Source organism: Nocardia arthritidis (assembly GCF_011801145.1).
In the GTDB taxonomy this organism is placed as follows: Bacteria; Actinomycetota; Actinomycetes; order Mycobacteriales; family Mycobacteriaceae; genus Nocardia; species Nocardia arthritidis_A.
On record NZ_CP046172.1, the window covers coordinates 1,952,029 to 2,067,371 of the forward strand.

Annotated in this window: 82 protein-coding genes and 2 pseudogenes (1 of these 84 running past the window's edge); 41 read left to right on the forward strand and 43 right to left on the reverse strand. The window is 66.0% G+C overall.

Annotated features, from left to right (window positions below; all coding sequences use genetic code 11):
• Both F5544_RS08770 and F5544_RS08775 read left to right on the forward strand, forming a co-directional pair.
• On the forward strand, positions 1 to 280 hold the 3' portion of the coding sequence (locus F5544_RS08770) for a hypothetical protein (protein WP_238847159.1). Its footprint begins 1,025 nt before the window's first position; 280 of the gene's 1,305 nt are visible here — the last part of the coding sequence; its start codon lies beyond the left edge, outside the window; its stop codon occupies positions 278 to 280.
• A gap of 2 nt (positions 281 to 282) precedes the next feature.
• The gene (locus F5544_RS08775) at positions 283 to 726 is read left to right on the forward strand and encodes a hypothetical protein (protein WP_167472725.1); all 444 of its coding nucleotides are present in this window, start codon (positions 283 to 285) and stop codon (positions 724 to 726) included.
• Between the two features lie 27 nt (positions 727 to 753).
• On the opposite strand, the gene F5544_RS08780 is transcribed toward F5544_RS08775, so the two are convergent.
• Both F5544_RS08780 and F5544_RS08785 read right to left on the reverse strand, forming a co-directional pair.
• Positions 754 to 2,004 carry a YhgE/Pip domain-containing protein gene (locus F5544_RS08780; RefSeq protein ID WP_167472726.1) on the reverse strand — a complete coding sequence of 417 codons (1,251 nt, stop codon included), beginning with the start codon at positions 2,002 to 2,004 and terminating at the stop codon, positions 754 to 756.
• Positions 2,005 to 2,551: 547 nt separating this feature from the next.
• Complete coding sequence (locus tag F5544_RS08785; protein WP_167472727.1) at positions 2,552 to 8,959, reverse strand: non-ribosomal peptide synthetase; 6,408 nt, start codon at positions 8,957 to 8,959, stop codon at positions 2,552 to 2,554.
• Positions 8,960 to 9,128: 169 nt separating this feature from the next.
• Here F5544_RS08785 and F5544_RS08790 point away from each other — a divergent pair, with 169 nt between their 5' ends.
• Positions 9,129 to 9,539 (forward strand): MerR family transcriptional regulator, encoded by a 411-nt coding sequence (locus tag F5544_RS08790; RefSeq protein ID WP_167472728.1) that lies wholly within the window; start codon positions 9,129 to 9,131, stop codon positions 9,537 to 9,539.
• On the opposite strand, the gene asnB is transcribed toward F5544_RS08790, so the two are convergent.
• From asnB to F5544_RS08810, 4 genes and pseudogenes are all read right to left on the reverse strand, one after another.
• Positions 9,518 to 11,341, reverse strand: a complete 1,824-nt coding sequence (asnB, locus tag F5544_RS08795; protein WP_167472729.1) for an asparagine synthase (glutamine-hydrolyzing) — start codon at positions 11,339 to 11,341, stop codon at positions 9,518 to 9,520. The genes F5544_RS08790 and asnB overlap by 22 nt on opposite strands.
• Before the next feature lie 82 nt (positions 11,342 to 11,423).
• Entirely contained in the window at positions 11,424 to 13,433 is a 2,010-nt protein-coding gene (locus F5544_RS08800) for a hypothetical protein (RefSeq protein ID WP_238847160.1), read from the reverse strand.
• A 34-nt stretch (positions 13,434 to 13,467) separates the two neighbouring features.
• A complete protein-coding gene (locus F5544_RS08805) occupies positions 13,468 to 13,941 on the reverse strand; it encodes a Dps family protein (RefSeq protein WP_167472730.1) in 474 nt (157 codons plus the stop codon).
• A gap of 68 nt (positions 13,942 to 14,009) precedes the next feature.
• Positions 14,010 to 14,528, reverse strand: a pseudogene (locus tag F5544_RS08810) (LLM class flavin-dependent oxidoreductase); the annotation flags it as partial.
• A gap of 71 nt (positions 14,529 to 14,599) precedes the next feature.
• Between F5544_RS08810 and F5544_RS08815 the strand changes: the two are divergent.
• The 3 genes from F5544_RS08815 to F5544_RS08825 all read left to right on the forward strand — a co-directional run bounded on the left by F5544_RS08815 (position 14,600) and on the right by F5544_RS08825 (position 16,689).
• Complete coding sequence (locus F5544_RS08815) at positions 14,600 to 14,956, forward strand: MarR family winged helix-turn-helix transcriptional regulator (RefSeq protein ID WP_167472731.1); 357 nt, start codon at positions 14,600 to 14,602, stop codon at positions 14,954 to 14,956.
• 76 nt (positions 14,957 to 15,032) lie between these two features.
• Positions 15,033 to 15,917 carry an esterase/lipase family protein gene (locus tag F5544_RS08820; RefSeq protein WP_167472732.1) on the forward strand — a complete coding sequence of 295 codons (885 nt, stop codon included), beginning with the start codon at positions 15,033 to 15,035 and terminating at the stop codon, positions 15,915 to 15,917.
• Between the two features lie 115 nt (positions 15,918 to 16,032).
• A complete protein-coding gene (locus tag F5544_RS08825; RefSeq protein ID WP_167472733.1) occupies positions 16,033 to 16,689 on the forward strand; it encodes a DUF4189 domain-containing protein in 657 nt (218 codons plus the stop codon).
• A gap of 1 nt (position 16,690) precedes the next feature.
• On the opposite strand, the gene F5544_RS08830 is transcribed toward F5544_RS08825, so the two are convergent.
• Positions 16,691 to 18,145, reverse strand: coding sequence for an MFS transporter (locus tag F5544_RS08830; RefSeq protein WP_238847161.1), 1,455 nt, complete (start codon positions 18,143 to 18,145; stop codon positions 16,691 to 16,693).
• 148 nt (positions 18,146 to 18,293) lie between these two features.
• Between F5544_RS08830 and F5544_RS08835 the strand changes: the two genes are divergently transcribed.
• From F5544_RS08835 to F5544_RS08870, 8 genes are all read left to right on the forward strand, one after another.
• Positions 18,294 to 18,800 (forward strand): Rv3235 family protein, encoded by a 507-nt coding sequence (locus F5544_RS08835; RefSeq protein WP_167472735.1) that lies wholly within the window; start codon positions 18,294 to 18,296, stop codon positions 18,798 to 18,800.
• Between the two features lie 27 nt (positions 18,801 to 18,827).
• A complete protein-coding gene (locus tag F5544_RS08840; protein ID WP_167472736.1) occupies positions 18,828 to 19,655 on the forward strand; it encodes an SDR family oxidoreductase in 828 nt (275 codons plus the stop codon).
• Between the two features lie 135 nt (positions 19,656 to 19,790).
• A complete protein-coding gene (locus F5544_RS08845) occupies positions 19,791 to 20,858 on the forward strand; it encodes a hypothetical protein (protein ID WP_167472737.1) in 1,068 nt (355 codons plus the stop codon).
• A 332-nt stretch (positions 20,859 to 21,190) separates the two neighbouring features.
• A complete protein-coding gene (locus F5544_RS08850; RefSeq protein WP_238847162.1) occupies positions 21,191 to 21,979 on the forward strand; it encodes an SAM-dependent methyltransferase in 789 nt (262 codons plus the stop codon).
• Positions 21,980 to 22,118: 139 nt separating this feature from the next.
• The gene (locus F5544_RS08855) at positions 22,119 to 22,601 is read left to right on the forward strand and encodes a hypothetical protein (protein ID WP_238847163.1); all 483 of its coding nucleotides are present in this window, start codon (positions 22,119 to 22,121) and stop codon (positions 22,599 to 22,601) included.
• 15 nt (positions 22,602 to 22,616) lie between these two features.
• On the forward strand, positions 22,617 to 23,354 hold the full coding sequence (locus tag F5544_RS08860) for an ABC transporter ATP-binding protein (RefSeq protein WP_167472738.1): 738 nt from the start codon (positions 22,617 to 22,619) through the stop codon (positions 23,352 to 23,354).
• On the forward strand, positions 23,351 to 23,893 hold the full coding sequence (locus F5544_RS08865; protein WP_167472739.1) for a hypothetical protein: 543 nt from the start codon (positions 23,351 to 23,353) through the stop codon (positions 23,891 to 23,893). The genes F5544_RS08860 and F5544_RS08865 overlap by 4 nt, the downstream gene beginning before the upstream one ends.
• Positions 23,869 to 24,189: a hypothetical protein gene (locus F5544_RS08870; RefSeq protein ID WP_167472740.1), complete on the forward strand. Its 321-nt coding sequence runs from the start codon at positions 23,869 to 23,871 to the stop codon at positions 24,187 to 24,189. Before F5544_RS08865 ends, F5544_RS08870 begins: the two co-directional genes overlap by 25 nt.
• Before the next feature lie 42 nt (positions 24,190 to 24,231).
• On the opposite strand, the gene F5544_RS08875 is transcribed toward F5544_RS08870, so the two are convergent.
• From F5544_RS08875 to F5544_RS08910, 8 genes are all read right to left on the reverse strand, one after another.
• Positions 24,232 to 25,626, reverse strand: coding sequence for a cytochrome P450 (locus F5544_RS08875; RefSeq protein WP_167472741.1), 1,395 nt, complete (start codon positions 25,624 to 25,626; stop codon positions 24,232 to 24,234).
• A gap of 604 nt (positions 25,627 to 26,230) precedes the next feature.
• On the reverse strand, positions 26,231 to 26,683 hold the full coding sequence (locus F5544_RS08880; protein ID WP_167472742.1) for a hypothetical protein: 453 nt from the start codon (positions 26,681 to 26,683) through the stop codon (positions 26,231 to 26,233).
• A 178-nt stretch (positions 26,684 to 26,861) separates the two neighbouring features.
• Positions 26,862 to 27,317, reverse strand: a complete 456-nt coding sequence (locus F5544_RS08885; protein ID WP_167472743.1) for a hypothetical protein — start codon at positions 27,315 to 27,317, stop codon at positions 26,862 to 26,864.
• Positions 27,318 to 27,330: 13 nt separating this feature from the next.
• Complete coding sequence (locus F5544_RS08890) at positions 27,331 to 27,681, reverse strand: hypothetical protein (protein WP_167472744.1); 351 nt, start codon at positions 27,679 to 27,681, stop codon at positions 27,331 to 27,333.
• A gap of 165 nt (positions 27,682 to 27,846) precedes the next feature.
• Positions 27,847 to 28,305 carry a hypothetical protein gene (locus F5544_RS08895; protein ID WP_167472745.1) on the reverse strand — a complete coding sequence of 153 codons (459 nt, stop codon included), beginning with the start codon at positions 28,303 to 28,305 and terminating at the stop codon, positions 27,847 to 27,849.
• Between the two features lie 91 nt (positions 28,306 to 28,396).
• Positions 28,397 to 29,218: an alpha/beta fold hydrolase gene (locus F5544_RS08900; protein WP_167472746.1), complete on the reverse strand. Its 822-nt coding sequence runs from the start codon at positions 29,216 to 29,218 to the stop codon at positions 28,397 to 28,399.
• Positions 29,219 to 29,444: 226 nt separating this feature from the next.
• Positions 29,445 to 30,707: a kynureninase gene (kynU, locus tag F5544_RS08905; protein WP_203217505.1), complete on the reverse strand. Its 1,263-nt coding sequence runs from the start codon at positions 30,705 to 30,707 to the stop codon at positions 29,445 to 29,447.
• 88 nt (positions 30,708 to 30,795) lie between these two features.
• Positions 30,796 to 31,350 (reverse strand): helix-turn-helix domain-containing protein, encoded by a 555-nt coding sequence (locus tag F5544_RS08910; protein ID WP_167472747.1) that lies wholly within the window; start codon positions 31,348 to 31,350, stop codon positions 30,796 to 30,798.
• 94 nt (positions 31,351 to 31,444) lie between these two features.
• Here F5544_RS08910 and F5544_RS08915 point away from each other — a divergent pair, with 94 nt between their 5' ends.
• Both F5544_RS08915 and F5544_RS08920 read left to right on the forward strand, forming a co-directional pair.
• The gene (locus tag F5544_RS08915; protein ID WP_167472748.1) at positions 31,445 to 32,425 is read left to right on the forward strand and encodes an NAD(P)/FAD-dependent oxidoreductase; all 981 of its coding nucleotides are present in this window, start codon (positions 31,445 to 31,447) and stop codon (positions 32,423 to 32,425) included.
• A gap of 140 nt (positions 32,426 to 32,565) precedes the next feature.
• On the forward strand, positions 32,566 to 33,366 hold the full coding sequence (locus tag F5544_RS08920) for a hypothetical protein (protein WP_167472749.1): 801 nt from the start codon (positions 32,566 to 32,568) through the stop codon (positions 33,364 to 33,366).
• A gap of 6 nt (positions 33,367 to 33,372) precedes the next feature.
• Here the strand turns inward: F5544_RS08920 and F5544_RS08925 are convergent, their stop codons facing one another.
• Entirely contained in the window at positions 33,373 to 35,268 is a 1,896-nt protein-coding gene (locus tag F5544_RS08925; RefSeq protein ID WP_167472750.1) for an AfsR/SARP family transcriptional regulator, read from the reverse strand.
• A gap of 501 nt (positions 35,269 to 35,769) precedes the next feature.
• Between F5544_RS08925 and F5544_RS47020 the strand changes: the two genes are divergently transcribed.
• Positions 35,770 to 50,814: a non-ribosomal peptide synthetase gene (locus F5544_RS47020; protein ID WP_167472751.1), complete on the forward strand. Its 15,045-nt coding sequence runs from the start codon at positions 35,770 to 35,772 to the stop codon at positions 50,812 to 50,814.
• Positions 50,814 to 71,294 carry a non-ribosomal peptide synthase/polyketide synthase gene (locus F5544_RS08935; RefSeq protein ID WP_167479077.1) on the forward strand — a complete coding sequence of 6,827 codons (20,481 nt, stop codon included), beginning with the start codon at positions 50,814 to 50,816 and terminating at the stop codon, positions 71,292 to 71,294. The genes F5544_RS47020 and F5544_RS08935 overlap by 1 nt, the downstream gene beginning before the upstream one ends.
• On the opposite strand, the gene F5544_RS08940 is transcribed toward F5544_RS08935, so the two are convergent.
• Positions 71,289 to 72,371 (reverse strand): Fic family protein, encoded by a 1,083-nt coding sequence (locus F5544_RS08940; RefSeq protein ID WP_203217506.1) that lies wholly within the window; start codon positions 72,369 to 72,371, stop codon positions 71,289 to 71,291. The genes F5544_RS08935 and F5544_RS08940 overlap by 6 nt on opposite strands.
• A gap of 283 nt (positions 72,372 to 72,654) precedes the next feature.
• On the opposite strand from F5544_RS08940, the gene F5544_RS08945 reads away from it, so the two are divergent.
• Both F5544_RS08945 and F5544_RS08950 read left to right on the forward strand, forming a co-directional pair.
• On the forward strand, positions 72,655 to 72,750 hold the full coding sequence (locus F5544_RS08945; protein ID WP_167472753.1) for a phosphatase PAP2 family protein: 96 nt from the start codon (positions 72,655 to 72,657) through the stop codon (positions 72,748 to 72,750).
• 77 nt (positions 72,751 to 72,827) lie between these two features.
• The gene (locus F5544_RS08950; RefSeq protein ID WP_167472754.1) at positions 72,828 to 73,523 is read left to right on the forward strand and encodes an LmeA family phospholipid-binding protein; all 696 of its coding nucleotides are present in this window, start codon (positions 72,828 to 72,830) and stop codon (positions 73,521 to 73,523) included.
• A 47-nt stretch (positions 73,524 to 73,570) separates the two neighbouring features.
• Here the strand turns inward: F5544_RS08950 and F5544_RS08955 are convergent, their stop codons facing one another.
• Complete coding sequence (locus F5544_RS08955) at positions 73,571 to 74,176, reverse strand: response regulator transcription factor (protein WP_167472755.1); 606 nt, start codon at positions 74,174 to 74,176, stop codon at positions 73,571 to 73,573.
• 74 nt (positions 74,177 to 74,250) lie between these two features.
• Between F5544_RS08955 and F5544_RS08960 the strand changes: the two genes are divergently transcribed.
• The 3 genes from F5544_RS08960 (at position 74,251) to F5544_RS08970 (ending at position 76,750) form a co-directional block, all read left to right on the forward strand.
• Positions 74,251 to 75,966, forward strand: a complete 1,716-nt coding sequence (locus F5544_RS08960; protein WP_167472756.1) for a sensor histidine kinase — start codon at positions 74,251 to 74,253, stop codon at positions 75,964 to 75,966.
• Positions 75,967 to 76,099: 133 nt separating this feature from the next.
• The gene (locus tag F5544_RS08965) at positions 76,100 to 76,390 is read left to right on the forward strand and encodes a hypothetical protein (RefSeq protein ID WP_167472757.1); all 291 of its coding nucleotides are present in this window, start codon (positions 76,100 to 76,102) and stop codon (positions 76,388 to 76,390) included.
• Positions 76,391 to 76,402: 12 nt separating this feature from the next.
• Entirely contained in the window at positions 76,403 to 76,750 is a 348-nt protein-coding gene (locus tag F5544_RS08970; protein WP_167472758.1) for a DoxX family protein, read from the forward strand.
• Between the two features lie 207 nt (positions 76,751 to 76,957).
• Here F5544_RS08970 and F5544_RS08980 read toward each other — a convergent pair whose 3' ends face one another.
• The 3 genes from F5544_RS08980 to F5544_RS08990 are packed head-to-tail and all read right to left on the reverse strand — an operon-like array spanning position 76,958 to position 78,523.
• Positions 76,958 to 77,191 carry a hypothetical protein gene (locus F5544_RS08980; protein WP_238847164.1) on the reverse strand — a complete coding sequence of 78 codons (234 nt, stop codon included), beginning with the start codon at positions 77,189 to 77,191 and terminating at the stop codon, positions 76,958 to 76,960.
• Positions 77,184 to 77,864: an SGNH/GDSL hydrolase family protein gene (locus tag F5544_RS08985; protein ID WP_238847165.1), complete on the reverse strand. Its 681-nt coding sequence runs from the start codon at positions 77,862 to 77,864 to the stop codon at positions 77,184 to 77,186. The genes F5544_RS08980 and F5544_RS08985 overlap by 8 nt, the downstream gene beginning before the upstream one ends.
• A gap of 41 nt (positions 77,865 to 77,905) precedes the next feature.
• The gene (locus tag F5544_RS08990) at positions 77,906 to 78,523 is read right to left on the reverse strand and encodes an HAD family hydrolase (RefSeq protein WP_167472759.1); all 618 of its coding nucleotides are present in this window, start codon (positions 78,521 to 78,523) and stop codon (positions 77,906 to 77,908) included.
• Between the two features lie 262 nt (positions 78,524 to 78,785).
• Between F5544_RS08990 and F5544_RS08995 the strand changes: the two genes are divergently transcribed.
• From F5544_RS08995 to F5544_RS09005, 3 genes are all read left to right on the forward strand, one after another.
• Positions 78,786 to 80,339, forward strand: a complete 1,554-nt coding sequence (locus F5544_RS08995) for a prenyltransferase/squalene oxidase repeat-containing protein (RefSeq protein WP_167472760.1) — start codon at positions 78,786 to 78,788, stop codon at positions 80,337 to 80,339.
• Positions 80,340 to 80,518: 179 nt separating this feature from the next.
• Positions 80,519 to 81,361 carry an SAM-dependent methyltransferase gene (locus F5544_RS09000; protein ID WP_167472761.1) on the forward strand — a complete coding sequence of 281 codons (843 nt, stop codon included), beginning with the start codon at positions 80,519 to 80,521 and terminating at the stop codon, positions 81,359 to 81,361.
• 35 nt (positions 81,362 to 81,396) lie between these two features.
• Positions 81,397 to 81,759: a hypothetical protein gene (locus F5544_RS09005; RefSeq protein ID WP_167472762.1), complete on the forward strand. Its 363-nt coding sequence runs from the start codon at positions 81,397 to 81,399 to the stop codon at positions 81,757 to 81,759.
• Here the strand turns inward: F5544_RS09005 and F5544_RS09010 are convergent, their stop codons facing one another.
• The 3 genes from F5544_RS09010 to F5544_RS09020 form a co-directional block, all read right to left on the reverse strand.
• Positions 81,760 to 82,095: a hypothetical protein gene (locus F5544_RS09010; protein ID WP_167472763.1), complete on the reverse strand. Its 336-nt coding sequence runs from the start codon at positions 82,093 to 82,095 to the stop codon at positions 81,760 to 81,762.
• Between the two features lie 290 nt (positions 82,096 to 82,385).
• Entirely contained in the window at positions 82,386 to 83,465 is a 1,080-nt protein-coding gene (locus tag F5544_RS09015) for an esterase/lipase family protein (protein WP_167472764.1), read from the reverse strand.
• Complete coding sequence (locus tag F5544_RS09020) at positions 83,462 to 83,980, reverse strand: nuclear transport factor 2 family protein (RefSeq protein WP_167472765.1); 519 nt, start codon at positions 83,978 to 83,980, stop codon at positions 83,462 to 83,464. Before F5544_RS09020 ends, F5544_RS09015 begins: the two co-directional genes overlap by 4 nt.
• Positions 83,981 to 84,090: 110 nt before the next feature.
• Here F5544_RS09020 and F5544_RS09025 point away from each other — a divergent pair, with 110 nt between their 5' ends.
• A complete protein-coding gene (locus tag F5544_RS09025) occupies positions 84,091 to 85,050 on the forward strand; it encodes a GlxA family transcriptional regulator (RefSeq protein WP_167472766.1) in 960 nt (319 codons plus the stop codon).
• A gap of 95 nt (positions 85,051 to 85,145) precedes the next feature.
• Here the strand turns inward: F5544_RS09025 and F5544_RS09030 are convergent, their stop codons facing one another.
• The 7 genes from F5544_RS09030 to F5544_RS09060 form a co-directional block, all read right to left on the reverse strand.
• The gene (locus F5544_RS09030) at positions 85,146 to 87,698 is read right to left on the reverse strand and encodes a lanthionine synthetase LanC family protein (protein WP_167472767.1); all 2,553 of its coding nucleotides are present in this window, start codon (positions 87,696 to 87,698) and stop codon (positions 85,146 to 85,148) included.
• Between the two features lie 64 nt (positions 87,699 to 87,762).
• Positions 87,763 to 87,933, reverse strand: coding sequence for a hypothetical protein (locus F5544_RS09035; RefSeq protein WP_167472768.1), 171 nt, complete (start codon positions 87,931 to 87,933; stop codon positions 87,763 to 87,765).
• A gap of 12 nt (positions 87,934 to 87,945) precedes the next feature.
• A complete protein-coding gene (locus F5544_RS09040) occupies positions 87,946 to 88,122 on the reverse strand; it encodes a hypothetical protein (protein WP_167472769.1) in 177 nt (58 codons plus the stop codon).
• Positions 88,123 to 88,150: 28 nt separating this feature from the next.
• Positions 88,151 to 88,309 carry a hypothetical protein gene (locus tag F5544_RS09045; protein WP_167472770.1) on the reverse strand — a complete coding sequence of 53 codons (159 nt, stop codon included), beginning with the start codon at positions 88,307 to 88,309 and terminating at the stop codon, positions 88,151 to 88,153.
• A gap of 262 nt (positions 88,310 to 88,571) precedes the next feature.
• Positions 88,572 to 89,978, reverse strand: coding sequence for a pyridoxal phosphate-dependent decarboxylase family protein (locus F5544_RS09050; RefSeq protein ID WP_167472771.1), 1,407 nt, complete (start codon positions 89,976 to 89,978; stop codon positions 88,572 to 88,574).
• A gap of 11 nt (positions 89,979 to 89,989) precedes the next feature.
• Positions 89,990 to 91,459, reverse strand: a complete 1,470-nt coding sequence (locus F5544_RS09055; protein ID WP_203217507.1) for a pyridoxal phosphate-dependent decarboxylase family protein — start codon at positions 91,457 to 91,459, stop codon at positions 89,990 to 89,992.
• Positions 91,459 to 92,796, reverse strand: coding sequence for an ATP-grasp domain-containing protein (locus F5544_RS09060; protein ID WP_167472772.1), 1,338 nt, complete (start codon positions 92,794 to 92,796; stop codon positions 91,459 to 91,461). The genes F5544_RS09055 and F5544_RS09060 overlap by 1 nt, the downstream gene beginning before the upstream one ends.
• A 197-nt stretch (positions 92,797 to 92,993) precedes the next feature.
• Here F5544_RS09060 and F5544_RS09065 point away from each other — a divergent pair, with 197 nt between their 5' ends.
• Positions 92,994 to 93,521, forward strand: coding sequence for a hypothetical protein (locus tag F5544_RS09065; protein ID WP_167472773.1), 528 nt, complete (start codon positions 92,994 to 92,996; stop codon positions 93,519 to 93,521).
• 92 nt (positions 93,522 to 93,613) lie between these two features.
• Entirely contained in the window at positions 93,614 to 94,747 is a 1,134-nt protein-coding gene (locus tag F5544_RS09070; RefSeq protein ID WP_167472774.1) for a glycoside hydrolase family 5 protein, read from the forward strand.
• A 6-nt stretch (positions 94,748 to 94,753) separates the two neighbouring features.
• Here F5544_RS09070 and F5544_RS09075 read toward each other — a convergent pair whose 3' ends face one another.
• The 5 genes from F5544_RS09075 to F5544_RS09095 form a co-directional block, all read right to left on the reverse strand.
• Complete coding sequence (locus F5544_RS09075; protein ID WP_167472775.1) at positions 94,754 to 96,049, reverse strand: cation:proton antiporter; 1,296 nt, start codon at positions 96,047 to 96,049, stop codon at positions 94,754 to 94,756.
• On the reverse strand, positions 96,046 to 97,401 hold the full coding sequence (locus F5544_RS09080) for a cytochrome P450 (RefSeq protein ID WP_167472776.1): 1,356 nt from the start codon (positions 97,399 to 97,401) through the stop codon (positions 96,046 to 96,048). Before F5544_RS09080 ends, F5544_RS09075 begins: the two co-directional genes overlap by 4 nt.
• Positions 97,398 to 98,486: an alpha-hydroxy acid oxidase gene (locus tag F5544_RS09085; protein WP_167472777.1), complete on the reverse strand. Its 1,089-nt coding sequence runs from the start codon at positions 98,484 to 98,486 to the stop codon at positions 97,398 to 97,400. Before F5544_RS09085 ends, F5544_RS09080 begins: the two co-directional genes overlap by 4 nt.
• Before the next feature lie 6 nt (positions 98,487 to 98,492).
• Entirely contained in the window at positions 98,493 to 100,061 is a 1,569-nt protein-coding gene (locus tag F5544_RS09090) for an NAD(P)-binding domain-containing protein (protein WP_167472778.1), read from the reverse strand.
• Positions 100,062 to 100,291: 230 nt separating this feature from the next.
• Positions 100,292 to 100,891 carry a TIGR03086 family metal-binding protein gene (locus F5544_RS09095; protein WP_167472779.1) on the reverse strand — a complete coding sequence of 200 codons (600 nt, stop codon included), beginning with the start codon at positions 100,889 to 100,891 and terminating at the stop codon, positions 100,292 to 100,294.
• A gap of 252 nt (positions 100,892 to 101,143) precedes the next feature.
• On the opposite strand from F5544_RS09095, the gene F5544_RS09100 reads away from it, so the two are divergent.
• Positions 101,144 to 101,812: a sensor domain-containing protein gene (locus tag F5544_RS09100; RefSeq protein ID WP_167472780.1), complete on the forward strand. Its 669-nt coding sequence runs from the start codon at positions 101,144 to 101,146 to the stop codon at positions 101,810 to 101,812.
• Between the two features lie 58 nt (positions 101,813 to 101,870).
• Here F5544_RS09100 and F5544_RS09105 read toward each other — a convergent pair.
• Positions 101,871 to 102,440, reverse strand: a pseudogene (locus F5544_RS09105) (zinc-binding dehydrogenase); the annotation flags it as partial.
• 164 nt (positions 102,441 to 102,604) lie between these two features.
• A complete protein-coding gene (locus F5544_RS09110; protein ID WP_167472782.1) occupies positions 102,605 to 103,618 on the reverse strand; it encodes a DUF6630 family protein in 1,014 nt (337 codons plus the stop codon).
• 337 nt (positions 103,619 to 103,955) lie between these two features.
• Here F5544_RS09110 and F5544_RS09115 point away from each other — a divergent pair, with 337 nt between their 5' ends.
• Positions 103,956 to 104,345: a hypothetical protein gene (locus F5544_RS09115; RefSeq protein ID WP_167472783.1), complete on the forward strand. Its 390-nt coding sequence runs from the start codon at positions 103,956 to 103,958 to the stop codon at positions 104,343 to 104,345.
• A 114-nt stretch (positions 104,346 to 104,459) separates the two neighbouring features.
• Here the strand turns inward: F5544_RS09115 and F5544_RS09120 are convergent, their stop codons facing one another.
• Entirely contained in the window at positions 104,460 to 105,185 is a 726-nt protein-coding gene (locus F5544_RS09120; RefSeq protein ID WP_167472784.1) for an SDR family oxidoreductase, read from the reverse strand.
• Between the two features lie 94 nt (positions 105,186 to 105,279).
• On the opposite strand from F5544_RS09120, the gene F5544_RS09125 reads away from it, so the two are divergent.
• Complete coding sequence (locus F5544_RS09125; protein ID WP_167472785.1) at positions 105,280 to 106,119, forward strand: LysR family transcriptional regulator; 840 nt, start codon at positions 105,280 to 105,282, stop codon at positions 106,117 to 106,119.
• Between the two features lie 135 nt (positions 106,120 to 106,254).
• Here the strand turns inward: F5544_RS09125 and F5544_RS09130 are convergent, their stop codons facing one another.
• Positions 106,255 to 106,602: a hypothetical protein gene (locus F5544_RS09130; protein WP_167472786.1), complete on the reverse strand. Its 348-nt coding sequence runs from the start codon at positions 106,600 to 106,602 to the stop codon at positions 106,255 to 106,257.
• Positions 106,603 to 106,850: 248 nt separating this feature from the next.
• Here F5544_RS09130 and F5544_RS09135 point away from each other — a divergent pair, with 248 nt between their 5' ends.
• Positions 106,851 to 107,417: a dihydrofolate reductase family protein gene (locus F5544_RS09135; RefSeq protein ID WP_167472787.1), complete on the forward strand. Its 567-nt coding sequence runs from the start codon at positions 106,851 to 106,853 to the stop codon at positions 107,415 to 107,417.
• 136 nt (positions 107,418 to 107,553) lie between these two features.
• On the opposite strand, the gene F5544_RS09140 is transcribed toward F5544_RS09135, so the two are convergent.
• Positions 107,554 to 108,807, reverse strand: a complete 1,254-nt coding sequence (locus tag F5544_RS09140; RefSeq protein ID WP_167472788.1) for an MFS transporter — start codon at positions 108,805 to 108,807, stop codon at positions 107,554 to 107,556.
• Positions 108,808 to 108,878: 71 nt separating this feature from the next.
• On the opposite strand from F5544_RS09140, the gene F5544_RS09145 reads away from it, so the two are divergent.
• Both F5544_RS09145 and F5544_RS09150 read left to right on the forward strand, forming a co-directional pair.
• A complete protein-coding gene (locus F5544_RS09145; protein WP_167472789.1) occupies positions 108,879 to 109,253 on the forward strand; it encodes a MerR family transcriptional regulator in 375 nt (124 codons plus the stop codon).
• Between the two features lie 294 nt (positions 109,254 to 109,547).
• On the forward strand, positions 109,548 to 109,922 hold the full coding sequence (locus F5544_RS09150; RefSeq protein ID WP_167472790.1) for a hypothetical protein: 375 nt from the start codon (positions 109,548 to 109,550) through the stop codon (positions 109,920 to 109,922).
• A 91-nt stretch (positions 109,923 to 110,013) separates the two neighbouring features.
• Here the strand turns inward: F5544_RS09150 and F5544_RS09155 are convergent, their stop codons facing one another.
• Positions 110,014 to 110,463, reverse strand: coding sequence for a hypothetical protein (locus tag F5544_RS09155; RefSeq protein WP_167472791.1), 450 nt, complete (start codon positions 110,461 to 110,463; stop codon positions 110,014 to 110,016).
• A gap of 43 nt (positions 110,464 to 110,506) precedes the next feature.
• Here F5544_RS09155 and F5544_RS09160 point away from each other — a divergent pair, with 43 nt between their 5' ends.
• Genes F5544_RS09160 through F5544_RS09185 form a run of 6 tightly spaced genes read left to right on the forward strand, consistent with a single transcriptional unit; the run spans position 110,507 to position 114,289 of the window.
• Positions 110,507 to 110,824: a WXG100 family type VII secretion target gene (locus tag F5544_RS09160; protein ID WP_167472792.1), complete on the forward strand. Its 318-nt coding sequence runs from the start codon at positions 110,507 to 110,509 to the stop codon at positions 110,822 to 110,824.
• Positions 110,825 to 110,829: 5 nt separating this feature from the next.
• Positions 110,830 to 111,123, forward strand: a complete 294-nt coding sequence (locus F5544_RS09165; RefSeq protein WP_167472793.1) for a WXG100 family type VII secretion target — start codon at positions 110,830 to 110,832, stop codon at positions 111,121 to 111,123.
• 3 nt (positions 111,124 to 111,126) lie between these two features.
• Positions 111,127 to 111,729, forward strand: coding sequence for a hypothetical protein (locus F5544_RS09170; protein ID WP_167472794.1), 603 nt, complete (start codon positions 111,127 to 111,129; stop codon positions 111,727 to 111,729).
• A 6-nt stretch (positions 111,730 to 111,735) separates the two neighbouring features.
• Positions 111,736 to 113,127, forward strand: coding sequence for a putative toxin (locus F5544_RS09175; RefSeq protein ID WP_167472795.1), 1,392 nt, complete (start codon positions 111,736 to 111,738; stop codon positions 113,125 to 113,127).
• Positions 113,124 to 113,816: a HEAT repeat domain-containing protein gene (locus F5544_RS09180; RefSeq protein ID WP_167472796.1), complete on the forward strand. Its 693-nt coding sequence runs from the start codon at positions 113,124 to 113,126 to the stop codon at positions 113,814 to 113,816. The genes F5544_RS09175 and F5544_RS09180 overlap by 4 nt, the downstream gene beginning before the upstream one ends.
• Complete coding sequence (locus F5544_RS09185; RefSeq protein WP_167472797.1) at positions 113,813 to 114,289, forward strand: YbaB/EbfC family nucleoid-associated protein; 477 nt, start codon at positions 113,813 to 113,815, stop codon at positions 114,287 to 114,289. Before F5544_RS09180 ends, F5544_RS09185 begins: the two co-directional genes overlap by 4 nt.
• Before the next feature lie 298 nt (positions 114,290 to 114,587).
• On the opposite strand, the gene F5544_RS09190 is transcribed toward F5544_RS09185, so the two are convergent.
• Positions 114,588 to 114,755 (reverse strand): hypothetical protein, encoded by a 168-nt coding sequence (locus tag F5544_RS09190; protein WP_167472798.1) that lies wholly within the window; start codon positions 114,753 to 114,755, stop codon positions 114,588 to 114,590.
• Positions 114,756 to 115,343: the final 588 nt, after the last annotated feature.

A 115,343-nucleotide genomic window follows, 5' to 3' on the forward strand; every position in this document is an offset into this window, starting at 1 on the left:
CGAGGCGGAAGACGGCGAAATCGATGAAAATGACCCCGCTTACAATTTCGAGGGCACCGGTTACTCGATGGAAGAGCTTGCGGAATTCGCTCGCGGTCACGCCGGCGACGATAATCCGGCAATGGGACGCCCATCGCTCCGTGAAATCGAAGATGCGTTGCAGAACGGGAAAAAATCGCCAGGTAGCGGGAATTCGGTCCGATACGACTACAACGGCGTCAGGGTAATCGTCAACCGTGATGTTCCCTGGAAATCGACAACCTACTACCCAAGCAGGTGATTATGGCAGACGAGCTCGAAGTATCGATACGGGCCGCATTTGCGGAGAACGAGCTCGACGAGCTGGCGTCTTGCCGTCATGAGGTGAACGAGTTCCGGTCCTTCGGTGCGCTCGATCTTCTTGTCAGTTGGGCGTTGCATGTCGACAAAATTGACACCGATCGGTTCAGGAGTGCGGACGATCGGCGCGTTTGGGGTGGTTACGATCTCGTGGCGGCCATGTCTATGCGCGACTTCTTGGCGGGGTGTATCGATCGTCTGCCGGAGCCGTTGCGTGCCAAGGTGATCGGGATCGCCGACAAGTATGATCAGCGATTTCTTTCGGTTACCGTCGCTGATGACGATGGTTTGATGAGGCGATTCACGGATGGTGAATTGTCCTCGGCTCCGTGGTGGTGGCATCGGATTCCGGACCGGGGGCCCACGTTCGAAGAGTTGGCGAAATAGGGCGGGGAGGCTTCGGTGTCGGGCGATTCAGGATTGATCGGGTGATGGTGCCTTGCGGAGGTGGTCGTAGCCGACGGTCGCTAGGAGGCCGATTGCGAGGGCGATGGCCAGGCCGATCGCGCACATGGTGAGGGCTCGGGTGAGGCCGGCGGTCATACGTGCGTCGAAGTAGAGGATTGCGCGGATGCCCAGGAAGACCTGGTGCATGGGTTCGAATTGGGCCAGGGCGCCGTAGAGGCGGGGGGTTGCTTGGATGGGCATGATGCCGCCGGAGGATGGCAGGCCTAGCGCTATGAACAGGATCATGTTGATCGGCATGCCGATGGTGTTCAGTACCGGGGCGCGCAGCATGGTCGCGATGGTGGACACCAGGGTCAGGTTCGCTATCGCGGTCATGCCGATGGCCAGTGAGGCGAGCGCGCTGTAGAGGTAGAGCGTCAGGCGGTGGTCGATCGGCATGCCGAGCGCGGTCGCTATCAGCTGGTACAGGCCCGCCATGGTCAGCGCCATGACTGCGGCGAGCGCCCATTTGTAGAGCAGCACTCGCCAGCGGGAGATGTCGGGGCGGTTGGCGACGGCGGCGTCGATGCCGAGGTTGATCATCATGCTGCCGGTGAATCCGGCGAACACCACCAGCAGGGTGTAGTAGAAGGCGGATATGCCGTTCGCCGTGCCTGCGGGCAGCGGGCGGTATTGGGTGGTCGCGACCTGAACCGGGTTGGTGAGGGCCGTCAGTGCCGCGTCGGACGGTTGGACCCCGTTCGCGATGGCGTTGGCGCGCACCCCGATGCCGAGCAGTCGGCTGGCATGGTCGAGCGCCGGGGTGACCAGCTGGGTCGCCAGGGTGACCGCCGTGGTGCCAGCGCGGGGGTTGGTGCGGAACTCGACGGTCGGGGGTGGGCCGCCATCGGATGCCGGATTCTCCAGTGCGGTCGCGCGGGCGGTGAAGTCGTCGGGGATGACGATCGCGGCATATACCTCGCCGCGCGACATCAGCGAATCCGCTTGCGCCGCATCGGTTCGCCGGAGCCACACCTGATCTTCGGGGAGTGCGGCGGCGACGGCTTCGGTGAACTGTTCACCGTATGCGCCGTGGTCGGTGCCGACCAGGACCAGCGGGAAGTCGTGCAGATTGCGCTGCGGGTCGAGGATGCTGGCGAGATAGGACAGGGCGAGCAGGCTCAGCAATCCCATGGCGACGACCAATGGGACGGCCCACAGCGTGTGTTGTCCGCCGTTTTTCCCGCTAGGGTTCGTATTGTCGGTCGTCGACGCCACGTCGAGAGGTTATCAGCACACTTGTCGCAATCATGAGTGTGCGCGAGTTGAGCCGATGTCCGGTGTGCGTCGAATCTGCGCGGTGGCCGGGTAGTCGCCGACTCGGGTTCGAGCGGGTGCGCCCGAGTCGTATTGCGGTTCGGCGGCTCGGCATCGAAACCGCCCAGCTCAATGGGCGTCGTCGTCCGCAGACCCGCGCATGGCCGGAGCGGGTGCGGGAGGTACGCCTGGTGGGCGAAGTCGTCGTCAGGCCGCGCATGGCCGGAGCCAATGCGGAGGTACGCCTGGTGGGGCGCTGTGGGCGAAGTCGTCCGCAGACTTCGCCCGGCCGGACCGGATGCGGAGGTACGCCTAGCGGGCGCTGTCGGCGACGCGTCGTCAGATTGCGCATGGCCGGCGCCAATGCGGAGGTACGCCTAGTGGGTGCTGTGGGCGAAGTCGTCCGCAGATTGCGCATGGCCGGCGCCAATGCGGAGGTACGCCTGGTGGGCACTGTCGGCGACGCGTCATCAGACCGCGCATGGCCGGAGTGGATGCGGAGGTACACCTAGTCCGGATGAGGTAAGAAACCGGTGTTCCTGAACACGGTGAGATAGGTGTCGAGCGTCGCGCGATCGATCGGTGGGCATTCGATACCGGTGTCCGCCAATGCGTTTCGGGTGTTGGTGTCGGCCCAGGCGCGATGTCCGGCGAGGATGGCTGTGTTCGGGCTGAGCAGTGCGGCGCGGATCAGCGAGTCGTCGCCGGTGGCACTGCGGTGCGCGGATTGGCGGTCGAGTTCGCTACGTACGGTGTCGAGATCGACGGTGGCGATGGGATATCCGTGTGCGGTGAGTGCGGTGAGCACGTCGCGGATCCGCGTCGGGGTGTGGGTTATCAAGTGGTACACAGTATTCCGGCAAGGATGGGTGGCGATTTCGGCGATCGCTCCGGCCGCGTAGCAGACGGGGACCAGTGCGACCGTCGCATCGCCGACCTCGGGCGCCATGCCGAGCACCGCGGCGGCCCGAATCATATTCCAGAACGAATCATCCGCGCTGTTGACGCCGGTCCTCGGGTCGCCGCAGAGGGTTCCGGGCCGGTAGACGGCGACCGGCAGCCCGCGGTCACCCGCCTGTCGGACGAGTTCCTCGGCGACCCACTTCGAGGTGAGATAACCATTGTCCTGCACCTGATCCGGGCGCATGCGAACATCCTCGGTGATGTCGCCGGTTACCGGTGTGGCCGGGACGCTCGTGCCGATGGTGGAGATATAGTGCACCCGTTTGACCCGGTTCGTCGTTGCCAGGCAAAGGATTTCGCGGGTGCCCAGCACGTTCACCGGGCGCAGGCGCGCGTACGGATCGATGTGGTTGACGTGCGCACCGTTGTGCACGATCGTGTCGACACGGTCGGCGAGCTCCGCGTAGACGTCGTCGGCGAGGCCCAAACGCGGTTGCCCGAGGTCGCCGTTGACGATCACGAGCCGTTCGCCCGGCAACTCCGGGAGACGGAAATGCCGCTGTGCCAATCGGATTCGAGCCAGTCCCGCCGCCGGGTCGGCGGCTCGGACCAGACACCAGACGCGGGCATCGGTCCGGGTCAGCAGCTCGTGCAGTAGGTGCACGCCCAGGAAGCCGGTCGCTCCGGTCAGGAGCACCTCACGCATCGAGCCATCAGGCAGCGGTCCCGCGACCGTGAAATCGGGGTCGAGAATCGCATCCGCAGCGTAGTCGACTGTATGGGTAGGTACCTCCGCACCGGTGAGATGGGCGGCCAGCGCGCCAACCGTCGGGGCGGCCAGCAGCGCCGCCATCGGCACCTTGCGGTTCAGTTCCGCCGAAAGGCGTTGGTGCAGTGTGAAAACCAGTAGCGACGAGCCGCCGAGCTCGAAGAAGTCGTCCACCACGCCGACCGATGTCAGCCCGAGCACTTCGGCGAAAACCGCTGCGATCGCCCGTTCGAGCGGAGTTTCCGGCGCGGCGGCGGCCCGCGCGGCGAAGACCGGTTGTGGCAGCGCGGGACGGTCCAGTTTGCCGCTGGTGTTAACCGGGAATTCGGTGAGCGGCACGATCGCGGCGGGCACCATATAACCCGGAATCGAGCGGGATACACTGCGCCGCAGCATATCCGGATCAACGGTCGCACCCGGCGCGGCGACCACATACGCGACCAGCCGGTCACCGGTAGCGGACGGTTTGACCGCGACCGCCGCCTGGCCGACACCGGGTTCGGCGAGCAGCGCCGTCTCGATCTCGCCGAGTTCGATCCGGTGGCCGCGCACCTTGACCTGGAAATCCGTGCGGCCCAGGTAATCCAGTGTGCCGCGCGAATTCCAGCGGACCAGATCACCGGTGCGGTACATGCGCGCACCCGGCTCGCCGAACGGATTCGCGACGAACCTGCCCGCGGTGATCGCGGGCGCACCGTGGTAGCCGCGAGCCAATTGCACACCGGCCAAATACAATTCGCCGACAGCGCCGATCGGCGCCTGCCGCAGCCGGTCGTCGAGGAGAAGGCAGCGCGAATTCCATTCCGGCACACCGATCGGTGCACAGGTGCCGCCGAGATCGTCGGCGGTCACCTGATGTTCGGTGATGCTTACTGCCGCCTCGGTGGGGCCGTAGAGGTTGTGCACCTGCGCGGCGCTGACGGCGGCGAAAGCGCGCGCGGTCTCCGGTGGCAGCGCCTCGCCGATCACGAAAACGGCACGCAGAGACGGCAGCTCGGCAGCAGAGCCACGCGTGGTCTCCGAACGAGAAGTCTCGTCGGCCCTGGCAGTTGTCCTTAGCGACGTCGGCCTGGGCGTGGAAGCAGCAGGCGGAAAAGGTAATTCAATCTCCGGTTGTGGCGTTTCGCCGATTGTGGTCGCGGTGTGCGGGATTTCCTGCGGCGACGTCCCGCCGGGCGCGGAAGCAGCCCGCAGCACGGCCAATTCGGCCGCGAATACCGCCAGCATGGACGGGACGAAATCGGTGAGCGTCACCCGGTGCTGGGAAATCAACCCGCACAGTGCGGCAGGATCGCGGTGGTCGTCCGGACCGGCGAGGATCAGCCGGGCGCCGGTGCGCAGCGGCAGGAAGTACCCCCACAGCGATACGTCGAAGGTCGCCGGGGTCTTCTGCAGATAGACGTCCTCGGCGGTGACCGCGTAGCGTTCGCGCATCCAGTCGAGCTGGTTGACGATCGAGATATGGCTCACTACAACGCCTTTCGGGCGTCCGGTGGAGCCGGAGGTGTAGATGAGATAGGCGGGATGCGCGCCACGCAGCGGCGCCGTGCGGTCGGCGTCGGTGATCGGCGCCGGGTCGAATGCCGAAAGATCGAGGGTGTCGATGGCATCGGCCTCGGACAGCACGCCATGGTCCCGCAGGGTGAGCGCGTCGGCGCGGGTGGTGAGCATCCGGCGGGGCCGGGCGGATTCCAGCACGTAGCCGATGCGGGTGGCCGGATGGGCCGGATCGATCGGCACCCACGCACCGCCCGCCTCCGCGATCGCGTACAGCGCGAGAACCTGGGCGATACCGCGCCGCATCGCGACGGCCACCGCCGTCTCCGGCCCGACGCCCTGCCGGATCAGCCAGCGCGCCAACCGGTTTCCGCGATCACACAGTTGTCGGTAGGTCAAAACAGCCGCACCGCAGCGGACCGCGACGGCATCCGGGGTGGTAACGGCCCACCTGCCGATGGCGGCCGTCAAGGACTCGGCAGCAACGGCATGTTCGGCGCCGCTGGACCAGGACCGCAGCAGTTCGCGCTGGGCCGGATCGATCAGCTCGAGATCGCCGACCGAACGCCGGGCATCGGCGGCCACCTGTTCGAGGACGCGCAAATAGCCGTCGAGGAACCGGTTCACCGTCGCCTCGTCGAAAAGGTCGGTGCTGTAACCGAATCGGATGACGATCTGGTCGGGCGAGCCGTCGGCGGCGCGGGTGTCGACGACGCCGATGTGCAGATCCGTCTTCACCGTGTCGGCGTCGACGTCCAGTACCGCGAAATCCGAACCGGCAAGTTCCAGTTGGGCTTTCGCGAAGTTCTGGAAGGCGAACCCGACCTGGTACAGCGGATGCCTGCCCGGTGAGCGCACCGGGTTCACCGCATCCACCACATGCTCGAACGGCACTTCGGCGTGCGCGAAATTCGCCAGATCGCGTTCCCTGGTCCGGTCCAGCAGGTCCGCGAAGCTCTCACCGGGGACGATGCCGGTGCGCGAGACGGTGGTGTTGACGAACATGCCGACCACCCCGTCGAGCGCGGGTTCGGCGCGGTTGGTCATCGGGACGCCGATGGCGATATCGGCGCCGCCCGCCAGCCGGGCCAGCAGCACCGCAAGCGCCGTGCGCATCACCATGAACAGGGTGGCCCGGTGCGCGCCGGCCAGCGTCAGCAGCGCGGCGTGCACGGCCGGGGCGACCGAGCGCTGGATGGCCGCGCCGCGCAGCGATGCGGTGGCGGGGCGCGGCCGGTCGGCGGGCAGGTCGAGTTGGTCGGGCAGGCCGGCGAGTTCCCGGGTCCAATAGGAGAGCTGCTGGGACAGCAGGGAATTCGGATCGTCGCGGGAGCCGAGCAGTTCCTGCTGCCAGAGCGCGTAATCGGCGTACTGCACCTGCGGCGGCTGCCAGGCGGGTGGGTGACCCGCGCAGCGCGCCGCGTATGCCACGGCCACATCCTTGGCCAGCGGCGCGAGCGAGGAGCCGTCGGCGCAGATGTGGTGCAGGGCGCAAACCAGTACATGGTCGGCGTTCGGGGATGAAAGGGAGTCCGGTGCGACGACCTTCAGTAGCCGAACCCGCAGCGGCACCTCGGCGGCGACGTCGAAGCCGCGCCGCAGAATGGCGTGCACCCGATCGGTGAGCGCATCGGCGGCCACCTCCTCGACCGCGAAATCTCCTGTTACGGTTTCGGGTTCGTGAATCAGCTGCCGCGGCCCCGACTCGTCGGCGGGGTAGCTGGTGCGCAGTGCCTCGTGGCGGGCGACGGTATCGCGATAGGCGGCACGCAGCGCCTCGACATTCAGGTCGGTCAGCCGCAGCGCGAATCCGATGTTGTCGACCGATGATTCGGTGTCGAACTGGTTGCGCAGCCAGAACCGCAGCTGGGCGGGGGAGAGCGGAATGCGGGCGGGGCGCTGCCGGGCGAGCAGCGGCGGGCGCGCGGCGTCGAACCGCTCGGACCGAATCGCCTTGGCCAGCATCGCGACCGTCGGATGGTCGAACAGCAGCCGGGTGGGGATCCGCGCGCCCCACGACTCGGCCAAGCGTGCGGCCGCCTGCGTGGCGAGCAGCGAATTACCGCCCGCCACAAAGAAATCGGTATCCGCCCCACACTGCTGAATGCCGAGTACCTTGGCGAAGACCTCGGCGACCAGTTCCTCGCCGATATCGGCGGGCGGCCGGTAGGAATTCTGGTCCTCCGGCCGTTCGCGCAGCGCTCGGCGATCGGCTTTGCCATTGTGCGTCATCGGGATTCGGTCGATGACGGTGATCGACGACGGCAGCATATATCTGGGTAACAGCCCGGCGAGCGCGTCGGCCAGATCGGCCGGGTCCGGTGCGAAGCCGGGTTCGGCTTGTACGAAGGAGGCGAGCGTCGTTGTGCCCGACGCGGTTCGCCGGTCGACGGTGACCGCGTACCGGACGCCGGGCAGCGTCGAGAGCAGGGTGTCGATCTCGCCGGGTTCGATGCGGAAGCCGCGGATCTTCACCTGATCGTCGGTGCGCCCGAGGTATTCGATGGCGCCGTCGCCGCCGGTGCGCACCAGGTCTCCGGTGCGGTACATCCTGCCGCCGGGAACGCCGTACGGGTCGGGCACGAAACGCTGTGCGGTGATACCGGATCGGCGGTGGTAGCCGCGCGCCAGCCCGGGACCGGACACATACAGTTCGCCGATCACCCCGGCGCCGACGGGACGCAGGGCGGCGTCGAGCACCCGGCAGCACATGCCGGGTATCGCGGTGCCGATGGTGACCGGCCGATCCGCCGTGAGCGGTCCGCTCAGGGTGACCGCGATGGTGGATTCGGTTGGACCATAAACATTTCCGAAATAACGTGCCGGATGTGCCCAGCGCCGCACCAGTCCGGGCGGGCAGGCCTCGCCGCCGACGAGCACCACCCGCAGCGCGTCGAGCCCGGTCGGCTCGATTGTCGCCAGCGCCGACGGCGTCAGGAATGCGTGTGTGATCGACTGTCCGCCAAGGAGTTCCGCCAGCGCGGTGCCGCCGTACACATCCGGCGGCGCGATCACCAGCGTTGCCGCCGCCCCGAGCGCGAGCAGCAGTTCCAGTACCGCGGCATCGAAACTCGTTGTGGCGAAGTGCAGGGTGCGCGCCTCGCGGGTGACCGCGTAGCGGGCGGTGAGCTCGGCGCACAGCGCGGCCAGCCCACTGTGGGTCACGGCGACGCCCTTCGGCCTGCCGGTGGAGCCGGAGGTGTAGATGAGATACGCGGTATCGGCGGCGCGCAGCAGCGCGGGGCGGTCGAGATAGGAGATCGGCGTCGCGGGCTCGGCCGCCGTTTCGGCGGCGATATCCGGGTCGTCGAGCGCGAGCCACTCCACCGTTCCCGGAAGTGCGTCGCGGTGGGCGCGGTCGGTGAGTCCTAACCGCACGCCCGCATCGGAGGTCTGAAAGACGATGCGGGACATGGGGAATGCGGGATCCACCGGGACGAACGCCGCGCCGGTCTTGGCGACGGCCCACACCGCGAGCACGGATTCGACGGATCGGGGCAGCGCGATGGCGACCATGGTCTCCGGCCCGGCGCCTCGGCGCAGCAATACCCGCGCCAGTCGCGCGGAGCGTGCGTCCAGCTCCCGGTAGGTGAGCGAGCGGTCGCCGTAGCGCAGCGCGATACCGTCGGGATTGCATTCGACCGCGGCCGTGAGCAGCCCGGCGAGCGTGCCGGTGCGGCTGCGGGATCGCGAGCGGTCCCTGACACCGCGACGGGACGAAGGTGCCTGGCCTATAACACTTTTCACGTAGTTGTCCCGCCGCGAGTGCCATTGGAGCGGGCTGATGCTAACCCTGTTCCGGCGGTCCTGCCACCGATCTCTCACTATTGCGAGGAAGAACCTGTCCGTCCCGCCGGTGGCCGGACCCGGCGCGAGCGGATCTAATTGGGACATGCCGGACACAGCAGATGGTTCGATGACGATTGGTGAAGTGTCGGAGCTGCTCGGGGTCGCCCCGTCGACGCTGCGCTGGTGGGAACGACAGGGCCTGATCGCACCGGCGCAGCGCCGATCGGGACGGCGGCTCTACTCCCGCGCCGAGATTCGCACGCTGGCGATAATCCGGATCTGGCAGGCCAGCGGGCAGTTGAGCCTGGACGATATCGCGGTGATGCTCGCGGGCCGGGATGGCTCGCTGCACTGGCACGATGTGGTGCGGGCCAAGATCGCCGACTGCGAGGCGCAGATGGAGCGTCTCGCGGCGGCCAAGCGATATCTGGAGTTCGCGCTGCCGTGCCACCGGGACAATCCGGTGGCCGACTGTCCTTGTCTCGCCGAGGAAGTCGACAAATACCTCGTCGAGCGTCAGACCAGTTCGACGCGGTAGGTGCGCAGCCAGCACGCGATATGCGCCAGCCAGGCGACGGTATCGGTAGAGCGCCAGAACCCGCCGGATTCGAGATCGGTGTCCAGCAGTTTGCGTACCGCGGTGACATCGATGATCGGAATCAGCGGCGAATTCGGGTCCGCGAGCTCATCGCGCAGCAGTGTGCGCACCCCGCTGTCGAATTCCGGGTTCTGCGCGATCGGGAACGAGGTTTTGCGCCGGTCGAGCACCGCCGCGGGCAGTAGATCGGCGACCGCGGCCCGCAGCAGTCCCTTGTTCCTGCCGTCCATGGTCTTCAACTCCCACGGCACATTCCAGACGTATTCGACCAGCCGGTGGTCGCAGAAGGGCACCCGCGCCTCCAGCCCGTTGCGCATGCTGGTGCGATCCTTGCTGTCCAGCAGGATCGGTAGCCAGCGAGTCATGGTGAGGTAGAACAACTCCCGGGTCCGCGCCGCCTCCGGCGCCTCGCCGGGCAGCCGGGGCACCTCGGTGAGCGCCTGGGCATAGCGGTCCGCGAGGTATTCGTGGGAGCGCAGGCGCGCCACCAGATCCCGGTCGAGCACCGGCAGATACGAGTCGATGGCCACCGCCCATGGAAAGCCCGGCGTGTTACGCAGCTCCGGCCGGTGGAACCACGGGTATCCGCCGAACACCTCATCCGCCGATTCACCTGAAAGGGCCACCGTCACAGCCGATCTCACCTCGCGGAAGAGCAGGTACTGTGCGGCGACGAGATCGGGGAAGCCGGGCAGGTCGCGGGCGCGCACGACCTCCGGCAGCGCGTCGAGCACCGCCGGGGTATCCAGCATCACCTCGGTGTGCGCGGTGCCGATATGTGCCGCAGCGGCCCTGGCGAACGGCGTGTCCAGCTCGGGTCTGGCCACGCTCGGCTGGAAATGCACGTCGTTGCCGACGAAGTCGAAGGCGAAGCTGTGCACCGGCGGGGCGCCGTCGCCCGCGAGCGTACGTGCCGAGAGCGCGGTCACCGCGCTGGAGTCGAGCCCACCGGAGAGCAGCGTGCCGACCGAAACATCGGCGACCAGTTGCCGTTTCACCGTGTCGGCGAGCAGATCCCGCACGGTGGCGACGGTTTCGGCCGGGCCGTCGGTGTGCGGGCGCGAGGTGAGCCCCCAGTAGCGGCGCTGGCGCACGCCATCGCGGTCGACCAGCGCGATATGCCCCGGCGGCAGCGACGCGATATTCCGGAACACCGCGTTGCCGGGAGTCTGTATGACACAGAGCAATTCGTTGAAGCCCTCGATATCCACCTCGGGACGCACCAGCGGATGCGCCAGCAGCGCCTTGTGCTCGGAGCCGAAGATCACCCCGCCGTCGTACGCGTGGTAGAGCAGCGGTTTGACGCCGAGGCGATCGCGGGCCAGCAGCAGGGTCTCCCGATCCGGATCCCAGATGGCGAAGGCGAACATGCCGTTCAATCGCGTCACGCATTCGGCGCCCCATTCGAGGTAGCAGTGCAGCAGCACCTCGGTATCCGAGCGAGTGCGGAATTGATGTCCGCGCCTGCGCAATTCGTCGCGCAGCTCGGTGAAGTTATAGATCTCCCCGGCGAAGACCATCGCGCACTCCGCGACGCCCGCCCGCGCGAAGGTCATCGGCTGCGCGCCGCCGTCGATATCGATGATCGCGAGCCTGCGATGCCCGAAAACGGCTGTGGCGCTTGACCAAACCCCGCCCGCGTCCGGGCCGCGCGGCGTCAGCGTCTCGGTCATCTCCTCGACGATATGCCGCTGATCCCGCAGATCTCGCGCCCAGTCGACCCAACCGGCGAATCCACACATCGACTTCTCCTCAGCATCGGTGACCCCTGCACCGAAACGGTCCCAGTTGAAGTCGACTTCATGTCAAATGAGTAGGCCCGCGCTACGAGGTGGGCGGTTTGACCGCGAGATACACGCTGCTCCAGAGCTGTGCGGCATTGGCCTCGGTGACATCGGTGCCGGTGCCGAACGGCGCGACGCGGAAACCGTTGTCGTAGCGCCAACTCCACAATTCGGAGCTCCGCATCGCGGCCGCGGCATCGATACCGCGCCAGAGCGTGCGCTGCGCGGCGAGCAGGTGATCGCGGACGGGTTGTGGAAGGTCGGTGCGGGCCAGCTGACGTTCCAGCCCGCTGCCGTACGCGGCCTGCACCCAGGACCAGATCACCGTGCCGTGATAGTCGTGGTTGGTGAAGCGCGCCTGCAGCTGCGGGTCGGCGAAAACCGGGTCGGCGACGACCATTCCGGCGCCGGTCTGCAATCCGAGCGGGAACGGCCGGGCCAGATCCGCCACCTCGCCGTCGAGGACGTCGGGCGGCGACTCGCCGAACAGCAGGTCGAAGACGGCATCGGAGTGGACGATGGGTATCGGCGTGCCCGCGGCATCCAGCGCGACGGCGGGGAAGGTGACCGGATTGCCGCCGAGCGCGTTGATCGCGTCCTGGGCCGGGACGCCGGTTTTCGCGGCGTACGCGGTGATATCGGCGGCCGCGCTGGCATTGTCGACGGTGACGGTGAACAACCGTGGCGCCTCGGCATGCCAAACCTTGGCCGCGGCAGCCGCATTGGACAGCAGGGTGCGGTCCTCGGGGCTCAGGAACGGGTCGAGCAGATGGCTGTCGAGCAGGCGTGCGGTGGCATCGAGGGCCGCGGGTGCCAGCACGGCGTTCACGTCGTACGGGTAGCGGCCGCCGCCGATGCCGTTGGTGCTGTCCCGCCATTCACCGGCGTTGTGGCCCGGCTTCAGCCCGATCAGGTGCTCGTACCTGGGATCCTCGGCGAAGGCTGTCGCGCTGGCCGCCACCAGGCGCAGGTTGCGGACCAGCGCTTGACCGTCCGAAGCCGTTGCGCCGCTGAAGGATCCGGAATCGGCGGCCAGATAGCCCGCAGCGCGTTGCGCGCCCGCGTGATCGTCCAGTAGGTAGGCGGCGGCCACCGGCGCGAGCAGATAACTCTCGTCGATCATGCCGTAATCGAAAACCGGTGCGTCGCTTCGAGTTCCGTTCTCCCGCAGATGGGCGAGCACGGCGAATTCGGAGATCGCCTCCTCATGCGCCACCGTCCCGTCCTGACCGAGCCTGGCCAGCACCGAGCGCAGGCCCGCCTCCACCGCGTCGGGCGCGAGCACCGGCAGCAGCAGTCGTAGCGAGAGCAGCGTGTCGCGGCCGAAATAGGTGTTGAAACGCCATGATCCGGCGAGGAACTTCTCCCGGTAGCTCAGGAAGGTCAGGGTGTTCTTCGCGCTGTCGTCGGGCCGCTCGGCGCCGTTCAACAGTGACCGACCCGTCAGCGGGGTGAGCGGTGTGTCACCGGACAGCGCGGTGACGTGCAGTCCGATCCTGCCGTCGGGCCCCGCGGTGATGCTGCCGCCCGCCACCGCGCCGTCGGTGACCTCCAGCGCGAGCCGATAACCGGCCGCGCCGTCCAGACGGTCACGCTCCCAGGTGATCGAATTCCCGGAAACCTTCGGCGGAGTCGCGATTTCGACGGGCGCATAGCCGTACTGGTCGTAATCGCGCAGCACTCGGACATTGGACAGCACCGCGCGGCGCGGGGCCATGGCCGCGGCCGCGATGGATACCGCGAATTCGATGCCGTGCAGCTCGCGATCGCGAGCATCCTTGGCGGCCTTGGCTTCCGGCGGTCGGTCGAGCACCCATTCGGTGTCGGTCGCCGCGGGCTCGAACCAGAGCCCGGTGCCGCTGTTGCCGGCCGGAAATGCCACCACCAGCCGCGGATTCGCGCCTGAGCGCAGCAGCAGATGCGCGGCGCTCGCGCCGTCGCGCAGGAAGTAGTTGAGGTTCAACCCATCTCGCACCGTGAAGTGGAATGCGCTCGCGCGCACCGGATTACCGCAGCCCACGCAAAGTGCCAGCACGAGCGAGACGGCCACCAGGCACCTGCCCAGTGGCCCGAATCGCAATCCGCTATGCCCCACGGTTTTCCGCGCTCATCATCCATGCCTGCTGTTCGATCTCGGTGATGATGGTGTGCAGCAGATCGGAGGTGGATGGATCCTCGGCGTCGACCTCGTCGTGCACCTCGCGCACCACCGCGGCCAGCTTGCGCAGCTGCTCGGTCATCGCGTGCACGGTCGCCGAGGTGTCCTGTTCGCCCGGGGCGAGCACGGGCTGGTCGCTGCCCGCGACGATCGCGGGACGGCCGTCGGGCACCGCGTCCAGCGCCCGCATTCGCTCGGCGATGGTGTCACCGGCCGTGCGGGCGATGTCGACGATCTCGTCGAGTTGCAGGTGCAGATCCCGGAAGTTGTGGCCGACCACATTCCAGTGCGCCTGTTTGGCATTGAGCTGTAATGCGATCAGATCGACCAGAATCCGCTGCAGATGCCCGGCGAGAGTGGTGGACGCGCGATAACCGACGGAGGAGTCGAGGGTGGACATACCGCTCCTTTCACCGTGAAAGTGGTTTCCGACGGCTTTCCCGGATATTTTCCGCCGAAACCCGGCGCTCAGTCAGCGGTTCCGGCAAGTGCGTGCACCGCGGGGAGCAACGCGGCCACCGCGTCGAGGGTGCGGTCGTCCCACGGCCCGCCCGGGGTGACAAGCACATGATCGAAACCGATGGCGGCGAGTTCGCGCAGGCGTGCCAGCAGCTCGGCGGTGTCGGTGAAGCGGCTGGCGACCGTCTTCTCGATGGTGGCGTAATCGCGGCCGAGATCCGCACAGTGTTTGCGCAGTACGGCCAGCTTATGCGGCAGGTTGTCGGCGAATTCGGTGCCGGGCAAGTCGAAAAGGTTGCAGGCGTCGGCGTATTGGGCCACCAGCCGCAGCGTTTTGCGTTCGCCGCTGCCGCCGATCATGATCGGCGGGTGCGGGCGCTGCACCGAGTTCGGAGCGTTGAGCGGCCGGACCAGTTGGTAATGCATTCCGGCATAAGGGGTTTCGTCGCCCTGCCACATCCGGTGGGCGATCTGCAGCAATTCCTCCAGTTGTTCGAAGCGCTGGGCCAGCGGCGGGAAGGGGATGCCGAGTCCCTCGGCCTCGAAGCCGGTACCGGGTCCTTGCGGTTGCGGATTGCCGGATCTGGAAGAAGTGGTCCATGGCCGCCTTCGCCAGGCATGGAGTTCACGAGGGTCAGCAGTTCATCCTGCGCAGGCTGTGGGCCGAGGACGGGCAGACACCCGGCGAACTGGCGCGTGCACTCGAACTCTCGACGCCGACCGTCACCAGGGCGGCGATCCGGATGGAGGCCGCCGGGCTGCTCAGCAGGCAGCCGCACCCCACCGACCGGCGGCTGGTGGTGCTGCGGCTGACCGAGCGCGGCGCGGCGTTGGAACGCGATATCGGCATGGAGATGCGGCGGCTCGACGAGCGCGCGTTGGCGGGGTTGGACGACGCCGAACGCGCCGCGCTGATGCGGGCGCTGGAGCAACTGCGTCGCAATCTCGCGGGATAACTCGATCACTTCGGGGTGCGGATCGGTCCGTCAGCGGACATTATGGGGATGACCTGCACGGAAGGGATCAGGGCCGATGGTTGGTTCGAGGTGGCGGCGGCTCACCGCCGGTGTCGTGCTTGCCCTGCTGGTCGGCTGCGCGCCCGAGGCGGCGGCCGTGCCGTTCGGCAAGAATCCGGATGGCGGCGTGCCGCCCGCCGGGTCCGACGACTGGACCTGCGTGCCGACGGCCGCGCATCCGGAGCCGGTGGTGCTGATCCACGGCACCTGGGATAACCAGAACGCCTGGGACGTACTCGCGCCTCAGCTGAAATCCGTTGGCTACTGCGTCTTTTCGCTGAACTACGGCCGCGACACGTCGAGCGTGCTCGGCGCGATCCCGGGCGTGTACGCGACAGGGGACATCCGGACATCCGCGCGGGAGGTCGGCGCCTTCGTCGACCGGGTGCGCGCCGCGACCGGCGCGGCGAAGGTCGCGCTCGTCGGCCATTCGCAGGGCGCGCTGGTCGCGCGGCAATTCGTCCGATTCGACGGTGGCCGCGACAAGGTCGGCACGCTCATCACGCTGGTGGGCACCAATCACGGCTCCACGCAGCATGGTCTGGTCAGCGCCAATCGGGTGGAGACCCCGTCGAGCCCCGAACTCGTTGCCGCGCCGGTGGTCGGCGAGGCCGCGGTGCAGCAGCTGGTCGGCAGCGAATTCCTGCGCACGCTCAACGCGGCGGGCGATACCGACCCGGGCATCGACTACACCGCGATCGCCAGCCGCCGCGACGATGCCTCCAGTCCGCCGGAGGCGACGTTCCTGCGGGCCGGGCCGGGTGCGACGGTGCACAACGTGATGGTGCAGGATCTCTGCCCCGCCGATGCCTACGACCACGCCGGACTGCCGAGGTCGCCTGCGGTCGCCTACCTCGTCAACCGGGCGCTCGACCCGGACTACCAGGGCATACCCTGCTGAACGCCGCCCGGATATCGCACGGGTGCGCCGGCCGATACGATTGACGGACAACCGGGGAGTGCATGGCGGCTCCGAGAGCGCCACAAGGAGTTTCACTGATGAGGTCGGACAGGCGATGAGCTATCCGCCGCAGGATCCCAACGATCCGCGATACCAGAGCGGTCCGCATTATCAGCCGGGTCCGTACCAGCCGCCGCCGAATCCGCCGTACGGCTACGGTCCCGGGCAGCCACCGCCCGGATCCGGTGGCGGCAGAACCGCTTTGATCATCGTCGCGGCCGTCGTCGGCGTGCTGATCGTCGGTACGGCGGTGACGCTCGGGGTGCTGCTCGCCACCCGGCACGACAGCACCGACGCGCAGGGTACCGATACCGCGAGCGCGACAACCGCGTCGTCGGCGAGACCGACCACCTCGTATTCGTTGCCGCCGCTGCCGACGACCACCGTTCCCGCGCCGCCACCGCCCACGACGCAGAGCACATTCTGGATCGCCGCCACCTACAACCCGGCGACCAACAAGATCGCCTGGGCACGCAGTTCCGTCAGCAGCGACGACGCCACCGCGCGGGCGCTCAGCCAGTGCGGCGACTGCCAGAACCCCACCTGGGCCAGGGAGGGTTGTGTCGCAGTGGTTTTCGGCCAGAACAACGGCTGGGCCGCCAACTGGGGCCCCACTGCGGCGGAGGCCGAGAACAATGCCATCGGCACCGCACAGAAAACCTATGGCGTCTCCGGCCCGTTCAACCGCTGGTCCAAGTGCGCCAGGGAATGAGTCAGGCCGCCTGCTGCGCGGGTTCGCTCCCGGCGCTGAGCGGGCGGGCCAGATCTTCCAGTGAACGTCCTTCCGCGCGAACGCCGAAGGCGAGTTCGACCAGCCCGGCCAGCAGCATGGCCAGCGCGCCGATGACGAAGGCCAGCGCGGTGCGTCCCGGATCGCCGTCCGCGGCCAGCTTGGCGAAGACCAGCGGTCCCGCGACACCGCCCGCGACGGTGCCGATCGCGTAGAAGAACGCGATCGCCATCGCCCGCGTCTCCATCGGGAAGATCTCGCTGACCGTGAGATACGCGGCGCTCGCTCCGCAGGACGCGAGGAAGAGCACGGCGGTCCAGCACGCGGTGAGTGTGCCCGCGGAGAGCTGCCCGCCCGCGAAAAGCCATGCGGTACCGAGCAATAGCAGCGCCGAACCGATATAGGAACCGGCGATCATCGGCTTGCGGCCGACCGTGTCGAACAGCCTGCCGAGCAGCAGCGGGCCGAGGAAATTGCCGAGGCACAGCACGGCGAAGTAGTAGCCGACCCGGTCGTCGGGCACGTGGAACGCCTTCGACAGGATCAGCGCGTAATTGAAGGTGATCGCGTTGTACAGGAACGCCTGCCCGACGAACAGCGCGAAGCCGAGCACGGTGCGGCGGGGATACGAGCGCACCACCACGGCGGCGATCTCACCGAAGCCGATGGTGTGGCGCTGGTGGATCTCGATCCGCTTGTCCGAGACATCCGCCGGCTCGGCGCAGGTGTCGGCGCGCACCCGTTCCTCGATCTCGGTAACGGTGCGATCGGCCTGTTTCTCCTTGCCGTGGATGAACATCCAGCGCGGGCTTTCCGGAATATGCCTGCGCACAACCAGAATGATCAGTCCGAAGACGGCGCCGAGCGCGAAGGTCAAGCGCCAGCCGACATTCGGCGGGAAGTACGCGGTGTTCAACGCGACGATGGACAGCAGCGCACCGGCCGCGGCACCGAGCCAGTAGGTGCCGTTGACGACGATATCGATCCGCCCGCGGTACGCGCGCGGAATCAGTTCGTCGATGGCGGAATTGATGGCCGCGTACTCGCCACCGATGCCGAAACCGGTGAGGAAGCGGAAGATCACGAACCACCACATCGAAAACGACAGCGCGGTAAGCGCCGTCGCGGCCAGGTAGAGCGCCAGCGTCACCAGGAACAGCCGTTTGCGCCCGAATCTGTCGGTGAGCCAACCGAAGAACAGCGCACCCGATCCGGCGCCCGCCACGTAGAGCGCCGCCGCCAGCCCGGAAACCTGTGCGGCGGTGATGGTTACGCCGCTGCCCGGCTCCGACAGCCGGCTCGCCACGCTGCCGACCACCGTGACCTCCAGCCCGTCCAGTATCCACACCGATCCGAGGCCGACGATCACCATCCAGTGCCAGCGTGACCACGGCAGCCGATCCAGCCGCGCGGGCACATCGGTCGAAATCGTTCGCAACGCCGTTCCGTCTCGCACCCCGGGCGACTACCCGTTCGCCGGTGACCCAATCGCCGGACCGGTGACCTGCGCCTTTACTCGAGACGGTGGTCCATGCGATGCTGTGCCGCATTCGGTAGGGGAGGAATTCATCGGAGGGGGTTTTCGCATGTCCGAGCAGGTGCCCGCGCTGCGGTTGGCTCCGTTGAGCGAGCCGCCCGCGGTCGAATACCGGGTCGCGCCGCGGTATCCCGCCCGGGCCGCGGCGGTCCGGCAATGTCACGGGCGGCCTTCCGGTTCGCGGCGCGAGCCCGCCGCCGCGCCCGAGACCGATGCGGACGATACCGCCGACGCGGCGATGAAATCGTTCGTCGATCAGGCGCTGCGCCTGGTGCTCGAGGTGCTCGACCACCGCCGCCCGGTCCGTCATCTCGCCCTGGTCGCCGAAGTCTCCGTGGTGTCGGCCATCCAGACCCTGGTCCGCATGGAGTTGGTTCCCGGCCGTCAGCTCGGCATCGCGATCCTGTATCGGGCGGGCCTGCAGCTGATCACCCCGACCGCCGCCGAGATCAGCGCCTCCTACGACCGCGGCGAACGGCATTTCGCACTCGCGGCCCGAATGGAACGCACGCGACCCACCGGTAACTGGCGGTTGACCACGGTTCGCATCCTTTGACCGCGAAGGGGCAGTAGGGTTGCGTCAATGAGCGGCAAGATCGTACTGATCACCGGCACTTCCTCGGGTATCGGCCTGGCCACCGCCGTCGCCGCCGCCCAGCGCGGCTGGCGGGTGATCGCCACCATGCGCGATACCGGCAAGGCGGGCGCTCTGCGGGATGCCGCCGCGCAGGCCGGCGTCTCCGTCGAAGTCCAGGCCCTCGACGTGACCGATCCAGCCTCCATCGCGACCTGCCTGTCCGGGCTCGACCGGCTCGACGCGCTGGTCAACAACGCGGGCGCGGGATATATCGGCACGCTCGAGCAGCAGAGCGTCGACGATGTGCGCACCGTCATGGAGGTCAACTTCTTCGGCGTGCTGAATGCCACCAAGGCGGCGCTGCCGCTGCTGCGGGCGAGCAAGGGCAGGCTGGTGACCGTCACCAGCGTCGGCGGTGTGGTCGGTCAGCCGTTCAACGAGGCGTACTGTGCCGCCAAGTTCGCCGTCGAGGGCTTCATGGAATCCCTTGCGCCCGTTGCCGCGACGACCGGTGTCGCGGTCAGCGTCGTCGAACCGGGCGCGGTGGCAACCGAATTCGTCAGCAATGTCGGCGGCGTCGACGCCGCGCTCGAGCAGGCGGGCCCGTACGCGCCCGCCCTCGCCGCCTACGTGTCGCGCACCCGCGAGGCCTTCGCCGCGGCCCAGAGCTCCCAAGAGGTGGCGGAGCGGATCGCCGAACTCCTCGACGCCGACCGTCCCGCCTTCCGCCTGCTCACCTCGGACGCCGCCCGTGCCTTCGCCGGTGTGAAGCTCGCCGATCTCGACGGCTCGGTCGTGCAGGCGCTCACCGGGCAGTGGGTCACCGAATCCTGAGGTGCCGAATGGGCGCTGAAGTCGTCCTCGGCCGTCTGCGTTCCGGTGACCGCCGGAATAGCGAGAAATGCCCAGGTCTCGGGACGGCCGATATGCGACACTGACGCTGTGCAGCCCAAGCGCAGGATTCACTTCGTGGGCAGCTTGCCCGCGGAGTTGGACAGTCCAGAGAAGGCAATGGCATTCGCCGTCGATACGGCCGGTGAATTCTTGGACGGCATGGTTCCGGGCGGTGAAGCGGATCCATATCGCGCCAAGTGGTACATCAGACCCATCATCGATCGGCTCGGCAAGTTCCCGGCGCTGGCGCCCGCGCGCAGCGGTGATTGGTCGACGCTGCGTTCCCGCGACACCTTTCGGCTGCGGTCGGGCCGAGCGCTGGCCGAAGCCGATATCGACGCCGCGCTCGGCTATGCGGAGGAGGCCAGGCGTGCCTGGGATGCGTTGGCCGACATGCGCCGAACCGATCCCGGACTTCGCTTGCAGGTAGGCATACCGACGCCCTTTGTCATCGGTTTCATCTCCTTCGAGGCACGGATGCTCATGTTGCGTCGAGGCTCGGTCGGCCGTGGTGACCGAAGCTTTCCCTATTACCGCCCGATTGTCGACGCCACGGTCAGGGAGATCGTCCGTATCCATGAGGCGATGCGGGACAACGTCGTGTTCCAACTCGAACTGGCAGCGGAGTCGCTCCTCTGCGGAGTGGCACCTGGGGTCCTGCGGCAGGTGCCGGCCACCGTGGCGGGGCGAGCGATCGGACGCCTCGTCGCACGGGCGCCCCATGATTCCCGTTTCGGAGTGCACCTGTGCTACGGGAGCATCGATGACAAACCGGTCGTGACACCGAGATCGGCGGCCCCGGTCGTCGCGCTGGCCAACGCGATAGCGCGATACTGGCCCGCGGGGAGGCATCTCGATTTCGTCCACATGCCCATCGGCGACGGCAAACAGGCACCGGTTCGGCCGCGGTATTACGCGCCCCTGGCACGCCTCGAATTGCCTGCCAATACCCGTGTTATCGCCGGGCTTGCGCATCCGGCGCAGCCGCTCGCGCAAGCACGACAGGGGCTGGCGGCGGCGGAGTCGGCCTACGGCGGCCGGTTGGACGTCGCGGCCCCATGCGGTCTGGGCCGCAATATGACCGCCGACCAGGCGCGGTCCGCGGTAGCACACGCGGTCGCCTTGGCTGAAACCGATTTGTGAAACGGGCGCAGGCTCTTGCAGAGAGTCGTCGACCGGGCTCGACAGCGGCACACACATCACTGGCGACGAACTCTTCGATGGCGCCCGTGCACGCGTCCGAGCACGACCGGGGACGGCGGTTCGGAGTTGACGCTGGTGGAGGAGTGTTGGATCGTGTTGTGTCGGAGCATGATTCGTCGATGACTCGGATCGGGCCGGTGCGGGCGGGCGGAGCGGCGCCTCGTTCGGGCAACGCGTATTCCCCAGAATCGGGGCGACAGATCTCTGGAGAGCACCCGCCTGAGGTAGCGGTCGGCTACCGTTGACCTGTGGTCGAAGGAACTGAGGGGCCAGTGTCGGAGAACGACCGAATGCCACAACCGTTCAGCTTCGGTGATTTCAACTCTGCCCGGGTGTACGACTACCTGTTGGGCGGAAAGGACAATCGTGAGATAGACCGTGATCTAGGCGATCAAATGCTCTGTCGCGCACCCGAACTCCGGACCTTGGCCTGGTTCACTCGATCCTTCGGGCTCAAAGCGGTCGAGATGGCAGCGGAGGCCGGTATCCGACAGTTCCTCGATCTCGGCTCGGGCATCCCGAGTTCGCCCAACGTGCACGAGGTGGCTCGGAAGATCGAGCCGTCGGCGCGGGTGGTCTATGTCGACTACGACCCGGTCGTGCACGCCCACTGTGACGCACTGCTGGCCAAACCAGAGGGCATCACCGCACTACTGGGCGACGTTCGCCGCCCCGGCGACATCCTCGATCAGCTGAAGAACCGCAACCTGATCGACCTCGACGAGCCGGTGGCCATCACGCTCATCAGCGTGCTGCATTACGTGATGGACGACGAACACCCCGCCGAGATCATCGCCGCCTTCCGCGATCAGATCGCACCGGGCAGTTACCTGGCGATCACCCATGGCTCCCTTGATTCCACCCCGGAGATACTCCAGGTGCTCGCCAGCACCCACGACACTTCGGCCCAGGTCTCCTTTCGGTCCACAGCACAGACGGAGACCTTCTTCGCCGGCTTCGAATTGCTCGAACCCGGTGTGGTGCCGGTGCAGCAGTGGCTTCGCCCCGACTTGCCGGAGACTCGAATGGTCATGCTCGGTGGCATCGGCCGCAAACCCTGAGTGCCCGGTATGAACAGGGCTGGGCAGGAAATTTTGCAAACTGCCGTCGAAGACGCCCAAACACGCTAATTTTTGGTTGCCATCTGCACATTTCGTGCGTGCATCAGGCGCTGTCCCAGTCGATCAGAGGATGAAAAAGATGAAGTCCTTGAACATTGTCGCTGGTGTCGTGTCGTCGATCACAGCTGTCACCATGGTCACGACCGGTGCCTCGGTTGTCAATTCCCCTGTCGCCTCCGCCGCTCCCGGCGATTTCCTCATCACCAAAGAGGTTCCCACCCTGGACGATCTGCACGACCAGGTTGTGTTCCTGATCGAAACACCCGCCTCCGACGAGGCCAAGGCCGCCAACATGGAAGGCGGTATGCGGGCGGTCGTGGTTGCACAGACCCTCTACAACTCCGGCCTGTTCCGTCCCCCGATCGGGTCGAATCAGATCAGCGGTCCCGAAACTCATGACGGCAATGTGCACACCGCCATGCTGCGCAGCAAGTCGGCGGGGCGACCGGATTTGGTTGCGCGCGTGGTCTGGAAACGTATCGACGGGGTCTGGAAGTTGTCCAACAGTTCCGTGTGCGAGGGCATCAAGGCCGTGGGACTGTCGATGGCCTGCGACTTCTGACCGGCTGCGAGCACAGTGATCGAAATCCGTGACCTCACCCTGGCTTACCCAGGCGTGATCGTCCTCGAAGTTCCCGAACTGACGGTGGCAGACGCGACACTCACCTACCTGATCGGTCTCAACGGCACCGGCAAAACCACGCTGCTGCGGTGTATCTGCGGCATCATCGCGCCTGCCACCGGCACAGTCCGGGTCGACGACACCCTCGTCCGAGCCCATCACACCACACCGGCAACTCTCGGAATGCACCTCAACTACCGAGCCTTCGACCCACGTCACACGGCACGCCGGCACCTGCGCTGGATCGCCCGCGCCCGTGGACTACCCACCGACCGGGTCGGCGAGGTCCTCGAGATCGTCGACCTCGTCCGGGTCGCCGATCGTCGGCTGGGGCACTATTCGCTCGGCATGCTCCAACGTGTCGGCATCGCCGCCGCATTGCTGTCCGAGCCTCGCACCCTGCTGCTCGACGAACCTCTCAACGGCCTCGACATCGCGGGCATCCGCTGGATCCGCGAACTGCTGCGCCACCTCGCCGATACCGGGACCTGTGTCCTGGTTGCCACCCACCTGCTCGATGAGGTCGAACGCAACGCCGACCACATCGTCATCCTCGGAAACGGACGCATTCTGACCGACCAGCCATTCGCACAACTCATGAACACCCTGGGTCCCGGCGAGACCGGCCTCGAAGACGCCTACCTGAGAATCGCCGGCCTGCCTACCGACCTCGCGTTCGGCGTGGCCCCATGAACGGCCCCGGTCCGGTCACCCTGATCCGCCGCGGCATCGCCGCCGAATGGACCCGCACCGCCGGACGCAGCTTCCTGTGGGTAGTCGCTGTCCCCCTCACCTTCGCGCTGCCGCTGGTCATCACCTTCGTAATCGCCGCCGTCGCAGAACGACTCGCCAACCTCCCCGGACAGAAATTCGTCGCCGCGGTCGCCACCACCAATTCCGTGTACTGGGTGATCACCTTGTCCGTGTCGGTGATGATGGTCGCCACCGCCTACGCCCATGCCACCCAATGGCGCGGTCAGACAAGCGATCTCAATGCCTTCCTGTTCCCCCGGTCCTGGACGGTCGCGTTGGGCCGGTGGATCTATTACGGCACCATCGCGGCGATCTCGACAGCCGTTCTGCTCACCGTCGTCATGGTTACGCTGCCACACCAGTTCCCCGACTCTATGGGGCCGTGGGCATCACCGACTCCGCTGGTCTCCGGTTTCTCTGGACCGTTCCGAGCTACGCGTTCGTCGCATGCGGGGTGGGTGTCGCGGTCGGGTCATTGATCCGCACTCCGTCCGCCGCCGTCGCGGTTCTCCTGTTCTGGGTCTATGTCGCCGAGAACTCCATCAATCTGCTGCCCCACGGGTACACCCTGCAGGCATACGCCCCGTTCCTCAACGCCGTCGCCGCGACCGGTCAGGAAGTCGCCTTCATCCCTCGCTTCGGCCGCAACGGATCTCTGCTCTATTTCGTCCTCGTCACCGCCGCCCTCTTCATCGCGACAGCCGTCCTACCCATTCTCATTCGCCGGTTTTCCGGATATCGCAGAACGACGCTCGCCAAATCAGGCGCAAACTGAGCTGCGGCGATTATTCGTCCATGGGCGAATAATCGCCGCGACCTACACCGAGATCGGTTGAACCTCGAGCGGAAGCTTTTCCATCACCGGGATCGGACCCATGGCTCGCCGGATTTTCTTGGTGGCGACCGGCCGGAACTCCCACTTCGACAGCAGACTGTAGAGAGTTGTTTGCAGTGCGATCCAGGCATAATTGTTACCGAGACACATCTGATTACCCTTGCTGAACGGAACCAGGCTCCTGCATTTCGACCCGGAGCCCGAGGCCGGCCACCGATCGGGGTCGAAGGTGTTCGGTTCGGGGAAAATGTTCGGATTGCGGTGAATAGCTGTAATGCTGTAGCCGATATTGGTCCCCGCGGGAAATGTGAATCCGTCGAGTTCGACCGTGGTGATACTACGTCTCGTCTGCAGCAGTGCCGCATGCATCCGCGTGACCTCGTTCAGGAACCGGTTCAGGTAATCGAGTTGATCGAGGTTTCGGGGGCTGATATCTCCTGCGGCGGAGATCTCTTTCGCCAGTTTCGAAGCCACCTCCGGATGCCGCGACAACTCGTACAGCGCCCAGGTCAGCGTGGCGGTCGAGGCGTCGATCCCGCCGAAGAGGATAGTCATGGCCTGCTCTACCAGGAACTCGTCACTACGGTGTTCCTCATCTACCGAATCCAGCAGGATGTCGATCAGGTCGTTCCGGCGGTCACCGCTGGCCCGGCGCGCGGTGATCAGTTCTCGGCAGTAATCTCGCAGTCGCATTCCAGCCGACGTGAATTTGCGGTTCACCGGCAATGGCAGGCTCTCCAGCTTCTTGGGCAGCAGACTGCCCACTATGGCGCCCGCGCCTATGTCCGTGATCAGACCCGAGATGAGTTGTATCTCCTCGGCATCCGGTTCGTGGGAGAACATCGACTCGAGCAGGTTGGCGATCACCACCCCGAACACCGCGGAACGGACCTCGACAATCTGGCCTGGCTGCCACGAACTCGCCAACGCATCCGCGTTACGCTTCATGGTGTGCACATAGCTTTCCAGCTGTGTTCGATGGAACGCTGGTTGGAGCAGACGACGAAGATACTTGTGTTGCTCACCATCCGTGACGATCAGCGATTCTCCGAATATGAGACGGATGCGTTTGAAGAGGAGCCCTCGCTCGTAGGCATCGGAGTTCTCCACCAACACGCTGTGGAGTAGTTCGATATCGGTAATGACGTAGACAACAAGATTGGCGATATCGACGCGTACTATTTTCCCGGCGCCGGCCAGATCCACCATGAACTGAACCGGATCACGCCACATTTTCCAACCGTGTCCGAGAACCGGCAAACGTCCGGGCGCACACGGGACGTCACGAAGATCCACTACATGTTGCCTTTCTTTCAGCAGGTTCGAGGCCGGAGGCTTCGGGCGATAGGTCCACAACCCGGACAGCAGCGATCCCACTCCTTCCCTCATGACCGTCGGCGAGGTCGCTGAACAACCCGCCTACGCCGTCGACCACGGTGCGTCTGCTCCTGCCGAAAAGCTTGTTCTGTCACGACCACAGTCTCCTTCACCGCCGGTCACAGCTGTTGTCATGGACCACCAACCCCGTCGGCGGCACGACGCTGGCGATGGCGGGGCCGATACCGCTGGACGCCCCGCTACGAGAAGCGGTCCTTCCGACTAGGGTCAGTAACAGTCAACTCCTGGATCAGCGTGTCGAGCAACGAACTCCGCACAACTCTCGACAGACCTCCCCGGTCTCAGACTTCTCCCATCGTCCGCACAGGACTCCTGCGGGAATAGGTGACAACCGAGGTGAATCACTGAGGCCTGTTGCCGGTCAGCACGTTACATTAGCCGAGATTTTGAACCGTCAGGACTTTTCTGCCGAACACCAACAGCCCGAACGCCATTCACAGCAGCGGCTGCCTTTTCCTGTTGGTGTCGATCGCGGTCGTCCAGATCGCGGAGCTGACCGGGCAACTGGATTCGGACCCGACGCGCAGGGCCATTCGGCAAGCTCGACGCAAGGCCCCTACGCGCCGGTGATCAGTTTGTCCGCCTAAGGCATTACGGCGCATCCGGAGCCGGTGGAGAAGCCCGTTCCGGCCAACAGGTCGACGGAGGCTATCGAGCCCTGGCTCTGATAGGCGACGATGTGATGCCATTCCGCCGCCGTCGGTGTCCACTGGACGCTGACGCTGGTCGCGCCCGCCGGATCGACGAAATCGCTTGGCGCGAAAGTTGATCTGCCGGTGGTGTCGTAGAAGAAGACCGGGAACGCCCCTGTGGTGAGGTTGGCGGTGAGCGTGTAGGTGCAGCCCGTTCCGTATTGGCTCGCCGGTCCCCAACTCGCGCCCGGTTCGGCGCGCAGATCGATGACGGCCGCACCGGCATCGGGCGCCGCCGCGACGGTCAGTGCCACCGCGGCAAGCGTCGCGGCGGCCGGTCCGACGACCGCGCGCCGAATCACGTTCCGGCCGCGGGTATTCGAGTGTGCAGAGGTTTCCGACATCGGATGAATTCCCTTCTCTACCGGATGCCACGGTCCTCCGCTGACGGCCCCGGCGGCAGGGTCGAAGATCACTCGGTCTGTTCATCGAGTCGGCCGGAGCCGAGGGCGGTGCGGTCCGACTCTACCGCCGAACCTGTTCCCCGTTCCTCGAACTCGAATCCCCAGTTGCCCGCGGAATTCAGTCCAGCACAGCCCGATTCCGGTACTGATCGACAAGGTGCTGGTAGGAGGCCGGAGCCTCGGCTCTGGTCTCGATATCGCGCAGGCCGATGGTGACCGTGCGGGCCGCGGCGGCCGAATAGTTGTGCTCGTCGATGCCAAGGTCCGCCACGATCGCGGGCAGTAGTTCGTCCAGCTCGTCGTCGGTCGCGTAGACGGTGAGGGTGCATTCGACCGGCACGGCTGCCGGGTCGTACGCGTCGCCGCGCACCCGCTCGGCGAATTCGGCGATCTCGATGACCGGACCGAATTCGGTATAGCACGGGATGCGGTTCACGCCGCGGATCCGGTGTGCGCTCTCCTCCAGCATCAGCGCGATCGGATGGATCTCCTCGCTGTCCAGGGATCCCGGGCCGGTCGGGTCGGGCAGACCCAATCCGACCGCGACCTGCCAAATGCGCCGCTCGTCGTCCATTTTCACCTCTCTGTCAGCGCCGCGACGTGACGTTCACGGTGCGGCAGTGCTTCAGTTTCTTGCCCGACGGCACGGCCGCCTGCGCCTTGTTCTTGGCGTCGTTCACCGCCGCGTCCTTCGTCCTTCCGGTGCCATTGAACTGGAACGGTCCGGTGGCGTCGGTCCGGTCCAGATTCTCGAAATAGCAGGACACCGTCGCATAGAAGGTCGCGGTGAACTGGAACTGCGGCTGCACCGCATCCACGGCTCGGACGGCCGCGGTCGGTGGCTGCGCCGCCGCGATACCAGCTCCGAAACCCGCGGTGCCCGCGGCGGCTACCAGGACCGCGGCGATGAATCGGCGGCCGGACATGACGGTCTGCATTGGTGATCCCTCCCATTGAGGCTCTTTCACCATGCTTCGACGCCACTGCGGCGCAATGGGTTCCATTCGATTCAGGTGATCGGCCTCACAGGGCGGCGCGGGAACCGTTGTCGATCAATGAAACTGGCCCGGTCTTCGACCCGAATGCATTGCGGCACAGCGCATTCAGGATACGAAGGTCGCCGAGGTGACGGTGACATCGGCGAAGCTGACATACCATCCGTTCCAGGTGTCGGCGACGTTCACCTGGATACCGTGCCCGGCCGCGCGACCGCCGGTGATGAGCCACAGGCCGTTGCCGTATCCGGTCGCCGTGCTGACACTGCCATCCGACCAGGCGAATTCGGCCGTGCTCTGCGCACCGGGCGTATTCCACGGGATGATGGCCGTGAACTGGCCGGTGTCGATTCCCGGTAACAGCGGGCCGCCGCATTCGCGCAGCGTGGCCGAACGCCGGATGTTCTGCCCCGCGCTTCCGCTGCCCGCGACCAGCGCGCCGGTCATCAAGCCGCCCTGCCGGCAGCCTCCACCGCCGCCCGGCGGAAGTGCCTGCGCCTGCGGCACACTCAGCAGCGGCGCCGCGCAAAGAGCCGCCGCCAGCAACGCGATTCGACAACCAGACACGCCACCTCCCTGTCGCGGGACAGCAACCGAAACGGCCTCGCCGAGCAGTTTAGCGCCGTGGCCGGTTCAAATCGCGATCTCGCTCGGCGGTTCAGCTCTTGATGAATTCGAGCAGGTCGGCGGTCAGCTCCGCCATATGGGTGAGGTACAGGCCGTGCGGCGCGTTGTCGTACACCTTCAGGCGGCTGTCGGGGATCAGGTCGGCGGTGGGTTCGCCGCACAGCCCCAGCGGGTTGAATTCGTCCGCACCGCCGTGGATCACGAGTGCTGGGACATCGATGCGGCGCAGGTCCGCCCGGTGGTCGGTCTCGGACACCGCGTGGCTGAGGTCGAGCATGGCCTTGACGGATGTCGCATTGCTGTCGGCCTTGGACCATTCCACCAGCGCCGGAGAGATCGATGATGCCGAACCCGCGACCGTGAACAGTGGGTCGGCCACCTGATGAGTCCAGGCCGGAAAGTCGGTGCGCCACTGCGCCCGCATCTCCTCCCAGGCGGCCATCGGGATGCCCGCCGGATTGTCCGGCGTCTGCAGCATGAGCGGCAGCGCCGAGGAGACGAGCACGATCCTGGCGACCCGGGCCGAACCGTGTCGCGCGAGATAGCGCACGATCTCCGCGGTTCCGGTCGAATGCCCGACGAGGGTGACCTCGTGCAGGTCGAGTCTTTCGATCACGGTGGCGAGATCGTCTGCGAGGGTGTCGAATTCGTATCCGTCCCAGGGTTGGTCGGAGCGCCCGTGGCCGCGGCGGTCGTAGGTGACGCAGCGCAGCCCCTGCTCGGCCAGCGCCATCGCCTGGTACTGCCACATCGCCGAGCTCAGCGCCCAGGTGTGGGTGAACACTATCGGCGCGCCGACGCCCCAATCGCGGTAGAACAGCTCGACATTGTCGTTGACGGTGATGTGCGGCATCGTATTTCGGCTTCCTGCTGGTTCCTTGACTTGTCAGTCAACCTATAACTCTGTGGGTATCGGAATCCATTACCTCGGTGGTAATTTCGCTCGGCCCGCTGCCGATGCCCAACTCGAGCTCACGTACGTACGCGCCTCGGCGATCTCCTGCCAGCGGCGGTCGGACAAGGCCGGGGCCGCTGATAAGTCGAAATAGGTTGCTGCCGAATCGGATTCGAATTCCACATCAGGTGACGACGGTCGGCGTCCGGAAACGCTCCTGCCGATGTTCGGATGCCAGCACCACCTCGGACAGCTGTCGCGCGGCTGCCAGGACATCGGCGTGGGAGACGTAGAGGGCGTTCACGCCGAAGCGCAGCATATCGGGGGCGCGCATATCGACGATGACATCGCGTGCCGCGAGCGCCCGCGCCAGCGCGTTGGCATCGGGGTGGCGCAGGGTGATCTGGCTGCCGCGGCGGTGCGGATCGCGCGGGGTCACCGTCGTGAAGTCGAGCTCGGTCAGGACGGCGTCGGCGCAGTCGAGGAAAAAGCTTGTCAGCGAAAGGCTTTTGGCGCGGACCTCGGCCATGTCGACGCCGTCGAAGGCGGTGAGGGCCGCCTCCAAAGTGAGCAGCGACAGGATCGGCGGAGTGCCGATACGGGCCCGTTCGACGCCGTCGGCCGGGCGGTAATCGCCGCTGAGGCCGAATGGTTCGGCGTGCCCGTTCCATCCGGTGAGCGCGTGGTCGAAGTCGGCCTGATGCCGTCGAGCGACATACAGGAAGGCGGGGGCGCCCGGCCCGCCGGAAAGGAATTTGTAGCCGCAGCCGACGGCCAGGTCGACGCCGAGCTCGTCGACGCGGATGGGCAGGGCGCCCGCCGCATGGCACAGGTCCCAGACCGCGAGCGCACCGGCCCGGTGCGCGGCGTCGGTGATCGCGGCCATGTCGTACAGCTCGCCGGTGCGGTAGTCGACGGGGGAGTAGCTTGTCGCGGCGACCCGGTCACCCGCCTCGGCGAGCACTGCCGCGACATCGGCGGGCGGCACCCGGCGGACCTCCATGCCGAGCAGGCGGCCGACGGCATCGGCGATGTACTGATCGGTGGGGAAATGCCCCGGATCGGTAAGCAGCAGTGGACGATTCGGGCGCAGCCGGGCCGCGGCCGTAAGCGCGTTGAAAAGCTGGACGCTGGTGGAATCGCCGACCACCGTCTGTCCGGGCGCCGCACCGATGAGCCCGCCGACGGCGTCGCCGACCCGGACCGGCGCTGCCCACCAAGCGTTTTCGTTCCAGGAGCGAATCAGGCCGGCGCCCCACTGCCGGTGCACGACATCCTCGATGACGGGCGGCACGGCGGCGGGCAGCGCGCCGAGGGAGTTACCGTCAAGGTAGACAACACCTTTGGGAAGCAGGAAGCGTTCCCGCAGCGGTGCGAGCGGGTCGGCGGCGTCCAATGCGGCAGCGCGGGCCGCCAGGGCGTCGTCATCGTTCGTTGCTTTCGGCACCGGTGCTCCGTTCGCGTTCTCGATGTGCGAAGCCTATTTCATCGAGCAGAGCGAAGTGTTTGCCCGCCAGCTGCTTTCCCGCGGAGCATCAGTTGTGGCCGCGGCGGGCGTCGCGGTCGAAGATGCCGAGGATCTCGCACGGGCCGCCCTCGGCCCCGATGGCGTGCGGGAGCATGGTCGGAAATTCCGCGGCCTGATTGGTTTCGATCCGGAGGCGCCGGTTGCCGAGCAGCAGAACCGCGGTGCCGGACAGGACGACGAGCCATTCGCGGCCCGCGTGCGCCCGCATGCGGGCCGGATTGCCCGGCGGTGGATCGGTTAGGCGCATGCGCAGGACGGTTATACCCGGTTCGGCCTTGATGGGCCAGCGCATCATCGCATTCGCGGTGTCGATCGTCGGGTTGGCGATGACATCGTCGGTCGCGGTCTCCACCAGCTGATCCAGCGAGGTGCCCAGCGCGCGGGCGAGGGTGACGAGCTGATCGAGGGCCAATCTGCGCTGGCCGTTCTCGATGCGGCTGAGGGTGGACTGGCTGAGGTTCGCCCGGGACGCGAGTTCCTCGAGCGACCAGCCGTGCGCGACCCGCAGCGCGCGCAGCCGTTTGCGCACCAGGCCATCCAGCTCGCCATCTTCTTGCGTCATAGGCAAGATCGTATGTCTTACGCGCATGACGTGGTTAGCGTTGCCCGTGAACGGCCCGGGAATTCCCCGAGGCCCGCACGAAGGGAACGACCTGATGCTTGCCGACGAACTGGTGGACGAGACCGTCGATGTCGTGGTGATCGGTGGCGGCGCCGCCGGGCTGAACGGCGCGCTGATGCTGGCCCGCTCTCGCCGCTCGGTCCTCGTCATCGATAGCGGCGCGCCGCGCAACGCACCCGCCGACGGCGTACACGGACTGCTCGGTCTGGACGGAACGCCGCCCGCCGAACTGCTGGCGCGCGGTCGCGCGGAAGTGCGGCGATACGGCGGCCGGATCGTGAACGGTGAGGTCGTCGATGCCCGCCCCGGCGCGCCGTCGGACGACGGCGATCTGCGTTTCACCGTCACCCTCGCAGACGGACGCTCGGTGCGGGCCCGCCGTCTACTCGTCGCGACCGGACTGCGCGATGTGCTTCCGGACGTACCCGGGCTCGCCTCGCATTGGGGTCGCGGCGTGGTGCACTGCCCCTACTGCCACGGCTGGGAGGTGCGCGACGAACCGATCGGCGTCCTGGCGGTCGGCCCGGCCTCGGTCCATCACGCGCTGCTGTTCCGCCAATTGTCCGACGACCTCGTCTATTTCGTCCACGGCACCGAATTGGACGCGGACACCACGGCCCGCTTCACCGCCCGCGGCATCCGCATCGTCGACACCCCGGTCGCCGAGATCGTCGACGGCGGAGACGGCATCGCGGGTGTGCGCCTGACCGACGGGCAGTTCGTGGCCCGCCGCGTCCTCGCGGTGGCGACCACATTGGAAGTCCGGGCCGAAGGGCTGGCGGGTTTGGGTTTGGCGATCCGAGATCTGCCCGGCGGCATGGGCCGTCACTTCGCCAGCGGCACAGCGGGTGTCACCGAGGTGCCCGGGGTGTGGGTCGCCGGAAACGCCGCCGATCCGATGGCGCAGGTCGGCGCCGCCGCGGCGGCCGGTGCGCTAGCGGGTGCGCACATGAACGCCGATCTTGTTGGCGCAGATACCGATGCGGCCTTGCGGCGGGGTACCGCGCTCGTCTGAATCGAACTGCTCGGCAAAGTGACTGCGCTGCCGCGACGTTGGGGCGACCACATCCGCCCGATTCCCGAACTTGCCCACTGGCAGGTCGCTATGGATTTAGCGTTGTGGTACGGGGGGTTTCTGTGGGTGAGGAGATTTCAATGATCGACATCTTCACGTTTCGCGGTACCAACGAGATGCGCAGCCCGGACGGCACACCGACGGGCATGCTCGCCGCCATAACCGGCCTGCTGGATTCGGCGTATTTCCGTAGCTTCGAACCGAATTGGACCGCATCGATCGGACCGGACCCGAATCTGTGGGGCCCGTCGCTGGACACCTCGGTGCAGGAGGGCACCGCCGCCGGTGTGCAGGCGATCCAGGATTCGCCGAATGTCTGTGGGCTGCTGAGCTATTCGCTTGGCGGCATCTGCGTCAGCCGGATCCTGGAGGGTGTGCGGTCCGGGCAGTACACCAATACCGACGGCAGTCCGCTGGAGATAGCGTTCGCCGTCAACCTCGCGAATCCGCTTCGGGCCGAAGGCGATTCGGTCAACAACCTGTGCCCGCCGTCGACTTTCGGACTGCACGGACAGCACGGGCCGTGGCCGGACCAGGTGCAGACGCGCGAGTACGCCAATCCGGCCGACATCATCACCGCGTCCCCGGCGGATTCGCCGCTGCGGATCATCGATGTCGGCATCTCGCCGTTCTCCTTCGTGGAGGGCGCGCGTTTCGGCAATGTGAGCTATCTGATCTTCGAAGAGCTGCTGCGGTGGCTGATGCAGGACCCGGTAACGAATTTCGATCGCTACGTCGATGCGACGCGCGGCGTGATCGGCCTGCTGACGCCGTGGCCGGACGGCCCGCACGTCGGCTATTCGGGTCAGAACATGCCGGGCACGAACGTCCTGTGGACAACGCATGCGGCGAACTACATCAACGACACCTTCGCCCACTGAGGGCGGTTACACCATCGCGGCGTAATCGCCGACGAGGCTGTGGAATCGGTAGCGCCCCGGCAAAACCTGTTCCAGCATATGCACATCGACGAGGGCTTCCAGGATCCGCTCGGCGGAATCCACATCGATATCGGCCAGCGCGGCGGTGGCGTCGATATCGAAGCTGCGCCCCTGCCGCAACCCGAGCAGCCGGAATACGCGTTGCTGATCGGTCGGCAGATCTTGGAAGCTGGCGGTGAGCGCCGCGGATACGCTGCGGGATCCCGCGGATAGGTGCTCGAGCCGATTCCGGGGCTGGCGTAGTCGTTTGGCCAATCGGTCGATGGGCCAGACCGGCCGGGCTCGGAGCCGCCCGGCGGCGATGCGGATGGCCAGCGGCAGGTAACCGCACAGCCGGACGGTCTCGGCCACCGCATCGGGCTGGGTGAGCACCCGGTCGTCGCTGACGATGCTGGTGAACAGTGCCGTCGCGTCCTCGCGCGAAAGTACGTCCAGCGAAAGGGTTCTGGAGACTTCCAGGTCGATGAGCCTGCGGCGGCTGGTGATCAGGACCAGGCAGTCGGGCGTGCCGGGCAGCAGCGGCCGAACCTGGTCCGCGTCGGCCACATTGTCCAGTACGAGCAGCACCGAAAGGGAGGCGATTCGGGTGCGCCACAGGGCGGCTCGGGCATCGAGGTCCGCGGGCATCGTCTCGCCCGGCACCCCCACCGCACGGAGGAGTTGTTCCAGCGCGGTCATCGGGTCGACGGGCTCGCGGTCGGTGGCGTACCCGTGCAGGTCTATATAGAGCTGGGCATCGGGGTAGCGGCCGCTGAGTTGATGGGCCGCGTGTATCGCCAGCGCCGTCTTTCCGACACCGGCCATGCCATCGATCGCCTCGATCAAGACGGTCCGGTGGGCGGCCGCCCGCGGCGGTACGTCGGCCAGCAGGCTGTCCAATTCGGTACTGCGGCCGGTGAAGTCGGCGATATCGCCGGGTAACTGGTTGCGGCTCGGCTCGCCGGTATCGGCCGCGGCGCCCGCCGGTTCGGGCACGGCGATCTCCGGCACCGGCGTGATCGTGTGCGGCCGACGCAATTCGAGGTCGCGACCGATGAAATCGGTGATGCCGCCGGTTGATTCGCCGAACGCCGGCTCGATCTCGTCCCGCAGGATCCGCCGGTGCAGTTCGCGCAGTTCCCGGCCCGGCTCGATGCCGACCTCGTTGGCGAGGCGGCGCTGCGCGTCCTGGAAGACCATCAACGCCTCGGCCTGGCGGCCGCAGTGGTAGAGGCCGAGCATCAGCAGCGCCCGAAACCGTTCCTGCAGTGGATAGGACACGACGAGTGGGACGAGTTCGGCGACCGCCTCGGCATGTCTGCCGCGGGCGAGTTTGATCCCGGCCCGGAGTTCGAGCGAGGTCAGATAGCGCTCCTGTAGTCGTCGGCGCTCGGCCTCGATTGTGGGACCGGCCAGTCCGCTGAACGGTTCGCCGCGCCAGAGCTCCAGCGCGGCATTGGTGTGTGCGGCCGCCGCCGCGAGGTCGCCTTCGCGCCAGTATTGTTCGGCGGTTCCGATGCGCCGGTCGAAGGCAATGTAATCCGCAAGTGAAGGGTTGCCGTGTAACACATATCCGGTATCGGCCCACACCAGCGCGGATTCCGACACATTGTGCGCCGGGCGCGGTGCGAGCGCCCGGCGTAATCGGCTGACATAGGTCTGCACGCCATTGCGCGCATCGCCGGGTGGGTGTTCTCCCCAAACCCCGTCGATGATCGCATTCATTGTTACCGGTCGGTTCATTTCCAACAGCAGTGCAACCAGAACGGCCTGTTGTTTCGCTGTGCCCAACTCGATCTCACGGTCATCCCGCCACGCCGTGAACGAACCGAGCACGTCGTATCTGATCTGCGGTTGAGCCATGGACAAACCCCTCCTGAGCCATGTGCTGCCACCAACGAGGATAGGCCGCTGACGCGTGGTTGAAGCGTAGAACGACCGATAACACTGTCCGACCAGTCGTTTATGTGGGAGTACAGCGACAATTACGCGGACTGGGACATCCTGATCGGGTGTGCTGCAACGGGATTCGGGGCCTCGATTTCCTGGCCAATCGAAAAAGCCTGTGGTTCACAATAGTTCACCCGGCCGTGGTCGAGCGTTCAACTGTGGGCCTGGCCGCGGTGTGCACCAGTCGGGTCGCCAATGTCGGCGCACCGGGCCACAAAGTCCGTGGCGGTGCGTCGCGAAGTGCGTGTCGGGGCCGGCGTCGTCGAGTGTGCGGGGATCGGGCATCGGATGAACGCCGAGGTCCACCCAGCCGCTGAGCGGCGGACCGCAGCCGAGGCGCTTGCCGCGGAAGACCTATTCGATCGACACAGGATCGTATCGCCCGATAAACGGTGATAAGCGAGGAAGTTTGCCATGCAATCCGGTAACAAATCGCGCCTGCGCAGTCTCACTTCGATTCAGCATGAGCTGTGGCTGGCACACGAGCTGTCGGATGTTCCCAACAACTGTCTTATCTACATCGACATTCACGCCGAACTGGAACAGCGACTTTTCGTCACCGCGCTGCGGCGGGCATTCGCCGAATCCGAGGCACTCGCCGTGAACTTCGTCCGTGGTGCCGACGGACCGATGCAGATCCAGCGCGATATCAGCGATTGGTCGCCGGTGTCGCTGGACCTCACCCGGGTGCCGGATCCGGTATCCGCGGCATTCGAATATATGTCCAGGGAACGGGAATCGGGCTTCGATCTGGAATGTGATCCGCTGCTACGGGTCGCACTGCTGGAACTCGGTGGCAATCACTACTTCCTGGCGATGTGTTTTCACCACATCATCATGGACGGTGTCGGCGTCGCGGCCTGGGCTCAACGCGTTCTCGATGTGTACGGCGCGCTGACGACCGGAATTCCCATCGGGCCATCGGAATTCGTGCACATCGACGATATCGTCGACAGCGACCTTTCGTATCGCCGCGACCGGCGGGCCGTCGATCGGGAATACTGGCGCGGCCGAATACCGGCGGTAATCGAACCGCTCAGACTTCCCGGTAGCGCGAACGGCGGCGCGCGGCCGGGCCGAATCGGTTGCACACGAGACCTTTCGCGGGCGGAACTCGACGAATTGTCCGAATCGGCGCGATCCGCCGGTGTCAAACTGCCCTATCTGTTGATGTCCGTCGCAGCGGCGGCGGTGCGGCGCTATGCGTCGCGAGACGAATTCTGCGTCCAGATACCGGTATCGAATCGAGGCGGTATCGTCGGTAATACGCCGTGTCAACTTTCGGATACTGTTCCGCTGCTGATCAATTCGGGCCGGGACCTCTCGCTCGGCGCGTTGGCGGGCCGGATCGGTGCGAGCATCGCGAGCGACAGGGACCACTTCCGGTACGGGATGTCGGATATCCGGCGGGATATGGGAATACCCGGTCCCGACGGGAGCTCCCTCGGTCCGGTCATCAACGTCATGTCCTTCTTCGGCGCGCTGCGAATGCCGGGCGGGACGGCTGAGCTCCAGGTCTACTCGGCGGGTAATCGCGGCGACCTATCGATACTGTTCTACTACGAAAAGCAATCGGCCCGTGGCGGTTATCTGCGGATCGAGGGCGATTCCGAGCTGTATTCCGAGGACGACCTACGCGGCTATCTCGGTTCGATATCCCGTTATCTGCGGCAGGCGATTTCCGACCCGGGCGCGCCGATAGGGACGGTGGACATCCTCGGCGCCGATCGCCGTCTGGTGGTGCAGACCTGGAACGACACGGCGGTGCCGATCGATCCGGACGCGACATTGGTCGGGCTGTTCGAGGATCGGGTGCGCCGGACGCCGGAGGCGGTGGCGGTGGTGTCCGGTGCGGTTGAGGTGTCGTACCGGCGGCTGGACAGCTGGGCGGACAGTGTCGCGCGAACCTTGTCCGCATCGGGCGTGCGCCCGGATTGCGTTGTGGCGGTGGCATTGCCGAGGTCGGTGGAGCTGATAGTCGCCATACTCGCGGTGCTGAAGGCCGGCGGCGCGTACCTGCCGATCGATCCGTCCTATCCTATGGACCGGTTGGTATTCATTCTCGATGATGCCGCACCCGTCGCGATCCTGACCGATGCCGCCACGTCGAAAACCCTGCCGGACACCCGGATTCCGCACCTGCTCGTCGAGGAGTCCGCCGCGGAGCGTGCGGGTGCGCCGATCGATCCGCTGCCGGGCAACCTCGCCTATCTGATCTACACCTCCGGCTCCACCGGCACGCCGAAAGGTGTCGCCGTCACCCACCGCAATGTGGTGTCGCTTTTCCAGAGCACCGCCCGGTGGTGCGAATTCGGCGCCGACGACGTTTGGGCCTGGTGCCATTCCCAGGCATTCGACTTTTCGGTGTGGGAGATCTGGGGTGCGCTGCTGCACGGTGGCCGGGTCGTCGTCGTGCCGTGGGATGTGGTGCGCACACCGGCGCAATTGTGGGATCTGGTTGTCGACCGGAGGGTGACGATTCTCAATCAGACCCCGTCCGCATTTCGCGCACTGGCCGAGGCCCGATCGGTCCGCGGCGACACCGATTCGGCCTTGCGCATGGTGATATTCGGCGGAGAGGCGTTGCAGGACACGCATCTGCGCCCCTGGTATTCCGGCGATCGCGGCGACGGACCCGCGCTGGTGAATATGTATGGGATCACCGAGACCACGGTGCATGTGACGAAGCTGGAACTGTCGGCGTCATCCGGCACCCAAGGTGACAGCCCGATCGGGCGCCCGCTCGGGAATATGCGGGTTTACGTATTGGATTCGGATCTGGCGCCGGTGCCGGTCGGTGTCGCCGGTGAGTTGTATGTCGCGGGTGCGCAGTTGGCGCGGGGGTATTACGGACGGGCCGGGATGACGGCGGCCCGATTCGTCGCCGATCCATTCGGATCCGGTGGGCGGCTGTACCGCACCGGCGATGTGGTGCGCTGGAACAGCGCCGGGGTGTTGGAGTTCGTCGGCCGGGCCGACGACCAGGTGAAGATTCGCGGTTTTCGTATCGAACCCGGCGAAGTGGAAAGCGCGCTTGCCCAGTATCCCTCGGTATCGCATGCGGTGGTGGTGGCCCGCGACGGCGCCGATGGCGATAAGCGGTTGATCGGTTATATCGTCACCGATGGCAGCGGCCCGGTCGACGGCGGCGCGGTGCGTCGTTTCGCCGCCGGCCGATTGCCGGAGTTCATGGTGCCCGCGGTGGTGATGGTTATCGAGTCGATACCGTTGACGCCGAACGGGAAATTGGATCGCCGGGCGCTGCCGGATCCGGAATTGGTGTCCTCGGCGCGATATCGGGCGCCGGGCAACACCGGGGAACGCGTACTCGCGGAGCTGTTCGGTGAGGTACTCGGGCACGACCGGATCGGCGTCGACGACAATTTCTTCGAGTTGGGTGGCCATTCGCTGTCCGCCACCCGGCTGATCAGCCGGATTCGGGCGGAACTCGGGGTCGAGGTGCCGATCCGGACGGTCTTCGACGCGCCGACGGTCGCCCAATTGGCGCTCAGGTTGGATTCCGGTGTACGGGTGCGCCCGAAACTGTTGAGCGGGCCGCGTCCGGAGGTTATTCCGCTGTCGTTCGCGCAGCGCCGGTTGTGGTTCATCAATCGGCTGGAAGGACCTTCCGCCACCTACAACATCCCGGTGGTCGCGCGGTTGACCGGCGCGTTCGACGCGTCGGCGTTCGAGGCCGCGGTCGCCGATGTCGTTGCGCGGCACGAAAGTTTGCGGACGGTCTTCGTCGAGGTCGATGGCGTTCCGGCGCAGCGGGTACTCGATGCCGACGGCGTCGACGTGCCGGTCGATATCGCCGAGGTGGCTGCGGCCGAAATAGCCGAGGCGGTTTCGGAGGCGAAGCGGTACCGATTCGACCTGTCCACCCAGATTCCGATCCGGGCGGCCGTATTCCGGTGCGGTGTCGGCGAATCCGTGCTGGTACTGCTGCTGCATCACATCGCCGGTGACGGTTGGTCGGCGGCAACGCTCTTGCGCGATCTTTCGGTGGCCTATGCGTCGCGCCTGGACGACCGTGCGCCGGAGTGGGAGCCGTTGCCGGTGCAGTACGTGGATTACACGCTGTGGCAACAGGATCTGCTCGGGTCATCCGACGATCCGGAAAGCCTTGTCCGCGAACAGTTCGAGTATTGGCGCAGTGAGCTCGACGGGTTGCCGGAGCAGTTGCGGTTGCCGACGGATCGGCCGCGTCCTCGTGTCGCCAGCTATCGCGGTGACATGGTGTTGTTCGAGATCGATGCCGAGATTCGTAATGCGGTGGAGCGGTTGGCGGTTCGCGAGGGTGCGACCGTATCCATGGTGCTGCAATCGGCTTTAGCGGTGTTGCTGTTCAAACTCGGTGCTGGGGAGGATATTCCGATCGGATCGCCGATCGCGGGTCGTACCGATGAGGCACTGAACGACTTGGTCGGTTTCTTCGTGAACACCTGGGTGCTGCGGACAACTGTCGCTCCGGCAGCGACTTTCCGCGAGATCCTCGCGCAGGTCAGGGCAAAGGCGTTGGCCGCGTACGAGAATCAGGACGCGCCGTTCGAATTGCTGGTCGAGCTGCTGAATCCGGCGCGCTCGGCGGCACACCATCCGCTGTTCCAGGTCCTGCTGAGCTTCCAGGACAACACCCTGGCCACGCTGGAACTGCCCGGAGTCGAGGTCGAGCCGCTGCCGCCGGCGGGCGCCACATCGCGATTCGATCTGACGGTCAATATCGGCGACAGCGCGAACGGTGGATGGGACGGATTCGTCGAATACGCCACCGACCTGTTCGATCGGCCGACGGTCGAGGGCATATCGGCGCGGCTGGTGCGGATCCTCAGACAGTCGGTGTCGGGTCCGGGCACTGCGGTGGGGACGATCGATGTGCTCGGCGCCGAGGAACGTGAGGTGGTGCTGTGGCGGTGGAACGAGACGGCCGCCGCAGTCGCGGGCGCCACCGTCACCGAACTGTTCCGGGCCCAGGCCGCACGAACGCCGACCGGGGTCGCCGTATTCTGCGGCGATACGGAGGTGACCTACGGAGAACTCGATAGTCGAGCGGATCGGCTTGCACGGGTGCTGATTTCGCGTGGCGTGGGCCCCGACCGCGTTGTCGCGGTGGCGTTGCCGCGCTCGGCGGAGCTGATCGTCGCGCTGCTCGCGGTGCTGAAGGCCGGTGGCGCGTATCTGCCGATCGATCCGGCATACCCGTCGGATCGGTTGGCATTCATTCTCACCGATGCCGCGCCGGTGATCGTCGTGACCGATTCCGCCACCGGGAAAATCCTGCCCGACACGGGAATACCGCGGCTGGAGCTCGACACCGCCGAGATCCCGGACCAGGCCGATGTGAATCGGATCGTGCGACCGCAGAATCTGGCGTACGTGATCTACACCTCCGGATCGACCGGTGTGCCGAAGGGCGTCGGCATCACGCACGGCAACGTGCTGAATCTGGTCTCCCAGGACTGGTCGGCCGGTCCCGGCGAGCGGGTGCTCGTCCATTCCTCGATCGCCTTCGACGCGTCGACCTATGAGATCTGGCCCGCGCTGACGCACGGCGGCGCGGTGGTTTTGGCGGCGGAACAGCGCTCGGATCCGGCGGAGATCATTCGATTGGTCGCGAAGCGGTCGGTGACCAAGATGTTCTCGACACCGGCATTGCTATCGATACTGCTCGATCAAGTGGCGGCGTCACCCGGCAATCCATTCCGGAGCCTGACCCAGGTGATCGCGGGCGGAGCCGAACTCACCTCGGCAGTGGCTCGTCGGCTGAAAACCGTTGCGAACGGTTACGGTCCGACGGAAACCACCGTATTCGCCACCATGTTCGCGGCCGATGGCATAACGGCGGACGGTCCGGTGCCGATCGGCTCGGCGTTGGCCAATGTTCGTGCCTTCGTTCTGGATTCGGGGCTGCAGCCGGTGCCGGTCGGTGTGCCCGGCGAGCTCTATATCGCCGGTGCGCAGGTGGCGCGGGGGTATCACGGCCGGGCCGGATCGACCGCGGCACGGTTCGTCGCCGATCCGTTCGATCGGTCCGGTGGCCGCCTGTACCGCACCGGTGATGTGGTGCGTTGGAATCCCGACGGGCAGTTGGAGTTCGTCGGACGTGTCGACGACCAGGTGAAGATCCGTGGCTTCCGGGTGGAGCCCGGTGAGGTGGAAGCCGTTCTGACACAGCATCCTTCGGTCTCGCAGGCGGTGGTGGTCGCGCGCGACGCCGGAGGCGACGGCGGTACCCGGCTGGTCGGCTATGTGGCCGGTGACCGGGCCGGAACGAGCGGGCACATCGGCGCGAAACGGCTCGACGGCCGCGAGGTACGCCGGTTCGCGGCCGAGCGGTTGCCCGAGTTCATGGTGCCCGCGGTGGTGATGGTGCTCGATTCGCTGCCGTTGACCGCGAACGGGAAACTCGATCGCGAGGCGCTGCCGGATCCGGAATTCGCTTCGGGAGCGGAATACCGGGCGCCGAGCACCATCCAGGAACAAATACTTGCCGAGTTGTTCGCCGAAATCCTGGAACTCGATCGGGTCGGTGTCGACGACAGTTTCTTTGCGCTGGGCGGTCATTCGCTGCTGGCGACTCGTCTGGCCAGCCGGATCCGGGCGGTGCTCGGAGTCGAGGTGCCCATCCGGACGATCTTCGACGCTCCGACGGTGGCCAAACTGGCCGACCGGTTGGACGTGGGCGTGCAGGTGCGTCCGATGCTGTCGGCGCGGGTGCGGCCGGAGGTGGTCCCGCTGTCGTTCGCGCAGCGGCGGCTGTGGTTCATCCATCGGTTGGAAGGCCGCTCCGCCACCTACAACATGGCGTTGGCGGTCCGCCTGCACGGTGTGGACGCGGCGGCGTTGCGTGCCGCGATCGGCGATGTCATCGCCCGGCACGAGAGCCTGCGCACGATCTTCGTCGACGCCGATGGCGTTCCGTCGCAACGGGTTCTGAACGCCGATGACGTCGAGCCGCCGATGACGGTGTCCGAGACCGACGCTACCGGGCTGGCCGAGGCCGTGACCGCCGCGGCGCGTTACGGATTCGATCTGTCCTCGGAAATACCCATACGCGCCACCGTCTTTCGCTGTGGCGACGAAGAATCCGTGCTGGTGCTGCTGATGCACCACATCGCCGGTGACGGCTGGTCGCTGACGCCGCTGCTGCGTGATCTGTCGGTGGCTTACGGTGCGCGTCTCGCGGGGCACGCACCTGGCTGGGCGCCCTTGCCGGTGCAGTACGTGGATTACACGCTGTGGCAGCGAGAGTTGCTGGGGGAGTTGAGCGATACGGACAGTGTGCTGTCGCGGCAGTTCGCGTATTGGCAACGTGAGCTGGACGGGGTGCCGGAGCAGTTGCGGTTGCCGACGGATCGGCCGCGCCCTCGGGTGGCCAGTTATCGCGGTGACATGGTGCTGTTCGATATCGATCGCGAAACCCGCACCGGCGTGGAGCGGTTGGCTGCCCGCTCGGGTGCGACGGTGTCGATGGTGTTGCAATCGGCGCTGGCGGTGTTGCTCTTCAAACTCGGTGCGGGGGAGGACATTCCGATCGGCTCGCCGATCGCGGGTCGTACCGATGAGGCATTGAGCGAGTTGGTCGGCTTCTTCGTCAACACCTGGGTATTGCGGACGGAGGTCGTACCGTCGGCATCGTTCACCGAAATTCTGGAGCAGGTCCGGGCTAAGGCGTTGGCCGCGTACGAGAATCAGGACGTTCCGTTCGAATTGCTGGTGGAGTTGCTGAACCCGGCCCGGTCGGCCGCGCACCATCCGCTGTTCCAGGTGTCGCTGGCGTTCCAGAACAACACCCTTCCGGCCCTGGATCTTTCGGGTGTGCGGATCGAACCCTATCCGGCCACGACCGCGACATCGCGCTTCGATCTGTTCTTCAATATCGCCGACGCCCCGGCGGGTTACGGGTGGAACGGCTTCGTCGAATACGCGACCGAGCTGTTCGACCGGAGCACGGTCGAATCGATGACGCGGCGACTGGTGCGGCTGCTGCGGCTGATCGTGTCGGAGCCGAATCTGCCGGTGGGGTCGGTGGATATCCTCGGGGACGCGGAACGGCAGCTGGTATTGCGGCGGTGGAACGAAACCACGCTCCCGGTCCAGGACACCACCCTGCTCGGGCTGATGGACGCGCGAATCGCCGCGACTCCGGACGCGGTCGCCGTGGTGTGCGGTGACGTTTCGTTGACCTATCGGGAGCTCGATGCTCGCGCCACCCAGCTGGCGGGCGCCCTGATTTCCCATGGCGTCGGCCCGGATCGGATCGTCGCCGTCGCGCTGCCCAGATCCGCGGAGCTGCTCGTGGCACTGCTCGCGGTGGTGCGGGCGGGCGGCGCGTATCTGCCGATCGATCCGGCGTATCCGTCGGACCGGTTGGCGTTCATCCTCACCGACGCGGACCCGTTGGTCGTCCTCACCGATCGCGATACCGGAAAACATCTGCCGCACAACGTGATACCGCTGCTGTACGTCGACGAGGCGCGAGGTCGAGCCGAGCTCGTCCCTGCCGCGACCCCGCGGCCGGAGAATCTGGCGTACCTGATCTACACGTCGGGCTCCACCGGTGTGCCGAAAGGTGTTGGGATCACCCATCGCAACGTGGTGAACCTGATCGCGCAGGCCTGGGCGGCCGGTCCGGGGGATCGGGTGCTCGTGCAGTCCTCGGTCGCGTTCGATGCCTCGACCTATGAGATCTGGCCTGCCCTTTGCGGCGGCGCGACAGCCGTGGTCGCGCGGGAGCGGCGCGCGGATCCGGCGGAGCTCACCCGGCTCATCGAGCACCGGTCGGTGACGAAGATGTTCGCGACGCCGCCGCTGCTGTCCGCTTTGCTCGAGCGCGCCGAAACGCTGCCCGGCAACTGTTTCCGGAGTCTGGCGCAGGTGAATACGGGCGCCGATACGCTGACGGCGGGACTGGCCCGCGCCCTGCGAAGCAAGTGCGCGGATGTCCGGATCGACAACCTGTACGGCCCCACCGAGGCGACGGTGAATGTGACGTCGTCGGTGGTACCGGAGGTAATCCACGGTCCGGCGGCCCCGATCGGTGGTCCGGTGGCCAATACCCGGGTGTTCGTGCTGGATTCGGGATTGGTACCGGTCCCCGTGGGCATACCCGGCGAACTGTATGTGGCCGGTGCGCAATTGGCGCGCGGCTATCGGGGCCGGGCCGGATTGACGGCGGCCAGATTCGTCGCCGATCCGTTCGATCGGTCCGGTGGCCGGATGTATCGCACCGGCGATGTGGTGCGTTGGAATCCCGACGGGCAGTTGGAGTTCGTCGGACGGATCGATGACCAGGTGAAGATCCGCGGTTTCCGGGTAGAGCCGGGTGAGGTGGAAAGCGCACTCGCCCAACATCCTTCGGTCTCTCAGGCCGTGGTGATCGCACGCGATACCGATAACGGCGGCAAACAGCTGATCGGCTATGTGGTCGCCGATACGGCCGGACCCGCTGTCGGCGAGGACGAACTGGTCGGCCAGTGGCGCCGGGTGTACGACGACCTGTACTCCGGTGCCGCCGAGCCGGAAACGACTCGGTCCGAGCCCGAGTTCGGCGCGGATTTCGGCGGCTGGAACAGCAGCTACACCGGTTCGGCCATCCCGGTGGAGCAGATGCGCGAATGGCAGTCCGCGACCGTCGACCGCATCCGCGGGCTGCGTCCTCGGCGGGTACTCGAGATCGGTGTCGGGTCGGGGTTGCTGCTGGCCCGGTTGGCCCCGGAGTGCGAAGAGTATTGGGCGACGGACTTTTCCGCCGCCACCATCGCGGCGCTCGACCATCGGCTGCGCGAGATCGGCACGGACTGGGCCGGTCGGGTCTCGCTCAGCGTCCGGACCGCCGACGACACCGCCGGACTGCCGGAGAGCTACTTCGACACCGTGGTGCTGAACTCGGTGGTCCAGTATTTCCCGGGGGCGGCATATCTGCGCAAGGTGCTCGAACAGGTGTCGCGCGTGCTTGCGCCCGGCGGCGCGGTCTTCATCGGCGACGTCCGGAATTTCGCGCTGCTGCCGGAATTCGCGACGGCGGTGCAGATCGCGCGGCACGGCGATGACGATCCGGCATCGCTCGCCGACCGGGTGCGCCGGGATATCGCCGCCGAGCAGGAATTGCTGCTGACCCCCGAATTCTTCGTCGACATATGTTGTACGGCACCGGGTTTCGATGCAGTCGATATCGAGCTCAAGCGCGGGCGTGCGGTCAACGAGTTGACCCGATATCGCTACGATGTCGTGCTGCGCGCCACCCCGGCCGACGCGGTATCGGTTGCCGATGTGCCGAAAGCCGAGTTCCGCGACGACGATCGGCTTGTCGGGTTGCTGCACGAACGACACCCCGACGGCATCCGGGTAACCGGTATCCCGCATGCCGGGCTGATCGACGATACCGGTTTCGAAGGGGTGCTCGATCCCGACGCCGAGCAGGTGGGTGTGCTGCCCGAGGATCTGCACGAGCTCGGGCGGCGGCTCGGTTACACCGTCGCGGTGACGTGGTCCGCGGAGCCGGGTCGGATGGATGCGGTCTTCCTGGATACCGCGACTGTCGGCGACCGACCACTGACGGACGTGTATGTGCCTGTGGCGGTTGATAATCCGATACCGCATGCCAATAATCCGCAGTCCGGCCTGCTGGCGGCGGAGGTGCGCAGGTGGGTGAGTGACCGGTTGCCGGAGTTCATGGTGCCCGCGGTGGTGATGGTGCTCGATTCGCTGCCGTTGACCGCGAACGGGAAGCTCGATCGCGAGGCTCTGCCGGATCCGGAATTCGGCTCCGGAGCGGAATATCGGGCGCCGAGCACGATTCAGGAGCAGATGCTCGCGGAGTTGTTCGCCGAAATTCTCGGGCTGGATCGGGTCGGGGTCGACGACAGTTTCTTTGCGCTGGGCGGTCATTCGCTGTTGGCGACCCGGCTGGCCAGCCGGATTCGGGCGGTGCTCGGGGTAGAGGTGCCGATTCGCACGGTCTTCGACGCTCCGACGGTCGCCCAATTGGCGAGTCGACTGGATTCGGGTGTGCAGGTGCGTCCGATGTTGTCGGCGCGGCCGCGGCCGGAGGTGGTCCCGCTGTCGTTCGCGCAGCGGCGGCTGTGGTTCATCCATCGGTTGGAGGGACCGTCGGCCACGTACAACATCGCCTTGGCGGTCCGGTTGACCGGTGCGTTCGATACATCGGCGTTCGCGGCCGCGGTCGGCGATGTCGTTGCGCGGCACGAGAGTTTGCGCACGATCTTCGTCGAGGCGGACGGCACGCCCGCGCAGCGGGTGCTGGCGGCCGACGGCGTCGAGGTGCCGATGACGGTGACCGGCGTCGACGCCGCCGAGCTGGATGCGGCGGTGACCGAATCGGTGCGGTACCGATTCGATCTATCGTCGGAACTGCCCATCCGCGCCAATGTTTTTCGCACGGGGCGCGAGGAATGCGTGCTGGTCGTCCTGATCCATCACATCGCCGGTGACGGTTGGTCGATGACGCCGCTGCTGCGCGACCTGACAACGGCGTATGCGGCGCGCCTCGCGCATCGAGCGCCGGGGTGGGAGCCGCTGCCGGTGCAGTACGCGGATTACACGCTGTGGCAACAGGATCTGCTGGGGTCCGCCACGGACGCGGACAGCGTGCTTTCGCGGCAGTTCGAGTATTGGCGGGGTGAGCTCGACGGGTTGCCGGAGCAGTTGCGGTTGCCGACGGATAGGCCGCGTCCACGTGTCGCCAGTTATCGCGGTGACATGGTGCTGTTCGAGATCGATGCCGAGATTCGTAATGCGGTGGAAAGACTGGCGGTTCGCGAGGGCGCGACGGTATCGATGGTGCTGCAATCGGCGTTGGCGGTGCTGCTGTTCAAACTCGGTGCGGGCGAGGACATTCCGATCGGATCGCCGATCGCGGGCCGCACCGATGAGGCATTGAGCGATCTGGTCGGGTTCTTCGTCAATACCTGGGTGCTGCGGGCCGCGCCGACCGCCTCGGCAACATTCGGCGAGATCCTGAGCCAGGTCAGGGCAAAGGCGTTGGCGGCCTACGAGAATCAGGATGTCCCGTTCGAATTGCTGGTGGAGTTGCTGAATCCGGTTCGCTCGGCGGCGCATCATCCGTTGTTCCAGGTATCGCTGGCATTCCAGAACAACACGCTGCCGGTGTTGGAGCTGTCCGGCGTTCGGATCGAACCGCATCCCGCATTCACCGCGACCGCGCGGTTCGACCTGTTCTTCAATATCGCCGACGCCCCGGCGGGTCGCGCGTGGAGCGGGCTGGTCGAATACGCGACCGAATTGTTCGACCGCCCGACGGTCGAGGCGATGGCGGCCCGGTTCGTTCGGATATTGCGGTCGATCGGGTCCGAGTCCGGCACTCCGGTGGGCGTCATCGACGTTCTCGGTTCCGAGGAACGGGAATCGGTGCTGCGCCGGTGGAACGACACGATCGCCGACGTCGCCGACACCACCGTCACCGAATTGTTCCAGGCGCGGGTCCTTCGTGCCCCGGACGCGTTCGCGGTCGTCTGCGGCGACACGCACATGTCGTATCGGGAGCTCGATACCCAAGCGGAACAGCTCGCGCGGGTGTTGGTTTCGCGCGGGGCCGGTCCGGACACCATTGTCGCGGTGGCGTTGCCGCGCTCGGCCGAACTGATCGTCGCGCTGCTCGCGGTGCTGAAGGCCGGTGGCGCGTATCTGCCTATCGACCCGGCGTACCCGTCGGATCGCTTGGCGTTCGTGCTCACCGATGCCGCGCCGGTGGTCATGGTGACCGACTCCGCCACCGCGAAACTCCTGCCCGACACCGAGACACCGCGAATTCATCTCGACGCACCGAATACCAATGGTGTGCGGGGCCACCGGCTCGGTGCGGTACGCCCGTCGAATCTGGCCTACGTGATCTATACATCCGGATCGACCGGCGTGCCGAAAGGCGTTGGTATCACCCACCGCAACGTCGTGAACCTGGTATCCGGGGCGTGGACCGTCCGTCCCGAGGATCGGGTACTCGCGCATTCCTCGGTGGCGTTCGACGCCTCCACGTACGAGATCTGGCCCGCCCTGTGCGGCGGGGCGACCCTGGTGGTGGCGGCCGAGCGCCGCTCGGATCTGGCGGAGATCACGCGATTGATCGAAACCCGCTCGGTCACAAAGATGTTCGCGACACCGCCGATGTTGTCGGCGCTGCTCGACCACGCCGAATCCGTGCCGGGCGCACCGCTGCGGACGCTGGGACGGATCATCGTCGGCGGCGCCGAGCTGACGGCGGATGTGGTGCACAGGCTGAACTCGAAATACCCGGACGCCCAGGTGATGAACGGATACGGCCCCACCGAGACGACGGCGTGCGTCACCGATTACGACGCGCTGCCGGACATCGGCGGCGCGGTACCGATCGGCCGTCCGCTCGGCAATGTGCGAGTGTACGTGCTGGATTCGGGGCTGACGCCGACGCCGGTGGGTGTGCCCGGCGAATTGTATGTCGCGGGTGCGCAATTGGCGCGAGGCTATCACGGCCGGGCAGGGCTGACCGCGGCCCGATTCGTGGCAGATCCGTTCGATGCGGACGGCGGCGGCCGACTGTATCGGACCGGGGATGTGGTGCGGTGGACCGCATCGGGACTGTTGGAGTTCGTCGGCCGGGTCGACGATCAGCTGAAGATCCGTGGCTTCCGGGTCGAGCCCGGTGAGGTGGAAAGCGCTCTGGCCCAACATCCTTCGGTCTCGCGGGCAGTGGTTGTCGCGCGGGAGACCGATACGGGCGGCAAACAGTTGATCGCCTACGTGGTCGCCGACCGGTCCGGTCCCGTGGCCGGCGAGGACGAACTGGTGGGGCAGTGGCGCCGCGTGTACGAGGATCTGTACGGCGGGAACGGGAAACGAAACGGCAACGGCAACGGGTCCGGATTCGGCTCGGATTTCGGCGGCTGGAACAGCAGCTACACCGGCGCCCCGATACCGCTGGCGCAGATGCGCGAATGGCGGATGGCGACGGTCGAGCGGATCCGCGCGCTGCGGCCGGGGCGGGTGCTGGAGATCGGCGTCGGCTCGGGTCTGCTGCTTTCGCAGCTGGCCCCCGACTGCGAAGAGTATTGGGCGACAGACTTTTCCGCCGCCACCATCCGCACGCTCCAGGAACATCTGGCGGGACTCGACGCGGAATGGGTCGACCGCGTAGTCACCAGCGTCCAAGCGGCCGACGATCCGGATGGACTGCCGGAAGGTCGTTTCGACACCGTGGTGCTGAATTCGGTCGTGCAGTACTTCCCCGGGGAGGCCTACCTGCGCCGGGTCCTCGAGCAGGTGCACCGCGTGCTGGCCCCCGGTGGCGCGGTATTCGTCGGCGATGTCCGCAATCTCGCGCTGCTCGAGGAATTCGTCACCGCGGTGCAGATCACCCGAAACGGCGGCGATGATCCCGGCGCGGTCCGGGATCGGGTGCGCCGCAGCCTCTTCGCCGAGCGCGAACTGTTGGTCGCACCGGAGTACTTCCTCGGCGTCGGTGGTTTCGATGCCGTCGATATCGAGTTGAAGCGTGGATACTCGGTCAACGAGCTGAGCCGCTACCGCTACGACGTCGTGCTGCGCAAGGCACCGGTGCACCCGCTGTCGGTGGGTGATGTGCCGAAAGCCGAATTCCGCGAGCATGATTGGCTGTGCGAGCTGCTGCGTACCCGACACCCCGACGGAATTCGGGTTGTCGGCATCCCGCATGCGGGGCTGCTCGGTGAAATAGCGGCCACCGAGCGCATACGGTCCGGTAGGGCCGTTGAAAGTCGGCAAAACGATTCCCTCGCAGCGGGTTTCGAAGGCGTGCTCGACGCGGTGCCCGAGCGCGCGAGTGCGGGTCTGCTGCCCGAGGATCTGTATGTGCTCGGTCGGCGATTCGGATACGCCACCGCGGTCACCTGGTCTGAGGAGCCAGGCCGGATGGAGGCGGTCTTCATCGACGTCGCGGCGGCCCAGGACCGGCCGCTCACCGATGTGTACGCACCGCAGGCAATTTCGGGAGATCCGGCCGCATACGCCAACAATCCGCAGGACACGCTCCTACCCGCCGATGTGCGCCGGTTCGCGGCCGAGCGATTGCCGGAGTTCATGGTTCCCGCCGTGGTGATGGTGCTCGAATCGGTGCCGTTGACCGCGAACGGGAAGCTCGATCGCGCGGCGCTGCCCGATCCGGAGTTCGCCGCTGGGGCGGAATATCGCGCGCCGAGTAGCGAACGGGAACGGGTGCTCGCCGAACTGTTCGCCGAAATCCTCGGGCGTGACCGGGTGGGCGTCGACGACAGCTTCTTCGCGCTCGGCGGCCATTCGCTGTTGGCCACCCGCCTGGCCAGCCGGATCCGCGACGTACTGCGCGTCGAGGTGCCGGTGCGCATCATCTTCGACGCGCCGACCGTCGCCCAACTCGCACAACGATGGCCACAGCTGGCCCCCGCGCGGCGACCAGCTCTGCGCAAGATGAGCCGAGAGGTTGGTCTGTGATGATTCCGCTTTCCTACGCACAGCGCCGGTTGTGGTTCATCTATCGGCTCGACGGACCGTCCGCCGCGTACAACATGCCGGTCGCGGTCCGGCTGCGCGGCGAATTCGACGAATCGGCCTTCGCCGCCGCGATCGGTGACGTGGTCGCGAGGCATGAGAGCCTGCGCACGATATTCGTCGAAATCGACGGTGTACCAACGCAACAGGTGCTCGACGACGTCGAGGTGCCGATCACGATCGCCGACCTGCCCGCCGCCGAGGTGGACGCGGCGATCGCCGATGCGGCTGGGCATCCGTTCGAACTGTCCACCGAGATCCCGATTCGCGTCACGGTAATACGGTGCGGCGCGGCCGAATGCGTTGTACTGCTGCTGATCCACCACATCGCCGGTGACGGCTGGTCGATGGCGCCGCTGCTGCGGGATCTGTCGACGGCGTACGCGGCGCGCAGGCAGCGGCACGCGCCGGACTGGGCGCCGCTGCCGGTGCAATATATCGATTACACGCTGTGGCAACGGGAATTGCTCGGCGCGTCGACCGACCCGGAAAGCCTGCTGTCCCAACAGTTCGAGTATTGGCGGCGTGAGCTCGCGGGCGTGCCCGAGCAGCTGCCGTTGCCGACCGATCGACCTCGCCCACGGTTGGCGAGCTATCGCGGTGATGTGGTCGTCGCCGGTATCGATCCGGATATCCGGGCCGGTGTTGAACGTCTGGCCGCCCGCGAAGGTGTTTCGGCATCGATGGCTATGCAGGCGGCGTTGGCCGTGCTTTTGTTCAAACTCGGTGCGGGCGAGGATATTCCGATCGGTTCACCAATCGCCGGACGCACCGATGAGGGCTTGGCCGATCTGGTCGGATTCTTCGTCAACACGTGGGTGCTGCGCGCGATCGTGGTACCCGGGACATCGTTCACCGAACTGCTGCGTGAGGTCAGGGCGAAAGCGTTGGCCGCGTACGAGAATCAGGATGTTCCGTTCGAATTGCTGGTGGAGCTGCTGAATCCGGTCCGTTCCTCGGCACATCATCCGCTGTTCCAGGTGCTGCTCAGCTTCCAGAACAATGCTGGGCCCACCCTGGAATTGCCCGGGGTGGTATTCGAACCCTATCCGCTCGCCGCGACGACGTCGCGATTCGATCTGGTGTTCAATATCGTCGATGCCGCGGCCGGGTGGGATATCCACGCCGAATACGCGACGGATCTGTTCGACCGCGCCACGGTCGAGGCGATGGTGGCGCGGCTGACAGCCATACTGCGGCTGGTGATTTCGGATCCCGGCTGCTCGGTTGGGTCGATCGATGTGCTCGACGGCGCTGAACGCGAACTCGTCCTGCACCGATGGAACGAGACCGCCGTCGATGTCCCGGACACCACGGTGCTCGAGTTGTTCCGGGCGCAGGTCTCGCGCACCCCGGATGCTGACGCCGTGGTCTGCGGCGATTCCGCGCTCACCTACCGGGAACTCGATCTTCGGGCGGATCGGCTCGCGGGCAGCCTGATCTCGCGCGGCGTGGTCCCGGATCAGATTGTCGCGGTGGCGCTTTCGCGGTCGGTGGAGTTGGTCGTCGCATTCCTCGCGGTCTTGAAGGCCGGTGGCGCGTATCTGCCGATCGACCCGGCGTACCCGTCGGATCGGTTGGCATTCGTACTCGCCGATGCCGCGCCGGTAGTTGTCGTGACCGATGCGGCCACCGCGAAGGTACTGCCCGGCAACGCGATACCGCATCTCTATCTCGATACGCCGCCGGATGACGCCGAGCTCGACGGCTTCGTTACGGTACGGCCGGCGAATCTGGCGTACCTGATCTATACCTCTGGTTCGACCGGTGTGCCGAAAGGTGTTGCCATCACCCACCGCAACGTGGTGAACCTGGTCGCTCAGGCGTGGTCGGCGGGCTCTGGAGACCGGGTCATGGTGCATTCGTCGGTGGCGTTCGATGCTTCGACGTATGAGATCTGGCCCGCCCTGTGCGGCGGTGCGACATTGGTGATCGCGGGTGAGCTGCGTTCGGATCCGGTGGAGATCGCGCGGCTGGTCGCGGCCCGGTCGGTGACGAAGATCTTCGCGACACCGCCGCTGCTCGCGGTGCTGGCCGACCATGCCAAGACGCTGCCTGAGCACACATTTGGGAGCTTGACCGAGGTGCACACCGGTGCGGACACGCTCACCGCCGAGCTGGTGCACGCGTGGCGTGCGCTGCGCCCGGGTCTGCGGATCGACAATCTCTACGGTCCGACGGAGGCGACCGTCGATGTGACCTCGATGACCGTGCCCGAAGGAGTGGTCGGTGCGGTGCCGATCGGCGTTCCGGTGGCCAATACCCGGGTGTACGTGCTGGATTCGGCATTGGCTCCGGTACCTGTCGGCGTACCGGGCGAGTTGTACGTCGCCGGTGCGCAATTGGCGCGGGGCTACCGGGGCCGAGCCGGGCTGACCGCGGCAAGGTTCATTGCCGATCCCTTCGATTCCTCCGGTGGCCGGTTGTACCGCACCGGCGATGTGGTGCGCTGGAATCGCACCGGGGTGCTGGAGTTCGTCGGCCGGGTCGACGATCAGGTGAAGATCCGTGGTTTCCGGGTCGAGCCGGGTGAGGTGGAAAGCGCTCTGGCACAGCACCCTTCGGTAGCCCGGTCGGTGGTGGTCGCGCGCGAGACCGACAGCGGTGACAAGCAGTTGGTGGGATATGTGGTCGCCGATGACATCGACGGTGCCGAGGTGCGGGGTTTCGTGGCCGAACGGCTGCCGGACTTCATGGTGCCCGCGGCCGTGCTGGTGCTCGACTCGATTCCCTTGACCGCCAACGGGAAAGTGGATCGGTCGGCGCTGCCCATCCCGGAGCTCAGGTCGTCGGTGGCGTACCGGGCGCCGGGCAGTGTTCGCGAACAAATGCTGGCCGAATTGTTCGCCGAGGTGCTCGGCCGCGACCGCGTCGGCGTCGACGACGGATTCTTCGCGCTGGGCGGTCATTCGCTGCTGGCCACCCGTCTGGTGAGCCGGATTCGGGCGGTACTCGGGGTCGAGGTCCCGATCCGGACGGTCTTCGATGCCCCGACGGTCGCGCAACTGGCGCGCAGGATGGATACGGGCGAGCGGATGCGTCCGGCGCTGCTGGCTCGGCAACGGCCGCAAGAGGTTCCGGTGTCGTTCGCGCAGCGGCGGTTGTGGTTCATCCACTGGATGGAAGGGCCGTCCGCCACCTACAACATGCCGGTGACCGCCAGATTGACGGGCGCGCTCGATGCGGCGGCGCTCGCGGCGGCGCTCGGCGATGTGGTCGCCCGGCACGAGAGCCTGCGGACGGTTTTCCGGGAGGTCGACGGTGCGCCCGTGCAGCGGGTGTTGGATGCCGAGGATATCGCGGTGCCGGTGACGGTGACCGGTGTCGATGCGGCCGAGCTGGCTGCGGCGGTAGCCGAGGCGGTGCGGTATCGGTTCGATCTGTCGTCGGAAATTCCGTTACGGGCCAGCGTCTTTCGCTATAGCACCGACGAGTGCGTGTTGGTCCTGCTGATTCACCATATCGCCGGTGACGGGTGGTCGGCGGCGGTGCTGCTGCGAGACCTGTCGGTCGCGTATGCGGTGCGGCTCGCGGGCGCTTCGCCGGGGTGGGATCCGCTGCCGGTCCAGTATGCGGATTACACGCTGTGGCAAGCGGATTTACTCGGGTCGTCCACCGATCCGGACAGCGTGTTGTCGCGGCAGTTCGAGTACTGGCGGCGCGAACTCGACGGCGTACCGGAACAATTGCGCTTGCCCACCGATCGGCCGCGGCCGAAATCGGCGAGCTACCGCGGCGATGTCGTCGGCTTCGACATCGATCTCGAAACCCGCGCCGCGGTGGAGCGAATGGCGGCCGGCTCCGGTGCCACGGCGTCGATGGCATTGCAGGCGGCGCTGGCCGTACTGCTGCTCAAACTCGGTGCGGGGGAGGATATTCCGATCGGTTCGCCGATCGCGGGTCGCACCGATGACGCGCTCGCCGATCTGGTCGGGTTCTTCGTGAACACGTGGGTGTTGCGGACGGAGGTCGATCCGTCGGCGTCGTTCACCGAGATTCTGGAGCAGGTCAGGGCAAAAGCGTTGGCGGCCTACGAGAATCAAGACGTTCCGTTCGAATTGCTGGTGGAGTTGCTGAATCCGGTTCGCTCGGCGGCGCATCACCCGTTGTTCCAGGTGTCGCTGGCGTTCCAGAACAACACGCTGCCGAAGCTCGAATTGCCCGGTGTGCGAGTCGAATCCCATCCCGCGACAACGGCGACCGCGCGGTTCGATCTGTTCTTCAATATCGCCGATGCCCCGGCGGGTCGCGCGTGGAGCGGTTTGGTCGAATTCGCGACGGATCTGTTCGACCGCTCGACGGTCGAGACGATGGCGGCGCGATTCGTCAGCCTGCTGCGACAGGTGGTGGCCGATCCGGACGCGCCGGTCGGCGCGGTCGATGTGCTCGGGGGTGAGGAACGGGAACTGGTGCTGCGCCGGTGGAACGACACCGCGGCGGACGTCTCCGATGCCACCGTGCCGGAGTTGTTCGAGGCGCAAGCCGTTCGGACACCGGATGCGGTGGCGGTGTGCTGCGGTGACGCCACCGTGTCGTATCGGGAGTTCGATCGCCTGTCGGGTCTGCTTGCGCAAGTGTTGATTTCGCGCGGGGTCGGTCCGGAAACCATTGTCGCGGTCGCACTGCCGCGATCGGTGGATTTGATCGTCGCGCTGCTCGCGGTTTCGAAGGCCGGTGGTGCGTATCTGCCGATCGATCCGGTGTACCCATCGGATCGTTTGGCCTTCATGCTTGCCGATGCCGCGCCGGTCGTGGTGATATCCGACTCCGCCACTGCGAAGATACTGCCCGACAACGAAATACCGCACCTTCACCTGGACTCGCTCGACGCCGCGGACCGGACCGTCGCGCAGCGGGGCGTCGCGGCGCGTCCGCACAACCTGGCGTACGTGATGTATACCTCGGGCTCCACCGGCGTGCCGAAAGGTGTTGGCGTCACTCACCGTAACCTGGCGAACCTGGTCGCTCAGGTGCGGTCGACGGGGCGGGACGATCGCGTGCTGGTGCACTCCTCGGTCGCGTTCGACGCCTCGACATATGAGATCTGGCCCGCCCTGTGCGATGGCGCCGGTCTGGTCGTCTCGGACGCGCAGCGCTCCGATCCGGTCGAGATCACGCGGTTGGTCGAGACGTGGTCGGTGACGAAGATATTCGTCACTCCGCCATTGCTGTCGGCTCTGGTGGATCACGTCGAGTCGGTGCCGGACCACCCGTTGCGGACGGTGACGCGGGTTCTGGCCGGTGGCGCCGAGCTGTCGGCCGATGTGGTCCGGCGATTGACCGCGAAATACCCCGATATCCAGGTGACGAATATCTACGGGCCCACCGAGACAACGGTATTCGTGACCGACCGCGCAGTGGGGGCGGATGCCGCCGGTGCGGTGCCGATCGGTGGTCCGGTGCTCAATACCCGTGTGTTCGTGCTCGACTCGTGGTTGCGGCCGGTACCGGTGGGCGTCGCGGGCGAATTGTATGTGGCCGGTGCGCAATTGGCGCGCGGCTATCGGGGCGGGGCCGGATTCACCGCGTCGCGCTTCGTCGCGGATCCGTTCGATCGGTGCGGTGGCCGGTTGTATCGCACGGGCGATGTGGTGCGGTGGAATGCCGACGGGCAGTTGGAATTCGTCGGCCGCAGCGACGACCAGGTGAAGATCCGCGGGTTCCGGGTCGAACCGGGCGAGGTGGAATGCGTGCTCGCACAACATCCGTCGGTCTCCCAAGCGGTAGTCGTCGCGCGCGGAACCGGTTCTGGTGCAAAGCAACTCATCGGCTACGTGACAGCGGTCGGCGAAGCGGTCGACGCCGCCGACGTGCGCGGGTTCGCGGCCGAGCGTTTGCCGGAGTTCATGGTGCCCGCGGTGGTGCTGCTGCTCGATTCGATGCCGTTGACGGCCAACGGAAAACTCGACCGGGCCGCGCTGCCGGAGCCGGAGTTCACCTCCTCGATGCGGTATCGAGCGCCGCGTACCCGCCCCGAGCGAGTTCTCGCAACGGTATTCGCAGAGGTGCTCGGGTTGACCCGAGTGGGCGTCGACGACAACTTCTTCGAGTTGGGTGGGGACAGCATTCGCTCGATCCAGTTGGTTTCGCGGGCCCGCGCGTCGGGCGTCGAGGTAAGTCCCCGTGCGGTTTTCGAATGTCGGACGGTGGCGGCATTGGCGGCCGTAGCCGTCGAACACGCACAGGCGGAACTGGATGAACTGCCGGGCGGCGGGGTGGGCTGGCAGCCGTTGCTGCCGGTCGCGCGATTCGTACGCGAATTGGGCGGCGGATTCGACGATTTCAATCAGACGATGGTGCTCGATCTGCCCGTCGGCATCGATCGGGCGGGCCTGGTGGCCACCCTGACGGCGGTGATCGATCGGCATGACATATTGCGGTCGCGACTGGTCGACGACGAACGCGGCCCCGGGCTGGAGGTCGCGCCGGTCGGGTCGATCGACGTGGGACGGTTGCTGTCTCGCGCGGAGATCGGCGAGCGGGTGGCCCCCAGGTTGGATCCGGCCGCCGGGGTGATGGTGCGGTTCGTGTGGTTCGATGCCGGTCCGGAGCAGGCGGGCCGGTTGGCGATCGTCGCGCATCACCTGGTGATCGATGGCGTGTCCTGGCGGATTCTGCTGCCGGACTTGGCCGCCGTCTGGCAGTCGATCTCCTCGGGTGTCGCACCGGAACCCGTGACGGGGACGTCGATGCGGCGTTGGGCGCATGGTCTTGTCGATGCGGCTGCCGAGCCGGAGCGGGTGGCGGAACTGTCGTGGTGGCGTTCGGTTCTCGACGGTCCGGATCCGATACTCGGTGCGCGGCCGCTGGATCCGGCGGTGGATGTCATGGCGACCGTCGGCCACACCATCGTCGAGCTTCCGGTGATCGAGACGGAGATCCTGTTGACCACGCTGCCAGCGATATTCCACGGTGGTGTCGAAGACGGACTGTTGGCGGCGCTGTCCGCGGCGGTGACGCGGTGGCGTGGTGTGTCCGAGGATTCGGTGTTGATCCGGTTGGAAGGTCATGGGCGGGAGGAGAACACGGTTCCCGGCGCTGATCTGTCGAATACGGTTGGTTGGTTCACCAGCATGTACCCGGTGCGATTGCGCACGGACGCAACGGCATGGGATGAGGTTCGCGCGGGCGGACCGGCGGCGGGCGCATTGGTCAAGTCGGTCAAGGAACAGCTGCGCGCGGTTCCGGGGAAGGGCATCGGCTACGGGTTGCTCCGATACCTGAATCCCGAGACATCCGCTGTGCTGCGGGAGTTTTCGGCGGGACAGATCGGCTTCAACCATCTCGGCAGGTTCACCTCCGCCGACCTCATGCCGCGACGCCTGCGGGGCAACGGGTGGACTCCGGCCCGGGCCGAGGCGGAATCCATTGCGGCACAGGATCCGGCGCTGCCCGCGCTGGCGGTGCTCGATGTCACCACGATGGTCGTCGACAGCGACGAGGGACCAGTATTGCGAGCGATATTCGCGACACCGACCGGCGTGCTGGCGACTACCCAGGCCGAGGAACTGGCCGCCTTGTGGCGGGACGCGGCCATGGGATTGGCCCGGCATGCCGCCGGGCCGGACGCCGGTGGATTGACACCTTCGGATCTTCCGCTGGTCGCGATGGAACAGCGGGAGATCGAAGACCTGGAGCGGCGGTATCCGGGCCTGGCGCAAATCTGGCCGCTGACCGCGATGCAGTCGGGTTTGCTGTTCCATCAGGCGTTGGCGGGCAAGGGTTTCGACGCCTATCACATGCAGGTGGTTTTCGGCCTGACCGGCCGCGTTGATCCGGCCCGGATGCGCGCCGCCGGTCAGGGACTGCTGGACCGCTATCCGAATCTGCGGGTCGGATTCGCCGCCGACGCGCGCGGCGTACCGGTGCAAATCGTCGTCGACGGCATCGAAATGCCGTGGCGCGTAGTCGATCTGCGTGATGCCGACGAGGCCGAACGCGCGGCGGCACTGGAACTGCTGCTTATCGAGGACCGGAATACGCATTTCGATTCGTCGATTCCGCCGCTGCTGCGCTTCACGCTGGTGCTGACGGCGGAGCAGCGGTCGGAACTGGTTTTCACCGCCCACCACGTGCTACTCGACGGTTGGTCGCTGCCGCTGCTGATCCGGGATCTGCTGAGCCTCTACGGTTCCGGTGGTGACACCGGGGCACTGCCACCGGTCGCCGACTACCGGGAATTCCTGAAGTGGCTGCACCAACAGGATATTCATGTCGGCATTCAGGCATGGCTCGACGAACTCGACGGCGTCCGGGAACCGACTTTGCTCGCCGGCGGAACAGGCACTGCCGCACCGGTGGGCGTCGAGCAGGTCGATGTGCCGCTGCCCGCTCCGGTCGGCCCGGAATTATCAAGGCGGGCAAGGGAGCTCGGTGTCACGCTGAATACGGTCGTGCAGGCCGCGTGGGGCATCCTGCTCGCGGCTTCGACCGGCCGCCGCGATGTGCTGGCCGGTGCCACCGTGTCCGGCCGCCCGTCGGCGATCGCCGGAGTGGATGCGATGGTCGGGTTGTTCATCAATACCGTGCCGGTGCGCGTGCGATTCGACGACCGCGACACCCTCGCAGGCCTTTTGACCGGACTACAGGCCCGGCAGGCCGCGCTGCTGGAACATCACCACGTCGGGTTGAGCGATATTCATCAGGCCACCGGCTTGAATGTCTTGTTCGACACCCTGATCGGGTTCGAGTCCTACCCGGTCGACCGTGCCGGAATCGGTGCGGCCGTCACGGCGAGCGGTATCGCCATCGCCGATCTGCGGTCCAGCGCGCCGACGCACTACCCGTTGACGGTCGTGGCGGGCGCGGACCCCGATCTCACGCTGCGGCTCGAATATCGCACCGATGTGTTCGCCCGGCCCGCGGTCGAAGCGATGTCGACGCGGTTGGTACGGATATTGGCTCAGGTGGCAGCAGACCCGGATATCGCGGTGGCGTCGATCGATATCCTCGGCGACGAGCGCGATCTGGTGCTGCGCCGGTGGAACGAGACCACCGTCGAAATCCCGGACGTCACCCTGGTCGGATTGTTCGAGCCGCGGGCGGCCCGGACACCGGATGCGGTCGCGGTGCACTGCGGCGAGGTCGAGCTTTCGTACCGGGAGCTCGATACGCGGGCGGATCAAGTTGCGCGGGCGTTGGTTTCGCGTGGGGCCGGTCCGGATACGATTGTCGCGGTCGCATTGCCGAGATCGGCGGAATTGCTGGTCGCGTTGGTGGCGGTGCTGAAGGCCGGCGGCGGGTATCTGCCGATCGATCCGGCGTACCCCTCGGATCGGCTGGCCTTCGTCATGGCCGACGCCGCTCCGGTCGTCGTCGTGACCGATCCGGAGACGGCAAAGATATTGCCGCACAATGATATACCGCTCCTATATCTCGATGGCATCGACGACGCGGACGGTAGCGACCGGACCGTCCCGGTGCGGCCACAGAATTTGGCGTACCTGATCTACACCTCGGGTTCCACCGGTGTGCCGAAAGGTGTTGGTATCACCCACCGCAACGTGGTGAACCTGGTCGCTCAGGCGTGGCAGGCGAATCCCGGCGAACGCGTGCTGATGCATTCGTCGGTGGCCTTCGACGCCTCGACATACGAGATCTGGCCCGCGCTGTGCGGCGGCGCGACGCTGGTTGTCGCGAGTGAGCGGCGTTCGGACCCGGCCGAGATCACCCGTCTGGTCGAGACCTGCTCGGTGACAAAGATGTTCGCCACCCCACCGCTGCTGTCCGCGCTGGTCGAATACACGGAGTCGTCGCGGTGCGACGCGCTTCGGAGCCTGACACAGGTGAATACCGGGGCGGATACGCTCACCGCGGGACTGGTCCACGCGCTGAAGGCCGCCTGCGGCGGTGTGCGGATCGAAAATCTCTACGGCCCCACGGAGGCGACGGTCGATGTGACATCGCTGGCCGTGCCCGACGGGGTGGTCGGTGCGGTGCCGATCGGTGTTCCGGTGACCAATACCCGGGCGTATGTGCTGGATCCGTGGTTGGCGCCGGTGCCGGTCGGAATCGCCGGTGAGCTGTATGTGGCAGGCGCGCAATTGGCGCGCGGCTATCGCGGGCAGGCCGGATTGACCGCGGCGCGGTTCGTGGCCGATCCCTTCGATCCGGCCGGTGGCAGGCTGTACCGCACCGGTGACGTGGTGCGGTGGAATGCCAACGGGCAGTTGGAATTCGTCGGTCGCAGCGACGACCAGGTGAAGATCCGCGGGTTCCGCGTGGAACCGGGTGAGGTGGAAACCGCGCTCGCCCAGCATCCTTCGGTATCCAGGGCGGTGGTCGTCGCGCTCGACGCCGGCGGCGGCAAACAGCTTGTCGGATACGTCGTCCCGGATCGGACCGACTCGGCCGAACTGGATGGGGCGCGGGTGCGTGAGTTCGTCTCCGAGCGGCTGCCCGATTTCATGGTGCCCGCCGCGGTGCTGGTGCTCGACTCGATTCCGTTGACCGCCAACGGGAAAATCGATCGCGCGGCGCTGCCGGTGCCGGAGCTGGTGTCGTCGGCGGAATACCGGGCGCCGAGCACCGCCGAGGAGCGGGTGCTGGCAACGATTTTCGCCGAGGTGCTCGGCCTGGACCGGGTCGGCGTCGACGACAATTTCTTCGAATTGGGTGGGGACAGTATCCGTTCCATCCAGGTGGTGTCGCGGGCGCGGGCGCTCGGCGTTGTGGTGAGTCCGCGGGAGGTGTTCGAGCGCAGGACCGTCGCGGCGCTGGCGGCGGTGGCCGATGGGCGCGCGGCGGATTCGGTATTGGGGGAGTTGGCCGGTGGCGGGGTCGGTTGGCTGCCATTGCTGCCGGTGGCCCGGTTCGTGCGCGAATCGGGCGGCGGGTTCGAACGTTTCAGCCAGTCGATGGTGCTGGATCTGCCGGTCGGCATCGATCGGGCAGGGCTGGTGGCGACGCTGACCGCGGTGCTCGACCGTCACGATGTACTGCGGGCGCGGTTGGTCGACGACGAGCGCGGCCCGGGGCTGGAGGTCGCGCCGGCCGGGTCGGTGGATGCCTGGCGGTTGGTGCATCGCGTCGAGGTGATCGATTTCGGGGCGGATGCGGTTGCCGCGGAGTTGGAAGCGGCGGTGGGCCGCTTGGATCCCGCAGCCGGAGTGATGATGCGGTTCGTGTGGTTCGATGCCGGTCCGGAACGGGCGGGCCGGTTGGCGATCATCGCGCATCACCTGGCAGTCGACGGGGTCTCGTGGCGAATCCTCCTGCCGGACTTCGTATCCGCGTGGCAAGCGATCTCTTCGGGTGTCGCACCGGCGCCCGTGACGGGGACGTCGATGCGGCGTTGGGCGCATGGTCTTGTCGATGCGGCTGCCGAGCCGGAGCGGGTGGCGGAATTGGCTTGGTGGCGTTCGGTTCTCGACGGGCCGGATGCGATGCTCGGTGCGCGGCCATTGGATCCTGGCGTCGATGTGCTGGCCACTGTCGAGCGCATCCAGATACAGATTCCGCAGGCCGAGACGGAGATCCTGTTGACCACGCTGCCAGCGATATTCCACGGTGGTGTCGAAGACGGACTGTTGGCGGCGCTGTCCGCGGCGGTGACGCGGTGGCGTGGTGTGTCCGAGGATTCGGTGTTGATCCGGTTGGAAGGTCATGGGCGGGAGGAGAACACGGTTCCCGGCGCTGATCTGTCGAATACGGTTGGTTGGTTCACCAGCATGTACCCGGTGCGATTGCGCGCCACCGCGGCGGATTGGGATGAACTTTGCGCGGGCGGTGACATGGCGGGCGCCCTGTTCAAATCGATCAAGGAGCAGCTGCGCGCGCTGCCGGACAAAGGTATCGGCTATGGGTTGCTGCGCTATTTGAATTCCGAGACAGCAGCTGTGCTGCAACAGTTTTCGGCCGGGCAGATCGCGTTCAACTATCTGGGCCGATTCACCTCGGCGGATTTGTTGCCGCCGCGACTGCATGGAACGGGCTGGACGCCGGCGGTCGATGCCGGGCAGCTGATCACGCCGATGGATCCGGCGCTTTCGGCCATGCCCGCACTGTCGGTGCTCGACGTGAACGCGATGGTCGTCGACACCGGCGACGGGCCGGTGCTGCGGGCGGTATTCGCCGCGCCGTCCGGCGTATTGGCGCGGGACGAGGTCGCCGAGTTGGCCGGGCTGTGGCGGAATGCGGTGGCCGGGTTGGCACGTCACGCCACCGCCTCCGGCGCGGGCGGTTGGACGCCGTCGGATCTGCCGCTGGTGGAGCTGGCACAGCACGAGATCGAGGTCCTGGAGGACCGGTATCCGGGCCTGGCGGATGTGTGGCCGCTGACCCCGATGCAGTCGGGGCTGCTGTTCCATCGGGTATTGGCGGACAGCGGATTCGACGCCTACCACTTGCAGGTTGTCTTCTGCCTGGCCGGACCGGTCGATCCGGCTCGGCTGCGCGCGGCGGGCCAGGGCCTGCTCGACCGGTATGCGAATCTGCGGGTAGGTTTCGCCGCCGACGCACACGGCGTTCCGATTCAAGTGGTTGTCGATCGTGTCGAATTGCCGTGGCGCGTAGTGGATTTACGTGAACTCGCGGAGGCGGACCGGGCCGCGGCGGCGCGCGCAATGCTGGCCGAGGAACGGGACGAGCATTTCGATATCGCGGTCGCGCCGCTGCTGCGGTTGACCTTGGTGATCACCGGCGAGCAGCGCTCGGAACTGATCCTCACCTCGCATCACGTATTGCTGGACGGCTGGTCGCTGCCGCTGCTGCTCCGTGATCTGTTGTGGCTCTATGGTTCCGGTGGCGATGCCGCGGGCTTGCCGCCGGTGCCCGACTACCGGGAATTCCTGAAGTGGCTGATCCGGCAGGATTCGAACTCCGGTGTGCGGGCCTGGATTCGGGAGCTCGACGGCGTCGACGAACCGACGCTACTCGCCGACAGCATCGGAAAGCCTAGCGGCACAGATCATTCCGCGCACGCCGGTGTCGAACGCATTGCGGTGCCGCTGACCGCCGAGACGGTCGCGGCGGCGGGCGGGCGGGCCATGGCGCTCGGCGTCACGGTGAACACCATGGTGCAGGGCGCATGGGGGATGCTGCTGGCGCTGTCGACCGGCCGCCGCGATGTGATCGCGGGCGCCACCGTATCGGGCCGTCCGCCCGCGGTGCCGGGCGTGGATTCGATGGTCGGGCTGTTCATCAACACCGTGCCCATGCGGGTGCGGTTCGGTGTGCGCGACACCGTCGCCCAGGCGCTGACCGACCTGCAAGCCCGGCAGGTCGCGCTGCTCGACCAGCACCACATCGGGTTGAGCGATATCCACCAGGGCGTCGGCGTGCACGTCCTGTTCGACACGCTCATCGCTTTCGAGTCCTACCCCGTCGATCAGCGCGGAATCGCCGAGGCCGCGAGCACGACCGGCATCACCATCACAGAGCTGCGCCCCGATACGCCGTCGCACTACGCGGTGACGTTGATCGCCAATGCCGGTCCCACCCTGAACCTGCATCTCGAATACCGCACCGATATGTTCGATCGGTCGACGGTGGCGGCGCTGGCGGAGCGGCTCGCGCGCGTATTCCGGCAGCTGGTAACCGATCCGGATATCCCGGTGTGCTCGATCGATATCCTCGGCGCCGACGAGCGTGAGCTGGTGCTGCGGCGCTGGAACGCGACCGCTGTCGAATTTCCGGACACCACCGTCGTCGGACAGTTCCTGGCGCAGGTCGGCGCGCATCCGGATGCGATCGCAATCGTTTGCGGCGACACGGAATTGACATATCGGGAACTCGATATCCAGTCCGACCGGCTTGCGCGAACCCTCATATCGCATGGGGCGCATGCCGATTCGGTGGTCGCGGTCGCGCTGCCGAGATCCGCGGAATTGATCGTCGCGCTGCTCGCGGTGCTGAAGGCCGGTGGCGCGTATCTGCCGATCGACCCGGCATATCCCTCGGATCGCTTGGCTTTCATACTCGGCGATGCGGACCCGGTCGTCGTCCTGACCGATCGGGCCACCGCGAAACATTTGCCCCACAACGCGATACCGCACCTGTATCCGGACACCGTCGACGGACCCGGACTCGATCGGGCCGTCGCGGTGCGGCCGCAGAACCTGGCCTACCTGATCTACACCTCCGGTTCCACCGGCGTGCCGAAAGGCGTTGCCGTCACCCATCGAAATGTGGTGGCCTTCGCGAATCAGCCCGGGTGGCGCGACGGTGCGCATCACAGCGTGCTGGTGCACTCCTCGGTCGCCTTCGACGCCTCCACCTACGAGATATGGGTGCCGCTGCTCGGTGGTGGCCGGGTGATTGTCGCGCCCCCGGGACGTACGGATATCGCGGCGCTGGCCGGGGTGCTTGCCGCACAACGGGTTACCGCGGCCTTCTTCACCACCAGGCTGTTCGAGTTGATCGTCGAACAGCAGCCCGGCGCGCTCGCCGAGCTTCGGCATATTTCGGTCGGTGGCGAGGAGATGACGCCGGACATGCTCCGGCAAGCTCTGCGGACCTATCCCGAGACGCGCGTCATGAACGGATACGGGCCAACGGAGACAACGACATTCGCGGTCTGCCGATCCTTCGAGGCGGCGTTCGAGGACGAGTCGGTGCCGATCGGGTCCGCGTTGGCGAATCTCCGAGCGTTCGTGCTCGATTCGCGGCTCGAGCCGGTGCCGGTCGGGGCCGCCGGTGAGTTGTACATCGCCGGTGCGCAATTGGCTCGCGGCTATCACGACCGTCCCGGGCTCACCGCCGCACGGTTCGTCGCGGATCCGTTCGATCCGGCCGGTGGTCGGTTGTACCGGACGGGTGATGTCGTGCGTTGGAATTCCGGCGGGCAGTTGGAGTTCGTCGGCCGCATCGACGACCAGGTAAAGATTCGCGGTTTCCGGGTGGAGCCCGGTGAGGTGGAAAGCGCGCTGGCACAACATCCCTCGGTGTCGCACGCGGTGGTGGTCGCCCGCGAGACCGAGGCAGGCGGTAAGCAACTGGTCGGATACGTTGTCCCCGAGGGTAATGCGGTCGACGGCCGGGAGGTGCGCCGGTGGGTGGCCGACCGGTTGCCGGAATACATGGTGCCGATCGCGGTGCTGGTGATCGAGTCGATTCCGTTGACCGCCAACGGAAAATTGGACCGCGACGCGCTGCCGGATCCGGAGCTCGCGTCGTCGGTGGCGTACCGCGCGCCGAGCGGCGAGCGGGAACGGGTGCTGGCCGAGCTGTTCGGTGCGGTTCTCGGGCGTGAGCGGATCGGCGTCGACGACGGATTCTTCGAATTGGGCGGCCATTCCTTGCTGGCGACCCGCCTGGTGAGCCGGATCCGGATGGTCCTCGGCGTCGAGGTGCCGATCCGGGCCATCTTCGACGCTCCGACGGTGGCACAACTGGTCACCAGGCTGGACGCGGGCGGGCGTGCGCGTCCGGCGCTTTCGGCCCGGGTGCGGCCGGAGGTGGTTCCGCTGTCCTTCGCGCAGCGGCGGTTGTGGTTCGTGCACCGGTTGGAGGGGCCGTCCGCCACATACAACATTCCGTTGGTCGCGCGGTTGACGGGCGTGTTCGACGCGCGGGTGTTCGCGGCAGCGGTCGGCGATGTGGTTGCGCGGCACGAGGGTTTGCGCACGATCTTCGCCGAAGTCGACGGTGAGCCCGCGCAGCGGGTGCTCGATATCGCGGATGTCGAGGTGCCGGTGACCGTCGCCGCGGTGGATGCCGCCGAGCTGAATGCCGCGGTGACCGCCGCGGTGCGGTACGGATTCGATCTGTCGACGGAAATACCGTTACGGGTCAACGTTTTTCGATCGGACAACGACGAATGCGTGCTGGTCTTGGTGCTGCACCACATCGCCGGTGACGGCTGGTCGATGACGCCGCTGCTGCGCGACCTGGCGCTGGCGTATACGGCGCGCCTGGACAATCGCGCGCCGGGATGGGAGCCGCTGCCGGTGCAGTACGTGGATTACACGCTGTGGCAGCAGGAATGGCTCGGCTCGGCCACCGATCCCGATAGCGTTTTGTCGCGGCAGTTCGATTATTGGCGGCGTGAGCTCGACGGGTTGCGGGAGCAGTTGCGGTTGCCCACCGATCGGCCGCGTCCACGCGTCGCCAGTTATCGCGGGGACATGGTGTTGTTCGATATCGATGCCGAGATGCGGAATGCCGTGGAGCGGTTGGCGGTTCGTGCGGGTGCGACGGTGTCGATGGTTCTTCAGTCGGCGTTGGCGGTGTTGTTGTTCAAACTTGGTGCGGGGGAGGACATTCCGATCGGTTCACCGATCGCGGGGCGTACCGATGAGGCATTGGCCGATCTTGTCGGGTTCTTCGTCAACACCTGGGTGCTGCGCGCCGGCGTGACCCCGGCGGCATCGTTCACCGAGATCCTGAGCCAGGTCAGGGCAAAGGCGTTGGCCGCGTACGAGAATCAGGATGCGCCGTTCGAGCTGTTGGTGGAGTTGCTCAACCCGGTCCGCTCGGCGGCGCATCATCCGTTGTTCCAGGTATCGCTGGCGTTCCAGAACAACACCATGCCGACGGTCGAACTGGCGGGTGTCGGGTTCGAGCCCTATCCGGCGTCCGTCGCCGCATCGCGATTCGACCTGTTCTTCAATATCGCCGATGCGCCGGGTGGACACGCCTGGAACGGCTTCGTCGAGTACGCGACGGAGCTCTTCGATCGGTCGACCGTCGAAACGATGGTCGATCGGTTGATACGTGTACTGCGGCAGGTGATTTCGGACCCGAGTGGTGCGGTCGGGTCGATCGATATCCTCGGCGGTGACGAGCGCCGGTTGGTGCTGCATCGGTGGAACGACACCGCCGTGCCGATCGATTCGAACCAGACGCTGGTCGGACTGTTCCGAGCGCAGGTTGCGGCGACTCCGGATGCGACCGCGGTGGTCTGTGGTGCGACGGAGCTCTCGTATCGGGAGCTCGATATCCGCGCGGATCGGCTGGCGCGGGTGCTGGTTTCGCGTGGGGTGGGGCCGGATACGATCGTCGCGGTGGCATTGCCGAGGTCGGTGGACTTGATCGTGGCGTTGCTGGCGGTGCTGCAGGCCGGTGGCGGGTATCTGCCGATCGATCCGGCTTATCCCTCGGACCGGTTGGCGTTCATCTTGGCCGACGCCGCGCCGGTGTCCGTCGTAACCGACCGTGCGACGGCAAAGGTGCTGCCCCACAACGAGATACCGCACCTCTACCTCGACGCACTCGACACCGCCGGGGTAGATGTCCGCGATCGGGTGCGCCCGCAGAATCTGGCGTACCTGATCTACACCTCCGGATCTACCGGTATCCCGAAAGGTGTTGCGATATCCCACCGTAACGTGGTGAACCTGGTCGCCGCGGCGCGGCCGGTCGCCGCGGCCGACCGGATGCTGGTGCATTCCTCGACCGCGTTCGATGCCTCGACCTATGAGATCTGGCCCGCCCTGTGCTGCGGCGCCGTTCTGGTGCTGGCGGACGAGCAGCGCTCGGATCCGGCGGAGATCACTCGGTTGATCGAGGCACGCTCGGTGACGAAGATGTTCGTGACGCCACCGCTGCTCTCGGCCTTGCTCGACTATGTCGAGTCCTTGCCGGAGAACCCTTTCCGAACGTTGACGCAGATTCTGGCCGGTGGCGCCGAGCTGACGGCGGCCGTGGTTCGGAGAGTGAACGCGCACTATGCCGATATTCAAGTGATGAACGGTTACGGGCCGACCGAAACCACCGCGTTCGCAACGGTATTCGAGGCCGCCGCCGACGGAATCGGCGATGTCTCGGTGCCGATCGGCTCCGCATTGGCCAATGTCCGGGTGTTCGTGCTGGATTCGGGCTTGATGCCGGTGCCGGTGGGCGTACCGGGTGAGTTGTATATCGCTGGTGCGCAGCTCGGGCGGGGCTATCGGGGGCGGGCGGGATTGACCGCGTTGCGGTTCATCGCGGATCCGTTCGATCCGGCCGGTGGTCGGCTGTATCGGACGGGTGATGTGGTGCGGTGGAATTCCGGCGGGCAGTTGGAATTCGTCGGCCGGGTCGACGATCAGGTGAAGATCCGTGGTTTCCGGGTGGAGCCGGGTGAGGTGGAAGCTGTTCTGGCGCAGCATCCTTCGGTGTCGCAGGCGGTGGTGGTCGCGCGCGAGACCGACGGTGGTAAGCAGTTGATCGGGTATGTGGTCGCCGACAGGTCCGGGCCGGTGGTCGGCGCCGACGAATTGGTCGGGCAGTGGCGCCGGGTATATGACGACCTGTACAGCGGTTCCGAAAACCGTGACATCGACGCCGATTTCAGCGGCTGGAACAGTAGCTATACCGGTGCGCCGATTCCGCTGGAGCAGATGCGGGAGTGGCGGTCGGCCACGGTGGAGCGGATTCGCGGGCTGCGACCGCGGCGGGTGCTCGAGATCGGCGTCGGGTCGGGGCTGCTGCTGTCGCAGCTGGCGCCGGACTGCGAAGAGTATTGGGCGACAGACTTTTCCGCTACGACCATCGCCACACTCAGGCAGCGGCTGGGTGCGCTGGACGCGGGGTGGGTCGACCGTGTCGCGTTGAGTGTGCGGACCGCCGACGATATCGATGGGCTGCCGGAGAACCACTTCGATACCGTAGTTTTGAACTCGGTTGTTCAGTATTTCCCCGGTCAGGGGTATCTTCGCGAGGTACTCGAGCGGGCGCTCGGGCTCCTCGCGCCCGGCGGTGCGATATTCATCGGCGATGTGCGCAATCTGGCTCTGCTGGAGGAGTTCACCACCGCGGTACAGATCGTCCGGGGCGGCGGTGATGATCCGGCAGCGGTCGCTGCCCGGGTCCGCCGGGATATCTCGGCGGAGCAGGAGCTGTTGCTGGCGCCGGAGTTTTTCACGAGTTTGGGTTCGGCCGTCGATATTCGGCTCAAGCGCGGGTACGCGGTCAACGAGTTGAGCCGGTATCGCTACGACGTCGTGCTGCGTAGGTCGTCCGCGTTGTCGGTCGCGGATGTGTCGAAAGTCGAATTCCACGACCGTGATTGGTTACGCACGCTCTTGGAAACCCGGCACCGCGGCGGTATTCGTGTCACCGGGATCCCGCACGCCGGGCTGATCGGTGAGGTCGAAGCGACGCAGCGGATCCGGTCAGGGCTGCCTGCCGACAGCAGCGGTGTCGGCTTCGAAGGACTACTCGCCACCGGCGCCGATCGGACGGGTGGGGGTCTGCTGCCCGAAGACGTCTATGTGCTGGGGGAGCGGTGCGGATACACCACGGCGGTCACCTGGTCGGCCGAAAACGGCTGTATGGACGCGGTTTTCGTCGATACCGCGAGCGGACCGCTGACCGATGTGTACCTGCCGTCGACAGCCGCCGTCCACGCCAACAACCCACAGGCCGGTCTGCTGTCCGCCGATGTGCGTCGGTGGGTGGGCGAGCGGTTGCCGGAGTTCATGGTGCCGTCGGTGGTGATGGTGATCGACTCGATGCCGCTGACCGCGAACGGGAAAGTGGATCGTAAGGCGTTGCCGGATCCCGAATTCGCCTCGTCGGTGGCGTATCGGGCGCCGGCTGGTGAGCGGGAGCGGACGCTGGCCGTGCTGTTCGCCGAAATCCTCGGGCTCGACCGGGTCGGCGTCGACGACGACTTCTTCGCCCTGGGTGGGCATTCCCTGTTGGCGACGCGTCTCACCAGCAGGATTCGGGCGGTGCTCGGGGCGGAGGTTCCGGTCCGGGCGATCTTCGATTCTCCTACCGTCGCCCAATTGGCGGCCCGGCTCGACGACGGTGTCGACTCGGCGACGGATTTCGATCCGGTGCTGCTGCTGAAACGTTCGGGATCGCGAAAACCGCTGTGGTGCCTGCATCCCGGCGGTGGTCTCGGCTGGTTCTATCAGCAACTCGGACCGCATCTGCCCGACCGGCCCGTCTACGCCATCCAGTCCCGCGGACTCGACGGTGGGCCGCTGGCCGCCTCCTTCCAGGAGATGATCGACGACTACATCGATCGGATGCGCGCACTCCAAGACGAGGGCCCGTACTACCTGCTCGGTTGGTCGTACGGCGGAATAGTCGCGCATGTGCTCGCGCAGCAACTCGCCGAGCGCGCGATGCCGGTCGGATTCCTCGGCATCATCGACAGCAAACCCGTTGTGCCGTCCGAGGTTCCACCCGACGTGTCGGAAGACGAAGCAATGGCGGCGCTGCGCGTCTGGGCGGCCGAAAGATTCGGCGAACAACTCGAATCCCCCGTCATCCAGGAACTGGTGGGGCGAGCGACGAAAGTCCTCCTCAACAACAGCACCCTGCTGGCGGGCTGCACCTCGCCCCGCTACGAAGGCGACATGACAATATTCGCCGCCGCCCGCGACTCCGACGGCCACCGAATAGCCGAATCGACCGAAGACCTGGAACAACTCTGGCGCCCCCACGTCACCGGCCATCTCGAAATAATCGAAATAGACTGCGCCCACGGCGATTTCGACCGCCCCGAAAACATGAGCCGAGTAGGCCGAATCCTGCACGACCTCCTATGAAGACCCGGCCCCGTACGGGTCGTCGAGGGTAGTCGGAGTACCGGCGGCGTCCAACACCGCCGCCGGATAACTCGGTCCGGCAGTGTAGAAGCGGGCCCGAGTGCGGCCGACCGGCTGGAGCACACCGAGCGCGACGAGGTCGCGCAGATCGCGTTGTGCCTGTTGCAGACTCAGGCCTTCGGCCTGTTCGTATCGGGTTCGGCGGACCCGCCCGGACATCGCGACATCGTGCAGCGCGCTGATGACCCGTTCGTCCAGACGGATGCCCGCGACGTACTCGTCGAGCATTGCCCAAACCGTTCCGGATCGTATCCAGCGGGCATGCACGGTTTGAGCCTGCTGGTGATAGGCGGTCAGGTTGAACCGAATCCATTCGGACACATCCTGATCCGGCCGGTAGGTGCTGCCCCGGCGGCCGAGGACCTGGTAGTACTCCCACGTGTTACCCGGCCTGCCGAGCCACGCCTCGACGAATGAAAACTCCGGCGCCAGAACACCTTCGCGCGCGATCAACAGCGTTTGCAGTGATCGCGACATGCGCCCGTTACCGTCCGCCCACGGATGGATGGAAACGAGGTGCAGATGCGCCATCGCCGCGCGCACCAGCGGATGCGTGCCGTCGTCGGCATTGAGCCAGTCGACGAGTTCCCCCATCAGAACCGGCACGCGCTCGGCATCCGGGCCCGTATACGCGGCGATACTCGGATCACGCGCGTCCGTCACGTATACCGGACCGGACCGCCACTGTCCGGCCGGCCGTCGCTCGGAATGCCTGTGCCCCTGCAACATCCAATGCAACGAGTTGAGAAACCCCTTGCTGTAAGCGAAATCCGCCACATCGCGAAACGTCCGTATGTAGGCCATCATCCGCTCGTAGGCGAGCGTCTCGGCCTTATTCTCCTCGGACACGTCTACATCTCGTTCACCCGCGATGAGATCTTCGACATCGACGGTGGAGACCCTGAACCCTTCGATCGAATTCGACGCGGCGACGGCGTCCGCAGTGAGGAACTTCCGCAGCCCACCTGCCCACTTCCCGGGTTTGGCCTGGAGTTCGTGGCGCATTCCATCCCGCATCCGATCAACCTCGGCAAGGACGCGGATGTCGGCGTCGGTCAATGCTGGCGTCGGGAACAACACAACACGTCAATATAATGACGTAATTATTACGTCAACTGCCTGACTTGGCCGTTCCGTTCGGATCGAGCCCCGCGCGTGAGGCGCTGACCGCGCAGCTGACCTGCGCCCTGGCTGTGCTCATGACCGCGATCGTCCTACTCGGCCCCGCCGAAATAGCGCCGCAGTTCCGGCGCCACCGCGGCAGGATTTCCGCCCTCATTGGTTTGGCTGCGGTCGGCGCGTGCACTGGCCCACCGACATCCTGGCAGGCTGGCTGCTCGGTGTCCTGTGGCTGATGATCTGCGTCCGCATTTACCCACTGCCGCCGAGGGATTGAGCTCGCGGGCGCGGGTCGACACCACCGGTCGGTTCGGATCCACAGCATGATGGTGGGATGGCCGAGAGGGTGAGTGCATGCGGGCAATACTGATACTGATCGTCGTCCTGGCGATCGCGGCGATCGTCGGCGACCGGGTCGGGGTCGTGGTGGCGCAGAACGAGATCGGCAGACAGATCGCCGCCCAATACAAGCTGCCGAACGAACCGCGAGTCCGGATCGGTGGCTTCCCGTTCCTGACGCAGGCCGTCGGCGGCAACTACCACGACATCGATATCCGGGTGGGCGACTGGAGCGATCAGAAGATCTCCGTGCACGATCTCGATGTCACGCTGACCGACGTATCCGCGCCGCTGAGCGATGTGATCGACAGCCGGACGTCGAATTTCGTCGCGGCGACGGCCAACGCGACGGCCCTGATTCCCTACGACACCGTGAAGGGTTTCGCGCCCTCGGGTGTGGAATCGATCTCCAACAGCCCCAACGGGTTACGTGTCGCCGGGACGTTCTCGGTGGAGGGCATTCCGATGCCCGCGACCGTTGTCGTCACCGTCGCGCCGACCGACGACGGCATCGAGGTCACGCCGGTCTCGGTCCAGGCCGCGGCGGGCGGGCCGACGATCCCGCTGGCGATGCTGCGCCGGACGCTCACCTTCACGGTGCCGTTGCAGCGGCTGCCGCTCGGCGCACGGGTGACGTCCATCCAGCCGAGCGCCAATGGCCTACAGGTGACCGCCGTCGCACACAACGTGCGCTTCTCCGACCTGCCGTGAACCCAGGGCACGTCCGCAAAGACCCATTCGGACTTTGCGGACATGCCCTACAACCAGCCCGCGTCCGTGGCGCGGCGGACGGCGTCGACCCGGTTGCGGGCCTGCAGTTTCGATACCGCGGCGGCCAGATAGTTGCGCACGGTGCCGTAGGAAAGGTGCAGCCCGGTGGCGATCTCCTTGGGGTCGGCGCCCGCGGCGTAGCGGCGCAACACGTCGGCTTCCCGGTCGGTGAGCGGGCTGTCCGCGGTGCGCAGCGCGGTGAAGGCCAACCCCGGGTCGAGTACGACGCCGCCCGCGGCCACGGTCCGCACGGCGTGCAGCAGTTCTTCGCGTGGGCTGTCCTTGAGGACGAAGCCCGCCACACCGATCTCGGTGGCGCGCTTGACATATCCGGGGCTGGTGAGCGCGGTCAGGATGAGTACGCGGCAGTCCGGGCAGTGGTCGCGCAGTCCGGCGGCGGCGGTCAACCCGTCCTGGCCCGGTAGGTCAATGTCCAGGATCGCGACCCGGGCACGCTCGGCGATTGCTGTGGCAACGATAGACTCGCCGCGATCCAGCGCGGCGACGATATCGACGTCCTCCTCCAATTCCAGTGTCGCCACGAGGGTTTCGCGCAGCAGGCGCATATCCTCGGCTACCAGCACCCTGATCATTTCCACACTCCTCACCGCAGGTCAGGCCGTAGTTCGCTTGCTCTCGCGGCCCTACCTGGTATGCAATCTTGGGCGTGTCTTTTTTGCCCCGCTGCACCGGGTACCTGTTCTTGATCCTGATCACGGTGTCGGTGTCGATGAATGGAGCTGGGGCGGTACCGGCGATTTGCTGTGCGGCGCAAGCCGTTCTGCTCGTCCTGGCGCAGCGGCGGTCCGGCGGCCGAGCGTGGATACTGCCGATCCAGCTGCTGGTCACCTACCTGCCGTTCGCCTTGTCGACCGGGGCGGTGAATCTCGACGGCCTGCTGGCGGCCACGGTACTGTGGTGTTTGCCCCTGCGCTGGGCAAGGTTCGGGTTCCTGCTGGTCGTCGCGGTCTCCGGCGGCATACACGGCGGACGGCACGACTACCTCTATGCCGCGGTGACCACGGCTGCGATCGGCCTGGTGGTCTATGTGCTGCTGCGCCTTCCGATCCTGATCGACGAGTTGCGCTCGAGCAGGCATGAACTCGCCGAATTGACGTTGGCGCGGGAACGTCTGGAGGCGACGCAGCGGCTGCGTGCCGCGCTCGGCGACCGGCTGACATCCGTGATCGACCTGCTACAGCGGGCGCGTGCGGCGGCGGATCCGCTGCGGGCGCGGGACGCCGTCGGCGCGGCCGCGAGCGCCACCCGGGAGATCATCGGCACCGTCCGGCAGACGGCGATCCGGCAGGGCGCCCTCACCAGGCTGCCCCCGGACTCGGCGACTTCTCGACTTGCGCCGCAGCTGACGCTGGTCGCGTTGGTCGTCGGACTGGCGGGGTGGACGGTGATCGAGGCCGTGGAGATCGGGCGACCGTACTGGCCGACCGTACTCGGTGGCGCGACGATGTCGATTTTGCTCCTGGGCCAGTTGTTTTGGCCGCGGTGGGCCCGGCGTCTGCTGCTCGTCCAGGCGGCGGCCACATTGGCGCCGCTGCCGTGGGTGGGCTCGTGGTCCGTCTGGCTGATGCTGCTCGCGGTGTCGGCCCTGCTGTCGCTGTCCGGTATGCGCGCGGCGATCGCCGTCGCCGGTCTGTTCGCGCTGCGGGCCGCGTATTCGGTGCCGACCTCGGGGCTGTCCGGCCACGGCAACTGGATCATTCCCGCCGCCGAGGCCACGCTGGTGCTGTACGGGCTCGCGCGGTTCCGGCAGCTGTCGGTGCGGCTGAACGAGGCGCGCGCGGCGCTGGTGCGGATGACGCTGCAGGTGGAGCGGCTGCGCATCGCCCGCGACATCCACGATCTACTCGGCCTGACGCTGTCGGTGCTGGCATTGAAGAGCGACCTCGTCGCCGAGCTGGTTGTCCGCGACCAGGACCGGGCGATCGCTGAGCTCGATCAGGCACTGCGGATCGCCGCCAACGCCAGAACCGAGGCGATCGCGCTCGTCGACGACAACACCGCCCGCTCGTTGCGGCACGAACTGCGGCTGGCCGCACAGGCACTCGCCGCCGCGTGCGGCGACGTCGACGTGGCCTATGACGAGGATCTGCCGGAGCGGGCGGGTGCGGTACTCGCACCGGTGGTGCGGGAGGCGGTCACCAATGTGCTCCGCCACAGCGCGGCCACCCGGGTGGCCATCGAATGCCGACGGCACGACGGCCAGCTGCGCCTGAGAATCCACAACAACGGCGCCACCGGCGAGCCCGATTCCGATGGGCAGGGTCTGCGCAATATGCGGGCGCGGGTGACCGGTGCGGGCGGATCCTTCGCGGCCTCGGGCACCGGCGACGAATTCCTGCTCACGGCGCTCATTCCGTGCTGACCTCGCCGATGTGCAATTTGCACGGTGCCGACACTGCGGGTCGCACGTCGGACCGGTGCCCGCGGCACTACTGACGGCGTCGCCGCGATGTGAGGCTTTTCGTTGTCACCGAGACAATGAAGGAGCCCATGTCATGGCCGTGATGAGAGTGCATCGGTACCGCGTTGCCGATGCCGATCTCGACGCCCTGCTGGCGCAGCGCGCCACCTTGATCGACGGAATCCGCAGGGCCGTCCCAGGATTGACCGAAACTCGGCTGACCCGCCTGGAAGACGGCAGCTACACCGACACCTGGCGCTGGGAGTCGGCCGAGCGGATGCTCACCGCGCTCGCCGCGGCGCAGGGCTTCGCGCTCACCGCCGCGACGATGGCGTTGACGGCGGACGCGACCGCGCAAAACGGCGAAATCATCGACGAGCGTTAGGACTTCAGCACAATGAATATCGCCTATCACATCGTCGGCGTGGTGGCCGCCCTCTGGATCGGCTTCTCCGGTTATTCGCTGTTCGCCCAAAAGGAATTCGTCGTCGAGCCGCTCGTCGAATACGGGGTGCCGAAGTCCTGGTGGAATTGGCTCGCGTTGGCCAAATCCGCGGGCGCGCTCGGCTTACTCGCCGGATTCTTCGTCCCGGTGCTCGGAATCGCCGCCGCTGTCGCGCTGATCCTCTACTTCCTCGGCGCGGCGGCCACCACCATCCGGGCGCATTCGTACCGGACCACGGTGTTCCCGCTGCTGTATCTGGCACCCGCCGCCGCGACCCTCGTCCTGCAAGTGATCCGATAGGAGCATCGTGATGTCCCGCGCGAGAAGTACGACGACGATCAGATCGGCGCGCTGATCTCGTTGATCGCCACCATCAACGCGTGGAACCGGCTGAACGTGATCTCCGGTCAGCTCGGCGGAGGGTACGTCCCCGGCCAGTGGTGAACGGGCTGAGCCCATTCGGACATCCGAATGGGCTCAGCCGGAATACACTGCGGCGCAACGCATTCAGCTCTGCGCCGCCTTCGGCAGCAGGAAGACGACGATGCCCGCCAGCCCGGCGATGGCGAACGTCCCGAACGACGCGACGGCGAGGGCGTGGCCCGCGGCGGCGGCGCTGCTCACCGACTCGGGATGGAACGACGCGACGAAGACCGCTCCGATAACGGCGACACCCAGCGCTCCGCCGCACACCCATGGGATGGCGACAACCGGCCTGCTGACCGACCGTTGGTTACTCACCACGACCTGAACCTCCTAGGAAACCGGCCAGCTTCTTGACCATCTCGGCCGCCATGACGGCCTGACCCGAGGTCGAGAAGTGGATGCGGTCGGCGCTGAGCAGGTTGTCGCGGTCGTTGACCGGGTGATCCCACATGTCGACCACGAGTGCGTCGTATTCGGCGGCGAGCCCGCGCACGATCTCGTTGACCGCGGCGACCCGCTGCGCCCAGCCAGGGAATACGGGTACGACATACGCCCTGCCGAGGGTGAAGGTGGTCAGCAGAGCGCCGGTGCCTTTCGCCAGGTCGTACATCCGCCGAAGCGTTCGGGCTATCGCATCGAAATCCGGTGTGCGCCGGACGATGTCGTTGGCCCCGCAGGGCAGGTGCAGCAGGTCCGGTGCGAATTCGACGATGCGGGCCGCCTGGTGTTCGAGCGTCCGTTCGGTCGTAGCCCCGATTTCGGCGACGTTCAGGTATCGCAGATCCGGCCGGACGGACCGCAGCGCCCCGGCGACTCGGTCCGGCCAGCCTTGGTCCCGGTAACCCTCGGTGGGATCGCCGGTTCCGGCCGAAAGGCTGTCGCCCATAACGGCATACCGGCCCCACGGGGCGCCGGTCAGCAGTGCCGTGGCCGCTGTCTGGTCCAAGCAAAAGGGGTCGCTCGCTTCGGCGAGCATGTGTGGGTTCACCCGGTAGAGAATACGTACGGCCGTATGTTCTTTTCAAGAGGTTAGTGCGCGATAGCTTTCCGGAATGCGAAATCTGTTGCGGGGGAGCGGTTTTCCCGACGCACATCGACGACGGTCATGCCCGCGCCGATGGCCGCATCGATTCCCACGGAGGAGTTCTCATAGGCCAGACATCGGCCGGGAGCCACGCCCAAGCGTGCGGCCGCGAGCAGATACGCCTCCGGCGCCGGTTTGACCGCGCGGACGTGTTCCCTGGTCACGACGGCGTCGAACAGCGTTGCGATACCGGCGATCTCGAGTCCCGCACGCACCAGTTCGGCGTAGTTCGCCGAGGCGACGGCCAGTCGCGCGCCCGCCGCCGCCAGCTCGACCGCGATCGCGACCACCGGAGTCGGCCGGATCTCGTCGCGATGGTCGAGCCAGTAGCCGAGTGCGGTGGTGGTCAGCTCGTCATCGGAACAGTCGAGGTGGATCCCGAAATCGGTGCCGAGGCGGGTCCGCAACCGCGCCATGGAGACCAATGGTTCGGCGGCGCACCACTGCCACGGCGGATGAGCGCCGAACCGGGCCAGCGCCGCGAGCGCCGCATCGACACCGAGCCGCTCGGTGTCGAGCAAGGTGCCGTCGAAGTCGAATATGTACCCGTCGTAGGTCGGCATGATTTCCTCACGACGAAACCTCGTGACCACTGGATACGGATTACCGAATACGCTACGGCAAACCCGAAAGGGGCAAAAGCCGCAATCGCCGACCGCTGTCGCGACGAAGGTGGGTACAATTGGCGCACAGCAAATTTCGAGTTCTTGAAGGTCGAGCGGCTACACCGAGATCCCGATCGGCCCGGCGCGCGAAACTCGACTTCCCGGGGCCCGATGTTGCGATGCCCGCAGCCCAAGGTTCCTACGATCGTGGGGGTCAACGATGCGACCTGCGATACCCACCTCAGCCCAGGCGCCCTGGCCCCATGAACTCTTTTCCGCCGCCATCGACGGCGCGACCGCGCGGCTGCGGTCCCATCTGCTGGCCCGCGTCGGCCCCGACGGCGCGGTGCGCGACACCTGCCGCAGCCGAATCCTCGAGTCGGTGCTCGCGCTCAACCTGTTGGAGCGCACCGATTCACAACCCGAGCGGCGCGCCCGCCTCACCGGCTATCTGCGGGCACAGACCACAACCGACCCGCTGGCCCGAATCCTCGTAGACCTGGCACTCACCCGCGCCGCGGTAGATCCCCCCGCGGGACTGGCCGAGGCATTCGTCGCTCAGGCGCCCAGCTTCACCGGCGCCCGCAAACACGCCATGCTCGATGCGATCTTCGCCCTGTACGGCCTCATGCCCCGTCGCCCGCTCGATCCGGCGGCCTTCGATCTGGCCGGCCTGCACTGCTGGGCCAGGGTGCAGGTCACCGCCGTGAAGATCGTTCTCGCCGACGCCACCGGCCGTCGCGACCGCATCAACGACGACGACGTTCGGACACTGCTGGAAACCCAACGCCAGAGCGATATTTGGGAAAACAACGTCCTGCTCCACCTGTGGTCGCTGCACGCCCTGCACCGCCTACCCGGCACGGAAAGCGTTGTGGCCGAAGGGATTGCCAAAGCCGTTGCGCACCAACAGGAAGACGGTGGAATGCCGTTCGTCGGCGACGCCGACATCTGGTGCACCGCCAATGCCGGTGTCGCGCTTGCGATTACCGGAGCCCCACGCGATGTCCTGCACCGAATCGCCGCACATCTGCTGTCGCAGCAGCAGCCCGACGGCGGCTGGTCCTACACCGACCTGGCGCATCAGACCGACGTCGACGACACCTCGGTCGTCGTCCAATTCCTGGACATACTCGATACCGGCAGGTATCGCGAAGCGATCCGCCGGGGCGAGCAATCGATGCTCGCGGTCCGCAACCCCGACGGTGGATTCCCCACCTATATCGCCGGGGCGGCGTCGGAGGCCTGTATGACCGCCGCCGTGGTGGACGCGCTCACAACACGCTGGCAACGCCATCGCGACGTCATCGTCTCCGGGCTCGAATTCCTGGCGGGCCAGCAATGCGAGGACGGATCCTTCCCGCCCGCCTGGTCCAGCAGCCGCCTGCACGCCGTCTTCCGCGCATTGCTCGCGGCCACCCGCAACCCCCGCCATCAACCCGCCTATCTCCAGCAGATGATCAAACGAATCATGACCCTCGTACTGGACGGTCAGAATCCCGATGGCGGCTGGGGTCAGCAATCCGGGGAACCCAGCGACGCGATCAGCACCGCCTACGCCCTCATCGCCCTGTGCTGTCAGGACGATCCGGGACCGGCCGTGCGCGCGGCGGCCTACCTGCTGACCTGCCAGCGCGAAGACGGCGGCATCGACTCCATCTCCGATTCGGTCGGGCCGCGACCGGTGCGATTCACCGTCCCGGTCCTCGCCGACATCTTCCCGCTGCTCGCACTCGGACACCTCGCCCACCGCATCGCGAAGCCCGCTGCCTGACCACCGCGCGTCCAATCGGGTCCAGAATCAGGCCATCGGATCGGTCCAATTCGCGATATGCCAGGGGTTCACCGGAATATCCTGTCTTCCTGAACTTTCGCGAGCCGCCGCGAACCGGCGGTAGGTAGGTGTGGTGAGATCGGCAGGTCCTGCGCGACCACCCGCGGAGAGGGAACGTCATGTCGGATAGTCGCGGGCGGATAAGCTCCCGTTTGCCGACGAGTATCAACACGAACAAAGCGCACGAGGCCCGGTTCTACGATTACTGGCTCGGCGGGCGAGACAACTATCCGGTCGATCGCGCACTAGGCGATCAGATCGCCACCCATGTTCCCGGCATTCGAACCATGGTGCGGCACAACCGTTCCTTCCTCGGCCGCGCGGTGCGCTACGCGATGACCGAACTGGGCATCACCCAGTTCCTCGATATCGGCACCGGCCTACCGACCGCGCGCAACACCCACCAGGTGGCCCAGGACGTGAACCCGGCGGCGCGAATCGTCTACGTGGACAAGGATCCGCTCGTCCTCGCGCATGCGCGCGCCCTGATGGTCAGCACGGAGGAGGGCAAGACCGCGTTCATCCACGCCGACCTGCACGACCCCGAATCGATCCTGACCGACCCGGCGCTCACCGACACCCTCGACCTCACCCGCCCCGTCGCCATCACGTTGACGTTGATAATGATGTACTTCCGCGACTCGGACGATCCCTACGGCATCGTCGCGCGGCTGCTCGACGCGGTGCCGTCCGGGAGCAGCCTGACGATCAGTCACCCCACCGCCGACTTCAATCCGGCGGCCGCGCAACGCGGCGTGCAGGCCTGCGAGCACGCCGGTATCACCATGGTCCCCCGCACCCGCGCCGAGACCGAAAGATTCTTCAACGGAATGGAACTCGTGGAACCGGGGGTGGTCACGTTGGAAGACTGGCACCCCGAACTCGCCGAGGAACCACTGTTCGAGGTCGAAGCGGGCACCGGACCCGCCTGGATCTGGGCCGGTGTCGGACGTAAACCTTGAGCCGAAACCCATTCGGGCAGTTCGGATATCGGAATGTGAGCAGGCCGAAGGCATTCCTGGCGGCATGGCTCGGTCTGGCCCTGATCGGCGTCGCGATCATCGCGTTCGGCGTGATCGCCTCGGTGACACATCTGTCCGGCGACGAGGGGCTGTGGCAGGCCGATGCCATTGCCAGCATCGGAACCGGACTGTTCGGGCTGCTGATCACGATCTTCGCCTTCCGGCGCCGCGAACGATGGGCCTGGTGGACGCTGTGGTTCTATCCCGTGTTCTGGCTGGCCCATCTGATCGGTGAGCTGCCACCGGGCAAGGACCACGTCCACCAGATCCTGTTCATCGTCATCTCGCTGGCCGCGTTGCTCGGCACCATCCCACACTTCTTCCGGCGGGTTACTTAGTCAGCCTTTGCCCATCGGCTCGGCGGACTTGCTGCCCTCGCCGTGTTCGGCGCGCTGCGCCTTGATCTCGGCCTGCCACTTCTCGAAATCGGCACGCATCACGGTGATCTGACCCTCGATGGCCTCCCTGGTGTCCGACCACCACTTCTGCGCGGCCTCCCGCAGCTCCGCCGTGGTCTTCTCGAATTCGGTCTTCTCGCGGTCGAGGGTGGCCCCGAGCTCTTCCCGCCGAGTCTGCAATACGGCGCGATTCTTCTCCCGTGCCGCGGCGGACGACTCCTCGAACTGCTTCACCCTGGCCGCGAGATCCATCAGCGATTCCGACAATGGTTTCATATTTCTGCCCTCTCGAATTGCATTATCCCGCACCGGGATTCGGTGCGACACGCATCAATCGTGCCCTCCGAGTTCGTCCGGTCCAAGGGCAGAACGTCACCTGATGTCCTCACATCCGATGCGATGGCTCAGCCGGTGTGCTGCTTCGCCCCCGGGCAATCGAGCCTGGAATCCGTTGGCTTGGTTGCCCGTTGCGGGGCCGAATCGAGACCGTCAGGTCGGTGGCTGGTCGCTGCCGCCAGCCACCGACCGACGCCTCAGTCACCTCCTTTCGGTCGCAACATCGAGATTCAGAGCAGCCAGGGGTTGCCGGTGCATGCCAGGTCGGGATGGGCGACCGGGTCCAGTGCGTGCAGCGCGATCGATATGGCTCTCGGCGAGAAGAGCATCGAGTTGTGGTCGGAGGTGTCCTGTGGGCAACCGTCTTGCAGGACAACGTTATCGACGGTCGCGCCGGGTCCCGGCGTGAGGAACGTCTTGTCGAACGGGGTGGACACCTCGTCGTAGCGGTCGCCGACGATGGTGTAGTCGACACCCGGCATGGTGTCGCCGCCCTCGTTCAGCTCCAGGATCACCGGCGAGTCGTACACCTGCTGGATTCCGCCCGCGCCCATGGCTTGGGTGAACGGCACATGCAGATCGATGACGCCGGGCGGGAGTTTGCTCTGGATGGCCAAGATGAGCGTGCCGAATCCGTCGAGCGAGGTGCCGTGATTGGTGCCACCGTAGGTGATGAGGTGTTTGACCTTGTTGCGGGCCGGATCGTCAGGGTTCGCGCCGCCATTGAACTTCAAATACCGGCGTGCCTCCACGGCGCCCTGAGAGTGCGCGATCATATCCACCTGATCGGCGCCGGTCGCGGCGAGCACACGGTCGACGAAGACGGCCAGTTGTCCGGTCGACTCCGGGATGTCACCGGTGGCGCCGGGTAGTAGTGCGTCGAGTCCGGGCCCGGGGACATTGGGGCGACCGAAATTGAAGGTGAATACGCAGTAGCCCGCCCGCGCGAGTTGTGGGGACATGCCGGCGTACGCGCCGTAGGCGTTCGCCCAAGTTCCGTGCACGAGTACGACCGGGCGCGGATGGGCGCCGTCGGGTTTGCATCCCCAGTTGTTGGCGCCCTGCGGCGCGACGTCGGGGTTGAAGAACCCGTAGGCGAAGGCGGCCGTTTCGTCCGGCAGTTCCGGGCCGTATCCGATGGTGTCGGCGGAATGCGAGCCCGCGTATCCCGGTGCGACCCGGGGCGGATTCGGGATCGGCTCGGCCGATGCCACCGCGGTGCTCACGCCGAACGTCGCGGACGCGGCCAACACGGCGCAGATGATTCGGTTGACCGACTGCGCCACAGCCGGTTTCGCGCCGCGGCTCATCGCCGCACTCCGATCCCGTAGCCGGGGACATTGATCCCCGGCACATCGGCGCCCAGCGCGATCGCCTGGCTGAGCACATTGTGGTACTGCTTCACCGAGGCGATGCCACCGTCGCGGAAGCAGACCTCACCGACGAACTCGGCGTGATAGCCGCGCCCGCTCTCCCGCGCCGTCAACCGGCCATCGACCTCGGCGAGCCAGGCGTGCTCGGACGCGAACGGCCGGACCGCGATGCTCGTCACCAGCCCGACACTCCACAGCTCGGCCGTCCACGTCATCACGATGTCGCGCAGTTCGTCGCGTCCGACGGCGCGCGCGGGCAAACCGGGCAGCTGCCACGGCACGTACATCACCACGTCGTCGGTGACCATATTCAGCACCGGCTCGAAGTCCTGGACGAACATCAGCTCGTAAAACCGTTCGACCGTTGCGCTTTCGTGTGTCGCGCCGATGTTCGCGCGTCGCCGATCACGTCCGGGTCCCCAGCGCCGCGGGAAGGTGGTCATGCTTGTCATCACGTAACTCCCTTCGGACAATCCGGCCGAGTTGGTCGGTCGATCAATAGTCCTGGGCAAATTGATGGCAAACGAGTGGCGGGCTTGCCGCCTTTCGATAAGATCGCGACATGCGAGTAGTCGCGATCACCATTCCCGACGGTGTGAACGCCTTCGATGCGGTCTCCGGCGGCCAGATCTTCGCGGCAGCCCGGCTACCGGACGGCTCTCCCTGCTATGACGTGCGGTTTTGCGGTGAGCCCACCGATGCGCTGGCATCCGGTCAGCAATGCTTTTCGTTGCGACCGAAATGGCCATTCGCCGCCGTCGACGAGGCGGACACCGTGATCGTCCCCGCCGCCGCCAGCATCTTCGACCCACCCGCCCCGCGGCTGGCCGATGCCATCGAGCGGGCCGTGGGCCGCGGCGCCCGGGTCGCGTCGATCTGCACCGGTGCCTTCGCACTGGGCGCCCTGGGCCTGCTCGACGGACTCCGCGCGACAACTCATTGGCAGTACTGCGACGAGCTTGCGCGACGGTATCCGCTCATCGAGGTCGACCCCGCGGTACTTTTCGTCGACAACAACACGATCCTCACCTCGGCGGGCGCGTCCGCGGGCATGGATATGTGCCTGCACATGGTCCGATGCGATTACGGATCGGCGGTCGCGACCGAAACCGCGCGCCGCATCGTGATGCCACCGCAACGTGCGGGCGGCCAGGCCCAGTTCATCAACCGCCACGTGCCGCCGCAGGGCGCGACGGCATTGCAGCCCGTGCTGACCTGGATCGAGGAACACCTCGAAAACCCGCTCACGCTGGCCGATATCGCCAACCACGCCGGACTCAGCATTCGAACCCTGCAGCGCCGCTTCCGAACTCAGCTCGGCACGACCGCGCTGCAATGGCTGCTGAGCGCCCGCATCCACCGTGCACAGCAACTGCTGGAGACCACCGACCTGCCGATCGAGCGCATCGCCGACGAATCGGGCTTCGGCTCGGTGGTGACGTTGCGGCACCACTTCACCCGTACTGTCGGCACGGCGCCTCGGAATTATCGAAGGACCTTCGGGGCTCCTTCGGCGGTTTAGCGTCCGGTCTGGACGGACAAAACCAGGCGATTTCGGCGAGTTTTCCGCTTATTCGCGCTAGTTTTGTCCGCCTAGGCCGGTGTCCCGAACCAGGGTCAGAACGGTCCGATCGTGGGAGCGGGATCCCCGGTGTGCAGGCGGCGGACGAAGCCGAGGATTCCGGCGCGGCCCGACGCCCAGGACATGTTGGAGGACTGGTCGGTTGGGCGACGGGGGAGGTCGTCGGGGTTGTCGGTTATGCCGCGGAGGAGGAGTTGGGTCATGGCGGAGTGGGCCGCCTCGGTGAAGCGGGCCTCGGCGGTGATGTCGGCGAGGCGCAGAACGAAGTCGCCGACGCCCGCGATACCGCAGCAGGCGGTGGGGTGGGACAGGTAGGGGATCCACTCCGCGCATCTGTCGCCCGCGGCGACGGCGAGGTCCAATGCTTCTGCGTCGGAGCGGCTTTCGGCTATGTCCAGGAGCGCGTTGCCGATTCCGGCGAGTCCGCGGCACCACGAGACGCACAGGGGGACAGCGGTTGTCCGGCCCGAACGTTCGATCAGCTGACGAGTTTGCCGGTACAGCACCGGAGTTCGGGTGTCGATCCCGGAAAGCTCCGGTTCGATGACGCCAGCGCGGATCATATGCAGCAGCGCGGTGATGATTCCGGCCTGCCCGTGTCCGAGCCCGGCGGTGGTGTCCATTCCGGCGGCGACGGGCAGATCCTCTGCGGGATACCGTGATTCGGCATCGGAGTGATCGGACAGCGCTTGCGCGCACTGGCGGGCCACCGCGAGGTGACGGTCCCGATCGTCCGGAACGGCCTCGGCGAGCAGGCAGTGTCCGAGTCCGACACCGGCCGCGCCGACGATGATATCGTCCCCATACGGTCGCCAATCGGCCGCTGGCCACGCCAAATCGGTTGGCAGTGTTGGTATTTCGATCCCATCGGCGCGGACGCGGCGGAGCATGATCTCGATGCCGGTCGAACCGACGAACAAGCCGGGTTTGCTGCGCACCCAGCTCGCCGTCGCGGCGGTGAATTGGGCCAGGCGGCCGACGGCTGCGGCGACATCGGGGCGATGCAGGTGGTGTCGGAGTTCGAGGGCGACGCCCGCGCCGCCGCGGTACACGTTCACCTCGGGCCACTCGCCCGCCGTTTCGAGCATCGTGTCGACCTCGGTGAGGATATCGTCGACGAGACGATCGGCGAGCTCGGCAGGCTCCATTCGTGTGATCCGGTCCGGAGTTCGGAATCCGTTGAACTGCCGCGGTTTTCCGGAACTCAGGATTCGTAGCGCCGCGGTTCGGCGATCGATATCCGCATCGAGCAGACCGGCGACGCAGCGTATCGAGGGCGGCGGCTGGTCGCCGTAGATCCGCCGGATGGTCTGCAGTGCGCGCATGCGCGGCGCGTCCGGGTCGGGTCCGCCCATGACCGGAACCGCGCCGGTCGCGGCGAACAGCAGCGTCATGCCGAGGGCGTACATATCGTCGGCGGGCGTGGCAGGCGCACCGGCCAACTGCCCCTGCGGCGAATATCCGGGGGTGCCGCCGGTGAAATGAATATCGTCGTGACCGCTCAGCCCGAAATCGATGAAGGTCGGCGCACTGGTGGCCTCCCGGATGACGACGTTCTTCGGCGACAGATCGGTGACAGTTATTCCGCGGTCGTGGATTTCGAGCAGGATGCGCGCCAAACGTTCCGCCAGCCGGTCGAGCGTCCGCGCTTCCCGATCCGCTTCGGACCTGGCCGGTCTGTACCGCCCATTGCGCGGGACGTCTTCGGTCAGATCGTGCTCGCCGTCGCAGCTGGTGACCAGATATTCATCGGATCCGTGCCGGAAATGATCGAAAAACCTTGGCACACCGTCGATTCCGGCGAGACGCTGGAGGACGAGCCGTTCGTTGCGCAGCCGCAGGCAGGCGTCCTCGCCGGAAGGGGCTTCGGCGGTGTAGGCGCGGGCCTGCTTGACGATGACCTGTTCTCCGGTGCGAATATCCTCGGCGCGATAGACATTGCCCTGGCCGGATTGTTTGAGACCGTCCGTCGGGCGATAGTGGTCGCCGAGGATTTCGACCGGGCGGTCGTCGCTCGCGCCGAACGGATCCTCGGCCCACGGCGGTTGCTGATATGCCTGTTTGGCCAGCCCGTCGAAGATTTCGCCGTTCGGCCCGGTCATTCGGGTATTCAGGCTGCCGTCGGATTCCGCGACCAATTGTCGCTGGAATGGGCCGTAGCGATAGTAGACGGGAGCGTCCGGACTGACGCGTCGATCGGAGAGGATCCGCGGTCCGGTTTCACCCCGGAGCAGTTCTGCCAGCTCTTTGCCGAGGCTCTGGATCAGTGCGAGGTCCGGATATACGGTGAAGGCTTTGCCGATCGATCCCGAGGCGTCTCTGCCCTCGTTCAACGACATCAATACCTTCGACGATCGCGCCAATTTGAAATTGCAACCGGCCGCCAGCAGCGCCGGGACCACTATCCGCGCGATCCGCTCGAACTGTGTGCTGCGAGCCGAAATATGTAGTTTCCATCCGTGCTCGGGCAACCTGACGTCCGGATTGTCCACGTATAGCCAAACCGGCGATCGACGCAGGCGGCGGCCGTACCCGGCCGCCGCCCACGCCACGGCCCGCTCGATTTCGGAGTGCTCGGCATCCTTCATGCGAACACTGCTCCTTCAGAATTACCGTGCACAGTACCGATCATCGATTATCGGGCTGTATCAATCAATTGAATTCGAAATGGCCGGTGCCGATGCAACCCCACGATTCCGGATCGCAATAGCTGGTGTGCGGACATGCGACCGCGTACAGCTGATCGACATCGCCGAAGGTGATATCCGGTTCGACCGTGGTCGAGCCCGCATCGCGGGGAGCCAGTTCAAGCAGGGTTTTCATTTCAAATATCTTTCACTCGTTGGTCGGTGCGATACAGCTGTGGTAGCAGTACGCCGAATCGGTCCCGCAATAGCAGCTGGTGAGGCATGCGTTCACCTCGTGCAACTGAAGTGTGTCGGGGAATTCGATATCCGCTTCGACTGTATCCGAGCCCGCGCATCGCGGGGCCAGCTCGAGCAGAGTTGTCATGACAAAGTAATTTTCTCTCGTCGGGTTATCAGGCGGTGCCGAAACAGGCATCCGTGCCATACACGCAGTACGCGGATTCTCGGCATGCGTTCGCTCGGTGCAAATCATAAGGACCGGAGAATTCGATATCGGTTTCGACCGTATCCGAGCTCACAAAGCGAGGGGATAATTCCAGCAGTGCTTCCATTTAAATACCTTCATTCGTGAAACACGGTGAATAAAGACCCATGGCAGCGCACGGCGCAAACCGTTACGGTTGCCAAGGGGGTGTGGAATGACTGGTGGTCCCGGACGACTCGCCAGCCTCGACCGACGGTCCCGGATCGACTCGTCTGCCCAAGTGGTCTGCCAATCATATGACGTCCTACGAATCCGTGTCAACGGCAAGGTTTTTCGTGGCCAATGCGATTCGGTGCCGCCCGCACGCCGGTCGGATCGGGTGAAAAGCCCTATCGCCGTGGTGCTTTCACAGAGCCGATCCGAGAGTCCGGGCCCGAGCTGTACTTCCGCGCCAACTCGCGCAGCCGGAAGAGCAGTTCCGGTGTAGCCGAAAGGCTTTCCGGTTTCATCAGCACGCTGCGGAGGATGCGAGCGTCCGGGCGATCGGGCGTCACACCGGTATCGCGGAGCGCGAAATCGTTTGCCCGCACACGCAGTAACGCCACATAGACCGGATCGGTGTCGGTCATGCCCGCTGTCATGAGAGCGGCGGATGCGGCGTCCAATGCGGTTAGGGTTCGCGGCTGGGCGGGGTAGTAGGTGACGATATCGAGGTCCGGCTCCTGATACAGCCGCAACACCGGGTCGTGGCGCAATTCCGCCGCCCAGCGCAATGCGGCCTGCCGACCAGGGGTCAGTACCGCGCCCAGGCCGTCGGGGGTGAGTGGGAAGACCCGCAATGTGAGCCACAGTGCCGCGGCGGCCGCGCCGGATCGCGAACACTCGAGGCTCAACTCGCCGGGATGCAGCTCGCCGGACGTGAAATAGGTGTAAGGGGAGTCGTGCAGGAAGAAGCGGCCGACCTCGGCGTCGCGATACAGCACGGCCCCGCAGCCATAAGGTTGCAGTCCATGTTTGTGCGGGTCGACGACGACCGAGTCGCAGTCTCCGATGGCCCGCCACGGAGCCGGATCGAGAATCGAGGCATCGCTTTCCGCGATTGTCTTGTGGAAGCCCCCGTAGGCGGCATCGACATGAACCCGGACCCCGTGACGACGGGCGAGGGGGAGGATCTCGTGCACCGGGTCGACCGCACCCAATGCGGTGGTGCCGACGGTCACGACCACCGTGCCGACCCGTCCGGTGCGCAACGTCTGCTCGAGCGCTGCGAGGTCCAGGCGGCCGCGTTCGTCGACCGCGACGGGGTAGGCCGGAATATTCAGGACGTGACACATTCGGGCATGGGTGTAATGGGCGTCGGCGCTGAACGCGACACCCGCGCTCGGATGGCTTTCGCGAGCGACGTAGAGCGCCTGCAGGTTTCCGAGAGTGCCGCTGGATGTCAAGTGGCCGAAGGGAATCGGCAACCCGAACATGGCGGCCAGCTGTTCGATGACCTCCCGCTCCAACGCGGCGGTCGCCGGACCGCCGTCCAGCGCATGGTTGTTGGGATTGGCCAGCATCGCAGTCAGATAGCCGAGGGCCGCGACCGGATGCGGCGGCTTGAGCATCTGTCCGACGTAGCGCGGATGAAAGAACGGGTAGGTGTCACGCAGCCGCCCGGCGAGTTCGGCGAAGGCGTCGCCGAGCCGTTCCTCGTCCACCGCACATGCCGGATGGGCGGCGAAATCCGGCCAGCGGCCGGTCCATTCCCGGTGGGCGGCCACCGACCGTGGCAGCCAATTCGCGAAATCCATTCGATGCCTTACTATTTCGGGCCAGCCGCCGCGGCGTTGATCCGCGCGGCGCGGGTCCGGCCGCATTCGGCGACGTGATCGAGGGTGTCCTCGACGTGCCGGATGCTGGTCCGCGGGTTGATCGTGCACATGCGCAACACGGTCTCGCCGCGCACCACGGTGGTGGTGATCATGGCGAACCCGGCCTTCAGCACCGTGTCGGCCAGCTCGGCCTGGAAAGAATCGAGGTCGTGGCCGGGTGCGACGCCTGGCGGACGGTACCGGAAGGTGACCACACCCAGCCCCGGCTCGCTGGCCGGTTCGAGATCGGGATGGTGGGCGATGACGGTGGCCGCGTGCTCGGCGAGCGCGATCCCTTGGTCGATGGCGTCGCGGAAAGCGTTGGCGCCGAAGGTTTTCAACGACAACCACAGTTTGAGCGCGCGCAGCCCGCGGGTTTGTTGCGGGCCGTAGTCGGACAGATTGGGTTCTCGCCCATCGGATTCGGCGACCGCGAGGTAGCCGGTGTCGAGAAAGTGCCGGGCCATCGCGAAGGTTTCCTTCAACCGCTCGGGTCGGCGCAGCAGGACACAGCCGAGTTCGTAGGGCTGGAAGAGCCATTTGTGCGGATCGAGGGTCAGCGAATCGACACGGTTCAGGCCCGTGGTCATGCGGCGGCCGCGGGCGGTGGCCGCGGCCGCCGCGCCGAAGGCGCCGTCGGCGTGCAGCCACAATCCATATCGTCCGCAGATGTCGGCGAGGTCCTCCAGCGGATCCACCGCGCCGGTGCTGGTGGTGCCGACCGTCGCGACGACCAGAAACGGGCGCAATCCAGCGTCGCGGTCTTGCCGAATCCGTTCGGCCAACCGAGCCGGGTCCAGCCGGAGCCGGTCGTCGGGCGGCAGGACCACGAGCTGGTCACGTCCGATGCCGATGATGTGGAGCGCGCGGGCGATCGAGGGGTGTGCCTGGGTCGAGCAGTAGGCCCGCGCCCCGGTGAGATCGCCGCCGAGCAGGCTGTCCCGTGCCACGGTCAATGCCGTGAGGTTCGCCATCGAGCCGCCGGAGACGAACAATCCACCGAAACCCGCGTCGAGGCCGAGTAATTCGCGCAGCCAACGCAGCGTGACCAATTCCAGTTGGGTGGGCCCGGAGCCGACCAGCCATGCCCCCGGCACCGACAGAAACGCTGCCGCGAGCGCGTCCGCGAGCACCGCCGGATAGTTACCGGAGGTCGGCACGAAGGCGAAACACCGCGGATGGTCGGAGTGCATACCCGATGGCAGCGTATCGGCGGCCAGTCGCTCCAACAGCCCCACCAGATCCTGGCCGTGTTCGGGAATGGGCTCATCCCAATCCCTTTCGAGGTCTCGGCGGGATCGGCGGATGAGCACCGGTCCGAGCTCACCTGCGTTCATGCGCTCGATGATCAGCTCGATGCCGCGGTGACCCGCCGCACGCATCTGGTCGTCCGGCAGGGTCAGCGGCGGCAGGCTCGGCATCACGACCCCTCGACGTAGGCGGTTACGGCGGTTACCCATTCGGCCGCGGCCGGGGTGAGTCGCGGGTGTGCCCGCAAGCTCGCTACGGGTTCGGCGATTTGGATCAGCACGAGCTCGTCTCCCAGCCGCACCTCCGTTCCGGATTCGGTCTGCGCCCACAGCAGTGCGTGTCCGGCCGAAAGATCTGTCAGACAACGGGTTTCGCCGGGCACCGGGATATCGTCGATCAGCCGGTATGTTCCGGATTCCGGCAGTGCGCCCAGCCGCCGGTCCCGGTCGGCATGCACCACCAGTTGGCCGAGCGTCGGCACCGGCGCCGTGACGGTCTGGACCGGCAACTCCGGCAGCAGGCAGGTGAGTACGTGCAGACCGAGACACGGCAATAGGCCCGCGCATTGTTCGACCGCCTGCACCAACGACACGACCGTCTGGAATCGGGGATTGATTTCGATGGCCAGCGGCCGATTCCGTTCCAGCACCAGATCCAGACCGAAAATTCCGCGAAATCCGCGGCGGCGCAGCCGATCTCCTACTCGAGCCGCGGCCGCGCGGATGGCCTCGTAGCTGCCGTCGGGCAGATCGGCGGGTGCGATGAGCTGATTGCCGCAGTGCGCGCCCCAGACGGTGGTCAAACCGGGGATGCCGACCAGTTGATGTGACACGGCCGATACGATCGTCGCGTTCCCGGCGACGCACGCGGTGACGGTCACCGAGGGACCGTCGACGTACCGGGCCACTCTCAATTCCCTTCCGGCCCAGTCATCCAGGCATTCCTGCAATTCCCGGTGATCGCGCGCCGAACGGGTGCCTCTGCCGATCAGATTGTTCTCCCGACGCTGCACCACCGCTGCCTGCCAGCCGTCGAGCCAGTACTGTCTCGCGGCGGCACGATCGTTCGACGGCACCCGCACGAATTCCGGTGTTTCGACATCGGCTTCGGCGAACAATGCCATCGCGTCGAGTTTGTCGGCCGCGATCGCCGACGCCGCCGGGTCGGGCGCCAGTAATGGCAAATCTCTGGCCGCGGCCCAATCGCGGGCCGAGGGGCCGTGTTCGGGGGCGAACGCCACGCACACCCCGCGCCCGGCCGCAGTACCACACCCATCGGCATTCGAAAACGGTGCGACCGTATACAGTTCGGGCCCGCGTCCGGCATCGAAGGCCGGGCGAGCGGATGCGGCCAAAAACGGCGAACGGTCCAACCAGTGAATCTCGTCGACCGCTGCCGCCAATAGGTCCATACCCTCGTTCAGGTCCAGTCCGTCGATTATCGCGAATTTCTGTGCTGGAAGGCCGGACTCGGCCGTGTCGCAGCCGGTCGCCTGGCTGATCGTCATAGCCCGCGACTCTATCCGAGTCATGCTCTCGAATGAGGGATGCCGCTCGGCCGGAAATTCGCTGGAAATTCAGGCGATTTGTGCCGAAGGCGAGGGGGAGATTTCTGGACCTCATCGGTGGAATGGCCGTATCGATCCTGATTTCGAGTGCGGTGAATGCGTGTTGCCGCGGTGCGGTGCTGCTAACTTCATGAGCCATGATCAATTCACGATTGGTCGTGCTGACCACTTCCGCATTCTGTGCGCTGGCCTGGGTGCCGCTCGCGGGGACCGCCAACGCCGCTGTTGTGCTCGCTTGCGATGAGACCGGCACCGTCACCTGGGACGGACAGGGAATCGGCGCCTCGCCGGCGAAAGTGCATTGGACCGACAAAATAAAGTTCGGCAATTGCACCGGCACGGCCGTCGATCAGGGGCAACCGACTCCGGTCAGCGAGACCGACGACGGTACCGAGACCGCCAGTTGCGGCGGGGAGACCACCGATAACACCAGCAAGGGGACGATCACCTGGTCCGACGGCTCCACCAGCGAGGTCGGCGCCGAGGGGCGGGCGAAGAACAAGGACGACGGATCCCGGCCCGGCGTGTTCCCGACCCGGATCCGCACCGGAAACTACCAGGGCAAAACGGCCACCGATGTCAATGCGGTGACCCCCGCCCCGGGCCAGAAATGCCCCGGCATGACCTCCGCCGCACTCGCGGGAACCTTCACGATCACTGACTGACCCCCCAGAACTGGGGATGGCGTTCTTGCCCTCTGCCGACGCGCGGCTTCATGATCTCTACCTCGGGTAGCTTTGTCCGGAAAGGAGCTTCCGTGCGTCGATCAGTCTCCCTGTTGGCCGGAATCCTGTTGGTAGCCAGTAGTTTTGCGATATCCGGCGAGGCCGGTGCCGCGCCGCAACCGGAGCGATTGCATGCGACTCCGGGACAACCGTTCGTCAACAGTAGCGGCCCGGTCACGTTGTTCGGGCCCAATGTTCAACCGATTTGGGATCCGAAGACGACGGATACATGGTCGCAGGGGACTTATCACGAGATCCGCCGCAAGGGGTTCACCGCGGTGCGAATGGTGTTGTTCTGGGACGATTTCGAGCCGCAGCAGGCTCAGTGGAACAAAACCGCATTCGATACTCTGAAGAAGGCGGTGGGGTATGCGAAGGATGAGGGGCTGTACGTCGTATTGGACTGCATCCACCTATACGGGGGCAATAACGACGGTAAGGGACGATTTCCGGCGTGGACTATGAAGGGGCCCAATAAGGATCTCCCGGCATTCGACCAAGCCGTGGCCGACGGTCTCGGCTTCCTGCAATACCTCGCCGGCGAGTACGCCAACGAGACCGCGATAGCCGCATACGACCCGATCAATGAGCCCTACCACGATCCGGCCGATCCGAACGGGCTGATGCGGGGTTACGCGAAGGTCGTCGACGCGATCCGGGCCAAGGACAAGAATGCGAGCATCATGCTCGAACCCTCCTACGGGGACGCCAAAGTGCCGAGCTCGGCGTTCACGCCGTTCAACAACAATCCGAACAACGCGCTCAACTTGATCTGGTCCATCCACGACTACTACCCGGGCGGGGCGGGTGAAGGCTACGGCGATGACGGATCCGCGACAACCCCGAACGCGTCACAGGGCAACGAAAACAACGGGCCCAACGATTTCACCGAATACAAGCCCGGACATACCGCCGACCTCGAAGCTCATCTGAATGTGCAACTCGATCTGACTCGAACCGTCGGATTGCCGCTGTGGATCGGCGAATTCGGCATCGCCTCCGCGAAGAAGGGGCATAACGACTTCATCGATGATTACGTGGCCCTGTTCAAGAACAAAGGGCTGGGATTCGCCTGGTGGGAGTACAAGGACGGCGGCAGCTTCCGGATGATCAACCCGGACGATGACAGCTGGCTCGACTGGGTCGACCGGCTGCTGCCGCGGTAGAGCCGGTTACGTGTCCTCTCGTACTGCCGAGAGCGCTCTGCGCGACCCCGCCGCGACCTGGTCCTCGATCAACTTGCGCGACTTGACTTCTCGTCGCTCCAGCCAGTTCAGGACGGGGACCGTCATGGTGGTGGTGACGAGGGCGACCAGGACGAGGGCGGCGAAGAGTTCGGCGGAGACGATGCCGGCTTGCAGTCCGACATTGAGGGCGACGAGCTGCATGAGACCCCTGGCGTTCATCAGGGCGCCGATGCGCAGCGCGACCGAATTGGGTTCGCCGCGCAGGCGGGCGGCGAGCCAGCAGCCGCCGAATTTGCCGACCACGGCCACCGCGACGGCGGCGATGCCGAATACCAGCACGGCCGGCTCGGTGAAGAGATCGAATCTGGTTTGCAGGCCCGAGTAGGTGAAGAACATGGGCAGGAAGATCACCCGCGTCACCGAATGTGTGCTGTGCACAACGTGTTCGGCGGCTTCGTCGCGCGGCATCGCCATGCCGACGCAGAATGCGCCGAACACCGCGTACAGACCGATCACATCGGTGAACCACGCGCCCGCGAACAGCACGGCGACCGTCACCAACAGTCGTGACTCGTCGTTCCAGCCCGGCCGGGACAGGCACCAGCCGAGCACGCGGCGGATGACCAGCAGCAACACCGCGACGAATATCAGCCCGCCACCGATCGCGAGCATGATGGGCCGGGCCCGGCCCGCCGCGGCGCTCAGCACACCGGCGAGCATGATCCAGGCGACCACGTCATCGGTCGCGCCCGCGGCCAATGACAGCGAACCGTATCTGGTCCCCGATATGCCGGTTTCGGTGATGATCCTGGCCAGCATGGGAAAGGCGGTGATGGCCAGCGCGACGGCGACGAACGCGACCGTCACCCCGAGCGGAACCCCGTCCACGAAGATCCCGACCCGCCCCTTCGCGCCCAGCGCCAATGCCAGGCCGAGTACGAACGGAACCAGTACGCCCGCCGCCGAGATCGCGATCGCACTCGCTGCCAGTCCGCGCCCGGCATGTTTACGGAACTCGTATCCGGCGTGAAACATCAACGCCACCACGCCGATCTGCCCCGCGACGTACAGCACCGGACGTAGCTCACCGGGAAAGAGGCGCTCCGACAGACCGGGCGCGAGCAGCCCGAATACCGAGGGGCCGAGAAGTACCCCGGCGATCATCTCGCCGACCACCGCGGGCTGCCCGAACCGATTGAGGGCATACGAAACGAGTCGGCAGAACAACAGGATCACCACGGCGGCGACGAAGAACACCGGCGCGAGTTCACCAACGTTCACGACACACCAACCTCTCGATCGGCGAAGTAGTTGCCGCACAACTGCTTGCGCCGCGCGTCCCAGACCATCCAGCTGCCGTACACCAGCTGGATCATGCTGCGCGGCAAGGATTCCCAGCGATCACACAACCGCATCAGCATCAATCGCGCTGTCGGCCTGCGTGTTCCAATCGCACGCGGGGTGAGTAAACACGGCCCGCGATTGGGCAGCGATCGAGTGTGTTGCGCCGCGGAGTCCAACCGGTAGCGGCGCAGCACCTCTCGTGCGCACACCCGCATGGTGAGGGTGGCGAAGCCGCGCGCGGGGCAGGGCCGGTTGGCCGGGATGCCGAACGGAATATAGTGCGGCGGTTTGGATTCCGGTGCGATCCAGCGATCGGGATCGAACTCCTGGTGACCGGCGCCCTGCTGATAGCGCGGATAGTCGAACAGCAGCACCGACCCCGACGGTATGACGGGATGATCCGCGGTGCTCGCTATCTCCGCGGTCGTTATCCGGTGCGCGATGCCGAAAAGTGGATAATGCCAGAGCGTTTCGTCGATGACGCGGTCCAGGTACTCGTCGTCCGGTGCGGCGGAGAGACGTTCCTGCACGGCGGGATGGGTGGCGATGGCCAGCAGCAGATGTGCCATCGCCTCGGACATCTGCACCACCGCCGTATTGAAGAAGGTGCCCTGCAGGTAATACGCCTGCTCGTCCGGCGAGAGGGTGGCCGGGAGCGGTTCCGGCGGCCGGTCGGCGGCTATCCGCTTGCGCAGATAGGCCGTGAGCCGGGCACGTCGGTCCATGTGGCGCAGCCGAGTGCATTTCAGCGAGCTGACCACATCGTCGGCATTGCCGGTGATGAGATCTCGGGCGCCGACGGGACACGGTTGCCGGAAAACCAGTTCGTAGTACACCTCGGCCCAGATCGGCATCATCAGATCCCGCAGCCGGACCGAGCGGATCCGGCCGTCGGTGTCGTATTCGTCCAGCACCCGGCGGGTGCAGCGGCCGACCAGTTCGGCCCATTCCGGTTTGCCGAGCCGCGCCAGTATCCGCCGGGTGGTTCTGGCGACGTCGTCGTAGCGCGGGCCCGGCTCCAAATGTTCCTGGTGGACTTCGGCGCCCGGCGCCAGCCAGTACCAGAACAGGTCCGACAGCGCCGCACCCCTGCTGCGGCCGTTGGCGGCCGGATGTCCGTACAACCGCTTGAATCCGGCGATCGGCAGGTCGGCGCTCGGCGTCGTCATACCGGTATCGCCGTTGATCGCGGCGAAGATCCGCACCCGCAGCGCGACAACGGCGGGCGGCAGCCAGTACGGCAGACCGACCACCACCGGCACGGCGAGAAGAGCCCAGCGGGCGTTCATCGCGATACCTCGCGGACCAGATCGGGTGTCAGGTCGCGCGGTATCGCACCGCCGCACAGGGTCAACGCGTCGTCGAATTCCTCGCGCAGCAGTTCCAGCACCTGCCGCACACCGGTTTCGCCGCCGGCGGCCAGCCCCCACAGCACGGGACGGCCGATGCCGACCGCGGCCGCGCCGAGCGCCAGCGCCTTCGCCACATCGGTGCCGCGCCGCACCCCGCCGTCGAGCAGCACCGGAATTCGCCCGCCGACGGCGGCCACCACCTCGGGTAGCAGCTCGATGGTCGACGGCACGGTATCCAGTTGCCGCCCACCGTGATTGGAAAGCAGCAGGCCATCGACACCGCGCCGAACGGCCTCACGCACGTCCTCCGGATGCAGTAGTCCCTTGAGCACGATCGGCAGCGAGGTGATCTGGCGCAGCCAGTCGATATGCGACCACGAGATCTCCGGCGACATGACGATCTGCCGGACCAGGCCGGGCTCACCGTCGCGCATATCGCGCAGATTCTCGCAGGCCAAGCCCGGCGGCAGATCGGTGAAACCGTTGCGCACATTGCGTTCGTTGGTGCCGCGCGCCGGCGAGTCCACGGTGACGACGAGCGCCGCGCACCCCGCGGCCGTGGCCCGCCGCACGAGGATCTCGGTGAGTTCCAGATCCGGTTGGATATACAGCTGGAACCACAGGGTCGCGCGGTCGCCGGCGACGGCCCTTGCGGCGGCGGCCACCTGGTCCACCGCCACCGTCGCCGCCATCGCGACGATCATGATCGTATCCGCCGCCGCGGCGGCCCGAGCCGTCGCCAGCTCCCCATCGGGATGGACGAGTTTATGAAATGCGGTGGGCGACACCAGGATCGGCATACTCGATCGGCTGCCGAGCAGGGTGGTGTTCAGCTCGCGCTTGCTCGCGCCGCGCAGCATTCTCGGCAGCAGCCGCAGCCGGGTGAAGGCCGCCTCGTTCTCGCGCAGGGTGAGTTCGTCCCGGGCCCCGCCCGCGATGTAGTCGACGTAGACCGGGTCGAGCACGGCTCGCGCCGCGTACTCGATTTCGCGCAGGTTCAACGGATTCGGCAGGTCGATCATCGCGGATCACCGGCTCGGCGCGGCCGTGGACGCGAGGATCGCGGCGAAGAATTCGGTGAGCGGCGCGCGGTGGGCCCGCGGATCGTTCCACTCGTTCTCCAGATTTTCCGCCATGTGGTGCACGGCGCCACTGCCTCGATGCCGGATCACCGGGTGCAGATATGCCGCGTCGACCGCCTGTTCCGGTGCGTTCTGGGCGGTGCGCCGCACCGTTATGTCGAACGGATCGACCTTGTCGTGATCGGGCCCGTATTCCAGGGTGATGGTGAAATAGTCGCAGCCGTAATCGTTTTCGTGCGCGTAGTCAACGGGAACCTCCTCGAGATACTGCGCGGGGCCGTCCGGCGGAAACAGGAGCACATCCCCGATAACCCCGAACTGTTGCCACAGCGCCGAACTACGGTTGACCCGCGCCACCACCGCATCCGCCAGCGCCGATGCGGTGGCGGCGATCTCGCGGCGCGGCCAGGCCCTGCCGTGATACCGCTCGCCCAGGATGTTCGCCAAAGCTCGTGCGGCGTAACGGAATCCGTGGATAAACCCGCCGGTCGACCTTTTGAAATCGCGCTGCTGAACCAGGGTGCCCGCGAAGTACATGCCCGGCACGTCGACCGATTCGTAGGCGGCGGTCAGCTCGGGAAAGCGGTCGTCGATGACCAGGCGCGGGCGGCAGTCCCGATCGAAAATCGAAGGGTCGAAACGGAATCCGGTGCACACCAACACCCGGTCGTAGCGCAGCGGTTTGATCAGCTCGTCGGCGCGCGAGAAGCTGAAGTGCACCAGGTAGCCGGCGTCGTCGCGGTCGATCGACACCACGTTGCCGTCGAGCAGCGCGTTCTGTGATTTGAGCTGGTAGGTGTCGAGGAAGTTGTTGTTCACCGCGCGCAAATGGCCGACGTAGTGGGTATTCCACGCCATGCGGACGGAGCTGCGCCCCGCGACGTGGATTACCGCGGCGGAGGCGATCAGGTTGTCCGCGGTCTCGAAGGCCGAATTGCCCTTGCCGATGATCAGCACCCGCTGATCGGTGAAATCCGCCGGATCGACCGTTGCGGTGGCATAGTGCTCCGCCATCTCGATTCCAGGAATAGTGGGAATATTCGGAACAAGTCCGGTTGCCATCACCAACCGCCGTGCTCGATATTCGGCGCCGTGCTGGTCCGTGGCGACGAATCCGTTTTTCGCGCGCCGGATCCGCGTCACCCGCGTGCGATAGGATACGGACAGGCCGAGCTTATCGGTGAAATCCGCGAGGTAGCGCACGAAATCGTCGGCGGTGGGAAAGTATTCCGGACTGTACCGGGTGAACAGCAACTCCGGATCCGGCGAGAGCAGCGAGTTCCAGTCCATTCGCATATTCAGCTCCGGATCGGTGCTGCCGGTATGCCGTTTGTTGATGGAAATCAGAGTCCGGTGGCGCGGGAAGGTCGTGAAAAAGGTGCCCGGCCCGGCGCCGGATTCCAGTATCCGATAGGAGTGTCCTGCGGCGTCCAGCGCCTGCCCGAGCTGCAGACCGCCCGGGCCCGCGCCGATGACGAGATAATCGAGAGGTTCACCGAAGGATTCGGTTTGCATGGTTCACCGCCGAGCGAGAGTGCCTGTGGAACCCTTCGGATTATCGATCACGGACCGACGTAATTCAGTCTTTTACTACTTTTCCCCAGTTGAGATCCCCAGTTGCCATATTCGCGGTTCCGTGCATGGGCAGAAGGCTTGCCGAAGAATATGAATTCGATCTACGGCAAGCTATCGATCGCGAGTTCCCCGCTGGCGACCGGGCGTGAATTGCTGGCGTCCTCGGACGACTACGGTTCGCGGCCCATCATGTGCAGAAGCCGGACTTGCTGAGACGTCGCCGGTACCGCGGTGTGCGTATGCGGTCCGTAATACCGGTGGCCGTCGGTGAGCGGGCTCTCGGAAACTTCGTGATAGATCCATTCGAAGTTGTCGAGGATCCACCGCACGGTCTTCGGGTCCAGGTGCTCGTCGAGCCCAACCGCGCGGGCCAGATCCCAGGTGTGCACGACGGCGTCCACCACATACAACCCCAGCAACTGTCGCCCGGGCACCGGGCCGAACGGGTAGTCGACGATGCGGTCGAGCGCGCCTTCGACGCGGAACGCCGCCCGGCACTGCTCGACGGCCACCTCGTAGGCGGTCACCGGGTCGTCGTGGCCCACTTCCTGACCCAGGCGCGCCATGAACTCCGCGGCGCTGGCCCCGCGCAACATGGCCACGTAGATGTCGTTTCCCTGGATCATGTGGTCGACCAACTGGCTGACATTCCATTCGGTGCAAGGTGTGGGATGGTCCCAGTGAGTCGGCGGCACCATCCGGAGACGATCACCGAACCCGGTGGCCGCGGCGTCGAGATGGGCAAGCAGTTCGCTGTCCGTGTCATCCATGCCAATGGATTTTGATCTTCGTCTACTGACGATGCTGGCGGGAATCGGATCTCGGCCTGCCTCACCTTGTCAGCGGTGCGCCGCTGCCCTAGATGCGTGCAGCGGGCCGAAATCCGTTGCGTATCTGGACGAGTGACAGGTCGGTATTAGCCGGTCGCCATCACCCTCGAAGGGTATGTCGCCCCCTACCAGAGTTGGATGGATCTCGACGGGCGCGGCCCTAGCGTTGTCTGCGTGACAATTATCCGGCGCATGGGCCTCGACTTCGCATACACGTTCCTGGGACTGCCCCTCGCAGTGGTCAATTTCAGCCTCCTTGTACCCCTTTTCGCGGCGAGCCTCGGCACGGCGGTGATTTTCATCGGGATTCCGCTGCTCGCGCTGACGCTGTTGGTCGCACGCGGCTTCGCCGATATCGAGCGCGTACGCCTTCAGCAGCTGACGGGCGAGGCGACACCACGGCCCCGGTACGCCCGGGCGCCGGAGGGGGCGGGATGGTTGCATCGGATCAGCGCACCGATCAGGCAAGGGCAGAGCTGGCTGGACCTGTTATACGCCGTCGTCAACCTGCCGATCGCGATCATCACGTTCGTATTGCCGATCGTGTGGTGGGCGATGGCGCTGGGTGGCTTGACGTACTGGTTCTGGGGCAGGTTCATCCCCTACGGCGACAGCCATGACATCGTCGTCGAGACGATCATGGGTGCGGACACCGCCGACAACCGGACGGTCTTCCACACGATCATCGGTGTCGTAGCGCTGCTCACCGTGTATTTCGTCCAGCGGGGGAGTGCCGCCCTCCATGCCGCCCTCGCGCAGACCCTGCTCACCCGACTCGCCGTCATGCAGGGGCGCGTTCAGGAGCCGACCACCGGCCGGGCGGCGGCCGACGCAGCGGAGGCGACCGCGTTGCGCTCGTAGGCGGTTGGTGGATCTGCCCGTCTGGTGGATCGGCCGCAGCCAGAGTCCAGTCGTCCGCTCAGAGGTCGATCACGACCTTGCCGCGGACGTGCCGGGACGCTTGGAGTTCGACTGCCGCACGGATGTCTTCGACCGGAGAGGTCGCGGCGATGGGTACCCGCAGCTGACCGGATGCGACAAGGCGCGCGATGTTGTCGAGAGCGTCGGGCGCGGCGTTGGCTCCGTTGGCGGCCGGGACCCCCTCGACCACGGCCGCGATGGTGCAGATACGACTATCCGGAACTCCCAGCTCGCGGGCGACGTGCACCGTGTCTGTCCCGTGCAGATCCAGTGCCGCGGTGACGGGACCACCATCGAGGTCGCGGACCCTGGCGGCCAGACCGTCGCCGTACACGACCGGTTCGGCGCCGAGGCTTCGCAGATACTCCGCTGTCGACGGCGACCCGGTCCCGATGACTCGTGCGCCCGCGATTCGGGCCAGCTGGACGGCGAATACACCGACCCCGCCGCCCGCGCCGCCGATCAGCACCGTGTCCTGCGGACCGAGGTGGAGGACGTCCAGCGCGGCGGCCGCGGTACTGCCCGCGATCGAGAGCGTGGCGGCGGTGCGATCATCGACCGCCTGTGGTTCGGGCACGTCCTGGACGGTCAATACCTCAGGGCCGCCGAAGGATTCGAGTCGGACCGCCCTGCTCGTGCTCGCGGGTTGGGCCGCATGGCCCTCAACGCACCAACATGCCTGCGGCATCCCGTCCCCGGTGGGCGGGGATTTCTGGGCGCCGAACCGACGCGTCAGGTGAGCCGGTCCGGTTCGGTCTCCTCGGGTGCGCCGGGACTTTTGACGAACGTCGCCGAAATCACCCTCCCGCGGGCTATGGTCCTCGCGCCGTTGGCTCGGGCCCAGGCTCTGATCGCGGCACTCTGCTCCGAGGTGAAGGACTGCGTCCAGCAGCCACGCCGCACGCTTTCAGCGCGCATCCCGCATGCGGTGAAAAGCCGCGAGAGCTCGTCGAACTGCGTCGGTGTCACGAAGACCAGGTGGTAATCTCCGCCGGAATTCAGCGACGCCAGTACCGTTCCGAGGGCAAACGCGTGCTCACCGATCTCTTCCAGGAACGCTTTGATGTAGTCGGCTCGACGATCGTCAGCGTGCTCGATATCGAAGGCGGCGACCCAATCCCAGGACAGTGCCGCGGGATAGGACCTCAGCGCGGCCAACTGCTCGCGGACAGACCGGGGATCCTGCTCGCGGGAGATGATAGCCATACCCGCGATCTCGTCCGGAGATTCGGCTTTGCGAATCGATTCGGCGGCACCCGGGGTGAGATGCGCCAGCTGTTCAGCCATGATGCGCCGCACGCTGAACTCGAAATCCGATTCCGCCGCAACCGTTTCCCCCCGGTAGGTGCCGTCGGTGTCCACCCTGTTCGCGTAGTCCTCCCAGTCCATATTCGAGAGGTTGATGTTGTTCTCCACGTTCCACAGCTGGGCGGGCACGACCCGGAACGGCCTGTAGTCGCTGTGGTCGTCATGCTGGGATGGCAGGACCCAGACGGCCAGGATGGGATGCTCGGGGTGGGTGAGGGTGAGCTCGTCGGCGAGGAATGACACGATCGCCCCACCTGGTTGCATCGCCTTCAACGCTTCGGGGCTCAGGCCCTCGAACTCCGGGTCGTTCACCAGCGTCGAATAGGCCCGGAACCCCTCTTTGCTGGGTGTCAGGACCTCTCGGACCAGCGAACCCCACGCGCGGTCATCACCGAACCACGTGCGGACCAGGACTGAATTACTTGGTAGCTCTGCCATGTCCGCACCGTAACGACAGGGTCCGACACTCCGGTGTCAGCGCAGCGCGCGCCAGATACGTTGCGCCGGTGGGAAATGCTGGGTTCCGGCCGGTACCAACCGATCTCGGACCCGGACGGTGGTGGTTTTCGGCGAGACCGGTTGCGGCGCAGTAACATCCGATATTTTCGATGGTCGCGCGTTGAGCAAACATTCAAAGTGGTGGGGCAGCATGGCATTTCAATGAATGAACATGCCGATTTGTGCGATCGACGCTCGGTTGCCGGCGTGAGGTGTCGGTACTCCATGCCAGAGTCCTCGTATGTCACTGGAGTTTTTCAATAGGTTGTCCGGGACGTTGGCGATCGAGCTGACGGAGCCGACCGAGAAGATCGCGGCGAACCTGGCTAATCGGCGCGCGACAGCGACCGCCGCGATCACGGGAATCACGTTCGCACTGGAGGTGTTCGAGGATGGACATTTTCGTGACTTGACCGTCGACGAGTTCGACCACGTCGTCCTGACCGTGCCCGTGCTGAACTTGCGTGGGTTGGGTGACCCCGTCGAGCACCGAGCGCCGAACGGGAAGTGGTTCACGGTGCGTGATCTTGCCGCCGCCATCGCCGAGACGGAGCGAAGCACTCGCGAGCAGTCGCAGTGGTACGGCGGCGTCGATGTGCATCACATCTACTTCGAAGGCATCCACGAAGGAGACGCCGGAGTTTGGGAGATCCATTGGGGATCGTGAACATTCGGTATCGGCGCTGCGCGGGCGTTGTTCGAGCGTTGAGATCGGCTCTGTGACAGAGGCTTTCAAACGATACCCGGCGGCGACCATCGCCCTCGTGGGCGGCGTGTTCGATCACCAGGGCACTGTTCCGGCGTCGTCGAAGAATCCGCCGGTCGGTCCGTCATCGGGGAGGGTCGCGAGGTGAATCGCGATGGCCGCGCCCTGTGCGGGGGTGCGGTGGCCGCGGAAGCCGTTGAGGTCGGTGGCGGTGTAGCCGGGGCAGCCGCAGTTGATCAGGATGTTGGTGTCGCTCAGTTCTTTTGCGTATTGGACGGTGACGGCGTTGAGGAAGGTCTTCGACGGCGAGTACGCGGCGGAAATCGGGCCGGTCTCGCTGCCGGGCGTGGTCTGCAGGGTGAGCGAGCCGACGCTGCTGGACATGTTCACGATTCGCGGTGCTGCCGAGCCGCGCAGCATGGGCAGCATCGCGTTGGTGACGCGGATGACGCCGATCACGTTGGTTTCCACGGCAGTTCGCACGGTCGCGGGATCGACCGTGGTGGGCGTCTGTGGCATACCGCCGGTGATCGCCGCGTTGTTGACGAGGACGTCGAGGCCTCCGGCTCGGTCGGCGATGAGCTCGGCCGCGGCGGCCACGCTCGCGTCGTCGGTCACGTCGAGCGGTACACCGAACGCATCGGTTCCGGCCGCGCGCAGCTTCTCCACCGCGGTGTCGCGGCGCCGCGAATCCCGCGCGCCCACACCGATTCGCCAGCCGAGGGCGCCGAGGCCCGCCGCGATCTCGTATCCGATTCCTTTGTTCGCGCCGGTCACCAGCGCGATCGTCTGTGCACTCATATCGTCGATCCTGATATGAACACCGGCAGGGCGTCCAAGACCGACCGGGTAGGCGGCCATACCGTACAGGTATCGGTCGACGTACCATGCGACGGTGGAGACGCGGGAGTTGCGATACTTCGTCGCCGTCGCCGAGGAGTTGCACTTCGGGCGGGCGGCACAGCGGCTCGCGATGGCGCAACCACCACTGTCTCGGGCGATCCAGCAGCTCGAGCGGCGGCTCGGAGTGATGCTGCTGCACCGCACCTCTCGCGCAATCACTTTGACCGAAGCCGGGGCGGTGCTGCTGCGGGAGGCGCGGGCCGCGCTCGACGCGGTCGAAGCCGCGGAGCGCCGCACTCGACGTGCCGCCGCCGACCGGCCGGGCGTGGTGCTGGCCACCAAGGCCGGAGCGTCCAACGAACTGTTGTCGAAGCTGCTCGACGCCTACGCCGCCGAACCGGGCGCCGTCGCCGTCGAGGTGCTGCTGTGCGGGCCCGGCGAACAGGGGAGACTCCTGCGTGACGGACGCGCCGACGTTGCCCTGCTCCACCGGCCCTTCGACCCGACAACCGGACTCGACACCGAGGACCTGCACACCGAACAGCAGGTCGTGGTCCTGCCCGCAGGGCACCATCTCGCCAACCGGGCCCATATATCTTTGGCCGAGGTTTCCGCCTTGACCGACCTGCCGTCGCCTCGCTGGCCTCGACAGGATGGGAGCTATCCGGACGGCCCCGGCCCGCAGGTTCGCGACCATACCCAGTTGACCCAACTGATCGCGCTCGGCCGGACCTGTGCGGTCATGCCCGAGTCCATCCGAACCCACTTGCGCGACAAGCACGCCATCGTGCCGGTACCCGACGCGCCTGCGGTCACGACCGTCATCGCCTGGCCACCGCACAGCAGATCCAAAGCCGTCGCCGACCTCGTCCGCACCGCGATACGCCTCTAGCCGATACCTTTCCGCACGGTTCAGGAATTCGCCCTGCAAGCTCACCGCATACCGCGCGTTAGCAACGGCTGCGTTATCTGATTTCGTGAGACTCGTTCCCGTGGGCGGCAACCGCTCCCTGTCTTCTCGGTCGGCCTAGTGGTCGGTGCCGCGCAGACTGATCGGGTCGGAGTCGGGCGGGATGTTCTGGACCCCACGCAGGTTCGGGCTCGGTGGAACGGGGCGGCGAGGTTCGCGGACACCAGTCGAATCTCCGCCACCCGGCTCGTCGGGGCGCACTTCGACCAATGGGAACGATATGGATACTGGGAATTCGAGTCCGGGACGTCCGCAGATGACTACCCCCGGACCCACCTGATAGGCCACCAATCCCGCCTCGCACTGCGCCTGCTCTTGACGGCCGTCGGGAAGCACACGCAGGTAGTCAGGGCTGACACCATCGGATTTCAGGGTGTAGTCGCCCGGTTTTCGATTGAGCGTCATGCCGGGATTGTTGCATCTCCACGGCACAAAGCTTCGTCGTTTCGGTGGAGCAGCATCCGATCATGCCGCTGTGCGCGCAGATAATGAGCCGAAATGCACTGGGGCACAAGATATCCGAAATGCCGATTCGGGCAGCAATCCCATACTGGTTGCGGCCCACTCGATTGAACTGGGAGGTCGCGACAAATGACCGCAATATCTCGTGTGGCGTCGCGATGAGTTCTGCTCTCAGGTGCAGTCTGATCTGCATGGGCAGACTCATCTATGGCTTCAACGTATCGGTGGACGGGTACATCGCCGACGCACAGGGCAACATCGACTGGTCCGATCCGAGCGAAGAACTGCACCAGTACTGGAACGACTTCGAGCGGGAGACCGCCCTATCGTTCTACGGGCGGCGGCTCTACGAACTGATGTCCGCGTACTGGCCGACCGCCGACAAGGCCCCGGGCGCCACCCCGCTGATCGTCGACTTCGCGCACATCTGGCGCGACATGCCCAAGGTCGTGTTCTCGCGCACCCTGGAGTCGGTCGACTGGAACTCCCGCCTGGAACGCGGCGACCCGGTCGAGGTGGTAACGAAGCTGAAAGCCGAAACCGACGGCAGGCTGGAGGTGGCCGGCGCGACGCTGGCCGCACCGATCGTGCGGGCCGGACTGGTGGATGAGTACCGGATCGTGATCGCGCCCACCGCAGTTGGCGGCGGCACACCGTTCTTCCCGACACTGCCGTCATGGATCTCACTGCGACTGCTGGAGAACCGCACCTTCCCGGGCGGCACGGTCCTGCTGCGCTACGAGGCAAAACACGACTGATCCGACCAACGCGACGCCGGAAATCCGCCAGCGCCGGGCCCGCCCAGGCGGAAGGTTGTGTCCCCTGGCGATTCCGTGATCGTCTTGCTCGCCGACGGCCGCGCCGCACCGCGCGACCGGTGCATGGTGACGCGGCCTAGGCCGCGAGATCCTCTGCGGCACAAGGCTCCACCGGCAAGACGGATGCCGGGTCCGTGCGCCGTCGTCGTTCGGCGACCGCGGTGACGGTAACCGTGACCAAGGCGAGGACGCCGGCCACCAGCGAGCACCACGGGGCGAGCAGGTACTGGCCGGGATGCCAGGTGATGAGCAACCCGGCGATGGCCGGCCCCAAGGCATTACCGAGATTGAGCATGGCGACGTTCACGCCCGACGCCAGCGTGGGCGCGTCACCCGCCAGCGCGAACACACGACCGTTGAGGGCCGGGGTGATCGCGCAAGCGGCTGTCCCGAAAAGGAAGACGACCACACCCAACACGATCACCGACTGGTGGATCAACAACATCAATGCCGCGATCGTGACGATGATGCCGATCACGCTGATCACCATGGTGCGCAGGAAACCGTGCCGAACCGCGGCGCCGCCGATGGTGACGCCGATCATGGACCCGACCCCGAACAGGGCGAGAAGTCCGCCCGTCACACCGGATCCGAGGTGTCCGATCTGCGTGGTCAACGGCTGCAGGTAGGTGAACGTTGCGAACATGGCCACCTGGAACAGCACCACCACGGCAAAGGTGACCAGCATCGCCGGACGAATCAGGACGCGCGCTTCCACGACCAGCTGCGTGCGCAGGCCGTCGCCGGCCGACGGTGCGGGTTCGATCCTGATCCTCGCCAAAAACACACATCCGACCACGGCAAGCACGGCAACCAGCACGAAGGCGGCCTGCCAACCGAAAAACGACCCGACCCACGCCGAAACCGGCACTCCCACAACGTTTGCCACGGTCATTCCACCAAGCAGCACGGTCAGCGCCCGCGCCGTCATCGACGGTTCGACCATGCGCACCGCCGCGACCGCACCGACGGACAGCAGTGTGGCGCAAGCGATACCGGATAGCGCGCGGAAGGCGATCACCGCCCAGAAGACCGGGCTCACCGCCGAAAGCACATGTGCGACAGCGAATGCCGACATCGCGGCGATCAGGGTGCGCTTGGGGTGCAACCGGACGGTGAACGCCGCCGTGACAGGCGCGCCGACCATCACCGCGATTGCGAAAACCGTGGTGAGCAACGCGATCACCGGCGCAGGCCGCCGGAACGAGGCGGACATCGCGTCGAGCAGGCCCGAGATCATGAATTCGCTGATACACACGGTGAATACGCACGTCGAGAGCACCAATACGCCGGATGGCAGGCGTCTCGCCGGCCTTGTCATTGTCGTCATACCCGGCAGCGTCGAGGATTGACGCTTGTGGCAAGGTCAAGTCCGATCCACGCTTTATCGAGGAGATGTCGATGCAGATTGGCGATTTCGCAGCGGCAACCGGCACGACCACCCGCATGCTGCGCCACTACGAATCACAGGGCCTACTGGAACCGGCCCGCCGGGACGCCAACGGCTACCGCGACTACGACGAGACGCAGATCGCCCAGGCCCGGCAGATCCGGGATCTGATCCGCTGCGGGATCCCCAGCCGCCTGGTCAAGGATCTGCTCAGCGCGCTGACCGACAGCGACGGAATCTACCCCGAGCACGTCGATCCCGACACGGTCGACGCCGTCGAGAACGAATGGCAGCGGATGTGCAGGTGTGTCAACTGCATGGCGCAGCGCCGCGACGCCCTACGCGCCTATCTCGACCAGATCTCCTCCCCGGCGCGTCCGGCCTGATCCGGGCCGCTGCGAATTATCACCGGTCTGTCGCCGACAGCAGCGCAACCGCGGTGAAGGCCATGCTGGACCTCGGCTGGTGATCCACAGCGCCGCAAACGGATTCAACCCGCTGCCGCTGTGTGGCGAGCTGACCGCGCCGGTCGATGAGGACAGCATGTCGCCAATGCCGGAATATCACTGCCATCCGGAACCTCCGCGACCACGAATGTGAAGAGGCGCCTTCGCGTACCGATGGCCCGCAGGCCCATCCGCCCCGAGCGAGCGCCCCCGGAAACGAAGAGAGGAAGTTATATGAGGATGCTGCTCGGCGCATTCGTGCTTTCCGCCGGTGCCGCGCTCGTGTTCATGCCGACCGCCAGCGCCAGGCCCGACGCGAGCGAAGCCAATGTCGCAGTACTGAAGGTCAATCACGCCAACGGCGACGTCACCGCTGCGTACGAGTGCAGCGGCATAGAAAACCCACAGATCGAAATTACGTTGACGCGCGAGGCGGATGGCAAGACCGGCAATGGCGAAACCAGCGACCTGAACTGCGACGGGAAACCGCATTTCACCACCTTCGCGACCACCTTGGGGGCGGGAAAACACGGCGACAAGTACGACGCCGAGATCCGTCTCGGCGAAATCGACGTAAGGATTCAAGGCTCGGAGGACGTGCCGATTTAGTCAGCTTCGCGGGCGTTCGCTGGAGTGCGCCAAGCGCTGTCGTTGCTGCGGCGGCTGGTGATCGGTGAGGTCGGGCCGGGTAGCCGTTTGATTACTCTGCCGCGCCCGCCCGTGTCCGCCACAAGCGGCGGCCGACCGTGGCGGCATTGGCGCGATCCATGTCGACCTCGAGTGTCTGGTCGGCGAGGCGATACGGCACCACGATGTCGATCGCCTGCCCTTCGCGATGTTCGAGCGTGACCTTGATGGCGTCGCCGCGCACCGGCGCCATCGCGTCGACGTCGAATACTGTTGCTCGCGCGCGGAGTTGGGCGCCGTCGCCGGGCCGCTCGAGCCGGGCGCGGATGGCATCCTCGGTGGTGGCCGCGCCGGGCTCGCCGAGTGCGCGCATCGCGCGAGCGCCGGTCAGGTCGATCGCAAGCATGAATGGCGCGAAAGTGCCGTGACTGCCCAATATTTCGGCTGCCGCACGTATACTGTCCTCGAGCAGGGTGTCGAGGTCGTCGCGGGCTTGTTGGGATGCCGATTCTCGCCAGTCCACTGTTCGCTCCAGGGGATTCGTTGCCGATGCGGGGAGGCATAGCATGGCACAGCAGATCTTACAGGTCGATCCGGACCATTTGCGGCGCGGCGCAGGCCGATTCGACGAACATCACGGGGATATGTGCGGCGTTCTGGCCGATATTCACCACGGACACGACCAATTGCAGGATTCGTGGTCCGGAGCGGCGGCCGATACGGTCCGGGAGGTGTGGGACGACATGCATCCTCGGATCAGGACCCATGTCGACCGGATCGCCACCTACGCAGCCGACCTGAATTCGGCGGCGACGGCCTATGACGGCACCGATGCCCACAGTGGGTCGGAAATCAGCGGCGCCGCAGTGTATCTGGAGATCTAGCGATCATGGCGCACCGATACGACCTCGCGGCGATGGAGCGATTCGTCACCGACCTGGACGGGCACATCCGGCGGCTCTCGGGCATGCACGAGGCCGTCGGGCGATCCGCTGCCGACCTCAGGCCCCACTTCGTCGGCGATGGCGGTGACGGGTTCAGCACCGCCCACGCCGACTGGCAGTCCGATTCGGGTAAACGCCTCGACGAGTTACGCACACTGCGCACACAGGTGCACACCGCCCACCGCAATTACGCGGAGGCCGAACGGCTCAACCGCGAGATATTCGGCTTCGCGGGGTAGCAGGTGCTCGCCCAACGGATCGCGACGCTCATGCTGTTCGTCGTCGCGACCGGATGCGGCAGATCCGGTGACGCCCCGCCCGCGGCGACCACGGTCGATACCGCGTACTCCTGTGATGCGGCCAAGCCGAGCGGGCAGGTATTCGTTCGAGAGGCCGACCGGCGTCAGCCGTTCCGGATAGCGCTGCCGCGGTTGGACGGTTGGGCCGAGAATCCGGTGTCGACCGGCGAACTGTCGATCGTCCGGCGCGACGGCGGCCGATTCGCCATGGTATCGGCCATCGCCGGGGAGGCCCCGTTCGACAACGACGATGCGAATGCGACCTACCTGTCCGGGCTCGCCGGCGCGCCGGATACCCGAGGTTGGCATGAGCACACCAGCGTGCCCGCCCAGGTGTGCGGGCACCGCGCCGTCGCCGTCGACGGCGAATTCCAGCAACCTTATCTGTACAAATCGAAATCGTTTCTCGGACTTATCGTTTCGTGCGATGCGCGGACCGCGACGGTCCAGCTGTCCGGTCTGGTTCGCGGCGCGACGAGCGCGTTCGACGAGGAGATCGCGACGATCATGCGCAATCTGCAAATCGGCCCGTGTGTGAAGGAATAGAGCGTCATGACGACAGTGCATCCCGAGTGGTATTGGGACGTCGCGCGCCAGTTGGGTGATCTGAGCACGAAACTGGAGCAGAAGCTGCGCGAGCTCGACGGGAATCTGGACATCTCGCGTTCGGCCGGTGTGCACTCCACCGCCGGAACGGGCTGGGCCGCGGCCTATTCGCAGTCGGCCGCGGACATTTTCGAACTCGCCTCACTCAGCGCCATCGCGGCGGGCAATTTCGCGAAGATGGTGCACACCGCGGGCGCCAACCACGCCGAGGCCGAGAACAAGAACGCACCGGAGAAGTCGCAGATTCCGATCCCGCCGCCACCGCAGGTGACCAGCCTGCAGTATTCGCTGCACCCGACCCGGCTGTGCAACGGCGGCCTCGGCGACATACCGGGCCGGTGGCACCTGATCGACGGACGGCATAAAAAGGCATGGGCCGATTGCGATACCGGCAAGATCGAGCACGCGAGCCAGCTGTTCGGCAAATTCAGCGGGGAATTCAAGGACGTCAAGCTGAATCTGCCCGGCAATCCGGACGAGCCGGAAGATGTGCCGATGATCCGGTCGGCCGTCGGTCGATTCCTCAACGCGGTCGACGACGTCTCCGCGTTCTCCGGCTATCTCGGCAGTGCCTGTCACGAGGTCGCGGATAAATCGCATATCGAACGGGAACAGATCAAACAGGTCCTTTTCTACTGCGAGATGACGATCAACACCTGGAAGATCACCAGGGCGGCGCCGCCCCTGCGCTGGTTCGTGAAGAAGATGATCGACGCCTACATCGAGGAGTTGAAGGACAGGGCCGGGCGCGACGTCGATACGCTGCTGACGGAATTGGACGGATTCGTCGATGGCGCCGTTCAGCAGACCGGCGGATCGATGGCGGGCGCGACCGGCGACGTTCAGCTGTGGCTGGCGCCGTTCCTGGGACGGTATGCGCGCCAAGGCTATCCGGCGACGGGACGCAACCTCTTCGATAACATCCGGGCCGGGCGCGACGGGGAACTGCGCGCCGGATTGGATCCGAACGCGCCCAAGCGTGCGGTGTTCGTCAACGGTCGCACCAGGATTCCCGACCGGATCGACGATGTGAACCGGCAGGTCACCGAGGTCAAGAACACCAATGACACGCAAGGTTCGGCGCAGCAGATTCATGACGAGTCCGATTGGGCGGCGCAGAATGGATACACCATGACATTGGTTGTCGATAACCGCACGCAGCTGGCGCCCGATACGCAACAGCTGGTGAACGAGGGCAGGGTCACCGTCATTCGCGAGGAATTGGACGACAATCTGCCCAAGGGACAGTCGCCAACGCCGTTCATTCCCAAACCGAATTGGGGTCCGCCGGCCAGTAACAAGGATCCGCGTGGCTCAACCGGGGTGCCGGTGCCGTGAATTACGAATACGCGCGGATGCCGAAAGGCGACAATTGGCTCGACGAATTACCCGCGGGCTATCGCGACGGCACGAACGGATTCGACCTGCGGATCGCCAGGGAGCTCGCCGCGGTCGGCGTGCGCTGCTACACCTTGGACGATCTGGCGAACGGTCCGCGGACCATCCCGCCGGCGATTCCCATCTTCGTCGATTGGCTCGAACATCTCGACGAGCGGATCCCCGGCCCCGAAACCCATCATAAATGGGCCATTCGCACCGGGTTGATCCGCAATCTCATCGATCCGGCGGCCAAGCGCAACCGGCGGGCGATCGAGGTGTTGTTCCGCGAGATCGAGCACGGCGATCCGCCGCTGCAACCCCATGTCGAGTTCTGGGCGGCGCTCGCACTGGACACCATTGCCGAGCGAGCCGACTACGACCGCATGGTGTATCTGTTGCACACCCTGCCCAATATCGCGTCGAAGGTGCCGATCCTGCACTTTCTGGGTCGGTTCAGAACCGAGGAGGCGCGCGAGCTGGTGCTGCCGTATGTCGCGGATCCGAACACCAGGGGACCGGCGATCAGGGCGTTGGCCAAGTTCAAGAACCCGGCCGATCGCGCATTGATCGAGCAATATGCCGACGATCCCAACAGCCAGGTACGTACAGCCGTCAAAGCGGCCCTAGGGAAAATTCCGCTCCGATGACACCCGACTACTCCGCATTCGGAGCGCGCGGGGCCGAACTGCTGAACCGGCTGGCCGAGCAGGCGCGCAGGCTCACCGAGATCGCCGAGGAGGTCGAGGAGCTCGAGGCCGAGGCCACCGACGATCGGCGGACGGTCACCGTGCGCGTCACGGTGGGCGGCTCGGTGCGGTCCGTGACGATTCATCCGGTGGCCCGCCGCCTGACCAACGAGACCTTGGGCGAGTTGATCGTCGAGACAACGAATTCGGCATTCGCCAAGGCGCATGCCCTCGCGGCCGAACATGCGGGCAAATATTATGCCGCGCAACGGAATTTCAACGAAGAGCTGCGCAGGCACGATCCGACCGCGGCGGCGGCGTTCACAGAACTCACCAATAGTGTGGCCGGTGCGCCCGCGCCACCCGTGCCCGCCGGCGACGAGGACGACGATCCTCGACACCCCTGGCCGGCGGTATTCGACAGATCGACCTGATCCGACGCATATGCCCGGGTCGCCATCGCGACGGTCGGTCTATGCCGGTCGGCCGCGGACATCACGAGTTCAGGTAGCTGGTGACCGAGCGACCGTCGCCGGGCGTCTGGAACTCACCGGCACTCCAATAGCTCGTCGGATCGGGATTTGGCGACCATGGGTAACGCTCCCGCTGGAATCGGCTGTGCCACCAGATGATTCGCGATTCTTTCGCCTTCCCCAGCGGGATGGCAGTGCGACTGAGAGGCTTTCCGGGTAGCGGCGTGTCGCTACCCGGAAAGCCTCGATCCGTACCGGCTCAGCCGCGGCGGTAGTTGATGTGCTTGCGTGTGACCACGGCATCCCGGCCGCGGGTATTCACCTTGCCCGCGAACGGCATTCGCTGCTCGACGCCGTGACGGCGCTCCCGTCGGGACAGCCGATTGTCCGCGGTGGTTTTGTTCGGATCTGTGCGCATGGTGGGCATGGGTCCTCCTCATGAATTCACGACCGGCTCGACGCCAGACGAAAGGGTCGAGCCGGAAAAAGCTCGAAATGCCGCATCGCGGCGGGGAATCGGGCGCCTCGAACCAGAACGGCAGGCGCGGAGCACAAAGGTGCTGACTCAGAGGAACAATGCGAACCACATGGGGCATACGCTAGCAACCGTCGTACGCGGGATGCATCTCATTTTCTACGTGCAGGTTCGGTGGGCGAGCTCACCGACATAGGTGGCGAGCATGACGTTCACTGCGCCCGTGCAGAGCGGAGGCGGCGGCCGCGATCGACCAGACCGTTGAGCACGGTCGTGGCGGACCTGGCCGAGTGCGATGCTGCCGTCCCGGCGCCTGCCGACACGCCGATCACAACTGAAGACCGGGGCCGGAACCGTTAGGCGGGAAGGTCATTGGGCGCCGAATGCGGACCACATACGCATCGGCGCGGCGGAGCACTCTGCCCCCTTGAGCACGCTCGGGGTGGATGCGTCACCGCTGACGGTGAATTGTGCGCGAGGGGGACTTGAACCCCTAAGAATGGCATCCACGCCACTAACCAGTGGTCGAGTAGATCGATA

Excerpts from the sequence above, each read along its gene's own strand:
- F5544_RS08775 (WP_167472725.1), top strand. The coding sequence starts at position 283 with ATGGCAGACGAGCTCGAAGTATCGATACGGGCCGCATTTGCGGAGAAC.
- F5544_RS08790 (WP_167472728.1), top strand. The coding sequence starts at position 9,129 with ATGACGATTGGTGAAGTGTCGGAGCTGCTCGGGGTCGCCCCGTCGACG.
- asnB (WP_167472729.1), bottom strand. The coding sequence starts at position 11,341 with ATGTGTGGATTCGCCGGTTGGGTCGACTGGGCGCGAGATCTGCGGGAT.
- F5544_RS08805 (WP_167472730.1), bottom strand. The coding sequence starts at position 13,941 with ATGTCCACCCTCGACTCCTCCGTCGGTTATCGCGCGTCCACCACTCTC.
- F5544_RS08815 (WP_167472731.1), top strand. The coding sequence starts at position 14,600 with ATGGCCGCCTTCGCCAGGCATGGAGTTCACGAGGGTCAGCAGTTCATC.
- F5544_RS08820 (WP_167472732.1), top strand. The coding sequence starts at position 15,033 with ATGGTTGGTTCGAGGTGGCGGCGGCTCACCGCCGGTGTCGTGCTTGCC.
- F5544_RS08825 (WP_167472733.1), top strand. The coding sequence starts at position 16,033 with ATGAGCTATCCGCCGCAGGATCCCAACGATCCGCGATACCAGAGCGGT.
- F5544_RS08835 (WP_167472735.1), top strand. The coding sequence starts at position 18,294 with ATGTCCGAGCAGGTGCCCGCGCTGCGGTTGGCTCCGTTGAGCGAGCCG.
- F5544_RS08840 (WP_167472736.1), top strand. The coding sequence starts at position 18,828 with ATGAGCGGCAAGATCGTACTGATCACCGGCACTTCCTCGGGTATCGGC.
- F5544_RS08855 (WP_238847163.1), top strand. The coding sequence starts at position 22,119 with ATGAAGTCCTTGAACATTGTCGCTGGTGTCGTGTCGTCGATCACAGCT.
- F5544_RS08865 (WP_167472739.1), top strand. The coding sequence starts at position 23,351 with ATGAACGGCCCCGGTCCGGTCACCCTGATCCGCCGCGGCATCGCCGCC.
- F5544_RS08880 (WP_167472742.1), bottom strand. The coding sequence starts at position 26,683 with ATGTCGGAAACCTCTGCACACTCGAATACCCGCGGCCGGAACGTGATT.
- F5544_RS08885 (WP_167472743.1), bottom strand. The coding sequence starts at position 27,317 with ATGGACGACGAGCGGCGCATTTGGCAGGTCGCGGTCGGATTGGGTCTG.
- F5544_RS08890 (WP_167472744.1), bottom strand. The coding sequence starts at position 27,681 with ATGCAGACCGTCATGTCCGGCCGCCGATTCATCGCCGCGGTCCTGGTA.
- F5544_RS08900 (WP_167472746.1), bottom strand. The coding sequence starts at position 29,218 with ATGCCGCACATCACCGTCAACGACAATGTCGAGCTGTTCTACCGCGAT.
- F5544_RS08910 (WP_167472747.1), bottom strand. The coding sequence starts at position 31,350 with ATGACGCAAGAAGATGGCGAGCTGGATGGCCTGGTGCGCAAACGGCTG.
- F5544_RS08915 (WP_167472748.1), top strand. The coding sequence starts at position 31,445 with ATGCTTGCCGACGAACTGGTGGACGAGACCGTCGATGTCGTGGTGATC.
- F5544_RS08920 (WP_167472749.1), top strand. The coding sequence starts at position 32,566 with ATGATCGACATCTTCACGTTTCGCGGTACCAACGAGATGCGCAGCCCG.
- F5544_RS08925 (WP_167472750.1), bottom strand. The coding sequence starts at position 35,268 with ATGGCTCAACCGCAGATCAGATACGACGTGCTCGGTTCGTTCACGGCG.
- F5544_RS47020 (WP_167472751.1), top strand. The coding sequence starts at position 35,770 with ATGCAATCCGGTAACAAATCGCGCCTGCGCAGTCTCACTTCGATTCAG.
- F5544_RS08935 (WP_167479077.1), top strand. The coding sequence starts at position 50,814 with ATGATTCCGCTTTCCTACGCACAGCGCCGGTTGTGGTTCATCTATCGG.
- F5544_RS08940 (WP_203217506.1), bottom strand. The coding sequence starts at position 72,371 with ATGCGGGATGGAATGCGCCACGAACTCCAGGCCAAACCCGGGAAGTGG.
- F5544_RS08950 (WP_167472754.1), top strand. The coding sequence starts at position 72,828 with ATGCGGGCAATACTGATACTGATCGTCGTCCTGGCGATCGCGGCGATC.
- F5544_RS08955 (WP_167472755.1), bottom strand. The coding sequence starts at position 74,176 with ATGATCAGGGTGCTGGTAGCCGAGGATATGCGCCTGCTGCGCGAAACC.
- F5544_RS08965 (WP_167472757.1), top strand. The coding sequence starts at position 76,100 with ATGGCCGTGATGAGAGTGCATCGGTACCGCGTTGCCGATGCCGATCTC.
- F5544_RS08970 (WP_167472758.1), top strand. The coding sequence starts at position 76,403 with ATGAATATCGCCTATCACATCGTCGGCGTGGTGGCCGCCCTCTGGATC.
- F5544_RS08990 (WP_167472759.1), bottom strand. The coding sequence starts at position 78,523 with ATGCCGACCTACGACGGGTACATATTCGACTTCGACGGCACCTTGCTC.
- F5544_RS08995 (WP_167472760.1), top strand. The coding sequence starts at position 78,786 with ATGCGACCTGCGATACCCACCTCAGCCCAGGCGCCCTGGCCCCATGAA.
- F5544_RS09000 (WP_167472761.1), top strand. The coding sequence starts at position 80,519 with ATGTCGGATAGTCGCGGGCGGATAAGCTCCCGTTTGCCGACGAGTATC.
- F5544_RS09010 (WP_167472763.1), bottom strand. The coding sequence starts at position 82,095 with ATGAAACCATTGTCGGAATCGCTGATGGATCTCGCGGCCAGGGTGAAG.
- F5544_RS09015 (WP_167472764.1), bottom strand. The coding sequence starts at position 83,465 with ATGAGCCGCGGCGCGAAACCGGCTGTGGCGCAGTCGGTCAACCGAATC.
- F5544_RS09020 (WP_167472765.1), bottom strand. The coding sequence starts at position 83,980 with ATGACAAGCATGACCACCTTCCCGCGGCGCTGGGGACCCGGACGTGAT.
- F5544_RS09025 (WP_167472766.1), top strand. The coding sequence starts at position 84,091 with ATGCGAGTAGTCGCGATCACCATTCCCGACGGTGTGAACGCCTTCGAT.
- F5544_RS09030 (WP_167472767.1), bottom strand. The coding sequence starts at position 87,698 with ATGAAGGATGCCGAGCACTCCGAAATCGAGCGGGCCGTGGCGTGGGCG.
- F5544_RS09035 (WP_167472768.1), bottom strand. The coding sequence starts at position 87,933 with ATGAAAACCCTGCTTGAACTGGCTCCCCGCGATGCGGGCTCGACCACG.
- F5544_RS09040 (WP_167472769.1), bottom strand. The coding sequence starts at position 88,122 with ATGACAACTCTGCTCGAGCTGGCCCCGCGATGCGCGGGCTCGGATACA.
- F5544_RS09045 (WP_167472770.1), bottom strand. The coding sequence starts at position 88,309 with ATGGAAGCACTGCTGGAATTATCCCCTCGCTTTGTGAGCTCGGATACG.
- F5544_RS09050 (WP_167472771.1), bottom strand. The coding sequence starts at position 89,978 with ATGGATTTCGCGAATTGGCTGCCACGGTCGGTGGCCGCCCACCGGGAA.
- F5544_RS09055 (WP_203217507.1), bottom strand. The coding sequence starts at position 91,459 with ATGCCGAGCCTGCCGCCGCTGACCCTGCCGGACGACCAGATGCGTGCG.
- F5544_RS09060 (WP_167472772.1), bottom strand. The coding sequence starts at position 92,796 with ATGACGATCAGCCAGGCGACCGGCTGCGACACGGCCGAGTCCGGCCTT.
- F5544_RS09065 (WP_167472773.1), top strand. The coding sequence starts at position 92,994 with ATGATCAATTCACGATTGGTCGTGCTGACCACTTCCGCATTCTGTGCG.
- F5544_RS09080 (WP_167472776.1), bottom strand. The coding sequence starts at position 97,401 with ATGAACGCCCGCTGGGCTCTTCTCGCCGTGCCGGTGGTGGTCGGTCTG.
- F5544_RS09085 (WP_167472777.1), bottom strand. The coding sequence starts at position 98,486 with ATGATCGACCTGCCGAATCCGTTGAACCTGCGCGAAATCGAGTACGCG.
- F5544_RS09090 (WP_167472778.1), bottom strand. The coding sequence starts at position 100,061 with ATGCAAACCGAATCCTTCGGTGAACCTCTCGATTATCTCGTCATCGGC.
- F5544_RS09095 (WP_167472779.1), bottom strand. The coding sequence starts at position 100,891 with ATGGATGACACGGACAGCGAACTGCTTGCCCATCTCGACGCCGCGGCC.
- F5544_RS09100 (WP_167472780.1), top strand. The coding sequence starts at position 101,144 with ATGGGCCTCGACTTCGCATACACGTTCCTGGGACTGCCCCTCGCAGTG.
- F5544_RS09110 (WP_167472782.1), bottom strand. The coding sequence starts at position 103,618 with ATGGCAGAGCTACCAAGTAATTCAGTCCTGGTCCGCACGTGGTTCGGT.
- F5544_RS09120 (WP_167472784.1), bottom strand. The coding sequence starts at position 105,185 with ATGAGTGCACAGACGATCGCGCTGGTGACCGGCGCGAACAAAGGAATC.
- F5544_RS09130 (WP_167472786.1), bottom strand. The coding sequence starts at position 106,602 with ATGACGCTCAATCGAAAACCGGGCGACTACACCCTGAAATCCGATGGT.
- F5544_RS09135 (WP_167472787.1), top strand. The coding sequence starts at position 106,851 with ATGGGCAGACTCATCTATGGCTTCAACGTATCGGTGGACGGGTACATC.
- F5544_RS09140 (WP_167472788.1), bottom strand. The coding sequence starts at position 108,807 with ATGACGACAATGACAAGGCCGGCGAGACGCCTGCCATCCGGCGTATTG.
- F5544_RS09145 (WP_167472789.1), top strand. The coding sequence starts at position 108,879 with ATGCAGATTGGCGATTTCGCAGCGGCAACCGGCACGACCACCCGCATG.
- F5544_RS09150 (WP_167472790.1), top strand. The coding sequence starts at position 109,548 with ATGAGGATGCTGCTCGGCGCATTCGTGCTTTCCGCCGGTGCCGCGCTC.
- F5544_RS09160 (WP_167472792.1), top strand. The coding sequence starts at position 110,507 with ATGGCACAGCAGATCTTACAGGTCGATCCGGACCATTTGCGGCGCGGC.
- F5544_RS09165 (WP_167472793.1), top strand. The coding sequence starts at position 110,830 with ATGGCGCACCGATACGACCTCGCGGCGATGGAGCGATTCGTCACCGAC.
- F5544_RS09175 (WP_167472795.1), top strand. The coding sequence starts at position 111,736 with ATGACGACAGTGCATCCCGAGTGGTATTGGGACGTCGCGCGCCAGTTG.
- F5544_RS09185 (WP_167472797.1), top strand. The coding sequence starts at position 113,813 with ATGACACCCGACTACTCCGCATTCGGAGCGCGCGGGGCCGAACTGCTG.
- F5544_RS09190 (WP_167472798.1), bottom strand. The coding sequence starts at position 114,755 with ATGCCCACCATGCGCACAGATCCGAACAAAACCACCGCGGACAATCGG.